Consider the following 82,664-nt stretch of genomic DNA (forward strand, 5'->3'; position numbering starts at 1 on the left):
ACAAGGCAACTTTATGCTTTAGCAAAAACGCCTTCTTTTCGGGGACATCCCCCGGCACCGGTTCACCGAAAACCGCGCTTAAGACGCGCCAAAAGCGGTTTTGCGGGTGCCCGTAGAAAAACGCCGCTTTTCTCGACTGCACAGACGGAAACGAGCCCAAAACGAGCACGCGGCTGTTTTTGTCGAACACCGGCGAAATTTCGTGCTGCACCATCAGTGTACCTTCTCGGCAAAATCCTTCTTGCGCTGCTCGTAGGCCGCCATGTTTTCCGCTTCAAACGCAAGCTTCACATCGCCCGCGCCCATCAGGCTCAAGATGTACTTTGTAAACGGCGGATTCAAAACCAAGATCGGCCCCACAAGGTATGTGCCGAAGAAGTTGTTTACGCGGATACCCTCGTATTTCGCCTTTTCGTTGAGTCCCACACCTTTGTTTTTCACGAACAAGCCGTGCGATTCATCCGGCGTGTAGGCCATCGTGAACTGCGTCTTAAAGCCCATGATGACATTGCCGTCAAATTCGCCCTCAAAGTCGCTGTTGTGGCGGTGCATCATGTTGCGCTTTGCGTACAAACGGTAAAGCCCAAGGCACTCTACGCGGCTGCCGTCCTCGTTTTCAATGTAATCGCCGAAGATTTCGAGCGCATTGCCCGTGAAAAGGAACACCGTGCCGTCGTCAATGGCTTTTTGGATTTTCTCCTTCAGCGGCATCAACTTGCGGATGACCTGCTCCTGCATACGCTCCGTCATGGGACCCATATACACAAGGTTCATTTTTTCTTCGGTAAAGCGCACATCGTCGCTGAATTTCGTGCGGATAAACTCCGCTTCCGGCAGCGTTTTTTCAAGGTAGACCATATTGTACGCGTCGCCGAACAGGTTGCAGAATTCCGGGAAAAGGACTTCTATTTTCATTTCGTCTCGCCCTCCTTCTCACGTTCGATCATCTTATCGCGAATGTCATTTGCCAAACGAATGGTGTATACGTCGTACAGAATAAAGACTGTGTCCGCTTCTTTCGAGACCGCCGCAGGCGTATCGCTTTCATCGCGCATGTGCACGATCTTCTCCGCCGGCACACCGGCCAGAAGCGTGCGCACATACGTATCGTGGTGGCGCGCACCGGCAATGACGACCTGCACGATGCTCGGGTCATTTAAAAACTCAAAATCGGTGTCGTAGAACCACGCGGTGTTCTCCACGGTGTGGCGCGCATCGAAGTAGTCGTCGAGAAACATCACAACGGACTTTTTGCCCGGCGCGTTACGGATATTTTCAAACGCACGGGAGCACGCAATGGGGTTCTGCCCCTTTGCAAGGTGCAGAATGTACTTTCTGCCGTTCACTTCTTTTTCAGAGTAACGCGTCTCGCTGATGCCCATTTTCTCCATGGAATTGCGGATTTTTTCTTCGGAAAGGCCGAATTCACGCAGCGTCGCAATAGCGGCAAGAGAGTTATAGATATTGATGTTCGTGCTGTTCAAAAGCGGATATTCTGATTTTTTGCCGCCCACCGCCACGTTCATCTTCATGTCTTTCGTATCGATGTCCGTTGCAAGGTAGTCGATGTCCGGCGAGCGGTAGCCGCAATTTTCGCAGTGCACACGGCCGATATGATGGTAGCGCACAATGTCGTGCACGAGCGGGCCGTGGCATTTGGGGCAGGCAGGCACATCATTTACGATATTGTCGCATTCCTTTTTGTCCGTGTCAAGGTGGTCGATGCCGAAATACACGCGGTCGTTTTCGGGCTTAATGGAACTGCAAAGCGGGTCGTCGCCGTTCAAAACGAGCTTTGTGCCCTTTGGAATTTCCTTATTCAGAATATCGAGGATAAACTCCGCGTGCGCGTTGCGCTTATAAGAATCACGGAAAATGTTCGTGCACAGCACAATGTCCGGCTGCATATAGGGGTAAATGTTCGGCGCAGAGCGCTCGTCCAGCTCAAACACCGCAAGGTCACACTTCGGCTTGCCGAAAAAGTGACTGTTCGCAATGAGCGTAGATGCCACGCCGGTCGCGACATTCGTGCCGGAGCGGTTGCACATGAACTCGATGCCGTTATCCTCCAAAACATCCTCGATCATGTTCGAGACAGTCGTTTTGCCGTTCGTGCCCGTAATGCCGATGATCTTCTTCGGTTTCGGCATGCGTCCGATAAAATCCGGGCACAGAATAATAGCCCAAGAGCCCGGCATGGACGTGCCCTTTCGCCCGATGAGCTTTAAAACCAGCGCCGTACCGCGTGCAAACATCAGCGCAAAATAAAAGCGTAAATTTCGTTTCATTTTCTTCATTCCTTAAATTTGAATTTTCCGTTTATCGATACGCATGATTATACTACTTTTAGACGTGAACTGCAAGATGAACTGCAAGATAACGCCGTTTTGAATTGTTTCGGCTCCGAAATTGCGAATATTTAGGAATTTTTCATAATCACGGATTGATTTTTCACAAAAAAGACTGTATGATAAAGAAAAGCAATCCATTAACTTAGGAGGAGTTCACCATGAAAACTTTACCCGTAGCGGTACAGGTTTATTCTGTCCGCGATGACGCTGAGCGCGATTTTAAGGGCACCATGCAGAAAATCAAGGACATGGGCTATGACGGCGTTGAGCTTGCAGGCCTTTATGGCATGAAGCCGGCGGAAGTCAAGGCAATTTTGGAAGAAGTGGGTCTCGTTCCGCTTTCCGCACACGTTCCGTTCCAGGAGCTCGAAGCCGACATCGAAGGCACGGTCGCACAGTATAAGGAGATCGGCATGCAGTACATTGCCATCCCGTATCTGATGGAAGAAGATCGTCCGGGCACCGAGAAGTTCCTCAAGAACATTGAGACCTTCAAGAAGATCGGCGAAGCCTGCAAGAAAGTCGGCATCACGCTGCTTTACCACAACCACGATTTCGAGTTTGTAAAGATGCCGAACGGTCAGTATGCACTCGATTATATCTATACCGAGATTCCCGCTGACCTGCTCCAGACCGAGCTTGATATCTGCTGGGTCAAGGTCGCCGGCGAAGAGCCGGTCGATTACATCAAGAAGTACGCCGGCCGCGCACCGGTCGTCCACCTCAAGGACTTCTACAAGGAAGGTAAGCCGGCCAACATGTACGAGCTCATCGGCATTGAGACCGAGAAGAAGGAAGAAACCGGCAAGTTCGAGTTCCGTCCGGTCGGCCACGGCATGCAGGACATTCCGCCGGTGCTCGATGCAGCACTGGAAGCCGGCTCCAAGTGGGTCGTTGTCGAGCAGGATCAGTCTTATGACACCCCCGCTCTCGAAGCCGTGAAGATGAGCCGCGATTATCTCAAGGGCCTCGGCTGGTAATCTTACCGAAGCTAAATGAAATAGTAATGCTGATTGGGGCGCACTTTCTTTCCCGGAAGTGCGCCTTCATTATATTCGCCTGTCGGCGAATGCTATAGTCCTTCGGACAATAAAAAGAAAAACGGCTCCCGGCGCATGAAAGCACCGTGGAGCCGCGTATGTATAAGCGAGATATTATGCGTCCTTCTTTTCCTCTTCGTCTTCCGGCGGAAGCACGGATGCGCAGTGCGGGCATTTTGTCGCGCCGATCTTTACGTCATCCATCAGGCAGTACGGGCAGGTTTTCGTGGTAGGAGCCGCCGGTTCCTCCTCCGGCTTTTTCTTCAGGTTCGACACGGCGTTTACCGCCTTCACAATGGTAAAAACAGCCGCAGCCGTGATGAAGAACGTAATGACCGCATTGATGACCTCACCGATGGCAAAGCCGCCCGGCTCCCATTCCGCAAACGTCGTATCCGGGAGCAAAAGACCGATGATTGGCGTCAAAAGACCGCTGACAACCGCGTTGACAATTGCCGTGAACGCAGATGCCACAACAACACCGACGGCCATGTCCAGCACATTGCCGCGCGCAATAAATTGCTTGAACTCTTCCAGTAACTTTTTCATAACAGATTCGCACCTTTCTGAATTTCTTTTAACAGCGTATCACAACTACTGTCAAAAAACAATTCCAATTTTGTTTTCCCCTCAAAATTTCCGACATTGCTGCGGTTTCCGACAGTTTTTTCTTGCAGAAGTATTGTTGAAAACCGTGAAATATGCTATACTGTTTTATACTTTTCCGAGATATACATAGGACGCTCGATGGTTTAAGGAGATGCACGCATGGCATATAAGATCTGGCTTTTTCTGTGGTACTTTGTGCTTGCTTCCTTCTGCGGCTGGGTCGCAGAGGTGGGGTACATCGGCATGGTATACCGAAAATTCAAAAACCCCGGCATGCTGAACGGTCCGTACTGCCCGCAGTACGGCCTGATGATTGCGCTGCCGTGGGCGGCACTGACGGCGCTGCATTGGCAGACGTCGTTTGTTGCCACGCTGTTTTTCTGCCTGATTTCAAGCTTCCTTGTGGAATTCACGTTCGCGTGGCTGCTGCGCAAAACAACGCACATCCGCCTGCGTGATTACTCCAAATTCAAGTGGAATATCAAGGGCTACGTTTCCGTGCCCGTCGCCACCGTGCGCGGCGTGTGCTTCTCGTTCATTGTGGTGTTCATCGTGCCGGTACTCACGTCACTTCTGCACTACGTCAACCGCACCGTCGGCTGGGTCATCCTCTATGCTGTCCTCGGCATCATGCTGCTCGACATCATCATCACGTCCATCACCGTGCAGCGCTTGAATCACCAGTTTAAACGCTTATCCGAACTCGGAGACCGCGTGCGCGAGGCGAGAAACGCCCTCGGCAATGCCGTCACCGGCGGCGCCATCGGCGCAGCGGAGGCCATCGATGACCTCGACCTGCAAAAGAAGCTTCAGGAAGCACAGAAGACCGCCGACGAAAACTACACGGCACTCCTCAACAAATCGAACTTCTTAAAGCGCCGCTTCATGAGCGCCTCGCCGGATATGACGAACGAGCAGTACGAAAAGGAATTAAAAGCGTACCGCATCACGACGGAAGAGCGCAAAAAGCGCTCCGCCGAACGCTGGAAGCGCAACCGCTATGAATATGAAGCTACATTCGAAAACCCGGAAGACCGCCCGTTTGCGTTCGGCATGAACTTCACAAAACTCTTCTGGATCTTCTTCATCGGCTGCCTTGCCGGTTTTGTGCTTGAAGAATGCTGGGCGTTCTTCATCGCGCACCAGATTGAGCTGCGTGTAGGCCTTGTGTACGGCCCATTCCAGCCCATTTACGGCGGCGGCGCAGCCATCATCACGCTGTGCCTGTATAAGCTCTACAAGCAGGACGACATCATCATTTTTGTTGCCAGCGGCATCATCGGTGCGGCGTTCGAGTATCTGTGCAGTTGGGGACAGGAGATGCTGTTCGGCACCGTTTCGTGGGATTACAGCGGCACGCCGTTCAACATTGACGGCCGCACAAACTTGATGTTCGCGCTCATCTGGGGCACGCTCGGCCTTATCTGGATCAAAGAAATTTACCCCGCCATGTCGCGCATGATCGAAAAAATCCCGAAGCGCCCGGGCGCTATCCTCACCATTTTGCTCGTTGCGTTCATGCTGTTTGACGGGCTCATCTCCTGCGCCGCGCTGACCCGCGCCAACGAGCGCGCCGAGGGCATCCCCGCCACAAGCTCGTTCCAAATGTTCCTCGATAAGCATTTGGACGACGACTACCTTGCGCTCGTCTACCCGAACATGCAGAAGGTCAACGAAGACGGCACGAAAAGCGAACCGCTGAAAGACACGGTAAAGAACACGTAAACGCAATCCGTCCATACTGCGGCAAAGAAATTTGAAGCTGTTTCATCACGAATTAAAAGGAATCCACCGTATCGCTTTCACTCATACGGTGGATTCCTTATTTTATCGTATTATTTTCGATTCAGCGTACGCTTTCTACAAACTTTCTGAACGCTTTTCTGCCCTCTGCCGTGCATTTGTAGACGCCTGCGTTCTCCAGCACCTTTACGAATACCTTTCCCACTTCCTGCTGCAAGATGTGCTCGGCATTCGCTTCGTTCATTTCCGGGTGGTCGCGCTTCACCTGCGCTGCCCACTCCGCGTGCTTTGCGATGCTCTCCACGCTTGAAACGTCTCCGTTTTTCAGCATCACGTCTTTCAGGGTCTTCAGCTCGTCTTTCAGTCTGGACGGCAAAACCGCGAGGCCCATAACTTCAATGAGGCCGATGTTCTCTTTCTTGATGTGATGATATTCGTCGTGCGGGTGGTATACGCCGAGCGGATACTTTTCCGTCGTAATATTGTTGCGCAGCGCAAGGTCGAGCTCGTATACGCCGTCCACACAGCGCGCAATCGGCGTGATGGTGTTGTGCGGCTCGCCGTCCGTCTCCGCAAAAATGAACGCGTCCTCGTCCGTGTAGCTTCTCCACGCTTTCAATACATGGTCGGCCGCGTCAATCAGGCGCTCCGGGTTTTTATGGCGCAAACGCAAAACGGAGACCGGCCAGTTCAATATGCCCGCTTCCACGTCTTCAAAGCCGTGCAGCGTGCAGTGCTCCTCCATGTTCGCGCGCGCCATCGCGAACGTATAGTGGCCGCCCTGGTAGTGGTCGTGTGTCAAAATGGAACCGCCAACGATGGGCAAATCGGCATTAGAGCCGAGGAAATAGTGCGGAAACTGCTCCACAAAATCAAACAGCTTGCGGAACGTGCTCTTGTCAATCTGCATCGGCACATGCTCGCCGCAGAACACAATGCAGTGCTCATTGTAGTACACATACGGAGAATACTGCAAAAACCAATCCGCATGGTTCACCGTGATCGGGATTGCGCGGTGGTTCTGTCTTGCCGGGTGGTTCATGCGGCCCGCATAACCGATATTCTCCTTGCACAGCATACAGGCAGGATAACCGGAAGCCTTCATTTTCTTTGCCGCAGCAATGGCCTTCGGATCTTTTTCCGGCTTTGAAAGGTTGATGGTAATATCAATCGCACCGAAACGCGGGTCGTTATACACCCACTTTAAATCGCGCGCCACACGGTCGCGGCGGATATAATTGCAGTCGCCGCAAAGCTTATAGAACCAGTCCGTCGCCTTTTCCGGGGATTCCTTGTAAAGTGCGCGAAATGTGCGGTTCACATCGGACGGGCGCGGTGTCAAAAGGCCCATCAGTTTCGTGTCAAATAAATCGCGGGACGTCGCACCGTCCTCGATGATGCCGCGCTTTACGGCTTCGTCGCAAAGGCCGTCCAGCAAAAGTGCCAGGTTTTCGCTCTGCTCCGCTTCCTCATCCGCGTAATCCTCTTCACAAAGCGCCTCCAATAAACGGTTGCGCGTGTAAATCATGTCTTCCGCTTCGATGAGCCCCGTGCGCACGCCGTATTCGACAAGCGCCTTGATTTTTCCGAAAAGCATACTTTTTACCCCCGTATAGCTAAAAATTCAAAAGGAGAGCGTAAAAATCAGCGCATCCTCTCTTGGTTCTGTGTAAAAATTACGGCGCGCGCCCGCTTCCGTAAAGCCGAGCGAACGGTACATCGCAATGGCCGGCAGGTTTGATGTCCGCACCTCCAGCGTGATGAAAACGCCGCCGTTTTCCCGCGCTTTTTCGATCAGCGCCGCCATGAGCGTTCTGCCCACACCATGGCCGCGAAACTCCGGGAACACCGCAATGTTGTCCACATAGCTTTCGCCCAGCACCGTGTGCATGCCGCCGTAGCCGAGCACCTCATCTTGCTGCATCGCCACCAAAAAGCACGCAGCAGGATTATCAATCTCCTCCGTCAGGCTTTTTTCGCTCCACGGTTCCGAAAAGCAAAGCTTTTCAAGCTCCGCAAGGCGCGAAACATGCTCCGCCGTCATCGAAACAATCTGCATAAACGCTCCTTAAAAACCGAGATGCTGCTCAAACGTCTGCAATTCCTCGCAGATCTTGTCGCGGCACTTGCGGTAGGTATTTAGGTCCCCGCCGTAGGGATCGTCAATGTAATGCGGTACGTAAATCTTCTCCGCCGGCACACCCGCCTGCATCAAAATGTACGCGTGGGTTTTCGACATCGTGAAATAAACGTCCCACACATCGATTTCTTCCGGCGTAAAGCGGCGTGCAATGTGACCACTGATGTCCACGCCGATCTCTTTGCAGACCAGCACCGCATTTTCGCTGGGGTGCTGCCCATCGAGCGCGGAAAGACCGGCGCTTTGGCACATGATGTTCTCAAAGCCGCGCTGCTCCATTTCGTGGCGGAAAATGCCCTCCGCCATTGGGCTTCTGCACGTGTTGCCGGTGCAGACAAACAAAATTTTCATCTTTATTATAAACCTCGAATACTTCTATAATCGGTCGTATTCCGTCTTCCAAAATGAAAACGCTCCCGAACGACCGCTACCTATCATAACACAGTTCGGGAGAGAATTCTACTAAGTATTCTTTAATTTTCAATGAATGACAACAAAACAACAATAATAAACAACATTGTGCCGCACAAAGCTGCTGAAAGGCGCACTCGCCTACTTCTTCCTGTAAACCAGAAAGTCAAATTTAATCTCGGTCTCGAGCACATCGAGCGCACGCAGACGCTCGCCGCCCTCTACGTCCGTCTTCCAGTAGTACGGCGTCATGGAGAACAGCGCTTCAATGTTCTCCTGCCCGTTCACCGTGATAAACTTTTGCACACACGCACGGCCGAGGTATTCAAACCCGTCGTAGGCCGTGTCGTGCTCTTCGTTCTCATACGGCTCTTTGTATAAAACCTCTTTCATGCCGTACAGATGTCGCGCACCCGGCACCGCAAGGATCATCACGCCGCCCGGCTTCAGCACCCTAAAAAACTCCTCCGGCACAATAGGCGCAAAAACGTCCGTCAGCACATCTACACTGTTTTCCGCACACGGCAGGTGAAATAAACTCGCCACCGCGAAATCGATGCCCTTATATTTGCCCGCAGCCGCTTTCACCGCGAATTTTGAGATGTCCACGCCGGAAACCGAACCGTTTTTCGCTTTGGCTTTTTCAAATAAAGCCGAAGTGTAAAAGCCCTCGCCGCAGCCTGCGTCCAAAACAACGCCGTTCTCGGGCAGGTATTTGTCCGTCAGTTCCGCCAGTTTGTCACGGAACGCATCGTAGTAGCCGCCGCTCAAAAACACGCGGCGCGCGTCCACCATCTGCTTTGTGTCGCCGGGAATCTTCGCGTGCATCTGCTTTACGGGCAGAAGATGCACATACCCCTGGCGCGCAATATCATAAGAATGTCCGTTTGCGCAGCGCAGCGCGCGGTCTTCTCTTTCCAACGCGCCGCCGCATGCGGGACAGCAAAATATCATCATAAACCCTTAGCCCTTCGCCTGATACCAGCTCTTACCGCTTCCGGCCTCTGCCAACATCGGCACGCTCAGCTGCACCGCGTTTGCCATTTCTTCTTCCAGAATTTTCTTCACCGTGTCGCTTTCCGCTTCCGGGCACTCCACAATGAGTTCGTCATGCACCTGCAAAATCAGCTTTGCATCGAGCTTTTCGGCTTTCAAACGGTTGCGCACGTGCACCATCGCAATCTTGATGATGTCCGCCGCCGTGCCCTGAATCGGCATGTTGCGCGCCACACGTTCACCGAACGCACGCATATTGAAATTGGAGCTTGCAAGCTCCGGCAGATAGCGTCTGCGGCCGAACAGCGTCTCCACATAGCCGTTTTTCTTCGCTTCCTCCACCACGCGCTCCATATAGTCTGCAACGCCCTTATAATTGCGCAGGTAATCGTGAATGTAGTCCTCGGCCTCGCGGCGGGAAACACCGATGTCCTTTGAAAGCGAGAACGCACCGATGCCGTACACAATGCCGAAGTTGACCGCTTTCGCGCGGCTGCGCATCTGCGGGGTCACAAGATCTTCGGGCATATCGAACACACGCGCCGCCGTCATGGTGTGGATGTCGCGCCCAAGGCGGAAGTCCTCCTGCATCTGCGTGTCGTTTGCCACGTGCGCCAATACACGCAGTTCAATCTGCGAATAGTCGGCGTCCACAAGCACATTCCCCTCTTTTGCGATGAAGAATCGGCGGAATTCACGCCCAAGCGGCGTGCGCACCGGGATGTTCTGCAAATTCGGCTCAGTCGAGGAAATACGCCCCGTGCGCGTTTCGGTCTGGTTGAAGCTCGAGTGAATGCGCCCGTCCGCCGTGATGGCTTTCAGCAAGCCCTCGCAGTACGTGGAACGCAGCTTCGTCAGCGTGCGGTAGCGCAAAACCTTATCGACCGCCGGATGCACGCCGCGCAGACCCTCCAGCACATCTGCGTTTGTGGAGTATCCCTTTTTCGTCTTTTTGCCGTGCGGCAGTCCGAGCTTTACGAACAGCGCTTCGCCCAGTTGCACCGGGGAGTTGATGTTGAATTCGTACCCCACGTCTTCATAAATTTCTTTCTGCAGCGCGTCCACCTGCTCAGAAAGCACCTCGCCGTAGGTTTTTATGGCCTCGCGGTCAACAAGGAAGCCGCTTTCCTCCATCTCGCCCAAAACCAAAGCAAGCGGAATTTCAATGTTCTCCAATAATTCGTGCTGGCCGTTTTCGTCGATGCCCTTTTGCAGCGCCGCACAAACAGCGGGCAGCACAGCCGCCGCCTGCACGTTCGCGTCCTCATATGCGGGCACGGCAATGCCGTATTCCGCCGCCAAACGCAGCACACCGTAATCGGAGCCCGAGGGGTTCAAAAGATACGCCGCAAGCTCCGTGTCCATCACGGCGTTTTCAAGGGAAGTTCTCAAATGCAGCGCCGTGCGGTGCAGCTTTTTCAGCGCAAACGTGTACTTTTTCGTCACCTTGCTGCCGAGGAACGCCTTCAAAAACGCGTCGTCCGCATCCACGACCGCAATCGACGACTTGCCCGCGTCGAACTTACCGTTAAACACAAGCTGCTTTAATTCGTCGTTTTCAAACACCGGCACAAAGTACGCCGCCCCCTCGTCCTCACACCGGCCGAGCACCGCTGCGCCGTCTTTATAATTCTTCACGGGCAGCAAAGCCGCTTCTTCAGCCTGTGCGCTGTTCGCCGTCGGCGCCGCGCCGGGAGTCAGGTGCAAGTGTTCCATCAGCTTAAAGAGCTCTAAACGCGTCATGATCTGCGCCGCGGCTGCGGGGTCGCCCTCGCCGGGAATATAATGCACAAGCTCCGTATCGATCGGCGCATTGCGGCGGATGGTGCCGAGGTCGTAGCTTAAAAACGCGTTGTCTTTGGAATTGATCAGCTTCGTTCTCATGCCGGGCTTGATGTCCAGCTCATCTAAATTGTCGTAAATATACTGCAAAGAGCCGAACTTGCGGATCAGCTCGCCCGCACCCTTTTCGCCGATGCCCGCAACGCCCGGAATATTATCCGAGGTATCGCCCTGAATGGCCTTGATGTCGATGAGCTGTTTCGGCTCCACGCCGTACGTCTCTTTGATATACGCCTCATCACACAGCGTCACGGCAGACTGACCGAATTTCGTCGTTGCAAGGCGCACCGTCGTTTTCGGCGAGACAAGCTGCAGGCTGTCCCGGTCGCCGGTCGCAATCATGCACGTATTGTCCGTGTTTTCGCACGTTTCCGCAAACGTGCCGAGAATATCGTCTGCTTCCCAGCCCTCGCACGTCACGATTTTATAGCCGAGGTCGCCGAGCAGTTCCTTTAAGACCGGCATCTGCGCCGCAAGCTCCGGCGGCATGCCCTTGCGCTGCGCCTTATAACCCGCATAGGCCTTGTGGCGGAATGTCGGCGCTTTCATATCGAACGCGATGGCCACCGCGTCCGGCTCCGTTTCGTCCTTTACTTTTTCCAGAATGTTCAAAAAACCGACAATACCGTTTGTAAACTCGCCGCTTTTCGTTGTCAGCAGCTTAATGCCGTAAAACGCGCGGTTTAAAATGCTGTTGCCGTCCAGTACCAAAAGCTTCACGCTGATCTTCCTTTCCGTTACGGGTCAAAAGACACGTCTTTGTTTTCTATATACACTTTCTCAAGCAATTTATCGAGGTCGCTGAGCGTTTCCAGCTCGCCCGCCATGCGCCGGAATTCCGCCGCACCGCGCAGACCGTGCATGTACCACGCCACATGCTTTCTCGCTTCGCGCATGCCGCGCCCTTCTCCCTTTGCGGCGCACAGCGCATCTATATGCTTTTTAATGACCACAATGCGCTCCGCAAGCGTCGGCGGCGGCATAATGCGCAGCCCGCTGCTGAAATAGCCGTTGATCTCCCTGAAGATCCATGGATTGCCGAGCGCCCCGCGCCCGATCATCACCATGTCGCACCCGGTTTCGTTCATCATACGCACGGCGTCCTGCACGCATTTTACGTCGCCGTTGCCGATGACGGGCACCTTCACGGCTTCCTTCACCTGACGGATAATATCCCAGTCCGCCGGCGGCTCATACATCTGTGTGCGCGTTCTGCCGTGCACGCAAATGGCGTCCACACCCGCATCTTCGCAATATTTCGCGACCTCCACTGCGTTCACGCTGTTTTCGTCCCAGCCCTTGCGAATTTTCACCGTCACGGGCAGGTCGACCGCATTTTTCACGGCACGGACAATATCCCCACACAGCGGCGGCTTTTTCATTAAGGCGCTGCCGCAGTTATTGCCCGCAATTTTCGGCACAGGGCAACCCATATTGATATCAATAACATCCGGCCCGGCCGCTGCGGCGCGCTTTGCGGCAGATGCAAAGATGAGCGGGTCGTCGCCGAACATCTGGATCGCGACGGGGTGTTCCTTTTCGCCGAGCGTGATAAGCTCCTGCGTTTTTTTATAGTTATACTGCAGCGCTCTCGTTGAGACCATTTCCGTCACGCAGTACGCTGCGCCAAACGAGCAGCAAAGCTCGCGGAACGGCCGATCTGTCGCGCCCGCCATCGGTGCCAGCGCCGCCACGCCGTTTAAAGTCAGATTTCCGATTTTCATTTTTATATCCTTCTGATTTTTCTGTATTTTTAATTTTACTTATATTATAATACCGAACTGCCCCGCACATTTCAATAAAATTTCCTTAAAAATTAGAATTTGCCTTTAATCTACCCTTTATTTGTGTTATACTGGGATTAAATATAGATGCGGAGAATCTCTCTTTTAAAAAGGCGTTACACGCCTTTCGGGAGACCCCCTAATTGGGTCTCCCGCGCAAAAACAGTCCACCGGACTGTTTGATAGCAATGCGAAGCATTGGTTTCTCCCAGTCCTGATTTTTGGGAGGCAAAAAAGTTTTCGTCGTCTGCGGACGACGACTCTGGGCTTCACCCCGAGACCCCACGACCGAACCGCAGGTTCGGTTTGACCTTCATTTGAAAAAAGGTCGATCAAAAACTTTTAACCACGCTTACAAGAAACCTCATTCTAAATTCACATACAGGAGGACATTCACTTGGATACCTCAAAATCTTATGTGCGCGATGGTCGCATCCAGCAAAAGCCGCGCGGCAATTATTTCCTCTTCTCCTTCCTTTTCGGCCTCGCTCTGGCCTTTGTCATCTTTGTGCCGTTCATGATCGTAGACGGCGGCCGCTTTCTGTTCTACGGCGACTTCAATGTGCAGCAGGTGCCGTTCTACCGCATCGCGCACGATGCCATTCGTTCCGGCAACATCGGCTGGAATCATTTAACAGACCTCGGCGTCAATTTCATCGGTTCCTATTCGTTCTACCTGCTCGGCAGCCCGTTCTTCTGGCTCACCATTCCGTTCCCGGGCGAGTGGCTGCAATACCTCATGGGTCCGCTGTTCATCCTAAAGTTCGGCTGCGCCTCCCTCTCCGGCTATATTTATCTGCACCGCTATGCAAAGAACCCCAACACGGCGCTCTTAGCGTCTCTCTTATACGCGTTCTCGGGCTACTCCATCTACAACATCTTTTTCAATCATTTTCACGAAGCCATCATCGTGTTCCCTTTGCTCTTAGCCGCGCTCGATGAATACATGTACACAAAGCGCCGCGGTATTTTTGCGCTCATGGTCGCCGCCGCGTGCATCGTGAATTATTATTTCTTCGTCGGCATGGTGACATTCACGGTCATCTACTTCTTTGTGCGTCTGCTCTCCGGCAGCTGGCACATCACGGTCAAAGATTTTCTCCTGCTCGCGCTCGAAGCCGTGCTCGGCCTCGGCATCGCGTGCATTCTGCTTGTGCCAAGCGTTCTGTGCATCATTCAAAACTACCGCGTTTCCAATCCCATCAGCGGCTGGAGCGCCCTGCTTTATGACCGAAACCAGCGCTACATTCACATTTTGCAGTGTCTCTTCTTCCCGCCGGATCTTCCCGCACGCCCGAACTTCACCCCGGATTCCGAATCCAAATGGGCGTCCCTCGGCGCATGGCTGCCCATGTTCAGCATGACCGGCGTCATCGGCTGGATGCAGCTGAAGCGCCGCCACTGGCTGAAAAAGATGCTCTACGTTCTGCTCTTCATGGCGTTTATTCCCGGCCTCAACGCTTTGTTCCAGCTCATGAACGCGTCGTATTACGCACGCTGGTTCTATATGCTCACGCTCATGATGGCCGCCGCCACCATGATGGCGCTCGAAAACCCGCGTGTTGATTGGCGCCGCTCCTTAAAGTGGACAACGCTCATCACGCTCGCCATGACGCTCGTCATCGGCCTCATGCCCACACTCACCAAAACAGACGGCGAGCTTACCGATGTCACATTCGGCCTCGAAAAATACCCCACGCGCTTCTGGACATACGCCGCCATTGCGCTCCTCTCACTTGCACTCGTCGGCTTTGTTCTTGCATTTTATAACCGCGGCTCCCGCCCGTTCTACCGCGCCGCATCCGTCTGCCTCAGCATCACCATCGTGCTGTATTCTGTTTTCTTCATCGCGCTCGGCAAAACACAGTCGGATTACACCTATGACCACATCATCCCCTACGCCTTAAACGGCGGCGCGGATGTCGCCATAGACGATCTGCGCGACGACAACGTCCGTACGGATTTCTACGAAAGCCTCGATAACTCCGCCATGTTCTGGGAGGTACAATCCATTCAGGCGTTCCACAGCATCGTCCCCGGCTCGCTCATGGAGTTCTACGATTCCATCGGCGTGCAGCGCGATGTCGCTTCCCGCCCGGATACCACTCACTACGGCCTGCGCGGACTGACAAGCGTCAAGTATCTTTTTGACGACGATCACGATACCGAGTATTTCGCCGGCGAAGACTACGCCGACCCCGCCATGCCGGGCTGGATGTACTACGGCAACACAAACGGCTTTGACATTTGGGAAAACGAACATTACATTCCCATGGGCTTCACCTACGACAGCTACGTCACCGAAAAAGATTACGAAAACACAAGCGAAAGCTACCGCGAGCTTTTGATGCTCAAGGGCATCGTCCTCACCGATAAGCAGGTTTCAAAATGGGGCGATATGCTTTCTCCGCTCGATACAAGCGAACTCTCCTACACCAAGGAAACCTACAAAACAGATTGCGAAAACCGCGCAAAGCTCACCTGCGATACCTTTGAATACACAAATACCGGCTTTAACGCCACCATCACAGCAAGTCGCGACGTGCCCGTGTTCTTCAGCATCCCGTACGAAGACGGCTGGTCGGCCTACGTCAACGGCGAAAAGGTTGATATCGAAAAGGTGAACGTCGGCTTCATGGCCATCCGCGTCAACGCCGGCACCAATGTCAAGATCGAGTTCAAATACCGCACGCCCGGCCTGTTCCTCGGCATGGCAATCACCGTCGTGTGCGTGCTTCTGTTCGTACTTTATATGGTACTCATGCGCACGATCTTCAAAGAAGTCCCCGTGCCGCTCGCCCGCCACAATATGGTGCTGCGCCCGCTCTCCCACTATGCAAAAAAGCACGGCGCGCATTTTGAAAACAGCGGGCTTATTCACGTAAAACCGCGCAGTCAAACCGACCGCGCTTTGGAAAAGAAAGAAGGTTTTGATAATGACGACTGAACGTAATATTCCGGTCTTGTACCTCGTCATTCCTTGCTACAACGAGGAAGCCGTGCTGCCGGAGACCACCAAGCGTCTGACCGAAAAAATGCACACCATGATCCGCACCGAGCAGGTCGATCCCGAAAGCCGCATTCTCTATGTCGATGACGGCAGCAAGGATAAAACTTGGGCGATTATCTCCGAATATGCTGAAGCGATTCCCTATGTGGACGGCGTAAAGCTCGCGCACAACCGCGGCCACCAAAACGCCCTGCTCGCCGGCCTCATGACCGCCATGCCGCTGTGCGACTGCGCCATCAGCATGGATGCCGACCTGCAGGATGACATTAACGTCATCGACCGCTTCGTCGAAAAATATATGGAGGGCTGCGACGTCGTCTACGGCGTGCGCAACAAGCGCGAGACCGATACGTTCTTCAAGCGCACCACCGCAGAGGGCTTTTATAAATTCATGAAGATTCTCGGCGTAGACGTCGTCTTCAATCACGCCGATTACCGTCTGATGAGCCGTCGCGCGCTCGAGGGCCTTTCCGAGTATAAGGAAGTCAACCTGTTTCTGCGCGGCATCGTGCCGCTCATCGGCTTTAAAAGCGACTATGTCTATTACGACCGCGCCGAGCGTTTCGCGGGCGAATCCAAATACCCCTTAAAAAAGATGATCTCCTTCGCGCTCGACGGCATCACGTCGTTCAGCGTAAAGCCCTTAAAGCTCATCTCCAACCTCGGCATTCTCATCTCCGTCCTCAGCATCTTCGGCCTCCTGTACGCGCTCATCTCGCACCTGTGCGGCGTCACCGTCGCGGGCTGGACAGCCATCGTCGCGTCCATCTGGCTGCTCGGCGGTCTGCAAATGCTCTGCCTCGGCGTCGTTGGCGGCTACATTGGCAAAATTTACAGCGAAGTCAAGCAGCGCCCCCGTTTCCTCATCGAAACCCACCTCAAAGCCGAACCGGAAGAAAAAGTCTTGGACGAACACTGATACGCTAACCAAACCGGATCCCGAATTGTCTCGGCAGTTCGGGATTTCTTTTCCCGCTGCTCACGGCATGTTGAGTTTAAGAGGTACATTTTATGAAAAAATTCGCTTTCGGAGCTTCCAAATTTTTCCTCGGCTCCGTTTTCGGCTGCGTTTTTGTATTGCTCCTGTTTTTTACGCAATGTACATACGCCAAAAAGCAGACATTTCTGCTCTCAAATATCGCTCTGCTTCTGTTCGGTATCGCCTTTTTTGTGCTGTTTCTGTCTCTCGACCGCCTGCAACAGGTCAAGCTTTCGTGGCATCGGCCGACCGTATCGTCCGATGTGCTCATATACGGTCTGTGTCTGCTTTTATTTTCCGCACAGCTCTATATTTCCTATAACATTTATTTCGAAACCGGTTGGGACGCAGGCCTCCTTACAGAAAACGCCCGCAATCTGATGCACAAGCATTCGGTCGATATCCGCTATTTTTCCAACTATCCCAATAATCTGCTGTACTTTTTCTTCGAGCTGTTCGTCTTCAAGCTGAATAAATATTTCAGAATTTTCTCCGATACACAGCAGGCTTTGTGCGTCATCACCGTCAACTGCGCACTCAACACGCTTTCCTGTCTGCTCGTTTATAAAACCGCCGCGCGGCTCACACGAAAGCTATACGCTTTTTTCGGCTTTTTTCTCGCGGTACTCAGCTTTGGGCTTTCCCCGTGGAACGTCATCTGCTACACAGACGCTTTAGGGCTGATTTTCCCTATCCTTACACTCTATGTATTCATCCGTCCGGCAAAACACAAATGGCTCTCCTATGTGCTTTCCGCCATCATCGGCACACTCGGGTATTTTATCAAGCCGCAGTGTTTTATTTTGCTTATCGCCGTTTTTTTGATTGAAGGTATTTACGCACTGTCCGAAAAGCATCTGTTAAAACCGCTTCTGCTCTCACTTTTGACAGTCGCCATCACCTTTTTCGCCGTTAAAGCCGGTACAGGTTTTCTGTGTTCCCACTATCACATTCAGCTTGATAACGAGCAAAGCTTCGGCATTGCACATTTCTGGATGATGGGTCTTAACCCGGAAAAAAAAGGTGTCTATTCCGCCGAAGACGTTCGCTATTCCCGTTCTTTTGTCACCGCTTCCGAGCGCACGCAGGCAAATATCGCCGTCGGCAAACAGCGTTTACAGGAAATGGGCTTTTTCGGCACGCTCAAACAGCTCGCGCAAAAAATGCTCACGCTCTATAATGACGGTACATTCGCATGGGGAAAAGAGGGAAATTTCCTTCAAACCGTTTTTGATCCGCCCAATACAAAAGCCGCTCCCTTCCTCCGCAGCATCTACTACCCCGACGGCAGCCGCTACTTGTATTTCACAACCTTCGAGCAATTCATTTGGCTCATGATCTTGCTGCTTGGCGCCGCCGGTCTGTTCAGCAGCTTCAGTCATAAGCACGCAAAAACCTTAAATATCCTGTGGCTCACATGGATCGGTCTCACCGTCTTTGAGCTCCTGTTTGAAGTACGCGCCCGTTATTTGTACACCAACGTTCCGCTTTTCTGCGTGCTTGCAGCCGTCGGCATCGAAAATATCCGCCGCCTGTTCTGCCGCATCACCGAAAAGCTCTCTGCGCGTCTTCCCGCAAAAAAAAACCGTATAACCCCATAACGCACAAGACCCCCGCTCCCGGAAAACTCCGAAAGCGGGGGTCTCTATGTTTATTCGGTTACCTTATGCAAAAAACGATTACATCAAGCTTCTGTACAGCTCGGCAATCTCCTCAACGGAGGTGTCGCGCGGGTTGCCCGGGCAGCAAGCATCTGCAAATGCGCTTTCTGCGAGGAACTGTACGTCCTCTTCTTTCAGGATGCCCTTCAGGTTTGTCGGAATACCCACATCTTCACTCAGCTTCTTCACAGCCGCAATCGTTGCATCGGCAGCCTCTTCGGCGGTCATCGCGTCAATGCCCTCAACGCCCATGGCCTTGCCTACTGCGCGGTAACGCTCGCCTGCAACGGACTTGTTGTACTCAAGGCCGGTCGGCAGGATGATTGCGCAAGCCACGCCGTGCGGGGTGTCATACAGAGCGGAGAGACCGTGTGCCATGGAGTGTACGATGCCGAGGCCGACGTTCGAAAAGCCCATGCCTGCAATGTACTGACCGAGTGCCATGCCCTCTCTGCCGGCTTCGGTGTTCTGCACCGCGCCGCGCAGGTTCTCGGAAATCAGGCGAATGGCTTCAAGGTGGAACATATCGGAAATGGTGCAGGCGCCCTTCGTGATGTAGCCCTCAATGGCGTGGGTCAAAGCGTCCATACCGGTCGCAGCGGTCAGGCCCTTCGGCATGGAGGACATCATATCCGGGTCAACAACCGCGATCTCCGGGATGTCGTTCGTGTCTACGCAGACGAACTTTCTCTTCTTCTCCACGTCGGTGATAACGTAGTTGATTGTCACTTCCGCAGCGGTACCGGCAGTGGTCGGCACAGCAATGGTGAACACCGCGTGCTTCTTCGTCGGCGCAACGCCCTCCAGAGAGCGAACATCTGCGAACTCCGGGTTCTCAATGATGATGCCGATAGCCTTTGCGGTATCCATGGAGGAGCCGCCGCCAATGGTCACGATGCAGTCTGCGCCGGAAACCTTGAAGGCCTCAACGCCGTGCTGTACGTTCTCAATCGTCGGGTTCGGCTTGATCTCGCTGTAAACGGAATACGGGAAGCCGGCCTTGTCCAGAAGATCCGTCACCTTCTGCGTAACGCCGAACTTCAAAAGGTCCGGGTCCGAGCAAACAAAAGCTTTTTTGTAGCCGCGCGCCTGAAGCTCCTCCGGAATCTTCTCAATCGCGCCCTTGCCGTGATAAGAAATTGTGTTCAATACGATTCTGCTGACCATAAAAAACATCTCCTAATCCCCAATACGGGAAATTTTTAACTAAGCTAATTATACACCTGTCCGCACAGATTGTTTGTAACGAAATTGTAAATATCAGTTCAAAAATTCTTCGTTCAGTTCCACGCCGAATTCCTTCGCAATGGCTCTCAAATTGTCGTCTGTAATGGTCTGGCGAATTTTACCGCCGCCCGCCGTAATAGCAAGCATATAAATTTGCGCCGCTTTCTCAATCGTGTGCATGAGGCCAAACGTAATGTCGTAATCCGGTCCGGAAACGAACAAGCCGTGGTGCGCCCAAACGGCCGCATCATACTTTTTCATCAGCTCGCTCGTCGCCATCGCAATGTCCGCGCCGCCCGGCACCATCCACGGCACCACGCCCACGCCGCCGGGGAACACCACCGGGCACTCCGTGGCGCTCTGCCATAAAGCACGCGTAAAGTCGCGCGCCGTCAGCGGCATGATGTATGTCATCGCGATGAGATTCGGCGTGTGCGCGTGGTAAATGACGCGGTAAGCGCCGTTCGTCGCCGCCTTGCGCACACTGTGGTTCATAAAGTGGCTCGGGAATTCGCTCGTCGGGCGCGCGCCGTTCTCAAGACCCCAAACAATGCGCCAGCTGTCGCCCGCATCGTTGATCTCTACAATACCGATATTGTGCTCCGGGTCGTCCTGCACATTGCGCAAAAACTTGCCGCTGCCCGTCGTGATGAAATATTCGCCCTTTAAGTTATCTGCCTGCACGCCCATGCTGTTCCACTCGCGCGGCGCGGTGAAGAACGGACGGCACTGCTCCACTTCCTCCGGCTTCATGCGGTAGGTCAGGTTGCCGCCGTTTCGCTCGTGCCAGCCCTGCTCCCAACCATCCGTGCACATGCGGACAAAACCGCGTACTGCGGGAATTTCCGTCATCATTTTTATATACCTCCTCAGCGCTTTAAAAGCACTTCGTTTTCGTATTCTTTAATTTCGGAAAGCCATTCCATGTCGTCTGCGGGGACATTCTGCTCCTTGCAGTATTCCGCCCAAACGTCGCCGAACGGCATCGTTTTCAACTCCTCCGCGCGGATCATCAAAGACGTGAAATCCTGCTCGTTCTGCAGCTTCGTCAGCTCCTCCGTCGGCTGCAGCAGCGCGAACAACAGCGCCTTCTGTACATTGCGGAAGCCCGTCACCCACGCGCCGATACGGTTGATGGACGCGTCAAAGTAATCGAGCGCAATCTTAACACGACCCGAAAGCCCGCCGCAGCGCACGATCTCCTTCGCAATCTCCTTTGTCTCGTCGTCAAACAGCACCACGTGGTCGCTGTCCCAGCGCACGCCGCGCGTGATGTGCAGCGCAATCTCCGGGAAGAACGTCAGCATCGCCGGAATTTTATCGGATACGACCTCCGTCGGGTGGTAGTGGCCGTTATCGAGCAGCGGGATGCACTTATCCTTATTCATCGCCGCATAGCTCAGCGCAAATTCCGCACTGCCCACCGTGTACGCCTCCACCCCGATGCCGAACACCTTCGATTCCACACACGGCTTTACAAGGTTAAAATCGTACGGCTCAGAGAGAATCGCATCGAGAGACTCTTTATACAGCATGCGCGGCGTCATGCGGTCGGCGGGAATATCTTTCAATCCGTCGCCCGTCCAGATGTTCATGATGCACGGCTGACCGAGCTCCTCCGCCAGATACTGCGAAATGCGGATACACGCCTTGCCGTGCTCCACCCAGAATTTGCGCGTCTCCGGGTTCGGGCTCGAGAGCGTCAGCGGGTCGCACTTCGGGTGCGAAAAATACGTCGGGTTAAAATCGCAGCCGAGCCCGCGCTCCTTACAGAACTTCACCCACGGCGCAAAGTGCTTCGGCTCCAGCTTATCTCTGTCCACCCAGCCGCCGTTTTCTTCGGTGAAGATCGCGTAGCTCGCGTGTAAATTCAGCTTCTTCGTGCCGGGGCAAAGGCGCAGCACCTCGTCGATGTCCGCCATCAGCTCCTCCGGCGTGCGCGCATGGCCGGGGTAGTTGCCCGTCGTCTGAATACCGCCCGTCAGCGGGGCATTCGGGTCGCCGTCAAAGCCGCGCACATCGTCGCCCTGCCAGCAGTGCAGAGAGACCGGCACGCTTTTCAGCGTGTTGATGGCAGCGTCGGCGTCCACACCGCGCTCGGCATAGCGCTTTTTTGCCGCCTCATACTGTGTCATATCGTTCATCCTTTCCTAAGCGTGTTGATTTTTGTTAAAATGCGGTCTGCCGTCTCGTCTTTTGAGAGCATCGGCAACTCCTCCGTTTCGTCTTTTGTCAGCAGCGTCACCACGTTCGTATCGCCCGCAAAGCCCGCACCCTTCGTGCGCAGGCTGTTCGCCGCGATCATATCGAGGTTCTTGCGCTCGAGCTTTCCACGCGCGTTTTCAATGAGATTCTCGGTCTCCATCGCAAATCCGCAGAGGAACTGCCCCGCGGGCTTGTGCGCGCCGAGGTACGCCAAAATGTCCTGCGTGCGCTCAAGCTCAATGCTCATGCCGCCGTCGTGCTTTTTGATTTTCTCCTCGGCGACCGTTTTCGGGCGGTAATCCGCCACCGCTGCCGCTTTGATGATGACGTCCATCTTCGGCGCACGGCTCGTCACCGCGTTGAACATGTCTTCCGCAGATTCCGCTTTCACCACCGTCACAAACGGGGGCGGTTCCACGGTCATGTTCGCGCAGACGAGCGTCACGTCCGCACCGCGCATCGCCGCACGGCGTGCAAGCGCGCAGCCCATTTTACCTGTCGAATGGTTCGTGATGAACCGCACGGGGTCGATCTTCTCCGCCGTTGCGCCCGCCGTCACGAGGATTTTCTGCCCCGCAAGGTCTTTCTCCGCACCGATCGTCTGCATGATCCAGTCAAACAGCGTCTTTTCGGAAGGCATCTTGCCCGCGCCTATATCACCGCAAGCCAAATACCCGCTGTCCGGCTCGATCACCGTGTACCCGAAGCGTCTCAGTTTTGCAAGATTATCCTGCACAATGGGGTTCAAGAACATATTCGTGTTCATCGCAGGCGAAATCAAAATCGGGCAGCGGCACGCCATCACGGTCGTCGTCAGCATGTCGTCCGCAATGCCGTTCGCAATTTTGCCGATGACATTCGCGCTCGCGGGGGCGATGAGCACAATGTCCGCGCGCTTTGCCAGCGCAACGTGCTCCACGCTGTACTGGAAATTGCGGTCGAACGTATCGATGAGGCACTTGTTGCCCGTCAAAGTCTCAAATGTAATGGGGTTGATAAAATTCGTGGCGTTCTGCGTCATCAGCACCGTAATATCCGCGTGCTGCTTTTTCAGCATACTCGCAAGCCCCGCAATTTTGTACGCCGCAATGCTGCCCGTCACGCCCAGTAAAACCGTTTTACCTTTCAGCATTTTATCGTCCTTTCCGTTTTGTTTTTACTCTATTATAATACACTTTTCAGGGTTCGTAAATTTTAATTTCAAAGCTGTCCCGTATCACGTCGCGCGCCTGCTGTACGCTCGCAAGCTCGCCGTCCGCGATCATCTGCACGATGAGATTACCGATGGCCGTGCCCTCTGTCGGGCCCGCATATACAGGTAATTTGCAAGCTTTCGCCGTGAGTTTATTCAAATATTCGTCCCGGCTGCCGCCGCCGACGATATTTAAACTCGTATATACTTTGCCCGTCAGCTTTTCAAGTGCCTTTATCGTCTCGGCGTAGCTTTCCGCCAGACTGTGGTATACACAGGAGAGCATCTCCGGCACTGTCGGTTCTTTGAAGCCCTGTTTCATAAGCTCGTTTTTCACCGCTTCGCACATGCTTTTCGGCGCCAAAAAGCACTCTGCGTTCACGTCCACACGGCCCTTATAATCCGCCGCGCTCTGCGCAAGCTCCGTCAACTTATCAAAGCTGTTCTCTTCGCCGAGCTCCTGCCGCATGTTCTGCAGCATCCAAAGGCCCATGATGTTTTTCAAATACCGATAGCGGTACTCATACCCGCCCTCGTTCGTAAAATTCTGCGCACGGCTCTCGTCGTTCGTCACCGGCGCTTTCAGCTCCACGCCAATGAGGCTCCACGTGCCGCTCGAAAGGAACACCGCGTTCTCATCCTTCGCCGGCACCGCCAAAAACGCGGAAGCCGTGTCGTGCGAAGCCGCAAGCCGCACCGTCAAATCAAAGCCGACTTTCTCCTTCACGCGCTCCGTTAGCCCGCCGAGCGCTTCACCCGGCTTGTGCAGCTCGCCGAAGATTTTCTCCGGCAAACCCACCCGCGCTATGATCTCCTTGTCCCATGTCTTATGTTCTGCCGAGACCATCGCCGTCGTGCTCGCATTTGTGTATTCGTTCACGGCCACGCCCGAAAGCCTGTATGCCAGATAATCCGGGATCATCAAAAGCTTTTCGGCCTTTTTAAATACATCCGGCGTTTCCTTTTTCTGCGCCGCCAGCTGATACACCGTGTTGAACTTCTGCATCTGAATGCCCGTTCTTCCGTACAGCCACGCAAACGGCACCGTTTTTTCCAGCTCGTCCGGCACCGTCTCCGTGCGGCTGTCGCGGTACGCCACCGCCGGGCAGATGCGTTCTCCGTTTTTACCGAGCAAAACATAATCCACTGCCCACGTGTCCACCGCCACGCTCTCGGGCGCAGTCTCACACGCCGCAATGCCGTTGATCACTTCGCTTTCAAGGCGGTCAATGTCCCAGTACAAATGGCCGTTTTGGTCTTCCGCCCCGTTTTTAAAACGGTAGATTTCTTTCAGCTTCAGTTTTCCGTCCTCGAGCCACCCCAAAATGTGTCGTCCGCTTGAAGCCCCAATGTCCACCGCCAAATACGTTTTCATATAAGCCCTCCGTTTTTTCGTTTACAGCAATAGTATAGCAGGAACCGTGTCCAAAAATAAGGACGTTGTTTTCACTTAAAACTATCTTTATTTTAACTTTTCTTCTGCCGCACAGAATTTTCTCCCGCCAAACTGCACAAATCCGCGCTTCACTTTTCGGCACACAGCAAAAGAATTCCGCCGAAATAGGTTGACAATCCAAGGCTTTCAAGCTAAAATGAACACATAAATTGTACATACAACTTCTGAGGAGAGATCAGGTCTATGGCAAAACAGGCAAAACTCACCATTGAAAAGGATTTCCAAATTTCTAAAATCGATAAGCGCATCTACGGCTCGTTCATCGAGCACCTCGGCCGTGCAGTATACGGCGGCATCTGGCAGCCGGGCCACCCCACTGCCGATGAAGACGGCTTCCGCCGCGACGTACTCGACCTCGTGCGCGAGCTGCAAGTGCCGATCGTCCGTTACCCCGGCGGCAACTTCGTCTCCAATTTCTACTGGGAAGACAGCGTAGGTCCCGTAGAAGACCGCCCGAAGCGTCTTGAGCTTGCATGGCGCAGCACAGAGCCGAACTATATCGGCATCAACGAGTTCGCAAAGTGGGCGAAAAAAGCCGACACGCAGATCATGCAGGCCGTCAACCTCGGCACACGCGGCATTGAAGCAGCGTGCAACCTGCTTGAATACTGCAACCACCCGTCCGGCACCAAATACAGCGACCTGCGTGTCAAGCACGGCGTCAAAGACCCGCACAACATCAAGGTCTGGTGCCTCGGCAACGAAATGGACGGCCCGTGGCAAACCGGCCACAAGACCGCCGACGAATACGGCCACCTTGCCGACGAGACTGCCAAAGCCATGAAGCAGATTGACCCGTCCATCGAACTCGTGCTCTGCGGCAGCTCCAACACGGGCATGCCCACATTTCCGGAGTGGGAAAACACCGCGCTCTCCTGGGCGTATGACAGCGTCGATTACATCTCCCTGCACCAGTACTACGGCAACCGCTTCAACGATACCGCAAACTTCCTCGCCCAGAGCGACGACATGGATCACTTCATCCGTACCGTCATCGCCACGTGCGATTTCGTCAAGGCGAAGAAGCGCGCAAAGAAAAACATCAACCTCAGCTTCGACGAATGGAACGTCTGGTTCCACGCCGATGCCACCGATGCCGACACCATGAAGAACCGCCCGTGGCAGATTGCGCCGCACCTGCTCGAAGACCACTACGATTTTGAAGACGCCCTGCTCGTCGGCCTCATGCTCATCACGCTGATGAAGCACTCCGACCGCGTAAAAATGGCGTGCATGGCACAGCTCGTCAACGTCATCGCACCCATTATGACCGAAGAAAACGGCCCCGCATGGTGCCAGACGATTTATTATCCGCTGCTCCACGCCTCCAAATACGGCCGCGGCATTGCGCTCCAGCCGGTGCTCACCTCCACAAAGCACGATACCATCGATTTCACCGATGTCACCGACGTCGAGTCCATCGCCGTGTGGAACGACGAAAAGGACGAAGTTACCGTCTTCGCCGTCAACCGCAGCCTGACGGATGACATCGTCCTCGACCTCGACCTGCGCTCCTTCGGCGATTACCGCCTCGCAGAGCACATCGTCCTTGAAAACCCGGATATGAAGGCCGTCAACACCGCCGAGCACAGCGCCGTCACCCCGAAGCTCCATACGGACAGAACCGAAAAAGACGGCAATCTCTATAAAGCGAACCTCACGAAAACCTCGTGGAATGTTTTGAGATTCGTGAAGTAAACCGCGCTTCCGAAAAGCGTAGTTAAAAGTTTCGCCCGCCTTTTCAAAGGCGACAAATTCTTAGAAATAAAACAACGCCGCACCCTCGTTTTTCTCATCGAGCGTGCGGCGTTATTTTATGTGTACTAACCTCTCTGCCTCAACCGATACTCCCTTGGTGTCACGCCGTACATTTCCGAAAACGCCCTGTAAAAATAGCTTGTGTTCTCATACCCCACCGCCATGATAATATCGCTCACGGAAAGCTTCGTGCCGGAAAGCAGTGCCGCCGCTTTCTCCATTCGCTTGCGCCGCAAAAGCGATTTAAACGTGAACCCCGTCGTGCTGTGTACCGCCGCGCTGAGGTACGAAATCGTCACACCGTACTTTTCCGCAATGTCGGTCAAGCTCGCCGTGCGGTAATTTTCTTCAATCTCCCGCAGCGCCGTCATCACAAGTGCGCTGTGATCGCCCTCGTTTTCGCTCGCCGCCAGCTTATCCGTGCAGTTCAAAAGCTCCAAAAACAGCAGCGCCATCGTGTTCTGCGTAATGCGTCTGCGGTTTTTCGTGTCGTTCACAAGCGTCCAAACGAGGTTTTCAACGAGATTCTGCACCGGCAGCACATCCGCAACTCTAAACAGTAAAAAATCCGAGCCCCCCGCGCGGCTGATGCTGTTCGCGATGAACCGCCCAAGCGCGTTGTCCGCGCCGATGCGCTCCAACGCCGTATCAAAGAACTGCGGCAGCACAATGAAATTCACCGCAATGTCCTCATATTCCGCACGTTCTATCTCATGCGAAGCGCCGCGTCCCAGAAACAGCAGCTCGCCCGCGTGCACGGTGATGGGCTCGCCGCCGTTGATGCGGTGCACCGTTTTGCCGGAGCACATGTACATGATTTCAATATAGCTGTGCGCGTGTCTGGGGAACGGTGCAAACCGCGTGTGCGCGCGCACGGAGATGAGCCGCCCGCGCTCCAAAAGCTTCTCGCTGTCCACCGTAAACACCGCCCGCGCCGTGTACGCCGCCTTGTCCACCGCGCCGCCGTCCAAAATGCGCTGTTCCTCCGGCGTGATGACCCGCAGCCTGCGCATGAGTTCCTCGGTCATTTAGAGGATCAGCTCGCTTTCGTAGTATTTTTCCTGGAAATCGAGAATTTTCAGGATTTCCTCCGCCGTGTAAACGCCGGTCTTTTCCGCCGCCACCCACTTGTCTTCCACGTCGTTAAAGCGATGCACCACCGCGATCACCACGCCGTCAAAGGTTTTAAGCGGCTCCGTTGGACCCAAAATGTACACGTCCTGCTCGGCGTTATCCCCCGCCATCACGCCCGGCACATAGCCGTAGTTCACGGGGTAGATCATCTCCGGATAGCGCGGGTGCGCAGAGCCAAGCGGCCTGTCCGTCACGCAGTGCACGGGCTTTCCGAGCACATTTTTGTAATCCTCCCGCGTCCTGTGCAGCGCATTTAGGCGCGCATCTTCTTTTTCCTGCCACGCTTCGCGGGTAAGCTTCTCTCCGTCCACCGTAATCTCTTTCACGCCATTGTTTTCAAAAATCATCGCCGCAGCGCTTTCCACCGCTTCCGTACGCTCGGTGGAAAATTCACCGAAGTCCGTCACGATTTCCACCGTATCACCCTTTTCGGTGCAGATCACCGTGCCGTATTCGTTTTTATATTTCTTGTGCACCGCGCGCCAGCCGTTCGCCGAAGGCATCATCAAAAGCGTCGGTGTCTTTTTCTCCTTAAAAATCATGCGTTTTCCTCGCTAAAATTCAAGATGAGTTCCACCGGGCAATGGTCGCTGCCCATCACGTCGGAGAGGATCTTGCTGTCCGCCAAATTCTTTTTCAGCTCCTCCGTGATGAGGAAATAGTCAATGCGCCAGCCGACGTTCTTTTCTCTTGCCTTGCCCATATACGACCACCAGGAATACGCGTCCTTTGCATCGGGGTACAATTCACGGAACGAATCCACAAAGCCCGCCGCGAGCAGTTCGGAAAACTTCCCTCTTTCTTCGTACGAAAATCCCGCGCTGCCGATGTTCGGCTTTGCGTTTTTGATGTCGATGCGCCTGTGTGCCACATTCATGTCACCGCACACAATAACCGGCTTCGTTTCGTGCAGCCTTTCGAGATACGCGCGGAACTTATCCTCAAACGCCATACGAAAATCAATGCGCACAAGCTCTCTTTGAGCGTTCGGCGTGTACACGGTCACAAGGTAAAACTCCGGGAATTCCGCGCAGATCACGCGCCCCTCGCAGTCAAACTGTTCGTCGCCGATGCCATACGTCACATTAAGCGGCTCTGTTTTTGTAAAGATTGCCGTGCCGGCATACCCTTTTTTCTCGGCAGAGTTCCAAAATTCCGTGTACCCCGCAAAATCAAAATCTGCCTGCTCGCGCTGCATTTTCGTTTCCTGCAAGCAGATAACATCGGGGTCTTCCGCCGCTAAAAAGTCATTAAAACCCTTTGTCATGCAGGCGCGCAACCCGTTTACGTTCCAAGAAATCAACTTCAAAGCAAAATCACTTCCAATTTCAAATTAAATATGGTATACTGAATTTTACGAACGGTCTTTCTTCCCGAAAGACCTCTATGAAAGGAGTTATTCGGTATGCAGAATCCTATTGTTACTTTCGAGACCACCCGCGGCACCATCAAGGCGGAGCTTTACCCCGAGATTGCGCCGAACACGGTCAACAACTTTATTTCCCTCATTCAGAAGGGCTTTTATGACGGCACCATCTTCCACCGCGTCATCCCTGGCTTCATGATCCAGGGCGGCGACCCGGAAGGCACCGGCATGGGCGGCCCCGGCTACGGCATCAAGGGTGAGTTCGCTATGAACGGCTTCAAGAACGATCTGAAGCACACCACCGGCGTTCTCTCCATGGCAAGAAGCCAGCGCCCGAACAGCGCAGGCAGCCAGTTCTTCATCATGGTCGATGACGCCCCGCATCTCGACGGCCAGTATGCCGCATTCGGCAAGGTCACCGAGGGCATCGATGTCGCACAGGCCATCGTTTCCTCCCCGCGCGATTGGTCCGACCGCCCGCGCGAAGATCAGGTCATGACGAAAGTCACCGTCGAGACCTTCGGCGTTGATTACGACGAGCCCGTCACCGGCCCCGAGCGCGGCTGATTTTAACCGCAAACGTTAAAACCGAACACACAGAAACCGTACCTTTTCAGGTGCGGTTTTTTGTTTTACTCTACCCTTGCCAGTACAAGTGAACATTCTTCTGTTTTCTCGTCGCCGTAGCGGAACGCCCCGTGCAGCACGCTTTCCGCGTCGCGGCACTTTTCTGCGCTCGCACCGTACAGCTCGGCGATCACCTCGCCTTTTTGTACCGCGTCTCCCACCGTCTTTTTCAACACGATGCCCGCGCCGTAGTCAAGCACATCGTCGGCCTTCTCGCGTCCGGCGCCGAGCCGCACGCTTGCCATGCCCACCTGCTCCGCGTTGATATGCACCACATACCCGCTGCGCGGCGCGCACACGTCTTTTTTCACCGGCGAAAGCGCAAACCGCTCGGGTTCTCTCAAGTACCGTACATCCGCGCCCTGCGCCTCGGCCATTTCACAGAATTTCTCGAACGCTTTGCCCGTCTCCAGTGCCGTTTTCGCTTTCTTCCGCGCGTGTTCAAGGTTCTCTGCCTGCTCGCCGAGCCAGATCATGTTTGCCGCAAGCTCCAAACACTCTTCCGTAAGGTCTTCCGGCCCGCGTCCGTGCAGCGTCTCCAAAACTTCCAGCACCTCCAAGGTGTTGCCCACGGCGTGCCCAAGCGGCCTGTCCATATCGGTGATGAGCGCCGCCGCGCGCCTGCCGGAAAGCTTCGCGATCTCCACCATTTCCTCGGCGAGCGTAATCGCATCCTCCGTTGTCTTCATAAATGCGCCGCTGCCCGTCTTCACGTCCAGCAAGATCCGCTCTGCGCCGGAAGCGATCTTCTTGCTCATGATGCTCGAAGCGATGAGCGGCACGCTCTCCACCGTCCCGGTCACGTCGCGCAGCGCGTAAAGCTTCTTGTCCGCCGGACACAGCTCGCCTGTCTGTCCGATCATCGCGCACCCGATCTTATTGATCTGCGCTGTAAATTCCTCCGGAGAAAGATCGATCCGCATACCGGGAATGCTCTCAAGCTTATCCGCCGTGCCGCCCGTGTGTCCAAGCCCGCGGCCGCTCATCTTGGCAATCTTCACCCCGCACGCCGCGCAAACAGGCACAATAACCATGCTCGTCTTGTCACCCACGCCGCCCGTGGAATGCTTATCCACCGTCACGCCGTGTATCGCGGAAAGGTCGGCCATGTCGCCGGAATGCGCCATCGCCAAGGTCAGCTCCGCCGTCTCCTCGTGCGTCATGCCGTTTAAATAAATCGCCATCAAAAGCGCCGAAAGCTGATAGTCCGGGATACTCCCGTCTGTGCACCCGCGCACAAAATATTCAATCTCGTCCTTTGTCAGCGTCCCGCCGTCCCGCTTTTTGCGGATAATGTCCAAAATATGCAGCACAAAAATCACCGCCTTTTTTACCGCTTCGCTTTTTCGCCCAGAACGTCTCTCGGCGAAAAGCTCTGCGGCAGCAAATCCTTTAATGTGTAAACCTTTTCTTCACCGGGCTTTGCAAGAATGATCACAAACGCGTCCCCGCAAAATTCCCGCATCACCTGCCTGCACACGCCGCACGGTGCGCAGAAGTCTTCGGGCTCCTTGCCCGCCTTGCCGCCCGCGATTGCAACAGCGACGAAATCTCGCTCGCCCTTTGCAATCGCCGTAAAAAACGCCGTGCGCTCCGCACAGTTCGTCGGCGTAAACGCAGCGTTTTCAATGTTTACGCCCGTGTATATTTCACCGCTTTTCGCAAGCAGCGCCGCGCCCACCGCAAAGCCGGAGTACGGGCAGTACGCTTTTTCCCGCACATCAAGCGCCGCTTCCGAAAGCTTTTTTATGACCTCATTTGTCATGTCCGTCCACCGCCTCAGAGGCAACCGCCAGCGCTACCTCCATCATCTGCGTGAACGTCTTCTGTCTCTCTTCGCTCGAGGTCGATTCCCCCTTCAGCGGCAAGTCGGATACCGTCGTGATGGAAAGCGCCTGCTTGCCCGCGTGCGCCGCCGTCATATACAGCGCCGCCGTCTCCATTTCCACGGCCAGAACGCCCATTTTTTTCCATTCGGCGGTCTCATTTTCACAGTCGCCGTAGAAAATATCGCTCGTCACCACGTTGCCGACGCGATAACGTAGGTTCTTCTCCCGCGCCGTCTGCACCGCTTTTTCAAGCAGTTCAAAGCTCGCCGTCGGCGCAAATGTGCCCGGCAAACGGTACTGGTGCGCAAAGTTCGAGTCCGTGCACGCGCCCATCGCCAATACTAAATCGCGCAGCTCCACGCCGTCCGCAATGCCGCCCGCCGTACCGATACGAATGATCGCTTCCACATCGTAGCAATGATACAGCTCGTAGCTGTATATACCCATAGAAGGCATGCCCATGCCGCTGCCCATTACGGAAACACGCTTGCCGTTATACAAGCCCGTATAGCCCAGCATTCCGCGCACCGTATTAAAGCACACGGCGTCCTCTAAAAACGTTTCTGCAATAAATTTCGCTCTAAGCGGGTCGCCCGGCATCAAAACCACCTTTGCAATATCGCCCTTTTTTGCTTCGTTATGCGGTGTCATAAAATTTTCCTCCTGAATTCAAATTTCAAATCATGCAAAATGCGTTTCGCCGTCTTTATAATAAACTTCACTGCATTCCGGCGTCTCAAAAACGTGCACTAAGCCCTCAAAGCTTTCCACCGTCTGGTGCTCGAAAAGCTCTTTCCGCGGCAGCCAGAACGCATCGCCTTCTTCGGAGCCGTGCAGCTCGCCCGTAAATTTATCCGCGCGGAACAAAAACACAATGTACCGCACGCCGTTATCAAGCCAGAACTGCTTCACACCGCACAGCGTCGGATTTTCAATCGTCAGCCCGGTCTCTTCACGGATTTCGCGAATGACCGATGCCGCGATGGATTCCCCCGCTTCCACGTGCCCGCCCGGGTAAACGATACCCGACCAGTTCGGGTCAAGACGGTTCTGCACGAGTACGTTGCCCTTGCCGTCCTCCACCATGCACATGTTTGTCAGCTCCACCGTTTCTTTTCTGCCCATTTTTCTCACTCCCCAAATAGCACAATGCCGCGCGGAACAAACCCTCATTTCCTGCGCGGCACCGTCATTATTAGAATTTACACAATGCCCGCTTTTGTGATGGTCTCAAGCTCCGCACGCGTCGGCAGACCCTCATTGTCGCCCCGGTGTGTAATCTGTATCGAGCCGATTACCGTGCCGCGCGCCGCAGCCTCCTGCAAGGACATGCCCTCCGCCACAGCGGAGATGACGCCCGCCGCAAAGCCGTCGCCCGCGCCAACCGTGTCCACAATTTTTTTCACCGGGAATGCCGGCACCGTGCCGTGCTCGCCGCCCGTGGACCAGTACGCGCCCTTGTCGCCCAGCTTCACAATTACGCTGTCTACGCCGCGCTCGTGGTAAAACTCCGCAATACCCTCCGGCGTGTCACGCTTTGTGAGAATTTTGCCCTCACTAAGGCCCGGCAAAACGAGGTCTGCTTCCTGTGCGAGGCTGTTCAGCGTGCGCACCATCTCTTTTTCGTCCTTCCAAAGCTGCGGGCGCAGGTTCGGGTCAAACGAAATAAACATATCCAGCGCCTTCGCGCGGCTCATCAATCGTTTCACCGCGTCCAATGCCGACTTCGACACCGCCGGAAAAATACCCGTCACGTGCAGAAAATCACATCCGTATAAGTCGAGCTTATCGATGTCATGCGTCGAGATCTGCGAAGCCGCGCTGTTCCGCCGGAAATATGCGATCTTCGGGTCGCCCGCCTCGGTCCTGCCTTTCATCATAAACCCGGTCGAAGCCGTGTCCGTCACGGTCACAAGCGCGTCGGAAACGTGGTTGCCTTTCATGCTCTTTAAAATGCGTTTGCCCACCGGATCGTCGCCGAGGCGCGTGCAGTACAGCGCTTCATGGTCAAGGCGGGAAAGTCCCACCGCCACGTTATATTCCGCACCGGCCACAGCCGCCGAAAAGTGTGTCACATCCTCCAGCTCGCCGAGCTCCTCCGCAATGAAAAGCCCCATCGGCTCGCCGACCAGCACAATGCGCCCGCGCACCTCGTCCTCCGGCTCTTCCGCAGCTTTCTGCAGTTCAGCTTCGTCTACAAACTCCATCTTCATAGCGTTTCCCCTTTTAAACCGTCGTTTTCACCACCGTGCAGTGGCCATTAATCTTAATTTTGCCGCTGCCGGCCGGTACAAACAGGCTGTCCGTCGGCTTGAACTCCACTTCGTTCTCGCAGCCGACAACCTTGCCGCTGCCCTCCGTCACAACAAGCGACGCAAACGAATCGCCCGTCACATCAATTTCGACTTCGCCGTCCACAACATATTTCTCCGTCGTAAAGTACGGGCAGGAAGCCAGCGCGCACTTTGTGCCTCCGGGAATCTCCTCCGGCTTGCCCTGTTTGTCGGACGTGTCGCTCGGGGTCAGCTTGGAAACGTCAATGGCCTTATCAATATGCAGTTCACGCAGCTTGCCGTCCGCACCGCGGCGGCCGTAGTCGTACACGCGGTATGTCGTGTTGGAATTCTGCTGAATTTCGCAAATGAGAATTCCCGCGCCGATTGCGTGGATCGTACCGGACTGAATGAAGAACACGTCGCCCTTCTTCACGTCGGCCTTGTAGAGCACATCCGTCAGCGTGTTGTCTTCAATGCGCTTTTTGAATTCCTCTTTCGTCAGCGCACGGTTCACGCCGAAGTACAGCGAAGCACCCGGCTCGCAGTCCACAACGTACCACATCTCGGTCTTGCCGTATTCGCCCTCCACGCGCAGCGCATATTCGTCGCTCGGATGCACCTGCACGGAAAGCGGCTGCTTCGCATCGATGAACTTGATAAGCACCGGGAACTCCTTAAACTTCGCACCGTTCACACCAAGTGCCTTCGCACCGACTTTTTCCAAATACTCGCCGAATTTCAGCCCGTCGTATTCACCGCCGTCTATCACGCTCTGGCCCGCCGGGTGCGTAGAAAGCTCCCAGCTCTCCGCAACCTTTTCATAGTCGCACTTTTTGCCGTAAACGTCGCGCAGCTTTGTGCCGCCCCACAGATAGTCCTTAAATGCCGGGGATAATTTTTCGATCTTCATATTCATTCGTCCCTTTCAAACTGTTTTATATCAAAATTTATCGTCTTGTCGATTCTTTCTCGTGCAGCGGCATATCGAGCACAAGCGGCTGCTCCGGGTCGCTGCTGCGCAGCATGTGGATGAGCTTATTCGCCGCGGCTCTGCCCATCTCCACCTTCGGGTGCACAAAAGAGGTAATCTTCACCGGCGAGTATTCCGAAATGCTCGAATCGTCAAACCCGATGACGAGCACATCCTCGGGCACGCGCACATTGTGCTTCTGTAAGAGGTCAATCACCCCATACGCAATCTGGTCGTTGTAGCACACAATGCCGTCACACCCGCGCAGGCGCTCAAACATGTAGTCGCTGTTGTCGGGGCGAAAAAGCCTGCTGCGCTCGGCCGTCGTGTACCAAACCACATTGTCGTCGCCAAGGACGCATCCGTTGTGGATAAGCCCCTCGGAAAAGCCCGCGTAGCGCCCGTGGCCCTGCATGTCGTCAGATTTAAACACGCCGCCGACACGTCTGCATCCCTTTTCAATCAAGAGGTCCACCGCCTGCAAGCCGGCCTTGCGGTCGTCCGTCACCACGTAAACGGAATCGGGTAAATCGCGGTAATAGCTGTTGAAAAACACCACCGGCACGCCCATTTTTTCAAGCCTGCGGTAAAGCTCCACGTTCGGGTTCGGAAACGCCGTCTTCGTGCCCTCCACAATCACTCCGTCCACGCGGCGGGAGATGAGCGACTGCAAAATGCGCGCTTCCTCCTCCACGTGGTTGTTCGTCACATTCAGGGTCAAATCATAGCCCGCGTTCGTCAGCGTCTCCTCAATGCCGCGGATGATCGTCGGAAAAATATAGTCGGAAATATACGTCGTCACAATGGCGATGCTGTTGCCGCGCGGCGTGCGTCGGCTCTCGGAGCTGATATACGTGCCGCTGCCGCGTCTGCGCTCAATGAGCCCCTCCTGCTCGAGGACGGAAAGCGCCTGCCGCACGGTCTGGCGGCTGTACCCGAACTGCTCGGAAAGCGTATTTTCCGATTCCATGCGTTCGCCGGGCTCATATTCTCCGTTTTTGATCTTCTCCTTGATGGTATCCACCAGAAAGCGATATTTCGCAGTTTTCTTTTCTGTGTCTGCCATGTCATCGTTCCTTTCAAAAAGGATACCTGTTTGCACAGGTTCAATACAACCTTATTATAAAAAGCCGTACAACTTTTTGCAATACCTTTCGCAAAATTTGTACGGACTTATTTTTAAGATATTTTGCAAAATTTCTCAAAAAGCCAAAAATTCTGCACAAACCGCCGTCTTCCATCGCGCCGCAGCGGTCAAAACCCTTTGAAAAAGCTTGAGCAAAACTTTATTCGCCCGTTTGCACGCAACTACACAGAAAAACCGCCGTGCGGAAAAACTCCCACACGGCGGCTCTGATTTATCAAATTTTGCCCGTCTTATTCCACGGTCAGGTCAAACTTAAACGTGAACGTCTCATCGTCAAACTGCATCGCCTTCGCAAGGCGCGGGCCGCAGCTGTTGGAGCCTACGCCGCTCATCTTGCAGTCGAAGCAGAACACATTGTCGGGGCTTTCCGTAAGCTCGTAATTGTGCATCTTCTCCGTCATTTCCTCCTGCGTGTAGTGCGAAAGGTTGAACGAGAAGTCCTCCGGGCTCGTCACGGTCACAGCGCCCGCGCCGTCTGTGATTGTCACCCGCGCACAGCCAAAGTGGCTGCCGTTCTCCTGCGGCTTCACGTAGTCCTCAAAAAGGTCGTCCGCCGTCTGCGCAAAGTGACCCAGCGAAGACGCACGGTGCTTGTCGCAGTACGATTCATACGGGCCGTAGCCGTAATATTCTGCCGTGTCAAACGACTTCGGCAAGAACATTCTCATGCCAAATCTCGGCAGGAACGGGCGCTCCATGTCGCGCTTACCGTTGATTTCCGCTCTTACCTTGCCCTCGGCGTCCACCGTAAAGCGGCAGTCAAGGTGCAGGAACGGTCTGCGGTACACCGCCGCAAGGCTCAGCTTGCAATCGATCACAACAACGCCGTCTTCCTCTTTCGCGTTGCAGGCATAGACTTTTATCGCGGGTTCGTTGTAGCCGGCCTGCTCCCATTCCTTGCGCACAAACTGGTCGTTGTCCGTCGGTGCACGCCACACGTTCCACGTCATCGGGCGGGTCATGATGTTCACATTGTTCTTCACCATAGACGTAAACACGCCCTCGGTCTTCGAGAACACATAACGGAAGCTGTCGCCCGTTACCGTCACGGCGCGGCTGTCCTCCTCCGCAATAACAAAGCCCTTTCTAAGCGCTTCTTCCTTGCGTGCCCCGCGGGAAACGATCAGCTGGTCAAAGCCGAGCGGGTGTCCCTTCTCAAAGAACACGCTGTCGTTCTTCTTCGCACTGTACTGCAAAAGCACCGCCACGTCGCCCTCCGTCGGAATTGCATCCGGCAGCGTAATGACACCGCTTTCGTGCGGGGCAATCTTGATGTCGTCCATCACGCCGCAGGCCACCGTATCGCCGTCCTGCTGAATTTCCCAGGAAAGCGTCAAAAATTCTTCCGTATTCGTAAAATCGCGGTAATTCGTCAGCTGAATTTCCCCCGTTTCGCGGTTCATAAGCGCCGCGCGTACCGGGCGAATGACGTTTTTATATTCGAGTAAACCCGTATGCGGTGTACGGTCGGGGTACACAAGGCCGTCCATGCAGAAGTTGCCGTCGTGCGGATATTCGCCGAAGTCGCCGCCGTAGCGGAAAATATCGCGGTTGTCGGGCGTCGTGCCGCCGTAAACGGCGTGGTCGCACCATTCCCAAACAAAGCCGCCCATAAAGCGGTCATACTTCATGATCAGCTGCTGGTACTGCTCCGCATCTCCGGGGCCGTTACCCATCGCGTGGATGTACTCGCAAAGCACCAAGGGCTTCGTGTACTTCGGGTCGACCATATATTCATCAATCCACTCCGGCGCCGAGTACATGCGGCTCTCCGTCGTCAGGGAAGACAGGTCGTTCTTGTGGCCGCGCGCATCGTAATACGTGTTCTCGTAGTGCGTCAAGCGCGACGGGTCATATTCGCGCACCCATGCGCCGGCCTTCTCAAAGCTCGGGCCCCAGCCGGTCTCATTGCCGTAAGACCACATCAGCACGCACGCGTTATTCTTGTCGCGGATGACGCTGCGCTGAATTCTGTCCATAATCGCCTTGTCGAAAATCGGGTTCAGTGCGTTGTCCGCATATTCGTCCATGCCGTAGCCGCCGGTCTGCGTCGCCGCACCGTGGCCTTCAATGTCCGCCTCGGCAATAACATAGAAGCCGTATTCGCTGCAAAGCTGTAAGAACCACGGCGCGTTCGGGTAGTGGCTTGTGCGTACTGCGTTGATGTTATGCTGCTTCATCAGGAACAGGTCGCGCTTCGCCTGCTCGCGGCTGATGGTGTAGCCCGTCACCGGGTCGCTGTCATGGCGGTTCACGCCGCGCAATTTGATTTTCACATTGTTGAAATACAGAACGCTGTCGCGGATCTCAATTTTGGAGATGCCCACCTTCTGCTCAATCACTTCATCCGCTGTGCGGAACACGATCGTGTACTGGTACGGGTCCTCGGCATTCCAAAGGTGCGGGTTTTCGAGCGCAAAGTTCGGCTCCGCGCCCGCCGTGCTTTCGAGCAGAGCGCCCTCGGCGTCATACAGCTCCGCCGTCACGTCCGGCAGCCCGATAAAGTCCATCTCCACGCGGATATCCGCATGGGAAAGGTCATCGCTCACCGTCGTCTTTACAAAGTAATCGCGGATGTGCGCCAAAGGTCTGCGGATGAGGTACACGTCACGGAAAATACCGCTCATGCGCAGCTTATCCTGATCTTCCAGGTACGAGCCGTCACACCACTTTACAACCAGCACCGCCACGGAGTTTTCACCCTCGTTCAGCAAATCGGTGATGTCAAACTCGCTTGTCGAATGCGAAACCTGGCTGTACCCTGCAAACTGCTCGTTGATCCACAGATAGAAGCAGGAGTCCACGCCCTCAAAGTTCAAATAAATTTTCTGCGTCAGGTCTTCCGCGTTCATGCAGAAGCGGCGCAGATAAAGACCGCAGGGGTTCTCGTCCGGCACATACGGCGGGTCATACGGGAACGGATAGCGCACGTTCGTGTACTGGTGGCGGTCATAGCCCGCATTTTGCCAGCAGGACGGCACCTCAATCTCGTCCATATCCTCCTCGTCAAAGCAAATCTCACCCTCGGAGCCCTCCGGGAACACGTCTAAAAACGAGTCAAAATACCGAAACGACCATGTGCCGTTCAAAAGACACACTCTTGTGGATTCTTCCCCGTCCTCCGGTGCCTTCGGCAAGAAGTAGCTGCGGTTCTGGCAGGTACCCACGTGCAGCACGTCCGGATTTTCGTGCATTTTCTGAAATTCCATTATCAATACCGTTCCTTTCCTGCGTGAAAACGTTTTCCACGCGTGTGTTGAAACACTCCAAAATTCAGTTGAAGCGATTTAGAACCTATGCTATAATGAGCGTACACAGACGGGGATTTTTCCGCATCCCCTCTGCTATAAGATTACATGAAAAAAAGGTGCGGGTCAAGCCCGTAACCAAATAAATTTGAGAAAGGAACAAAAACCATGACGATACAAATTCTGCTCGCCGCCCTGTTCCTTGCGGCAGTGCTGTGGCTCGGCTTTCGTGCCGCGCCGGAAACGGAGGGCGCCCCCGTCCGCCGCGCCCGTATAAAGGAAGCTACGGTCTTCGGCCTGCCCCCCGTGTCCGTCTTCTGTGCCGTGCTCGCTTTGGGGCTTATCCTGCGCTTTATTCTGGGCTACAACATCAACGGGTTCGAGGCCGACATCTCCTGCTTTAAAGCGTGGGCCGCCTATACGCACGATTACGGCTTTAATAACATGTATTACCGGGACTTCTTCCTCGATTATCCCCCCGGCTATCTCTACGTGCTCTACATCGTTGAGGCGTTCCGCCGCCTGTTCGGTGTCGACCAATACGCGCAGAGCTATACGCTCATGATAAAACTCGCGCCCATTTTGTCGGACATCGCCTGCGCCGCGGCACTTTGGGTGCTCGCCCGCAAAAAGCTCGGTGAAAAAAGCGCACTCCTTATCGCGTTTGCCTATCTTTTCTGCCCCGCCGTCATCGTCAATTCCTCCGTCTGGGGTCAGGCCGATAGCTTCTGTGCGCTCCTCCTTCTCTGCACACTGCTGCTTCTCTGGTACAACCACACGCCGCTCGCCGCGTTCGTCTACGGCTTCGGCATCTTAAGTAAGCCGCAGATGCTCATTTTCGCGCCGGTGCTCATTTTCTGGGTCATCCGCAAAAAGGACTGGAAAAGCCTCGTCCTCGGGCCCATCATCGCCCTTGTGACGATTCTCCTGTTCTCCACGCCGTTTATAAAGAATTTCGATTACCTAAAGCTCATCGAAATCTACACCGGCACCATCGATTATTATAATTACTACACCATCAACGCCTATAACGTCTGGGCACTCTTCGGGCTCAACTGGGCTGCCCTGCCGGAGCACAGCACTTGGCTGCAATTCGGCGTGCCGCTCGCAACCGTCCTCGCAGGCCTCTTACTGCTGAAATCGAAGCGCGACGACGCCGTTTTCGCCTGCCCCACCGTTTTAATGTTCACGGTCTACATTTTCTGCGTCAAAATGCACGAGCGTTATCTGTTCCCCGTGCTCCTGTGCCTGCTGCTCACCTACGCTTTCACAAAGGAAAAGCGCTTCCTGCTCCTGTTCGCGGGCACATCCACGGTGCATTTTTTGAACGTTGCCTATGTGTTGTACCTCAATAACGCCTACATTTCCCCCACGTCCATTCAAATCCTGTTTCTCTCCGCGCTGCACGTGCTCCTGTACATTTATATGCTCTATATCACGTACCGCTGCTTTATTTCCGAAAAAGCCCTGCGCCCGCTCCCTGCGTTTAAAACGCAGAAAGCCGCCTCGGCCGAACAGCACGCAAAGCCCGCCGCAGCGCCCGAATTCTCCCTCATCACCGACAAGAATCATAACGTCCGCCTGACGCGTGTCGATCTTCTCTGCATCGCCGTCGTTACCCTCCTTTACGGCATCGTCGCGTTCACGAATCTCGGTGATCACGAGACCGCCAATACCATATGGACGCCCCAAAACGGCGAATCCGCCGTTTTTGAGACCGACGACGCGTACAGTGAAATTTTCTACCTGCCCGGCATCGCCCCCGCGGATAACGGCATCGGCCAGCGCGTCGGCACCAATATGAAGATTGAGGTTTCAAACGATCAAGTCAACTGGACGACCGCCGCCGAAAACACGGACGGCAGCGTCTATGCGTGGAAAAACGTCTCCGTCGCCGCCGTCGGCAAATATATCCGCATCACGTCGATGTGCGACGACCTCGCCATCAACGAGTTCGCGCTCAAAAAGACAGACGGCACCGGCTTTGCAACGCTCACCGCCGTCTCCGGCAACGCGTGGCAGCTCACGGATGAGCAAAACACCGTCCCGCTCTACCCAAGCTACATGAACTCCACCTATTTCGACGAAATCTACCACGCCCGCACCGCCTATGAGCACATTTTGGGACTCGAGCCATACGAAAACACGCACCCCACGCTCGGCAAGCTCATCATCTCGGTCGGCATTCGCATCTTCGGCATGAACCCGTTCGGCTGGCGCTTCATGGGCACGCTGTTCGGTATTCTGATGCTCCCTGCGCTCTACCATTTCTTAAAGCGCCTCTTTGGCTCCACGTTTCTCTGCACCGCCGGTACCGTCCTCTTTGCGTTCGATTTCATGCACTACGTCCAAACACGCATCACGACCATCGATACCTATGCCGTGTTCTTCATCATTTTAATGTACGACGCCATGCTCGTGTTTATTCAGCACGATTTAAAAACCGACAGCTTCAAAAAGCTCCTGCCCCCGCTGCTTTTAAGCGGCATCTTCATGGGGCTCGGCATCGCAAGCAAGTGGACGGTCGCCTATGGCGCAGTCGGCCTCGCCGTGCTGTTCTTCGGCAAGCTCATCGTCTCTTACCGCGAAGAGAAAGGCCACGCCGCCGTGCAGAAAGCGCTCCTTAATAAATCCATAAAGCTCTGCCTCTGGTGCTGCCTGCTGTTCATCGCCATTCCGTTCGGCATCTACTTTACGGCGTTCCTGCCGCTCACCACATTGCCGCATAACCGCTACGATGTTTTCGGCCGGTTCATCGCGTACCAAACGCATATGTACAATTACCACTCCACGCTGCAGGCGACCCACCCGTTTGAGTCCCCGTGGTATCAATGGCCGTTCGACATCCGCAACGTGTGGTACTACGGCAATTACAGCGCCGACAGCGAGGGCCACATTCGCACCATTTCGGTGCTCGGCAACCCGCTGTTCTTCTGGGCGTGCGTGCCCGCCACCGTGTACGCGTTCGTAAGGGCCGTAAAACGGCACTCCCGCACCGCGCTCATCTGTGTCATCGGCTTCTTGTCCGCGTATCTGCCGTGGGTACTCGTGCCGCGCTGCACGTTCATTTACCACTATTTCACTGCCGTGCCGTTCATTCTCATCGCGTTCCTCATCGCGTATCAGCGCCTTGAAGAAACGGCTTCCCTGCGCCGCGTCGTCTTCACAAAAGGCGCCGTCACGCTCACAGTCGGCAGAATTCTTCTGCTTGCCTGCGTCCTCGTGCACATTCTTATGTTCATCGCGTTCTACCCCGTGCTCACCGGCACCCTCACCACGCAGAACTACGCCAACGCTTTAGAATGGCTCCCCAGCTGGTTCTTTATCTAACGTAAACCACAGCATATATAAAAAGGGCGGCACAAAGCCGCCCTTCAAGAACCCCCTTGATAGGGTTTCTTACGAAGAACCGTCCCCCGGACGGTTCTTCTATTTTCCTGATCTTGCGTTTGGCAAAAGTATTTCGAGCTCTGCGGAGCTCGACCAAAGGTCTTGCCTTTGGAATCGACGACCTTTTGAAAAAGGTCGTCGAAAACTTTATTTGCCCGCTCTATTTCAGCTCACTTACCCCTTCACCGACTCCGTCGCCGCCGCACTGTTCACCGGCTTATCGAGGTTCTTAATTTCCTTGTTGTAGAGAATTACAAAGAATGTAACCGTCACAATGAGCGAAATAAATTCGGAGATTGGGAAGCAGAACCACACAGCGCCGAGGCCGATTTTCGAGAGCAGCCACGCCATCGGCACCAGCACAACCAGCTGACGCATCACAGACTGCACAAGGCTGTACATGCCGTGGCCCGTCGCCTGATACAACGTCGAAAGCGTAATGCCGATCGCCGCCATCGGGAAGTGGATCGCGATGATTCTAAGTGCCGGGTCGCCGATCTCGTGCAGCTCCGGCGTCGCGTTAAAGATGGAAATCAGCGCGCCCGGGCAGATTTCAAGCACGATAAGACCCGCAATCTCGATAATAAGCGCGATCACGCAACCGATCTTTACCGCACCCGTCACACGCTTCTTGTTGCGCGCACCGTAGTTGTAGCCCATAATCGGCATGAGCCCCTGCGTCAAGCCGAACACCGGCATAAACACAAAGGACTGCAATTTAAAATAAACACCGAACACATTCACGGCCACCGCGGAAAAGCCCGCCAAAATGCCGTTCATTGCCATGGTCATCAGCGTGCCGATGGCGTTCATCACGATGCTCGGCAGACCCACAACGTAAATGTCCTTCATCGTCTTGCCGTGGAAACGGAAGCCCTTAAATTCCAGCGCAATCGCGTGATTGCCGAAGAACAAAATACAAAGGCCCACAATCATCGAAAGGATCTGGCCGCCAACCGTCGCATACGCCGCACCGGCCACGCCCATGTTGAAGTTGAAAATGAGGATCGGGTCAAAGATGATGTTTGCCACCGCGCCCACAAGCTGAATGACCATCGGCATCACCATGTTGCCCGTCGCCTGTAACATTTTTTCAATGACCGCCGCAAAGAAGAAGCCGAACGATGCTACCGTCACAATCGTGATGTACGTCGTGCCCATGCTGAGCACTTCCGCGTCCTGCGTGTAAAGCGCCGTAAACGGACGCGCCACGATCGCACCGAAAATTGCAAAGACCACATACGTGATTGCGGAAAGAATAATGCCGTGCGTCGCCGCATTGTCCGCCGCCTCCTGGTCACGCTCGCCGAGTCTGCGGGAAATGAGTGAGCTCACGCCCACGCCGGTGCCCACGCCGAATGCCACCAACAGGTTCTGAATCGGGAACGCCAGCGAGACCGCCGTCAGCGCGTTCTGGCTCACCTGCGCCACAAAGTAGCTGTCCACAATGTTGTAAAGCGCCTGAATCAGCATCGAGAACATTGCCGGCAGCGCCATCGTCAAAATCAGCGGCAGCATCTTCGCAGAGCCCATGCGGTTGTTTGCCGGGTCCTCAAGCTTTACCGTTTTTTCCGCCATAAAATCAAACTTCCTTTCTTTTTTGTAAATTCTTTTGCAAATCTCTACGCTCCAAACGCGGTTTTTTCGCATGAAAAGACTTCGCCGCAAGCACGGCGAAGTACGCTGTTTAAAGCCTTTAGTTTTCATTTTGTCCGACCGTTATCCTGTTCAACAGTCTAAAATCGAACTGATACAGTATAACACACTTTATTTTCCGCCGCAACACTTCGCATAAAAACGCGCATTTTCACCAATTCCGCGCCCCAAAACAAGCCCTATCGTCACAGAATATTCACCTTTTGTTCTTGCATTCGACGCAATAAATCGGTACAATAAATACAAACTGGTCATACTCTGCACAAACAGGGGATTTCCGGGAGGAAACAGGGTCGCTTTTCGCCCCGCAATATTGGAATAAGGAAGGTAGAAATTTATGGCATCCGGCAAAATCATGATCGTAGACGACGATAGAAATATCTGTGAGCTTTTAAGATTGTATATTGAAAAGGAAGGCTTTGAAACAGCCATTGCAAACGACGGCAAGGCGGCCGTGCAAATGTTTGATTCCGTCAACCCGGACCTCATGCTGCTCGACATCATGCTCCCGGAGCTCGACGGCTGGCAGGTCTGCCGCGAGATCCGCAAAAAGTCCCAGTGCCCCATCATTATGCTGACGGCCAAGGGCGAAGTGTTCGATAAAGTCCTCGGCTTAGAGCTCGGCGCGGACGATTACGTCGTAAAGCCCTTCGAGACAAAAGAGGTCATCGCGCGTATCAACGCCGTCCTCCGCCGCATTGGCAAAAAAGAATCCTCTCAGGTGAAAGAAGTTCACTACGAGAATCTCTCCATCAACCTCACAAATTACGAACTCAAGGTCAAGGGCGTCCAGATTGACACTCCGCCGAAGGAAATGGAGCTCATCTATCATCTCGCCTCGAACCCGAACCGCGTCTTCACGCGTGACCAGCTCCTCGACGAAGTGTGGGGCTTTGATTATTACGGCGATTCCCGCACCGTAGACGTGCACGTTAAGCGCCTGCGTGAAAAACTCGAAGGCGTTTCCGATAAATGGTCGCTTAAAACCGTCTGGGGCGTCGGCTATAAGTTTGAAGTGAAAGAATAAGCCGGCGAAAGGAAGGATTCCCCTTGCAAAAATCCCTGTTCGGAAAATACCTGCGCGTCACCATGGTCATCGTGCTCGCCAGCTTCATCGTGCTCGGCAGCGTCATGATGCTGGCGTTCTCGCAATACACCAAAAACGACAAGCGCAAGCTGCTCACGCAAAGCGCCTCATCCATGTCCTCCATCACTTCTTCCGTAGACATCACGAATAACGGTGCACCGGAGCTTCTGAAAATCTTTGTGCGCACATTCTCTCTCAATATCGATGCCGATATTTTCGTCACCGATCTCGAGGGCAACGTCCTGTTCGGCGCCTATGCCAACAGCACCTCAAATATCGGCGCAAACTTCACCCCGCAGACGAAGATTTCGGCCGACATCGTAAAGTGCGCGTCCGAGGGCTCCTATACCGGCGACGGACGCAAAAACGGCATTTACGATACCCCGTACTACGTCGTCGGCGTGCCGCTTTATTCCGCCGCCGAAACATCATCTTCCGAGGCAGGAGGCGAAAACAGCACCAGAGTGCCCGTCGGTGCCGTTTTTGCCGCCATGAACGCTGCCTCCCTCACGGAGTATCAGTTCGCCGCACTGCAAATGTTCCTCATCGCCGCAGCCGCCGCGTTCATTCTGGCGTTCGTTGTCGTCGGCCTCTTCTCCTACCGGCTCGTCAAGCCCCTGCGGCAGATGTCCGCCGCAGCTAAAAGCTTCGGCGACGGCGATTTCTCCATCCGCGTGCCCGTCACAAGCAACGATGAGATTGGCCAGCTTGCCACCGCGTTCAACAACATGGCAGATTCGCTCTCCGGCAGCGAAAGCATGAACCGCAGCTTCGTCGCGAACGTCTCGCACGAGTTAAAGACCCCGATGACAACCATCGCGGGCTTCATCGACGGCATTCTGGACGGCACCATTCCGCCGGAGCGCCAGTCGCATTACCTGCACATCGTCTCCGACGAGGTCAAGCGCCTCTCGCGTCTTGTCCGCACTATGTTAAATCTCTCCCGCATCGATAACGGCGAGCTGAAGCTCCGCCCAAACGATTTCGATATTTCCGAGACCGTCCTCTCCACCGTGCTCACGTTTGAAAAGAGCATCGACGAAAAGAAGATTGACATCCGCGGACTTGATACTTTGCAGCCCATGCAGGTGCACGGCGATGAAGACCTTTTGCATCAGGTCGTCTATAATCTTGTCGAAAACGCCGTCAAGTTCACAAACACCGAGGGCTACATCTCCTTCAACGTCTCGGACAGCATCGACCGCATCGTCGTCACCATCGAAAACAGCGGCTCCGGCATCCAATCCGATGAGCTCCCCCTCGTGTTCGAGAAGTTTTATAAGACCGACAAATCGAGAAGTCAGGATAAAAACGGCATGGGTCTCGGCCTATACCTTGTCCGCACCATCATCAAGCTCCACGGCGGCGACATTTCCGTCTCCTCCGTCGTGAACGAGTACACCCGCTTCTCGTTCTATATTCCGAAGCCGCAGGAACCCCCGAAGTTGAAGTACAATACCGGCTCCATCCCGGTCACCGTGCCGGTCGAAGATGCCGTCATCTCGGAGCGCCCCAAAAAGGAGCACCACGGCCACAAAGATAATAAAGAGCCCGATCAGAAATAAATCCAAAAGTGAGGTATCACACCATGGACGATTTTGAAAACAAAACCCCGGAAATGCAGGAGCCTGCTTCTTCCGAAGACAATATCCCCGAAACACTGGAAACCGCGGAGACCATTCCCGCAGAGCCCACCGTTTCTGATGAACCGGCCGCTCCCGCAGAACCGACTGTCACCCCGGAACCGACCGTTTCCGATGCCCCCACGGCAGAGCCGCTCCCGAATGCCGAGCAGGCGCCGGAAGCCCGGCCCATCCCGAACGTGAACATTCCGCCGCAGCCGCAGCCCGTTCAACATACCGGCTATTATCCCCCGCAGCCGCCGTATCAGCCCTACCCGTACAACACGCAGCCAAACGCCCCGCAGTACGGTAACCCGCCGTATGGCTATGCAAACTACAACACCCAGCCGCAGCCGGGGCAGTACCCGCCGCCCTACGGTCAGGGCGCTTATCCCCCGCCGTACCCGCAGAATATGCAAAATCCGTATCCGCATCCAGCGCCGCAAAAAAGGAAAATGCCGCTCGGGTTGCGTATTCTCATCATCGTCATGTCTGTCCTCGTCGCGGGCTCCGTCATCGGCTTTGCTTCCTACGGCATCTACGCCGCCGTGAACCGCGATTACGGCGTCACAACGCTGCCGGGCGATCAGCTCATCCCGAACTTCCCGCATGAAAACGACGGCAGCGACAGTGAAACGCCCGGCGAAGACGAAACGCCCGATACGGACGACAGCTTCACCCCGCCGGACATCGCCGTCACCCCGAATACGGAGGGCATCACCTTAGATAAAGAGCCGAATACCGCCGAGCTCGATATCGATGCCGTGTACGATAAGGTTATCCTGTCCACCGTGCTTGTCATCACGCAGAGCGGCGAAACGCAGGGCACAGGCACCGGCATTTTCGCAACGGAAGACGGCTACATCATCACGAACAGCCATGTCATTTTAAATTCCAAGTCCGTTTCCGTGCAGGTCAAAACGTATGACGGTGAACTTCACGACGCCGTCGTCGTCGGGTTCGATAAAACCACCGACCTCGCCGTGCTCAAAATCGACGGCACAGGCTACATGCCCGCCGAGTTCGGCGACAGCGATGACCTGCGCATGGGCCAGTGGGTCGTCGCCATCGGCAACCCGGGCGGCGAGCAGTTCTCCGGCTCCATCACGCGCGGCGTCATCTCGGGTCTTAACCGTTCTGTCGGCTCGTACAGCTCGAACGGCATGACGTATATCCAAACCGACGCCGCCATCAATCCCGGCAATTCCGGCGGCCCGCTCGTCAACTTACACGGTCAGGTCATTGGCATCAGTTCCGCTAAAATCGTCTCCGAGCAGTACGAGGGCATGGGCTTCGCCATCCCGATCACCGGTGCAAAGAGCATCATAGACGACCTGCTTGCAGGCGGTTATGTGCAGGGCCGCGTCCGCTTCGGCATCAAAGGCACCGCCATCACCCAGATGCAGGCCGCCATGTATGACGTCCCGCAGGGCTTCATGATCAGCGAGATCGACGAAGACAGCTGCTTTAACGGCACAGACGTGCAGGCGTATGACATCATCACCGCCATCGATGATACCGAAACGAAATCGCTTGAAGAGCTCGCAAACGCACTTTTAAATTATAAGCCCGGCGATACCGCCGAGATCCACCTGTTCCGCCCGAACGAGAGCGGCGTAGGCGGCGAAGAATTCACCGTCACCGTCACCCTGCTCGAAGATAAAGGCGAAACGCAAGGCTAACACCTGCCTGCGGCAAGCGAGCAAATAAAGTTTTGCTCAAGCTTTTTCAAAAGCTTGTCCGGTTCCAAGGGTGAAACCCCTTTGCCTCCCCAAAAACTAGGAAGGTAGATTCAATAGTCCGGTGAACTATTGAATCGTAGGGAACCCGGTTGCATGGGTTCCCTAAAAGGCGGTCTGCGACCGCCTTTCGAAAACAAAGAATAACACAAAACCACCCAAGAAGCGCGCAGCTCCTCCAAAAGCTGCGCGCTTCTTTTTTAATGCTATATCTCTCTTTGTTCGATATGATATTTTCCTCGCGGAAAATGATATAACGCCTTATCTGAACGCCAACACCGCGTACGTTACGCCGCTTTCGTTCAGCGATGCCATGCCGTTGCCGTCCGTCGGGGCGGTTTGGGTCTGGCGCACCGTCACCTGCGCCGTGGAAAGCGTCACGCCAAGGCTGTTCTGGCCGCCTGCCGCTATGCCGGCGTATTGCTTTGTGCAGCCCGTCGTCGCCTGCGAAAACGGCTTGCCCACCGCAAAAACGATCACCGCACTCGGACTGAAGCCGAATAAAATCGTGCGCGAGGCCGCACCCGTGCCCGTGTACGTGCGCACCTCCGTCGGTGCATCTAAACGCTTTCTGCGCGTGTCATTTAAATGCAGGTTATCGTTTTGAATGTGCCCGCCAAGCTGCGACTCTATGGCTTCGTTGTCCGCCACAAAATCCACACGGCGCGGCTTGTCCGTCCCCTCCCAAAGGCAAAGGCCGAGAACCGTTGATTTTTTACTTGCTGCCATGTTTCTCCTTTCCGCTCATAAAACGTCGAGCGCATTCCAAGTCTTGTTTCGAAGGTCGAGCACATTCCACGAGCTCCCCGCCGCGTCCTGTGCGTCCCACGTGTTTTTGCCGAAATCGAACACCAAACTGAGGTGCGCAGGCAAAAACGCGCGCGCTTCGCTTTCCGCCGCCGCTTCGGAAATGCCCATGGTAGAGAGCACATTTATGTTCAGCACGCCGCCCTTTTGCGGGACGAGCTTCCCGTTGATGCCTGCCGCCAAAAGCTGCTTTTGCATCGCTTCCACTGTGTGGTCTGCGGGGGTCACCGCGCCGCGGGTCAGCAGCATCGCGCGCCGGTTTTTCGTGCTGTCCACGGATGGCACCACGCGGAACAGCGATTCAAACGCTTTCAGCCCGTCCTCCTCCGCCGTCTGCACAAACACGTCGCGCCGCACATGAGAAAGCGTATCATACACGAGTTCAAGCCCCTTTGCATACGCCGCAAGCTCTGCCGAAAGCCACTTGTCTTCGCCAAAATACAGCCCCGTTTTTTCGAGCATCGCGCGCATGCGCTTTTCCGGTTCCGTCATTTGCCCTCCTTACTGCGTCTCCAGCACATTTACAGCGCCCGCCGTGACGATCTCCCCGGCGTTCGGCGTAAAGTCCGCCACGCTCGCCGGCACCGTGCAGTTTTGTGCTATGCCCGTCTCCATCACCGCATGGATTAGCCCCGCCGTCACAAACGGCTCGCCCACCTCAAACGCATTCAGGTACGCTGTGATTACCGCCGTGCACGATGCTTTCGCATCTTCAAACGCGCACCCGTCCTTCGGCTTCACGTAGACCGTCACCGGCTTTTTCACGACCACCGCTGCAGCCACTGTCACGTCCACACTGATTTCCTTGAGCTTTTCGAGCGTCTCTCCGACTTTTCCGAGCACCTCGTCCGTCACCGCGCCGTTGTCGCCGTACAGGTACACCGCCACCGTGTTCACACCGTTTGCGCGCGGCACCACCTGAACGCTTTTCACGCCCGGTGTCATCAGCGCCGCACGGCGGTACGTTTCCGTGTTCGAGCCGTTCGGCAGCGCGTAAAAGCACCGCAAAAGGCGCTTGCGCAGCGTTTCGTCGTCCTCCTTGTCCGCGCCGCCCGTAAACGGCACATCGTTCGTCACGCTTTCAATGCCCGCTGGCGGCGTGATGAGCGTGTTCACCGCACCCTTTGCCGCGTTGCCGCGCCTGCCGCCCAAAACCGCCTGCGCCGCCGCTGTCACCGTCAGTGCGCCTGCGGGCAGCACAGCCGCCTCCGTCGTTTCATATTCCACCGCGTTTTCGCCGCTTGCCGCACACACCGTGCCCGCGGGGATCTCCGCCGCGTAGCTCAGCGCCGTTCGGCGCGAAAACGTCAGCGTGCCCACAGATTTCACCGCGTCCTTGCGCACAAGCCCGCGTTCTTCGGCGTGCAGGTCAAGCGCCTCGCCCGCCGCCGTCTGCGGAAAGCAATTCAGCTTCAGCGATTCCGCCGCGCACAGCACCGTATACAACTCGCCCGCCAGTACCTTCAGACGGATCGAAACGTCCGCCGCGTCCTCGGGCTCCGCGCCCGCCAGCGTTTTGTATTCCGCCGCCATGTGCGCATAAATTTCCTCAAATTTCACACTTTCGCCCCTTTCACCGCAATCTCCTCCGTGCCGAGCATCGTCTGGAGTCCGAAGATAAACTGCTCCCCCTCACGCCGCACGGAGACCGCCTCAACACCGGCTAAAGGCAACAGCGCCGCCTGCGCATACCGCAGCGCCCGCTCCTCGGCGTGCTCGTCCGATGCATCCAGCATATAAAACCGGCTGCCGAGCACGCGGTCATAGCAAAACGCGCCGCGTTTTAGGCAAATGCGGTTATACGCACGCTGCATAAGCGCGTTAAGCCCCTCGGCCGTCTTTGGCAGCCCTGTCGCCGCCGTCTGCGTTATGCCGTTTAAAATCACGACCTCCACGCTATTCCTCCTTTTTCTCAAACACCTGCCCATTGATGACGACCGTGCCGTCGAGCTTCAAAACGATCTCCGCACCGCCCGCTGAGAACAGCCGCACCTCGCCGGGCAAAAGCGTTCCCGCGTCGTTCACAACGCCAAGGCACACACCGCCGGTCATCACAGCCTCCGTACCCTGCGGCACGCTCACCGCCATGCCGTACGGCACCGTTACAGTCGGTGCACGGCGCTCCAGCTCCGTGCAGACGGAAATCTCCCCGCCGCCCGTCGTCACAACGCCCGTTTTCACACTTTCGGCCTTTTCCGCCGTCTCCTTTTTCGTCAGCCACATGTTCATGCCTCCTTTAAACCGGTTCAAAATGCAGCTCGGTCTTCACGTCTTTCCCGCGCAGCAAAACGTTTTTGGAGATGAGCCGCACCTCGCCAAGCTCCTCCGTCCGCATCGTGTCCCCCATGTTCCCGTCTATATAAGAAGCACACGTCAGCTTTAGTCGCTTTGCCGCCCTGCGGCTTTCATTTAAAAGCGCTGTCGGTGCTGTTTTCGCATAGGCGGAAAGATACCGCACGCGCACCTGTGGGGCCAAAGGGTCGTGATATTCCGCGCTGTATGCGCCCGTCTGCGCGTTTTGCACCGTAACACCGCTCAGCATTTTGTACGGGCAAAAAATCACCTCCCGCGCCGTCACCCGGTCGGGCTTCACCGTTTTCGGCACGTAGCTTTCAAAGTGCACGCCACCGCTTTTGTCCGTATACGGCGTACAGTTTAGATATCTCTCAGAGAACGTTTGCAGCGCTTCAAAACAGCTCACGCCCTTTTCAACGGTCAAAACGCCCTCCACCGGCCGCCTGTCGCCGCCCACGGCGTGCAGCCCCAGCGGCATCAGATACATCCGCTCCAAAAGCCGCAGCGAGGGCAATCTAAGTTCCATCGGTGCCGCCTCGTTATCAAGCAAAAGCGCCGCGCGGCTGCGCAGGAAGAAGACCTCCGTGCGCGCGCCGTTCCGGCATTTCACGCGGTGTTCGTCCACGATACCGTCAAAGAGCACCGCGCCATCCTTTTTAAGCACCGCCCCCACGGGTTCTTCCGTAAAAAGCCGCTTTCCCACACTAAACCGCACCGTCAAACTGTTCGCCACCGTGTCCGCGTCGCTTCTTAAAAGCCATTCGCTCGGCTCCTCTTTCGGCGAATGTTTTTCACCGCTTGCAAACACAAACTCAAGCGAAAAATCCGTCACGGAACATGCACCTCCTCGCCGTCTTTCAGCGCCGCAATACACGCGATATGCCGGTTATTCTCCGCCAAGCGGTCAATCGAAACGCCCGTAAAATACGCGTAATCCCACAGGCTCTCGCCCGCCTTCGCGCGGTATGTCCGGCCGGAGATCGCTTCGTTTTTCCCCGTTGTCTCCACAAAGGCGAATGTGTACGGCACCGTGTTTTTCTCCGGCACGCCGATAAGCGCAAGCTCGCTCAAAACCGCCTCAAACGGCCTGTGCCCCGGCAAGTACAGCGTATCTGTTTCACCGAAAAGCGCCTCTAACTCGCGGTAAAGCGCCATCGCATTCTCCCCGGTGAAGTGCCCCTTGCCTGCTACGCGCGCCTTGCGCTTGCCGACCGCCTCCACACGTTCTTCGCCGTCAACACCCACCGTCTCACGCAACAGGCACGCCCGCTCAAGTTTTAATTCCGTCGGGTTCATCGGAAACACAAAGCTGCCAAACTGCATCGTCATCAGGTTCATGCAAACCTCCTGTCCGCACGAAGCAGCGCGGGATATCGCCGCTCCTCGCGCTCCAAAATGCCGGAGAGCGCCTGTGCGTTTTTGTTTTCTTCTTCCACCTTATGCCTCCGTTCCGCTTTGTGTTCGCTGTGTGATTTTTTCACACGCACCCGCTTCTATCACAAGCTTATTTTCGCTCGCCGCTTTTAAAACGCAGTGCGTGTACCGCGCGCCGCCTGTTTGCAGTGTGAATTCGCCGGGAAGCGCCTCCTCGCCGCCCGAAAACCCGTGCAGCACAATCGTGTACACCGCTTTGCCCGCCACCGCCGCATACGGATTTTCCTCGCCGATGGCGTAATAGCGCTTGACCTTCGCTTCGTGCGAAACCTTCACCGCGTCCGCCGTAAATACCTTGTCGCCGATCATCACCGCCGCGCGTGCTTTATCCGCCGCACCTGTCGCCGCCTGCACCGTGCAAAGCGTCACAAGGCAACTGAGCGCCGCCGAGTACGTCGTCTCGCTCCGCTTCACACTGCGCAGCGCACACGGCAAAGACGATACCGCCGCACACACCGCGTCAAACAGCCGCGCGTGGTCGTTCCTTTCGCGCGCATACAGCTGCACGCCGAGCACCGTTTCAAACACACCGTCCGCGTTTTCCTCCTGCATCACGCCCACCGTCACCGCGGCACGCTGCGGAAGCCTTTGCAGCGTGCCCGTAAACGCCGGGCGCACCGCGCAATCCGGCAAAAGCGCTTTCAGCTTTTCCGCAAGCGCCGCACTAAGCTCCGTTCCCGTCATCTTTTTCCTCCTTTTCCAGCACCGCGCGCACGTAAAGCGCCCCGCAAATCCCGCTTTTTTCCTCGGCATATAAAACGCGGAACGTCTCGCCGCCCACAGTCAGCCTCGCGTTCTCCGCGCCGCAAAGCACTTTGCCGTCGCCGAAGTAGACATACAGCGGCTTCATCGCCCCGCCGAACGTCTCCGTTTCCGCCTGCAGGGCCGTTTTGTCTTCCTTCAGGCGATGCACAACGCCGCGGCAAACGACCTTCTCGCCGCTTATCTCCGCCGTCATCTGCTGCGCCCTCAAAAATACATTTCTCACACCGTGCCCTCCGCCACGCCGAAGTAAAAATCCTCGTCACGCAAAAGCCCGGACACCGCCCGCTCGCACTGCTTTGCATAGGCGAGCGCCCTTTCGCTGCCTTTGTCAAATTCCGCGCGCACCTCGCCCGCCGTCAGGCTTTTCGGCGATGCCGCTTCCTCCAAAAGCCAAAACTGATACGCCGCCTGCGCCGCAGCCGCTGCGCACAGCGCCTCCTCATGCGCATTTTCTTCCTCCACAGTGCAGCAAAGGCGCGCTTTCAGCCGCTGCACCGCATCGCCGCTCAGCATCAAAAGCAGGTCTTCGCGGTCGTCATTTGTCAAAAGCTTCAGCCGTTCCAGCACGTTTCGTATCTCCATTTGCCCCTCCTTTTTTATTCGGCAAAGCCGTACCAAAGCGGTACGGCTTGCCAGAATCGAATAAAATCAGTAGCTAAGGCCCTGTGCGGCGCCGCCGTAGATCTGTGCAAAGCCCGCCACGGCGCTCACGGCCGCGCGCTCCATCTGGCGGTCGATAAGCTTGTCATAGTCGGTCAGCACATCGCCCGCCTGCACCATCTCAAGCGCACAGTTCTTGTCGAGCGCAATGATCTTCTTCGCGTCCATGGACGGCACATGGATGAGCGTCGCGCCAAGCGGCGTGATGAGCTTGCCCGCACCCTTAATGTTGAGGCTCGCCTGCGCGTCCTTAAACTCCGTGATCTTAAGGAGCGCCTGCAAAGCAGTCGTTCCGGCCAGAATCGTATTGAAGTTATAGTCGGAAAGCTTGCCCCACAGCGTCACAAGGTCGTTGTAGGTCGGCGCAGCGGTAAGCGCCGTCACGGTGATGCCCGTATTCGTGCCGTCGCCGTTTAACAGCACGTCCACTGCGTCCTTCATCTGTCTGCGCGCAATGTACGCACCGATCTGGCGCAGAATGACCGTAAAGAGGTCCAGTCTGTGGTGGCGCAGCGCTTCGTAGGAGCTGACAATCAGTCTGCCGCGCTTATGCAGCGTCACAAGCGAGCCCGCCGTCTTGATGACTGTCTCCGGAATGGCCGCGCCCTCCGTTACGGGGTCTTCAATCTTCTGGTCAGAAGCCGTCGCCGTCTGCACGGTGCGGTAATCGAGCGTGTCGATCTTCGTCACGGTCGCCGCGATGTCCGGCAGAGAAGACGCCATCTCCATGCCCTGGCGCACCGCGCGGGCGACGTATTCCGGGAACAGTGCCGCGCTCTGGGAGGAGGTAAAAAACTTCTCCACGGTGTCGCAGTTCGCACCGCTCACACGGATGCCGAAGCGTTTAAGCTGTCTCTGGTATGCGTCAAGCCCCGCAAACGGTGTGCCCGCGTAGTTCTGGGAGCCGTCCAGCTCCTCCAAAACCTGTGTAAAATTCTTGCCCGGCACGCCGTACATGCCTTTTTCGAGTGTAATGTTTTCAAATGCCATTGTATAGTCTCCTTTCTTAAATGCGGAACGCGCCGTCGTCTGCCGCGTTCATGTCTTCCGTCTTTTCCGCTGCCAGCTGCGGCATTACGGGCATTTTGCGCTCCGCCGCCTTTGCGAGCGCCGCCGCCATTTCTTCCAGTTCTGCAATGCCGAGCGACTTTGTGATCGCCTCCGTCAGTCTGCGTTTAAACTCCGGCTGCGCCACGGCGCTCAGCTTATAGATGCGTTCGCACAGCGCCGCACGGTAACGGTCGCCGCACTCCGCGCGGTCGAAAAGCGCTTTCAGCTCCGTTTTGAGCATGTTGAGCTCCTCCTTCGCCACCGTCACGCTGTCTTCGCCGTCCGCAAGCTTTTTTACAATGTCGTACACCGTTTTGACCTCCTTTTTCTTCTCCGATTCTTCAAAGCGCGGCGAAAATTTCTTTACCACGCCCGCCGCGCGCTGTGCAGGCACTGCCACGAATGAGAATTCATACGCGTCCGCCGCGCCGCTTAAAATACGCACACAGCGCTTGCCGTTGTACGTTTTTCCCGGCACGTGCACACAGCTTTCCGCGCCGCACACGGAGCACACGCGCTTTTTCACTGCGCACCCCACGCTGACTTCCTTGCGTATGCCGCTTTCAATGGATTCAATAAACGCCTTCGTCCCGTCGTTTCGCGGCACATACGCCTGTGCTGTGAGCTGCGCATACGGCTCGTTTAAAGATGTTACCTTTCCGGGAATTTCCTTCACCGCAGCGTCAAACACGCGCGCCGTCTGATTTTTGCTCGTCGGCTCGTGGTCTAAAATGCCCGTCTTGCCGACAAACAGCTTCGCAAGCTCCTCGAGTGTCTCTTTCGTAAAGCACTCACCGTCTCTATCCACCTCGTTGTCGCACAAAACGACCGAAAACGTGTACACCTCCTCCGGCTTATAGGCGCGGCGCGTGTAAAGGTTGATCTTCTCCATCGCCGCTTTATCCGGCTGTACCGCCGTTACCGTTTCGCTCAAGCTTCCCCCTCCTTTAAAAGCTGCTCCGTCTTCGCCATGAGATACGCCGCGTTCGCGTGATCGACTTCGTCCTGCATCGTGATCTCGTTCCAATCGATTTCCACCGTGTCGTCAAGACCATTTAGCCGCAGCCACGTTTTGCAGATCTTCAAAACCGCCGGCTCCAAAATTCTGCGGTACGCCGTCAGCTCGCTCGTCAGCATGTCCGCCTGCTGGCTCGACATGCGCTCCGTCGAGGACCACGAAAGCCCCAGCAAAAACGGCGGAATGCCCATTTTCGCCACAATCTGCTCCAGCATCTGCCGCACGGGCACTTCGCTGTCCATCTGCTGCCCGTCCGCGCCGATGGCTTTAATCTGCACGTCGCCCACCGCCACAAAGTCGCTCACGCCGGGGCCGTGCATCGCACGGCTCCACTCCTTTGCAAGCTGCCCCGCGCGGTCACCCGCGTTCATGTAGCCCTCGTTTTTGCACGTCACCGCAAAGCGCACATTGCCCATACGCTCCCAGTTGATGCCGACGGTGCGGTAAATTTTCAAAAGCACCTCGCTCACAAACGGCAGGCCCTTTAAAATGGAGCTTCCCATCGCGCTGCCCGGCATCGGGTTTAACGCCGAAGTCAAAATGAGCTCCGGGTAGCGGCACGGCTCCGCACGCCCGTCCCTTACGACGAACACGCCCGTTTCAAGCGGCGAGACGAGCCGAATCTCGAGGTCTTCGAGCGACGCATTATACAGCGCCCGAATTTCCCCGTTTGCGAGTACGATCTCCCCAATTGCATTGCCATACGTTAAAAGCTGCTCAAAATAGACCGATAAAAAGTTATCGATGCCCATGTTGCAGCCGTTTACGGGCACGGTTTTTAAAAACCCGCGCAGCGCGTTTTCCGTGTGCTTTTCGGGGCAATACACCTCAAACCCGCCGATAAGACGCACCAGCTTGTAGATTGCCGCGTCGATGATCGGCACCTGCTCGCGCAAGGCACGGTACAGTGCACGCTCGCCTGCCGTCACCGGCAGCACCGGCGGGTACCCGCCCTGCGTCTGCACCGAAACGGCCGTGCGCTTCTCCTTTTTCAAAAATCCCAAATGCTAACTCCTTTCCCCGTCTCCCTTTGCACCGCGCAGGCAAAGCTTTCGCCCGCGCCGAGCACCGTGGAGACAAAATAGCGGATGTCGTCCATGGCATGGTCATTCTCCTTCACTGGCACATCTCGCGCGCCGTCGTCTGCCCAGCGGTAGAGGGAAAACTCCCGCACCGCGTCCACGCAGCCCTTTGTCACCTTGATCTGCCCCGTGCGCAGCGCCGTTGCCGTCATGCGGATGCCGTTTAAAACGTCGTTTTTCGCCGCCGTCACTGCAAAACCACGGCTCTGCAAAAGTGTGATAAAGCTCGCCGCCGAGGGGTCGCATACAATCACATCGGGTGTTCTGCCGCGAATGAGCTCCAAAAAACCCCTAAAGTGCTCCTCGTCCGTTCGCCGCATGTTTTCAAGCCGCGCGTCAAAGTAATACTCGTCTGCGCGGTACCACACGCCGCACAAAAGCCCCCAAAGGCCCATGGAGGTCGGGTTTACCGTGCCGTAATCGATGGACACCGCATACCGCTCAAAGTCCGCTTTCGGCACTTCGCACAGGAGGTCAAGCGCAAACGGGTAAATCAGTCCCGTCGCCGCCGTCCACTTGCCCTCAATAAACCGGCTGTAAAACGCGCCCGAAAACATCGTTCGGTAGCGCTTTCGCACATCTTCACCGAGGGACGGATTATCCTCCATCGTAAAGTGTAGGTAAAGCGCGTTTCGGCTCTCGGCTTTCAAAATCCACTCGCGGTAAAACCAGTGCTGCGGGTGCTCCGGGTTGCAGTTGAACCACAGCTTCGCGTTTTTCAGCGAACAGCGCGCAATGCCCTGCTCCACAAAAGAGCGCGGCATCAGCGCCACCTCGTCAAACAAAACGCCGCCGAGCGTCATGCCCTGAATGAGCGCCGCGCTCGATTCATCTCGTCCGCCGAAAAGGTAAAAGCGGTTTTCTCTGCCCTGATACGATAGGATAATCTCGTTCTCTGCCTGCCGCACGCGCATGGAAAAGCCCATAGACTTTAGCTTTGGTATAAGCTCCGCGACCACATTTCTCCGCACAGAACGGATCGTTTTGCCGCACACCGCAAAACTCGTATTCTGAAAGCGTGCCATCGCCCACAGAAAAAAAGATATCCCCATACAGGTGGTTTTGCCGCTGCGCACCGCGCCGTCGCAGATGACGGCAAGCTTATTCCGGTGCGGGCTTTTTTCGCCCCACCAGCACAAGACCTGCATCTGCTTTTCGGAAAACGGCGTCACGGCTTATCCCCGTCTTTCAGCGCCGCCGCACCGCTTTCAATGGCGGAGAGCAGCGCCTGTGCACCCGTCCCGCTCGTCTCGAGCTCGCTGAGGAGCCGCAGCGCTTCGATCCGGTCAAAAAACCGAATTTCCATGCCGCCGTTTTTCGGTCTGCGAATTTCGGAGACGGCGAACAGATCCATGTTTTTCAGCGTGCGCGGGTTCACGTCCTCGCAAAAGAGCAGCCTTACGGCATCGTGAATGCCGCCGAACGCCAATCTGCGAAAGCCCTCCTTCGCCGTTTCGTTCACCATGTTCCACATCCTCTCTGAAAGTTTTGAAGCGCCAAACGGCGTTCGTTTTTTCGCCCGCCTGTTTGTCTCTTCACCCATACCCCCAAAACGCAGAAAAGTTTCCCTCAAAAGGGAAACTTTTCAAATTCATGTCCTCCGATGTCCTGCAATGTCCTCTGATGTCCTGCGATGTCCGGCGGTTTTATTTAATTTCAGGCTCCCTCTGGTTGAGGAAAAAGAAGAGATAGCGCGCGTCAACGCATGCGCACAGCTATATAAAAAGGGCGGCTTTGAGCCGCCCTTTCAGGGAACCCATGCAACTGGGTTTCCTACGGCTAAACAGTCCTCCGGACTGTTTAGCCTACCTTCTTAGTTTTTTGTTAGGCAATAAGATTTCGCTTTCTGCGGAAAGCGACTTAGGGCGCTGCCCTAAGAACCCGCAAGTTTTCTGAAGAAAACTTGACCAAAGACTTTACTCGTCGTTCTCCGTGAGCACATCGTGCATCAAAAACGGCAGACATTTCTCGAATTTCACGCCCCAAACGGTGTTGTCTCCGCACGCTTTTCTCGTTTCTTCTATGCACTTTGCGGTGTACCGCACGGCGGCGGCGCAGGCTTCCTTTACCGTTTTGCTGTTTAACATCGCCCCCAGCATCACGGCCGCGAAAATATCCCCTGTGCCGTGGTATTTGCCCGGCACGCGGTCGGAAAGCACCAGCGCCGTCTCGTCTTTTTCCCTATCGTAGCATGCCGCGCCGATTTTCTCCCCGTCCGTATACGCACCCGTCAGAATGACGATCTTCGGTCCAAAGTCGGAAAGGGCTTTCATTACTCTTTTAAGCTCCTTTTCATCATACGGCCCGTTCTTAAACGGCTCGTGCAAAAGGCAATACGCCTCTGTCATGTTCGGCGTTAAAATGTCCGCTTTTTCGCAAAGCCTCGTCATGCTCTGCGCCGTTTCTTCATTAAAAATGCCGTACAGCGTGCCGTTGTCGCCCATCACGGGGTCTACAAGGCGCAGCGGGCAACTGTGTTCGTCCGTAAACAGCTCGAAGATTTCCCGCACAGTGTCAATCTGCTCGCGGCTACTGAGGTACCCGGAACAGATGCCCTCAAACTCGGCCCCCTCGCGCTTCCAGTGCTGTGCCGTTTTCAGCATATCGTCCGTCAAATCGCGGTACACGGGATCTTTAAAGCCGCCGTGCGTGGAAAGCACCGCCGTCGGCAGCACAGATGTCTCGCACCCCAAGGCGGACAGCACCGGCAGCATCACCGTAAGCGAGCATTTCCCCGCACCGGAAAGATCGTTGATGACCGCCGCGCGGCGCGGTTTTTCTTCTGTATTTAAAAACTGCATCGGGTTTTTCCCTCATTTCAAAAGTATTTCCGCTTTTATTGTAACCGCGGCGGAAAATAAAGTCAATTAGCGGTTTACAGGTGAAAAAAAGAATGGTAAAATAAAGGGTACACGTACAGGCATGCCCTGCACCCGCGAAAGGAGCTTTCTATGAAAACCGAAAAGCAACGCAAGCTCATCGTTCGCATCGGCGCGGCGATTTTGGCCGGGCTGATGATCCTCTCGGCACTTTCCGCCGTACTATTCAGTTAAATAAATTCAACCGTGAATACATTCAACCGTTGAAAAAATCAATCCTCTTGAAAATACATTGTAAAGGAATGATCCACCCATGAATAAACCGAAGTATTATATTTCGACGGCTATCGCCTACACCTCCAGCCGCCCGCACATCGGCAACACGTATGAGATCGTGCTCGCCGACAGCATTGCGCGCTATAAGCGCATGGAGGGCTACGATGTCTACTTCCAGACCGGCACGGACGAGCACGGCCAGAAGATTGAAGAAAAGGCCAATGCCGCCGGCATCACCCCGAAGGAATATGTCGACAACGTCGCGAAGATTGTCAAGGCGAACTGGGACGTGATGAACACCTCCTACGATAAATTCATCCGCACCACGGACGATTACCACGAAAAGCAGGTACAAAAGATCTTTAAAAAGCTCTACGAGCAGGGCGATATTTATAAGGGCCACTACGAGGGCATGTACTGCACGCCGTGTGAGTCCTTCTTCACCGAGTCCCAGCTTGTCGACGGCAAGTGCCCGGACTGCGGCGGCGAGGTCAAGCCCGCAAAGGAAGAAGCGTACTTCTTCAAGATGAGCAAGTATGCAGACCGCCTCATCGACTACATCAATAAGCACCCGGAGTTCATTCAGCCGCCGCAGCGCAAAACGGAAATGATGAACAACTTCCTCCTGCCCGGCCTGCAGGATCTCTGCGTTTCCAGAACCTCCTTCAAGTGGGGCATTCCGGTCGATTTTGACGACAAGCACGTCGTGTACGTTTGGCTCGATGCGCTCACAAACTACATCACCGGCATCGGCTACGACTGCGACGGCAATTCCACCGAGCAGTTCAAGCGTGATTGGCCGGCAGACTTGCACCTCATCGGCAAGGACATCATCCGCTTCCACACCATCTACTGGCCGATCTTCCTCATGGCGCTCGACCTGCCGCTGCCGAAGCAGGTGTTCGGTCACCCGTGGCTTCTGATGAACGGCGGCAAAATGAGCAAATCGAAGGGCAACGTCATTTACGCAGAAGACCTTGTAGACCTCTTCGGTGTAGACGCGGTGCGCTATTTTGTCCTGCACGAGATGCCGTTTGAATCCGACGGCACCATCACGTGGGATCTGATGATCGAACGCACGAACTCCGACCTTGCAAACACGCTCGGCAACCTTGTAAACCGCACCATTTCCATGACAAACAAGTACTTCGGCGGCGTTGTAGAGAACAAAAACGTCGTAGAAGATGTCGATAACGATTTAAAGAGCGTTGTGCTCGCCACAAAGAACAGCGTGCAGACGAAGATGGATCAGCTACGCGTGGCAGATGCCATTTCCGAAATCTTCACGCTCTTCAAGCGCTGCAATAAGTACATTGACGAAACGATGCCGTGGGCGCTTGCAAAGGACGAAGCGAAAGCCGACAGACTTTCCACCGTTCTCTATAATCTTGTGGAAAGCATCACGATCGGCGCGGCGCTCCTCACACCGTTTATGCCGGACACCGCAGAGAAGATCGTCGCACAGCTCGGCACGACCTTGCGCGCATACGATACGCTCGATACGTTCGGCGTTTACCCGAATGGGGGTAAAGTAACAGACAAGCCGGAGATCCTCTTCGCCCGTATCGATCCGAAGGAGATGGGCGAGAAGATTGCCGCTGTGGAAGCGAAGTACGCTCCGAAGGAAGAGCCGAAGAAGGAAATTGAGGGTCTTGCCCAGATCAATATTGAAGACTTTGCAAAGGTTGAGCTGCGCGCCGCAAAGGTCGTTGCCTGCGAACCGATCAAGCGTGCAAAGAAGCTCTTGAAGCTCACGCTCGACGACGGCACCTCCACACCCCGCACGGTCGCGTCCGGCATCGCGAAGTGGTATAAGCCGGAAGACCTCATCGGTCACACCGTCATCGTCGTCGCGAACCTGAAGCCCGCCGTGCTCTGCGGCGTGGAAAGCCAGGGCATGATCCTTGCGGCAGACGCAGGCGAGGACGATGTGCGCGTCGTATTTGTGGACGGCACCCCGGCAGGCTCCAAAATTCGCTAAGGAAAATCTCTATGATATTTGATTCCCACGCACATTACGACAGCGAGCAGTTCGACATCGACCGTGACGAGCTGCTCGGCTCCGTACTGCCGCAAAAGGGCGTCGTTGCGGTCATCAATATGGCAGCCGATTATGAAAGCCTCAAAAAAACCGTGGCGCTCTGTGAAAAATACGATTATATCTACGGTGCAGTCGGCATCCACCCGGAGTGCGCAAACGACCTGCCCGATAACTGGCTTTCGGACGTGGAAGCGCTGCTTTCCCACCCGAAGATCGTCGCCGTCGGCGAGATCGGCCTCGACTACCACTGGGAGGACGAGTGCCCGCGCGAAAAGCAGAAAGAGGTGCTTATCGCCCAGCTGGAGCTCGCGAAAAAGCACGACCTGCCCGTTGTCATCCACGACCGCGAGGCCCACGGCGATATGATGGACATTCTGCGGAAATACAAGCCGAAGGGCGTCGTGCACTGCTTTTCCGGCAGTGCGGAATTAGCACAGGAGACCGTAAAGCTCGGCATGTACATCGGCCTTGGCGGTGTTGTGACGTTTAAAAACGCGCGCCACAGCGTGGAGGTGGCAAAGGCCATCCCGCTCGACCGCCTTTTGACCGAAACGGACGCGCCCTACATGGCGCCCGTGCCATTCCGCGGCAAGCGCTGCGACAGCTCCATGATCCCCTACGACGCGGTGAAGATCGCCGAAGTGCGCGGCATCACGGCACAGGAGGTTTTGGAAACCGCCTGCGAAAACGCCTGCCGCCTTTTCGGTATCACGCTGCCGAGCGCCGCAAAATAAAAGGAGCGATCATCTTGACCATCACGTATGAATACGGCGATAACCTCTACATCAACGTCACGAACCAGTGCCCGAACGCATGCGACTTCTGCCTGCGCAACAACAGCACGGGCAGCCTGTACGCGGATAACCTCTGGTACGAGGGCGCGGAGCCGACAAAAGAGGAAATCTTAGCCGACCTTAAAAAACGCGACCTCAATTCATACGCGGAGATTGTCTTCTGCGGCTACGGCGAGCCTGCCTGCCGCTGGGACGACATGCTTTGGCTTGCCGCGCGCTTAAAAGAAATGGGCAATTACACCCTGCGCGTCAACACGAACGGCCTTGCGGACTGCATCACCGGGCGCAACGCCGCGCCGGAAATGCACGGGCTTTTGGACATTGTGTCCGTCAGTTTAAACGCGCCGACCGCCGAAAAGTACGATGCGGTATGTCACTCGAAATACGGCCCCGAGGCGTTTGATGCCATGCTGCATTTTACGGCAGAAGCCGTGAAAAACGTGCCGCATGTGGTGATGACGGTCGTCAGCACCATGCCCGCAGAGGACATTGAAGCCTGCCGCAAGCTGTGCGAAAACACCGGCGCCAAGTTCCGCGTACGCGAGTATATCTCCGAATAACTGCATAAAATAACGAAAGCAGAGTGCTCAATCCGAACACTCTGCTTTTTGTTTTGTGATTTTAGTTTAATTTGATCTTGAATGTGATCGGCTTATCGGACGTGTAGTTCGTCTTGATATGCAGCCCATTTTCGTCGCGCGTCCACGCGGGTGCATCGTCTGTGCCGAGCACCGAAACGCTCTCGACTAAACCGTGGTACACCGTACCGGCGGTGTGCTCCTGCATACGCAGAGAGTGAATGTGGTATTCGCCGTTGTCGTTCGCCTTCAGCGCGATGGCAAAGAGCGTATCTCCCTTTGCCGTAAAGCGGAAATCCTCGCCCGTAAAGTTCTTTTTCACGCCGTCGGAAAAGCCGCCGTCCTGCACCTTTGTGGGTCCTTCGCCGAACGTCCTCCACACGTGCGTGTCATAAATTGCTTCTCCGTTCACCTGCATCCAGTCGCCGATGGCAGTCAGCACCGCGGTGTCCTCATCGGAGATGGTGCCGTCCGCTTTCGGGCCTACGTTTAAAAGCAGTGCACCGTTTTTGCTGACGATGTCCACAAGGTCGCAGATGATGTCCCCCGCCGGGCGGAAGTCGTTGTTTTCCGTGTAGCACCAGGAATTCAGCGCAATGGCAGTATCGGTCTGCCAGAAATACGGCTTGATGTCCGCCATTTGCCCGCGCTCAATATCCGGCACCGCCGTGCCGAACATATACGCGTCGAATTTATAATCGATGGCAACCTCCTCGCCCCATTCCGCAGCGCGATTATAATAGTACGCCGCCGCTTTTTTGAGGTACGGCTTTGCCGCCTCCTGCTGAATCCACCAGTCAAAATAGAGAATTTTCGGGTGATAATTGTCGATGAGTTCGCACGTGCGCACAAGCCAGTCTGCCATGAATTCTTCAGAGGGCTTGCCGTCGATGGCATCGAAATTCTCCGGGTCGGGCATGGAGGGCCAATAGAGGTCGTCGCGGTCCGGGTTTTGCGGCATATCGCTCTCAAACTTTTTGCCGTTGCTCATGAAGAACCAGTGCTCAATGCGATGCGAGGATACCCCAAGCGTCATGCCCTGCGCTTCCACGGCCGCTTTCAGCTCGCCGACTATATCGCGCTTCGGTCCCATCTCGTAAGCGTTCCAGTGCGAAATATTTGAGCGGTACATCTGGAAACCGTCATGGTGCTCCGCCACCGGCACAACGTATTTTGCGCCCGCCTTTTTAAAAAGCGCAGCCCATGCGTTCGGATCAAACTTTTCCGCCTTAAACATCGGAATGAAATCTTTGTAGCCGAAATCCTTGTGTGCACCGTAGGTTTTGATATGGTGCTCGTAGACCTTGGAGCCCTCTATGTACATGTTGCGCGGATACCATTCGCTGTCAAACGCCGGCACGCTGTACACGCCCCAGTGGATGAAAATGCCGAACTTCGCCTTTTGATACCACTTCGGCGTCTGCCAGCTTGAAAGGGACGCCCACGTGTCTTTGTACGGCCCCTTTTCGATCACGTCGTCAATGTTCTGCAATGCTTTTTTCATATCGATCATACTATTTTCCTCCCAAAAGGAACTTTTCTCTAAGAGATTTTTCTCTTTCCCCATTATATCAGCACATCAGAAATTTGCAAGACAAAAGCCGACGGAAACCCGCCGGCCTTTTGCTGTTATTTGCTTCTGTAATAGACGTCGTTTAATTCTTTGAGCCACTTTTTGTCGATGCCGTCGAGCTGCTCCTGCGTGACGCGGAATGCCCAGTTGCCGTTCGGCACGCCGGGCACGTTCATTTTCGTGTCCTTGCCAAAGCCGCAGAGGTCCTGCACCGGCACGATGACCGTATTCGCGGGGCTCTGCCACAGCGTGCGGATAATGGCGTGGCAAGAAGCACTTTCGCTGCCGCCGACCGCCCAGTCGCCGCCGGGGAATGCGCAGTATTTCAGCGCATGCTCGCGCTCATACGGCTGTGCCTCCCACAGCCAGCCGAGCACGGTGTTGTTATCGTGCGTACCGGTATAGGCCACGCAGTTTTTCGGGTAGTTGTGCGGCATGTGCATGTTGTCCTTGCCTTCCATAAACGCAAACTGCATCACGCGCATACACGGCAGCTGCGTTTTTTTCAGCAGGTCGATCACACCGTCGTCGATGATGCCGAGGTCCTCGGCGATGATCTTCGGGTTTTTGAACGTGCAGTTCACGGCGTCGAAGAAATCCGTCTTCGGGCCGTCGAGCCACTGCCCTTCTTTGGCGGTCTCCGCTTCGGCAGGCACGGCCCAGTAGGCGGAAAAAGCGCGGAAGTGGTCGATGCGCACGGCGTCAAACAGCTTAAAGCACGCGCCGAGGCGATCCATCCACCAACGGTAGCCGTCTTTTTTCATCTCTGCCCAGTTATAAAGCGGGTTGCCCCACTTCTGGCCGAACTCGCTGAAATAATCCGGCGGCACGCCTGCCACGTTCTTCGGCTCGCCGTCCTCTGTCAGGTCGAACAGATGGCGGTTCGCCCACACGTCGGCACTGTTTCTCGCAACGTACATCGGCAGATCGCCGATGATCTCCACACCTTTGCTGTTTGCATATTTTTTGATCTTCTTCCACTGCTCGAAGAACGTGTACTGGATGAACTCCATGAAAAGCACGGTCTCGGCCTGCTCCTCCATCGCTTTCGCGACGGCTTCGGGGCGATGAAGCTTCAGGTCTTCGTCAGCCCAGTCATACCACTCTGCGCCAATATTCGCTTCTTTCAAGATAATATACAGCGCGTAGTCCGGCAGCCAGCTCTTGTTTTCCTCGGCGAACGCACGCACCTTATCGCGGTAGGCTTCGTCCGCACGGGTAAATGCGCGGTATAAGACCGGAATGCGGCGCAGCTCCAGAAAATCGAACGCGGCGGAATACGGGTTTGCGTACATCTGCTCGCGCAGCTCGTCGTCTGTCAGTAAGCCCTCGTCGCGCAGCTGCTCGAGGTCGATGAAATTGCGGTTGCCCGCAAACGCCGAAATGCTGGCATACGGCGAATTGTACGCGTCGGTCGGCGTGAACGGCAGCACCTGCCAATAGGTGCAGCCGGTGTCACTCAAAAAGTCGATGAACTCTTTCGCTTCCTTACCAAAGCAGCCGATGCCGTAGGCACCGGGCAGGGACGAAACGTGCATCAGCACACCGCTTGCTCTTTTATTCATGGGCTTCTCCCTTCTTTTGCATAAATTGCTCAAATATTGAGATATTATATCTCATAAACTTGTATAAGTATACCATACTTTATAAGGCTATTCAATGGTAATCTTACACAGATTTCAGGGAGAACTTTTGAATTGTACGTCATTCGATCAGGAGCACCACGGCGCTTACGTCGTCCTCGTGCCCGTCTGCGCGGTCTTTTACGGCGCGCTCCACAATGCGCTCGGAAAGCGCCTGCGGGTCGTCGTCCTCGTAGTTTGCAATGAGGTCGCACAGCCACTCCGTGCCGGAAGCCGTCACGCCGTCCGAGACCATGACGAGCATATCGCCCGCATCGAGGTCTTTTTCGCTGCGGGCAAAGGCGATTTCCGGCAGAATGCCCACGGGCACGCTTTTGGCTTCCAGATACTCCGTCTTCTTGCGCCTGCGCAGCACCGTGCCCGCAGCACCCGCCTTGCGCAGGGAGACGTGCCCCGTAAAGAGGTCGATGCACGCGACATCCAACGTTGCAAGCGACTCCTCCCCGCCCTTTGCGAGCATGGCGGAGTTGATCATCTTCAGTGTGCTCTCAAATCCGATACCGGCTTTGAGAAGCGACTGCGCCATACCCGCGGTCATCGTACCATCCACAGCTGCCCGGCCGCCCGTACCCATGCCGTCGCTCAGAACGGAGATATACCGCCCGCTGCCGTCCGTGAACGCCTCGGCGCAATCGCCGCAGAGAGACGCGCCGTTTGCTGCGTGCTGCGCAAAGCCGCGCTGCACGGCATAAACGGGCTTCTGGCACATTTGCAGCTTTAAGGTATCGCCCGCCGCCGTCACGCTCGGCTGAGTGAACGTGCGCCCGCACGCGCCGGAGATCTCGCGTGTCAGCTGCCCTTTGTTGATGTGCACCCCGTGTGTGCGGCAAATGTTCGCTTCAATCGTCATACGGCCGAATTTATCAATGCGGCAGCAGACTTCAATCGGCGTGAGCTCGCGGTGGCGCAAGACCTCGCGCACCTGCTCCGCACTGTCCTCATCAAAGCGCTGGTACTGCTCAAATTCCTCCGCCATGTCGCCGAGCATCTGCGCCGTGGAGCGGAAATGTTCTTCGACGATGGCGCGCACCTGCTCCGCGCGCATACGGGCGCTTTCTTTTGCCAAAAGCTCGCGGTATTCGCCGTTTACGGCGTCTCTCAGCTCCATGGCACGGTTGCAGCGCGTCAAAAACGGCACATCAAAGTCGCTGCGTTCGATTTTGCCGCGCTCCCGCAGCGGATACGAAAGCCGCGAGAATGTTTTTTGCGTCTCGTCGCGGTTTTTGCGCCAGCACACTGCGCATTGGCTGCACCCGGTGCAAACCTTCTCCGCCGCGCGGCCGTACACATGCGGCAGGTCAGCCGCCGCGGTCGTCTCCAGCTTTTCCGAGATGCGATCTACGGAATCCGATGCGCTGCGCATGGCTTCCGCTGTATAACGCAGGCGCAAAATGACGTTCTTTCTAAGAGAATCGCCCGGCAGCCTGTCCCCGTGCGCGGTGAATAAATTGGAAAGCCGTCGGCTCTGCGGCAAAATCATGTATAAAACGGAAGCCGCGGCCACCTCCACCGCGCCGTAAAACACCTGCGAAGTGCTGTTCACCTGCAAGGATGCGATGCCGTTTGAAATGACGAACGCCACCGCCACGGCGAATTTGCCGAGCGGCGAGAACACGCCGGCCATCAGCCCGCCGAGACCGTACGCGCCGGAGAGATACGAAAGCCCCGCCGTGGAGAGCCCCTGCACCGTGCCCGCCGCAATGCCCGCCACCGCGCCGCCCGCAAGCCCGCCGATGCGCGCGCAGACGAGTACCGTCAGCACGATGAGCACGCGCCCGACGGAAATGTGCGAGACGGTCACGTTTGAAAACGAGAGCAGCAAAACGCCGAGCGAGACGATAACAGCCGCCACGTCGCCGCTGTCAAGCACGGCAGTCTCGCGGTGGGTCTCCAAAAGCTGCACGGTGCGGCGCAGAAAATACGCCGTGCCCGCCGCCAAAAACGACTCCGCAATGTACATGGCGAGCACATTTGAAAGCGAGCCGTTTAAAAACACCATGGCGATGCCCGTCGAAAGCAGCGGCAAAAACGCCGTGACCGGTGCGAAGACCGGGTGGTCACGGATGGACTTTAACTCCGACAGCGACCAGCGGATGGCCCCCACGGCGAGCAAAGCCGCGATGTAGCGCGCGGGGATATCCACGGGCGACGGGAACAGGTAGCCCACCGCGCCGCCGAGGATGACCGCCCACATGGTCGAAAACGGCGCTGCCGCCGCGCCTGCCGCCGCAAACGGTGCGTATTTGCCGAAGACGAGCCCGCGCGCCGTTAAAAAGCCCGCAAGGCCGCCCGCCATCAGCCACACCGCCCTGCGCACATACGGCACGGTAAGGGCCGCGCTTATGCGGTCCCGTACTCTTAAAACTGCTTTTTCCTCCATTGTCTTTTCCGCCCTTTCCTGCACTTTGTCTTTTCTGTGCTACCATTATACGAAGCCTTGCCCGCAGGAAAACACGAAACAGGCAGGCGGGTTTTAGGATTGTTTTGTGAAAAGCACAAGGTTTCTGTCGCCGCGCCTTTCATGCGCATTTTCCTTGTCGGTTTCTCTTGCTTCCCATGTGGAAATTTACAGTTTTCCGGCTGTGCCGACTTGACAAACCGCAAAAAAGGGCTTAGAATAGCGGTAATATCAAAACCGATGATTGGAAATAGTACCCGATGCAAAACGGCAAAGAGAGCCCCTTTCGGTGAGACGGGGTGCGGGCTGCGCGGCGAATGGCTCCATGAGGGCGGGCGGGAAAATCGCCCGACGTTTGGCCGCGTTAGAAGCCAAGCCGTAACTACGGCTGTAAAGCGGGCGTTTATGCGCCAATTTGGGTGGTACCGCAGGAATTTGACCTCTTGTCCCTTGTTTTAAGGGCGCAAGAGGTTTTACTTTTTGGGGTGCATCTGAAAAGTCAAAAACTTGTCTATTCCACAAATACGGACGGTTTCTGCGTTGAAAATTCTCGGCAGCCGGAAGGCTTCCTGCGGTTTTCGCCTTGAACCCGCCTCGTCTTTGCGAAATATCCTGCGTTTCCTTTGTTTTCAGATACACCCGTAAAAGCCTGAAAGTGCAAAATCAAATGAATCATATAGAAAGGTGACGTTACGATGGAATACAAATTTTCAGACCGCGTGCTCACGTTAAAGCCCTCGGCAATCCGTGAAATCTTTAAATACGCCGCTGACCCGAGCTATATTTCGCTTTCCGCCGGCAACCCTGCGCCGGAAGCGTTCCCGTCTAAACAGCTTGCCGCCATTTCCGCAAAGCTGATGGAGGAAGAGCCGATCCTCGCGCTGCAATACAGCACCACAGAAGGTTATCCGCCGCTTTTACAGCATCTTAAGGCGTACATGAAGTCCTCCCGCAACATCGGCACCGAGGATGACGGCGTACTCGTCACAAGCGGCGCACAGCAGATCATGGATCTGTTCACAAAATCCATCTTAAACGAAGGCGAAACCGTTATTTGTGAAGCGCCGAGCTTCATCGGCTCTTTAAACGACTTCCGTTCCTACAAAGCAAAGCTCGTCGGCATCCCGATGGACACGGACGGCATGAACATGGAAGCGCTGGAAAAGGCGCTCGAGACCGAAAAGAACGTGAAGTTCATCTATACGATTCCAAACTTTCAAAACCCCTCCGGCATCACGATGAGCCTTGAAAAGCGCCGCCGCCTGTATGAGCTTGCCAAAGCGCACGACGTAATGATTCTGGAAGACAACCCCTACGGCGACCTTTACTATGAAGGCGAGCCGCTGCCGAGCATCAAGTCGTTTGATACGGACGGCATCGTCCTCTACGCCGGTTCGTTCTCTAAGGTCATCTCCCCCGGTATGCGCGTGGGCTACGCCATCGGCCCAAAGCCGGTTCTCGCCAAAATGACCGTCTGCAAGCAGGGGCAGGACGTGCACACGAATATCTGGTCGCAGGTTCTGTGCTACCGCTTCATGACGGAATATGACTTTGACGCGCACCTTGCGGGGCTTAGAAAAATCTACACGAAAAAGCGCGCTTTGCTCCTTGACCTCATGGAAAAGCACCTTGCGCCGTACATCACGTGGGACCCGTTCAACGGCGGTCTGTTCGCGTGGTGCCACCTGCCGAAGGGCGTTGACATGATGGAATTCGTACAGAAAGCGCTCGAAAAGAAGGTTTGCGTTGTGCCGGGCACCGCATTTTTGACGGATGAAAACGAGCCGTGCGACGCGTTCCGCATCAATTTCTCCACCCCGACCGATGAGCAGCTCACAAAGGGCATCACGCTGCTTGGCGAGACCATCCGCGAGATGGTGAAAAAATAAAGGATATCAGAGAGGAAAATTACCATGGAAAATACCGTAAACACCACACCCGAAACAAAAAAGAAGCGCGTTTTGAGCATGATTCAGCCGACGGGCATGTTCACGCTCGGCAACTACCTCGGTGCGCTGAAGAACTTCGTCGCGCTGCAGAACGACTATGAGTGCGTGTACGCGCTTGCCGACCTGCACGCCATCACCGTGCGCCAGAACCCGGCGGAATTCCGCAAAAACACGCTTTCCGCCTACGCGATGATGCTCGCGCTCGGCATCGACCCAGAAAAGAGCATTTTCTTCATCCAGAGTCAGGTGCCGGAGCACGCACAGCTTGCATGGGTATTGAATTGCTACACCCAGTTCGGCGAGCTCTCCCGCATGACGCAGTTTAAGGATAAATCCGCAAAGCACGCCGATAACGTAAACGCGGGTCTGTTCACTTACCCAAGCCTGATGGCGGCGGATATTCTGCTGTATAACGCCGATTACGTGCCGATCGGTGCCGACCAGAAGCAGCACCTTGAGCTTTGCCGCAACATTGCGGAGCGCTTTAACGGGCTTTACTCCCCGACATTCGTCGTGCCGGAGGGTCTTATCCCGAAAGCCGGTGCGCGCATCATGTCTTTGCAGGACCCGACGAAGAAGATGAGCAAATCCGATGAAAACACGGCGGGCTTTATCACTATGCTCGATACCCCGGCGGAGATCATGAAGAAGTTCAAACGCGCTGTCACGGACAGTGAAGCCCGCGTCTACTACGGCGAAAACAAAGCCGGCATCAATAACCTGATGGGCATTTACAGCTGCATTACGGGCAAAAGCTATGACGAAATCGAAAAGGAATTCGAGGGCCGCGGCTACGGTGATTTCAAGACCGCCGTGGGCGAAGCCGTCGTCAAGGAACTTGAGCCCATTCAGGCGCGCTATAACGAGCTCATCAAGGACAAGGCATACCTTGAAAAGTGCTACAGCGAGGCCGCGCCTCGTGCAGAGGCCATTGCACGCCGTACTTTGCAAAAGGTCATGAAGAAAGTGGGGTATTTGCCGGTCGCACACTGAGCATACGGGAATTGACAATTTCTTTCTAAGCCAGTATAATGGACATGGAAATCGAAAAGCCGCAGCGGTCTGTTTCCGCGCGGCTTTTTTCTTGAGAAAATAAACGACCCTTTTTACAGAAAGGATGGATCCAATGGCAAAGCACATGGCCGGCAAAAACCAGCGCCCGTATTCTGCCGAAGACAGAGCGCGCCGCGCCGCAAAGGCTGACCCGCGCAGCACGGCTTCCGAGCTGACGCCGGAAACGCTGTACGCAAAGCAATCGTCACAAAGCGAAAAGCGCGTCCCCTCCTCCATAGAAAATCTGCATTTTTCCCCGAAGCCGCCGAAAAGCGGTCCCGAGGGCTTTGAAGAAACACGCGAATATCCCGTACCGGCAGCGCCGCAACAGGAAGCGCCCCGCTCGGAGCGCCCTGCGCCTGCACCCGCTCCACGGCCGGAGCCGTATGAGGACGAAGACGACTACGAAGAGTACGAAGAATATGAGGAAGGCTACGACGATAAGCCGCGCCGAAAGCGCTCGCCCGTCGTGCCCATCGTCATCGTGATGATCGTTTTGGCCATCGGCATTTTGGGGTACATTGCGTACAGCCTCGGTGCGTTCGGCAAGCTTTTACCCGCTGCCGCCACACCTACGCCGGAGCCCACACCGGAAGCCGCCGCAACGGCAGAGCCGACACCTACTCCCACGGCAGAGCCGACCGCCACGCCGGAGCCGACACCGCCGCCGATCTATGACGACGGCACGGAGGGCTACATGTCCTCGGGCATTCTCATCTACAATAACAAGGGCTTTGAAATGTTCTACGGCAGCGACAGCATGGCGACCGCCTACGCCGAAACGCTGAATGACTGTGCAAGCCAGCTTTCCGGCACAAAGGTGTACAGCATGGTCATCCCGAATCACTCGGAATTCGGCGTGCCGGAGCGCGTGCGCAATTACTATGAGGAAGCTTCCCAGCGTGAGAACACCATGGCGGTCAACAATACGCTTTCCGCAAGCATCACCGCGGTGGATATTTACGATGCGCTGAACCTGCACAACAACGAAGACATTTATTTTGATACCGATACCCACTGGGCGCCGCTCGGCGCGTTTTACGCGTATGAAAAGTTCTGCGAAGCGGCAGGTGTAACGCCCACGACGCTCGACAGCTTCACGAAAACGTCCTCTGACTTCACGGGCTACCTTGCCCACGTTACGAGCGAAGACGTGCTGAACAACAACCCCGATACACTCGATCTCTACGACCCAAAGTACAACTACACATGCGAAATTTCGTATGACGGGCAGTATTTTGAGGAAACCGACAGCCTCAATAGCCACGACGAGAGCCTCGGCTACGCCATGTACCTGCACGGCGATATGGGCTGCGTGCGCATCACGAACCACGACCTTTCCACGGGCCGCAAGCTGCTTGTGGTAAAGGACTCCTACGGCAACGCCATGGGTCCGTTCCTCGGCGCAAGCTTTGACGAGGTACACGTGATGGACTTCCGCTACTTTGAAGGTGACCTGCCGACCTATTGCACGGAGCACGGCATCACGGACGTGCTTTTCGCCGTCAACGAAATGGCCGTCAATACCGAGCAGCACCAGAATTCAATCCGCGCAATGTTTAATTGAGCATCGCATGATTTTCACGCATAACCTAAAAGACTCCCTCTGTCCGAGGGAGTCTTTTTTACAAAACTTTCACCCCAGCAGCTCCGGTCTTTCCTCCAAAAGCGTCTGCAAGCTGCCGTCTTCGTAGCGGTAGCTCATCACAACACCGCCGGTCTGCGTCTTTTCGCGCGCTTGTCCCATTGCGGCGCCGAGCATGAACGCGAGCGCGAGCACGGTCAGCATAACTGACGAAAGCACGAGCGGGTTTTGGGTTCGGCGGCTTTGAAATCCCGCAGCAAAGCTCTCCGGTGTACCGGCGACCGCACAAAGAATGTCATACGACATCGTTTCTGCGTGGGGAATCTCGCACAAAAGGCTTTGCACGCGGGCGGTCTCACGCTTCTTCTCTGCGCGCGTGCCGCTTACCGCCCGATACACACGGCGTAAATACTGCTCAAACCCGCTTTCAGGCTTCCTTTTCATGTTGCACCTCGCAGCTTTTCAGCACGTTCTGCACACCTACGGCCGTGCGCCAGTATTCCTCTTTCTGCTCCGTGAGATACGCTTCCGCCGCAGGCTCCAAATGATAGTAAACGCGCATGCGGGCGCGGGCGGCGTCCGTCATTTCGGTGCGGGAAGATACACACCCGCGCTCCTCCAACCGCCGCAGTGCGACGTACACCGAGGCCAAGTTGAACGACAAAAGTCCCCCGCTGCGCGATTCGATCTCCTGCACCATCTCGTAGCCGTAGTGGTCGCCCTCCTTTAAAATGAGCATGCACAAAAGCTCCAGCGGCACACGCTTGGTGCTGTCGTTATTCGCCATTGTCATTCCTCCCCTTTGCATAAATTCTGTGATTTTATCCTACCACAGAAAATTTAATTTGTAAAGCACATTATTAAAATAATTTAATATAAAATTATTGACATGTCAAATTTGCTCTGCTATACTCAAGCCATAACACAGGCTTTGCACTTTTTCGTTATGGAAGGAGGAACCCATGAAAAAGCTCATTATCCCTTGCATTACGCTCATCTTGACATTTATCTTGGCGATTTCTGTTTCGGCAGAAAGCCTGCCTGCGCTGCACCCGGCGGAGAACATCCAAACCGGCGTTACGGAGCAGATGGTCGCGGCGCTGACGAAAGCCGTGCCACACATCAGGCTGCACCCCGCAGAGAAGCTGAAAACCGGCTTTTCCGCGGCGTATATTACGGAGCACTACAACATTTGTGAGATTTCGCACGCAACGGGCGAGACTGCGCTCGGAGAGAAACTGAACGTCGTCTCCTACCGCTTGCAGCCGAAAGACACACAAAACGAAACGCTTTTGCTCATCGACGAAGTGCAGGACGCTTCAAGCGGTGAAACGTTGTATTTTACACTGCATTACGGTGATTTTGACACCGGCGAAGTGACACGCGCCGAAGTGATTTACCCGTAAACCTACAAAACGCAAAGCCTGTGCACATGCGCGCATAGAAAAACGGCACCGTTACAAAACGCGGTGCCGTTTGCTTTTATTGGGTTAGATCGACTTATATTCGTCCAAAAGACTTTGGGCGAGCTTGGAGTTGACGACGGCGAAATCGTCCGGGGATTTGTAATCGAGCGTGCGCAAAACCTCCTGCGACTGGCGGTACACGGCCATTTTGGTGGTCTGGTACACGGGCTCCTGACGCCCCTTGACGAACAGTGCAAAACGCAGTTCCTCCTCCGTTGCGGCGCAGAAATAGGCGTGCACATTGCCGTCCAGATTTTTGCGCACCACGGTGACGATGGCATTTTTCACAAGCTCCACGGCGGCATCATCGAGGCCGGCCTCGAAAATGAGGATTTTCTCCTTTAACTCCTGCGGGTTTTTCACGCTGCGCTTTTTCAGCGCGCGCACGGCGGGGATAGGCTCCGCGCCGGAAACCGCGCCGGAGGGGCGCAGGCAGATCATAAACGCGTTCATCGGGTCATGGTAAATCATGGGATACGCCATCTGCGCGGTGTAGCCGCAGTGGAGGCATTCCCAGTCAAACATGGATTCGCGCAGAATGTCGCGGCGCAGCTCGGGGTTTTCCTCCGCATTGACGCTTGTGTACATCTCTAATTTCTGCGTCTGGCCACAGGCGGGGCAGACAATATCTTTCTGTATCTTCGTAGACATCAAATTCACTCACTTTCTGCAAACGGAACCTGCCCCGGCGCAAAAGGTGGGCGTTTTTCCGCGCAAGGAATCAAGCGGACCTCAGGTCCGCCTTTTAACGTTCATTTTAAAGTGCATTATTCGTAGGGAACTTCTTCGCTTTCGTCTTTTTCGGGCTCAGTCGTTTCCGGCTGCTCGGCGGCAGGCTCTGCCGCTTCCACGGCTTCGTCTACGGTACCGTCCGGCACGAATGCGGCTTCTTCGGCTTCCTTTTCCTCTTCCGGCGTGGGAGTGTACTCCTGCACGTCGTCAAGGGTGATCTCCTCTTCTTCCGCTTCGCTGTCATCCTCACGGGTCAGGGCTTCCAGCTTCTCTACAGCGGCATCGATGCGCTTCTGGGCGGCTTCAATGTCGATGCAGTACGGCTCCGTAACGGTGTTCTCTGCATCGCGCAGGTTGTGGTAGTAGTAGCGGCCGAGAGCGAGATAGGCGCGCTCCTCTGCCTTTTCCTCACAGCGGATAACAGTGCGCAGGCGATTCATGAGCGCAGTGCGGCGGTTCTTTTCCTCTACCACTTTCACAGCGCCCTGTACGGCGCCGCCGGCGGTCTTAAATGCGGCCGAGATATTCTTCAAAAAGTTCATGGTAAAACTCCTTTCGGTCAAAACGCCAAGGCGTTCAGTTATTTCAAGTTTAAATACACCTTTATTATATATCAAAAAAGCGCAAAATAACAGCCCCAAAATGTAAATAATTCCATATAAATATACAGAAAAGCGGACATCGCAGGACATTATAGGACATCGTAGGACATCTTTTGAACATTTGTTCCGTATTCGATTGACATTTCGGAGATTTTTGTTTATGATGAGAGTTGACGAACACATGTTCTATTTTGAAACGAAAGGATCGTGACTGCAAGTGAACGATTACATTTCCTGGGGACAGGAGTATTTGGATGAGGCGGAGCGCATCAAACGGCGGCTGCTCGTCATCCGCGCCGAACGCGACTATGACATTGCAGGCGAGCAGGCCCAGCGTGTGCAGATGCTTTACACCATGTATTTGGAGTGCCTGGTAACAGGCCATGCGCTGCAAAAGCGCGGAAGGAGGGCGGTTTCGTGAGCGGATATAAGCCCCTTTCCGCCGGTGCACGGCAGGCGAAGCTACTCAGCCGCATCGGCGCAGAGACAAACAAAAATGAGCTTTTAGAAGCGCAGGTTTTACTGCGGCGCGCCATCGGCAATGAGCTGACTGACCGCCAGCGCGACTGCGTGCAGCTTTACTACGGCGAGCGGCTGACAATGCAGGAGATTGCGGACGAGCTTCACCTGACGCGCGGCACGGTGTGCAAGCACCTGCAAAAGGCTTCGGCACGACTTTCGCACGCTTTGCAGTATTCCGCGCTCGGCATGCGTGCGGAGCAAAGCCGCGACCGATAATCCCCTTGAAAAGCCTCTCCGATTGTGCTACTATTTGTACAGACAACTCAGCATAGATCACAGCAGATTTATCTGCGGAAAGGCTTATACTATGGATTTGATTCAAATTGACGAAAACGGGCTGCATCTCGTTTTTGAAAAGACGGAAGATTTCGGCTGCAAGCTGCTGCACTTCTCTGCGCTCCCCTTTGACGAGCGCAGTCTGCTGCACGTGCACGACCGCGAGACGGGCGGCTTGCGCCTGAACACCGAGCGATACAATCTCTTGGAAATTATGATCTCCGGGCAAAACCGACCGGGCGAGCGCCACGGCAACAAATACATTTCCACAAGCCCCGGCGACCGCATGAAGCTCGTCTATTTTACGGACAAGCACAACGAGTTCGGCCGCAAGCTGGAAATCCACATGGAAGATAAGATCTGCGGTATTGAAACGATTTCGCACATGCAGTTTTATAACGGCATTCAGGCTGTACGCTGCTGGACGGACGTGAAAAATGTCGGCACAGAGCCGCAGGGGCTGGAATACGTTTCTTCCTTCGCCCTCACCGGCATCGAAAAAGAGGGTATGCTTTCAACCGACGACAAAATGCGCGTCTGGTACCCGCACAACGGCTGGCAGCGCGAAATGCAGTGGGAAAGCTACACATTCCCGCAGCTCGGTCTCGCCCGCTGCCAGCCCGAGGAAATTCAGCGCTCCTCTAAGGTGATTGGTGCGACGAACATCGGCAACTGGTCTACAAAGGAATACCTGCCGATGGGTCTGCTTGAAAACACGGAAACGGGCTCCAATTTATTCTGGCAGATTGAGCACAACGGCTCGTGGCACTGGGAGATCAGCGACCAGATGGGTAACTTCTACATTCAGCTAAGCGGCCCGACGGAAACGGAATCGCACTGGTGGAAGAATTTGCAGCCGGGCGAAACATTCACGACAGTGCCGGTGTGCGTAGGCTCCACGCTCGGCAAATTTGATGACGCCATGGGCGAGCTGACGAAGTACAGACGTATGATCCGCCGCAAAAACGCGGACAATGAAAAGCTGTGCGTCATTTTCAATGACTACATGAACTGCCTGTGGGGCAACCCGACAACGGCGAAAGAGCTGCCGCTCATCGACGCGGCGCACAAGGCGGGCTGCGAATACTTCTGCGTGGACGCAGGCTGGTACGCGGACGGCTTCTGGTGGGACAACGTGGGCGAATGGCTGCCGAGTAAGGAACGTTTCCCAAACGGCCTTGAGGAAGTGATGGACTACATTCGCTCGAAGGGCATGATTCCGGGCGTGTGGCTCGAAATTGAAGTAATGGGCATTTGCTGCCCGAAGGCCGCGCGCGTGCACCCGGACTGGTTCTTCACACGCCACGGCAAAAAGGTGCACGACCGCAGCCGCTGGCAGCTCGATTTCCGCAACCCGGAGGTCGTGGAGCACGCAAATGAGGTCGTTGACCGCCTTGTGCGCGACTACCACGTGGGCTACATTAAAATGGATTACAACATTGAGCCGGGCATCGGCACGGAATTAAACGCCGACAGCGTGGGCGACGGTTTACTCGGGCACGAGCGCGCATATCTTGCTTGGCTCGATTCCGTCTTTGCCCGCTACCCCGACCTTGTGATTGAAAACTGTTCCTCGGGCGGCATGCGCATCGACTACGCGATGCTCTCGCGCCACAGCATTCAGTCTACGAGCGACCAGGAGGACTACCTGCGCTATGCGTCCATTGCGGCGAACGCGCCCTCGGGTCTGACGCCGGAGCAGAGCGCCATTTGGAGCTACCCGATGAAGGGCGGCGGACGCGAGGAAGCCGTATTTAATATGTGCAACGCGCTGATGCAGCGCATTCACCAGAGCGGTCATTTGGCGGAAATTCCCGAGGAGGACTTCACGCTCGTCAAGGAAGCGCTCGATTATTACAAGACGATCCGCGGCGACATCAAGCGCGCGCTGCCGTTCTGGCCGCTCGGTACGTCGCACTTTGCGGACACGTGGGTCTCGCTGGGCCTTAAAACCGCGCACAAAGCGTACATCACCGTGTGGAGACGCGGCGCGCCGGACGGCCGCTGCACGCTGCCCGTGGATTTCCTGCGCGGCAACGAGCACGTAAATGTGCGCTGCGCATACCCCGCAAACCACAACACGAAATGCGCATGGAACCCGGAAAAGGGCACGCTGACCGTGGACCTGCCCGCACCGATCTGTGCGCGGATTTTCGAGCTGGAATACTGAGTTTGCGCCTTAATTGAGTATATGAAGAAGATAGGCGAATAAGCGCGGCAGCGCGCGGCGGAATCCCAAAAGCGAGCGGAGCGTGCCGCACAGAAAATGGAAGACGCAATGAAGCGCGCCAAGCTTGCGCAGGAGCAGTTAAAAAAAGCGCAGGCAGAGGCCGAAAAGCTCAAAAATCAGAACAAAAAGACGTAAAAAATCGCCCGCAGGCACGAAAAACGGTTGCCTGCGGGCGATGGTTTTTGAATTTTACTTTTCGATGTCTTTTTCGACGTTCTGCGGAGCAGTGGGCGAAGAAGCGGGCTGCACGGGCATCTGCGCGGAAGCCGCTGCGGGTGCCGAAACGGGTGCGTAGGCGCTGCGCATTTTGGCGGTGGTGACCATGTGCTTTGCGCCCTTTGCCATGGCGATGATGGTAGGTACGGCACCGATAATGGCGAAGAGATAGACCTGTGCAAGGCCGCCGAAGTAGTCGCCGGAATCGACATAGCCTTCTTTGATAAGATCCATCATGGCGCGGAACGCGGTGAAGAAATCGGTCTCATAGAACTGCGCCGCGGTGATTGACCAATCGGCCTGATACGCAAGGAAGATCATCAGAAGCATCAAAACGCAGGAAATGATGATGCCCGGTGTGCCGAGCTTTTTGCCGAGCATTTCGTAGCCCTTTAACGTGCAGATGGCCATGACAAGGCCGGAAACGGCGGCAACGTAGCCGAGCTGACCGACGATGACGATGACGACGGCGCCGATAAGCGAACCGATGAGCGCACCTACGATGCCGGGCAAAACCTGTTCCTGCTTCTGCATTTTTGTCTGGTTCTGTTGCGCGGCGGCTTCGCTGACCTGCCCGAAGCACGGCTCGCACAAAAGGTAAGCATTGCCGGAGACGGTGTAGGCGTCTACGCCCTCCGGGCGACCGCAATGCTCGCAGCAATTTGTATATCCGTTCGTTCTGAGGAACGTGATGAGCGTATCAAGCGCACTGCGCAGGGCCTCTGCCATTTTATCTTTATTGCCGGAGAGCTTCACAAGGAAATTGACGCGGAAACGCTGCACGGTACAGCCGCTCAAAACCTTATTCATTTTCTCGAGCGGTTTAAAATCCGCGGGGTTCGGCGCCATGCCCATGCGCGAGACCGAAAGCGAAAGCATATAGTAGACGCGGTTGTTGACGTTCGGCATAACGGTGACGGTATACCCCTGCACATTGCCGAAAACGCCCTCTGCATTTGGGTCATACATAAGGCCGTTCACACCGGCCGCTGCCGCAAGCTTTGCCATTTGACTTTTGTTCATATCCCGATCCTCCAAATGTTATTCTTTACCTGTATTCTACTATATTCGGGTTGGTTCGTCAATCGGGTGGCGCAGGAAGTTTTTGTTGCCGAACTCGCCGGAATGCACCTTAATGGCGACGTTGCCGGGCAGCTTGCAATCGAGCAGCTGATACATTTCAATGATCTTTTCAGGGGTGACCGTTTTTGTAAAATAAACCTTGGGTTTCACGAAAATTCCTCCTTAGAATTCGTTATGTGCGGGTGTGACTCCGCATACATTTCTATAACATTAAAAGTTTGCTTTAAGTCAATATGCGTTTTGGCTAATTTTGCACTGGCCAATTTGGTGTGTTTACCGGATTTGCAAGCAGAATGTTCAAAAAGTCTTTTCTTCCGGAACTTTCTGCGGTAAAATAGGGAAAAACGGAGCATGATGCAGGAAAGGAAGTATTTTGATGCAGAAACCGCTTGTCAGCGTGATCGTGCCGATCTACAACGCGCAGAACAACATTGTGCGCTGCGTGGAGAGCATTCGGCGGCAGACGTATGAAAATCTTGAAATATTGCTTTTGAACGACGGCTCTAAGGACGTGAGCTACCCGGTGTGCGAGATGCTCTCGAAGACAGACGCGCGCATCGTTTTGATTGATAAGGAAAACTCCGGCGTTTCGGCGACGCGGAACCTCGGCATGCGCATGGCGCGGGGCAAATATTTGCAGTTTGTGGACGCGGACGACACGCTGGAGCCGTTTGCGACAGAGCTCCTCGTTCAGCGTGCGGAGGATAACAACGCCGATCTCGTCATTGCGGCGTATAACCGCATTGTGCCGTACAAGCCGAAAAAGGAAGCGAAGCTTGACCCGCTTTTGCCGAATAAAAAGAAGCAGCTGACGGAGCAGCTGGCGAAATTCCAGACATTCGGCTTTCTGCCGATGGGCTTTATGACAAAGGAAGAATTCGCCTGCGGGCTGATGCAGGAGCCGGCGAGCTTTTACTACGGCGTGATGTGGAACAAGCTTTACCGCGCCGATTTGGTGCGCGCACACACGGACGTGCGGTGCAGCGAGGAAATGACGTGGAGCGAAGACCTGTATTTTAATTTGACGTACATACGCTATGCAGAACGGTTTTTTGCGCTGACCGCGCCAATCTACAACTACTACGACAACCCCGGCAGCGCGGTTGTAGTAGTCAAGAAAAGTAGACACGAAAAATATTTATTTTTGATTTGCTTTTTCAAAAGTAGACATGAGGAATATTTTTGCAGAAGTTGTTTTTTCAAAAGTGGACACGGACAATAA

Annotated in this window: 74 protein-coding genes and 1 other annotated feature (1 of these 75 only partly in view); of the genes, 22 read left to right on the forward strand and 52 right to left on the reverse strand. The window is 55.2% G+C overall.

Annotated elements, in window-relative coordinates:
- The 3 genes in view from R2K26_RS08380 to R2K26_RS08390 are tightly spaced (each overlapping or abutting the next) and all read right to left on the reverse strand, a layout consistent with a single transcriptional unit that may run on beyond the window.
- On the reverse strand, positions 1-214 hold the beginning of the coding sequence (locus tag R2K26_RS08380) for a DNA-deoxyinosine glycosylase (RefSeq protein WP_316519568.1). Its footprint begins 266 nt before the window's first position; the window shows 214 of its 480 coding nt (coding positions 1-214); the start codon lies at positions 212-214; its stop codon lies beyond the left edge, outside the window.
- Positions 214-915: a hypothetical protein gene (locus tag R2K26_RS08385; protein WP_316519569.1), complete on the reverse strand. Its 702-nt coding sequence runs from the start codon at positions 913-915 to the stop codon at positions 214-216. Before R2K26_RS08385 ends, R2K26_RS08380 begins: the two co-directional genes overlap by 1 nt.
- Positions 912-2,288 carry a MurT ligase domain-containing protein gene (locus R2K26_RS08390; RefSeq protein ID WP_316519570.1) on the reverse strand — a complete coding sequence of 459 codons (1,377 nt, stop codon included), beginning with the start codon at positions 2,286-2,288 and terminating at the stop codon, positions 912-914. Before R2K26_RS08390 ends, R2K26_RS08385 begins: the two co-directional genes overlap by 4 nt.
- A gap of 221 nt (positions 2,289-2,509) precedes the next feature.
- Here R2K26_RS08390 and R2K26_RS08395 point away from each other — a divergent pair, with 221 nt between their 5' ends.
- On the forward strand, positions 2,510-3,331 hold the full coding sequence (locus R2K26_RS08395) for a sugar phosphate isomerase/epimerase (protein ID WP_316519571.1): 822 nt from the start codon (positions 2,510-2,512) through the stop codon (positions 3,329-3,331).
- A 174-nt stretch (positions 3,332-3,505) separates the two neighbouring features.
- On the opposite strand, the gene mscL is transcribed toward R2K26_RS08395, so the two are convergent.
- The gene (mscL, locus tag R2K26_RS08400; protein ID WP_316519572.1) at positions 3,506-3,940 is read right to left on the reverse strand and encodes a large conductance mechanosensitive channel protein MscL; all 435 of its coding nucleotides are present in this window, start codon (positions 3,938-3,940) and stop codon (positions 3,506-3,508) included.
- Between the two features lie 219 nt (positions 3,941-4,159).
- Between mscL and R2K26_RS08405 the strand changes: the two genes are divergently transcribed.
- Positions 4,160-5,725, forward strand: coding sequence for a putative ABC transporter permease (locus R2K26_RS08405; RefSeq protein WP_316519573.1), 1,566 nt, complete (start codon positions 4,160-4,162; stop codon positions 5,723-5,725).
- A 121-nt stretch (positions 5,726-5,846) separates the two neighbouring features.
- Here R2K26_RS08405 and galT read toward each other — a convergent pair whose 3' ends face one another.
- The 6 genes from galT to dusB all read right to left on the reverse strand — a co-directional run bounded on the left by galT (position 5,847) and on the right by dusB (position 12,856).
- A complete protein-coding gene (gene galT / locus R2K26_RS08410; RefSeq protein ID WP_316519574.1) occupies positions 5,847-7,340 on the reverse strand; it encodes a UDP-glucose--hexose-1-phosphate uridylyltransferase in 1,494 nt (497 codons plus the stop codon).
- Between the two features lie 27 nt (positions 7,341-7,367).
- On the reverse strand, positions 7,368-7,802 hold the full coding sequence (gene rimI, locus R2K26_RS08415; protein ID WP_316519575.1) for a ribosomal protein S18-alanine N-acetyltransferase: 435 nt from the start codon (positions 7,800-7,802) through the stop codon (positions 7,368-7,370).
- A gap of 9 nt (positions 7,803-7,811) precedes the next feature.
- Positions 7,812-8,234: a low molecular weight protein arginine phosphatase gene (locus R2K26_RS08420; RefSeq protein ID WP_308448596.1), complete on the reverse strand. Its 423-nt coding sequence runs from the start codon at positions 8,232-8,234 to the stop codon at positions 7,812-7,814.
- Between the two features lie 201 nt (positions 8,235-8,435).
- Positions 8,436-9,251 (reverse strand): putative RNA methyltransferase, encoded by an 816-nt coding sequence (locus R2K26_RS08425; protein ID WP_316519576.1) that lies wholly within the window; start codon positions 9,249-9,251, stop codon positions 8,436-8,438.
- Between the two features lie 6 nt (positions 9,252-9,257).
- On the reverse strand, positions 9,258-11,852 hold the full coding sequence (polA, locus tag R2K26_RS08430) for a DNA polymerase I (RefSeq protein ID WP_316519577.1): 2,595 nt from the start codon (positions 11,850-11,852) through the stop codon (positions 9,258-9,260).
- 17 nt (positions 11,853-11,869) lie between these two features.
- Positions 11,870-12,856 (reverse strand): tRNA dihydrouridine synthase DusB, encoded by a 987-nt coding sequence (gene dusB / locus R2K26_RS08435; protein WP_316519578.1) that lies wholly within the window; start codon positions 12,854-12,856, stop codon positions 11,870-11,872.
- A 457-nt stretch (positions 12,857-13,313) separates the two neighbouring features.
- Between dusB and R2K26_RS08440 the strand changes: the two genes are divergently transcribed.
- From R2K26_RS08440 to R2K26_RS08450, 3 genes are all read left to right on the forward strand, one after another.
- On the forward strand, positions 13,314-15,863 hold the full coding sequence (locus R2K26_RS08440; protein WP_316519579.1) for a YfhO family protein: 2,550 nt from the start codon (positions 13,314-13,316) through the stop codon (positions 15,861-15,863).
- Positions 15,853-16,845: a glycosyltransferase family 2 protein gene (locus R2K26_RS08445; RefSeq protein ID WP_316519580.1), complete on the forward strand. Its 993-nt coding sequence runs from the start codon at positions 15,853-15,855 to the stop codon at positions 16,843-16,845. Before R2K26_RS08440 ends, R2K26_RS08445 begins: the two co-directional genes overlap by 11 nt.
- 92 nt (positions 16,846-16,937) lie before the next feature.
- Positions 16,938-18,506: a glycosyltransferase family 39 protein gene (locus R2K26_RS08450; protein WP_316519581.1), complete on the forward strand. Its 1,569-nt coding sequence runs from the start codon at positions 16,938-16,940 to the stop codon at positions 18,504-18,506.
- A gap of 78 nt (positions 18,507-18,584) precedes the next feature.
- Here R2K26_RS08450 and fucO read toward each other — a convergent pair whose 3' ends face one another.
- The 5 genes from fucO to rhaB form a co-directional block, all read right to left on the reverse strand.
- Positions 18,585-19,733, reverse strand: coding sequence for a lactaldehyde reductase (fucO, locus tag R2K26_RS08455; protein WP_316519582.1), 1,149 nt, complete (start codon positions 19,731-19,733; stop codon positions 18,585-18,587).
- Between the two features lie 93 nt (positions 19,734-19,826).
- Complete coding sequence (rhaD, locus tag R2K26_RS08460; RefSeq protein WP_308448589.1) at positions 19,827-20,648, reverse strand: rhamnulose-1-phosphate aldolase; 822 nt, start codon at positions 20,646-20,648, stop codon at positions 19,827-19,829.
- Positions 20,649-20,662: 14 nt separating this feature from the next.
- Positions 20,663-21,937 carry an L-rhamnose isomerase gene (locus R2K26_RS08465; RefSeq protein WP_396897232.1) on the reverse strand — a complete coding sequence of 425 codons (1,275 nt, stop codon included), beginning with the start codon at positions 21,935-21,937 and terminating at the stop codon, positions 20,663-20,665.
- Positions 21,934-23,130, reverse strand: a complete 1,197-nt coding sequence (coaBC, locus tag R2K26_RS08470; RefSeq protein ID WP_176819703.1) for a bifunctional phosphopantothenoylcysteine decarboxylase/phosphopantothenate--cysteine ligase CoaBC — start codon at positions 23,128-23,130, stop codon at positions 21,934-21,936. Before coaBC ends, R2K26_RS08465 begins: the two co-directional genes overlap by 4 nt.
- Positions 23,131-23,176: 46 nt before the next feature.
- A complete protein-coding gene (rhaB, locus tag R2K26_RS08475; RefSeq protein ID WP_316519584.1) occupies positions 23,177-24,565 on the reverse strand; it encodes a rhamnulokinase in 1,389 nt (462 codons plus the stop codon).
- Between the two features lie 264 nt (positions 24,566-24,829).
- Here rhaB and R2K26_RS08480 point away from each other — a divergent pair, with 264 nt between their 5' ends.
- The gene (locus R2K26_RS08480) at positions 24,830-26,344 is read left to right on the forward strand and encodes an alpha-N-arabinofuranosidase (RefSeq protein ID WP_316519585.1); all 1,515 of its coding nucleotides are present in this window, start codon (positions 24,830-24,832) and stop codon (positions 26,342-26,344) included.
- A 125-nt stretch (positions 26,345-26,469) separates the two neighbouring features.
- Here R2K26_RS08480 and R2K26_RS08485 read toward each other — a convergent pair whose 3' ends face one another.
- From R2K26_RS08485 to R2K26_RS08495, 3 genes are read right to left on the reverse strand one after another with little or no spacing between them, the layout of a single operon-like run.
- Entirely contained in the window at positions 26,470-27,432 is a 963-nt protein-coding gene (locus R2K26_RS08485) for an AraC family transcriptional regulator (RefSeq protein ID WP_308448585.1), read from the reverse strand.
- Positions 27,433-28,080, reverse strand: a complete 648-nt coding sequence (locus R2K26_RS08490; protein ID WP_316519586.1) for a hypothetical protein — start codon at positions 28,078-28,080, stop codon at positions 27,433-27,435. It lies immediately after the preceding gene.
- The gene (locus tag R2K26_RS08495; RefSeq protein WP_316519587.1) at positions 28,077-28,847 is read right to left on the reverse strand and encodes an exodeoxyribonuclease III; all 771 of its coding nucleotides are present in this window, start codon (positions 28,845-28,847) and stop codon (positions 28,077-28,079) included. The genes R2K26_RS08490 and R2K26_RS08495 overlap by 4 nt, the downstream gene beginning before the upstream one ends.
- 96 nt (positions 28,848-28,943) lie before the next feature.
- Between R2K26_RS08495 and R2K26_RS08500 the strand changes: the two genes are divergently transcribed.
- Entirely contained in the window at positions 28,944-29,471 is a 528-nt protein-coding gene (locus R2K26_RS08500; RefSeq protein WP_176819698.1) for a peptidylprolyl isomerase, read from the forward strand.
- A 65-nt stretch (positions 29,472-29,536) separates the two neighbouring features.
- Here the strand turns inward: R2K26_RS08500 and R2K26_RS08505 are convergent, their stop codons facing one another.
- The 8 genes from R2K26_RS08505 to R2K26_RS08540 form a co-directional block, all read right to left on the reverse strand.
- Positions 29,537-30,841 carry a thymidine phosphorylase gene (locus R2K26_RS08505; RefSeq protein WP_396897236.1) on the reverse strand — a complete coding sequence of 435 codons (1,305 nt, stop codon included), beginning with the start codon at positions 30,839-30,841 and terminating at the stop codon, positions 29,537-29,539.
- A 20-nt stretch (positions 30,842-30,861) separates the two neighbouring features.
- Positions 30,862-31,296: a cytidine deaminase gene (locus tag R2K26_RS08510; RefSeq protein ID WP_316519589.1), complete on the reverse strand. Its 435-nt coding sequence runs from the start codon at positions 31,294-31,296 to the stop codon at positions 30,862-30,864.
- Positions 31,286-32,011 carry a purine-nucleoside phosphorylase gene (gene deoD / locus R2K26_RS08515; protein ID WP_316519590.1) on the reverse strand — a complete coding sequence of 242 codons (726 nt, stop codon included), beginning with the start codon at positions 32,009-32,011 and terminating at the stop codon, positions 31,286-31,288. Before deoD ends, R2K26_RS08510 begins: the two co-directional genes overlap by 11 nt.
- 30 nt (positions 32,012-32,041) lie before the next feature.
- Positions 32,042-32,485, reverse strand: coding sequence for an 8-oxo-dGTP diphosphatase (locus R2K26_RS08520; RefSeq protein WP_316519591.1), 444 nt, complete (start codon positions 32,483-32,485; stop codon positions 32,042-32,044).
- A 77-nt stretch (positions 32,486-32,562) separates the two neighbouring features.
- Positions 32,563-33,573: a sugar kinase gene (locus tag R2K26_RS08525; RefSeq protein WP_316519592.1), complete on the reverse strand. Its 1,011-nt coding sequence runs from the start codon at positions 33,571-33,573 to the stop codon at positions 32,563-32,565.
- Positions 33,574-33,586: 13 nt separating this feature from the next.
- Positions 33,587-34,546, reverse strand: a complete 960-nt coding sequence (locus tag R2K26_RS08530; RefSeq protein WP_316519593.1) for a type I phosphomannose isomerase catalytic subunit — start codon at positions 34,544-34,546, stop codon at positions 33,587-33,589.
- Between the two features lie 37 nt (positions 34,547-34,583).
- Positions 34,584-35,672 (reverse strand): GntR family transcriptional regulator, encoded by a 1,089-nt coding sequence (locus R2K26_RS08535; protein WP_316519594.1) that lies wholly within the window; start codon positions 35,670-35,672, stop codon positions 34,584-34,586.
- A gap of 311 nt (positions 35,673-35,983) precedes the next feature.
- Positions 35,984-38,962 carry a glycoside hydrolase family 2 TIM barrel-domain containing protein gene (locus tag R2K26_RS08540; RefSeq protein ID WP_316519595.1) on the reverse strand — a complete coding sequence of 993 codons (2,979 nt, stop codon included), beginning with the start codon at positions 38,960-38,962 and terminating at the stop codon, positions 35,984-35,986.
- Between the two features lie 207 nt (positions 38,963-39,169).
- On the opposite strand from R2K26_RS08540, the gene R2K26_RS08545 reads away from it, so the two are divergent.
- Positions 39,170-42,331 carry a glycosyltransferase family 39 protein gene (locus tag R2K26_RS08545; protein WP_316519596.1) on the forward strand — a complete coding sequence of 1,054 codons (3,162 nt, stop codon included), beginning with the start codon at positions 39,170-39,172 and terminating at the stop codon, positions 42,329-42,331.
- 234 nt (positions 42,332-42,565) lie between these two features.
- Here the strand turns inward: R2K26_RS08545 and R2K26_RS08550 are convergent, their stop codons facing one another.
- Positions 42,566-43,969: an MATE family efflux transporter gene (locus R2K26_RS08550; protein ID WP_316519597.1), complete on the reverse strand. Its 1,404-nt coding sequence runs from the start codon at positions 43,967-43,969 to the stop codon at positions 42,566-42,568.
- A 415-nt stretch (positions 43,970-44,384) separates the two neighbouring features.
- Here R2K26_RS08550 and R2K26_RS08555 point away from each other — a divergent pair, with 415 nt between their 5' ends.
- Genes R2K26_RS08555 through R2K26_RS08565 form a run of 3 tightly spaced genes read left to right on the forward strand, consistent with a single transcriptional unit; the run spans position 44,385 to position 48,438 of the window.
- Positions 44,385-45,074 (forward strand): response regulator transcription factor, encoded by a 690-nt coding sequence (locus R2K26_RS08555; RefSeq protein WP_176819688.1) that lies wholly within the window; start codon positions 44,385-44,387, stop codon positions 45,072-45,074.
- A 23-nt stretch (positions 45,075-45,097) separates the two neighbouring features.
- Entirely contained in the window at positions 45,098-46,699 is a 1,602-nt protein-coding gene (locus R2K26_RS08560) for a HAMP domain-containing sensor histidine kinase (protein WP_316519598.1), read from the forward strand.
- Between the two features lie 23 nt (positions 46,700-46,722).
- Positions 46,723-48,438, forward strand: coding sequence for a trypsin-like peptidase domain-containing protein (locus tag R2K26_RS08565; protein WP_316519599.1), 1,716 nt, complete (start codon positions 46,723-46,725; stop codon positions 48,436-48,438).
- Positions 48,439-48,756: 318 nt separating this feature from the next.
- On the opposite strand, the gene R2K26_RS08570 is transcribed toward R2K26_RS08565, so the two are convergent.
- The 16 genes from R2K26_RS08570 to R2K26_RS08645 form a co-directional block, all read right to left on the reverse strand.
- Positions 48,757-49,224 carry a hypothetical protein gene (locus tag R2K26_RS08570; protein ID WP_316519600.1) on the reverse strand — a complete coding sequence of 156 codons (468 nt, stop codon included), beginning with the start codon at positions 49,222-49,224 and terminating at the stop codon, positions 48,757-48,759.
- Between the two features lie 15 nt (positions 49,225-49,239).
- Positions 49,240-49,794 (reverse strand): hypothetical protein, encoded by a 555-nt coding sequence (locus tag R2K26_RS08575; protein ID WP_316519601.1) that lies wholly within the window; start codon positions 49,792-49,794, stop codon positions 49,240-49,242.
- A 9-nt stretch (positions 49,795-49,803) separates the two neighbouring features.
- Positions 49,804-50,862: a baseplate J/gp47 family protein gene (locus tag R2K26_RS08580; RefSeq protein ID WP_316519602.1), complete on the reverse strand. Its 1,059-nt coding sequence runs from the start codon at positions 50,860-50,862 to the stop codon at positions 49,804-49,806.
- A complete protein-coding gene (locus R2K26_RS08585; RefSeq protein ID WP_316519603.1) occupies positions 50,859-51,197 on the reverse strand; it encodes a hypothetical protein in 339 nt (112 codons plus the stop codon). Before R2K26_RS08585 ends, R2K26_RS08580 begins: the two co-directional genes overlap by 4 nt.
- A gap of 1 nt (position 51,198) precedes the next feature.
- On the reverse strand, positions 51,199-51,525 hold the full coding sequence (locus tag R2K26_RS08590) for a hypothetical protein (RefSeq protein ID WP_176819681.1): 327 nt from the start codon (positions 51,523-51,525) through the stop codon (positions 51,199-51,201).
- Positions 51,526-51,538: 13 nt separating this feature from the next.
- Positions 51,539-52,429, reverse strand: a complete 891-nt coding sequence (locus tag R2K26_RS08595) for a hypothetical protein (RefSeq protein WP_316519604.1) — start codon at positions 52,427-52,429, stop codon at positions 51,539-51,541.
- Positions 52,426-52,935: a hypothetical protein gene (locus R2K26_RS08600; RefSeq protein ID WP_316519605.1), complete on the reverse strand. Its 510-nt coding sequence runs from the start codon at positions 52,933-52,935 to the stop codon at positions 52,426-52,428. Before R2K26_RS08600 ends, R2K26_RS08595 begins: the two co-directional genes overlap by 4 nt.
- A 99-nt stretch (positions 52,936-53,034) precedes the next feature.
- Positions 53,035-53,715, reverse strand: coding sequence for a hypothetical protein (locus R2K26_RS08605; protein ID WP_316519606.1), 681 nt, complete (start codon positions 53,713-53,715; stop codon positions 53,035-53,037).
- Positions 53,696-54,019, reverse strand: coding sequence for a hypothetical protein (locus R2K26_RS08610; RefSeq protein ID WP_316519607.1), 324 nt, complete (start codon positions 54,017-54,019; stop codon positions 53,696-53,698). The genes R2K26_RS08605 and R2K26_RS08610 overlap by 20 nt, the downstream gene beginning before the upstream one ends.
- Positions 54,016-54,378, reverse strand: a complete 363-nt coding sequence (locus tag R2K26_RS08615; protein WP_316519608.1) for a hypothetical protein — start codon at positions 54,376-54,378, stop codon at positions 54,016-54,018. Before R2K26_RS08615 ends, R2K26_RS08610 begins: the two co-directional genes overlap by 4 nt.
- 66 nt (positions 54,379-54,444) lie before the next feature.
- Positions 54,445-55,446 carry a phage major capsid protein gene (locus tag R2K26_RS08620; protein WP_316519609.1) on the reverse strand — a complete coding sequence of 334 codons (1,002 nt, stop codon included), beginning with the start codon at positions 55,444-55,446 and terminating at the stop codon, positions 54,445-54,447.
- Positions 55,447-55,462: 16 nt separating this feature from the next.
- Entirely contained in the window at positions 55,463-56,440 is a 978-nt protein-coding gene (locus R2K26_RS08625; protein ID WP_316519610.1) for a hypothetical protein, read from the reverse strand.
- Positions 56,437-57,528, reverse strand: a complete 1,092-nt coding sequence (locus tag R2K26_RS08630) for a serine/threonine protein phosphatase (protein ID WP_316519611.1) — start codon at positions 57,526-57,528, stop codon at positions 56,437-56,439. The genes R2K26_RS08625 and R2K26_RS08630 overlap by 4 nt, the downstream gene beginning before the upstream one ends.
- Positions 57,516-58,754 carry a PBSX family phage terminase large subunit gene (locus tag R2K26_RS08635; RefSeq protein ID WP_396897237.1) on the reverse strand — a complete coding sequence of 413 codons (1,239 nt, stop codon included), beginning with the start codon at positions 58,752-58,754 and terminating at the stop codon, positions 57,516-57,518. Before R2K26_RS08635 ends, R2K26_RS08630 begins: the two co-directional genes overlap by 13 nt.
- A 20-nt stretch (positions 58,755-58,774) precedes the next feature.
- A complete protein-coding gene (locus R2K26_RS08640; RefSeq protein ID WP_176819672.1) occupies positions 58,775-59,071 on the reverse strand; it encodes a hypothetical protein in 297 nt (98 codons plus the stop codon).
- A gap of 451 nt (positions 59,072-59,522) precedes the next feature.
- Positions 59,523-60,407: a pyridoxamine kinase gene (locus R2K26_RS08645; protein ID WP_316519613.1), complete on the reverse strand. Its 885-nt coding sequence runs from the start codon at positions 60,405-60,407 to the stop codon at positions 59,523-59,525.
- Positions 60,408-60,738: 331 nt separating this feature from the next.
- Between R2K26_RS08645 and metG the strand changes: the two genes are divergently transcribed.
- From metG to R2K26_RS08660, 3 genes are read left to right on the forward strand one after another with little or no spacing between them, the layout of a single operon-like run.
- Positions 60,739-62,682: a methionine--tRNA ligase gene (gene metG / locus R2K26_RS08650; protein ID WP_316519614.1), complete on the forward strand. Its 1,944-nt coding sequence runs from the start codon at positions 60,739-60,741 to the stop codon at positions 62,680-62,682.
- Between the two features lie 11 nt (positions 62,683-62,693).
- The gene (locus tag R2K26_RS08655; RefSeq protein ID WP_316519615.1) at positions 62,694-63,476 is read left to right on the forward strand and encodes a TatD family hydrolase; all 783 of its coding nucleotides are present in this window, start codon (positions 62,694-62,696) and stop codon (positions 63,474-63,476) included.
- Between the two features lie 14 nt (positions 63,477-63,490).
- Positions 63,491-64,096, forward strand: coding sequence for a TatD family nuclease-associated radical SAM protein (locus R2K26_RS08660; protein ID WP_316519616.1), 606 nt, complete (start codon positions 63,491-63,493; stop codon positions 64,094-64,096).
- Positions 64,097-64,157: 61 nt separating this feature from the next.
- Here the strand turns inward: R2K26_RS08660 and R2K26_RS08665 are convergent, their stop codons facing one another.
- The 3 genes from R2K26_RS08665 to R2K26_RS08675 form a co-directional block, all read right to left on the reverse strand.
- Positions 64,158-65,627, reverse strand: a complete 1,470-nt coding sequence (locus R2K26_RS08665; RefSeq protein WP_316519617.1) for an alpha-L-fucosidase — start codon at positions 65,625-65,627, stop codon at positions 64,158-64,160.
- Between the two features lie 116 nt (positions 65,628-65,743).
- A complete protein-coding gene (gene malQ, locus R2K26_RS08670; protein WP_316519618.1) occupies positions 65,744-67,252 on the reverse strand; it encodes a 4-alpha-glucanotransferase in 1,509 nt (502 codons plus the stop codon).
- Positions 67,253-67,391: 139 nt separating this feature from the next.
- Positions 67,392-69,710, reverse strand: a complete 2,319-nt coding sequence (locus R2K26_RS08675; RefSeq protein ID WP_316519619.1) for a PP2C family protein-serine/threonine phosphatase — start codon at positions 69,708-69,710, stop codon at positions 67,392-67,394.
- Positions 69,711-69,959: 249 nt separating this feature from the next.
- Positions 69,960-70,182, forward strand: a binding site (T-box leader).
- A 241-nt stretch (positions 70,183-70,423) separates the two neighbouring features.
- Between R2K26_RS08675 and R2K26_RS08680 the strand changes: the two genes are divergently transcribed.
- The 3 genes from R2K26_RS08680 to R2K26_RS08690 all read left to right on the forward strand — a co-directional run bounded on the left by R2K26_RS08680 (position 70,424) and on the right by R2K26_RS08690 (position 74,297).
- Positions 70,424-71,617: a PLP-dependent aminotransferase family protein gene (locus R2K26_RS08680; protein WP_316519620.1), complete on the forward strand. Its 1,194-nt coding sequence runs from the start codon at positions 70,424-70,426 to the stop codon at positions 71,615-71,617.
- A gap of 24 nt (positions 71,618-71,641) precedes the next feature.
- The gene (trpS, locus tag R2K26_RS08685; RefSeq protein ID WP_316519621.1) at positions 71,642-72,670 is read left to right on the forward strand and encodes a tryptophan--tRNA ligase; all 1,029 of its coding nucleotides are present in this window, start codon (positions 71,642-71,644) and stop codon (positions 72,668-72,670) included.
- A 133-nt stretch (positions 72,671-72,803) separates the two neighbouring features.
- Complete coding sequence (locus R2K26_RS08690; protein WP_316519622.1) at positions 72,804-74,297, forward strand: DHHW family protein; 1,494 nt, start codon at positions 72,804-72,806, stop codon at positions 74,295-74,297.
- Positions 74,298-74,366: 69 nt separating this feature from the next.
- Here the strand turns inward: R2K26_RS08690 and R2K26_RS08695 are convergent, their stop codons facing one another.
- Both R2K26_RS08695 and R2K26_RS08700 read right to left on the reverse strand, forming a co-directional pair.
- The gene (locus tag R2K26_RS08695) at positions 74,367-74,759 is read right to left on the reverse strand and encodes a hypothetical protein (protein WP_316519623.1); all 393 of its coding nucleotides are present in this window, start codon (positions 74,757-74,759) and stop codon (positions 74,367-74,369) included.
- Positions 74,743-75,102 carry a PadR family transcriptional regulator gene (locus R2K26_RS08700; RefSeq protein ID WP_316519624.1) on the reverse strand — a complete coding sequence of 120 codons (360 nt, stop codon included), beginning with the start codon at positions 75,100-75,102 and terminating at the stop codon, positions 74,743-74,745. Before R2K26_RS08700 ends, R2K26_RS08695 begins: the two co-directional genes overlap by 17 nt.
- A gap of 175 nt (positions 75,103-75,277) precedes the next feature.
- Between R2K26_RS08700 and R2K26_RS08705 the strand changes: the two genes are divergently transcribed.
- On the forward strand, positions 75,278-75,721 hold the full coding sequence (locus R2K26_RS08705; protein ID WP_316519625.1) for a hypothetical protein: 444 nt from the start codon (positions 75,278-75,280) through the stop codon (positions 75,719-75,721).
- A gap of 84 nt (positions 75,722-75,805) precedes the next feature.
- Here the strand turns inward: R2K26_RS08705 and R2K26_RS08710 are convergent, their stop codons facing one another.
- Positions 75,806-76,432 carry a CpXC domain-containing protein gene (locus R2K26_RS08710; protein ID WP_176819822.1) on the reverse strand — a complete coding sequence of 209 codons (627 nt, stop codon included), beginning with the start codon at positions 76,430-76,432 and terminating at the stop codon, positions 75,806-75,808.
- A gap of 116 nt (positions 76,433-76,548) precedes the next feature.
- Positions 76,549-77,055 (reverse strand): hypothetical protein, encoded by a 507-nt coding sequence (locus R2K26_RS08715; protein WP_316519626.1) that lies wholly within the window; start codon positions 77,053-77,055, stop codon positions 76,549-76,551.
- A gap of 277 nt (positions 77,056-77,332) precedes the next feature.
- Here R2K26_RS08715 and R2K26_RS08720 point away from each other — a divergent pair, with 277 nt between their 5' ends.
- From R2K26_RS08720 to R2K26_RS08730, 3 genes are all read left to right on the forward strand, one after another.
- Positions 77,333-77,536 (forward strand): hypothetical protein, encoded by a 204-nt coding sequence (locus R2K26_RS08720; RefSeq protein WP_176819806.1) that lies wholly within the window; start codon positions 77,333-77,335, stop codon positions 77,534-77,536.
- A complete protein-coding gene (locus R2K26_RS08725; RefSeq protein ID WP_176819805.1) occupies positions 77,533-77,853 on the forward strand; it encodes a sigma-70 family RNA polymerase sigma factor in 321 nt (106 codons plus the stop codon). Before R2K26_RS08720 ends, R2K26_RS08725 begins: the two co-directional genes overlap by 4 nt.
- A gap of 91 nt (positions 77,854-77,944) precedes the next feature.
- Positions 77,945-80,083 carry an alpha-galactosidase gene (locus R2K26_RS08730; RefSeq protein ID WP_316519627.1) on the forward strand — a complete coding sequence of 713 codons (2,139 nt, stop codon included), beginning with the start codon at positions 77,945-77,947 and terminating at the stop codon, positions 80,081-80,083.
- Between the two features lie 249 nt (positions 80,084-80,332).
- On the opposite strand, the gene R2K26_RS08735 is transcribed toward R2K26_RS08730, so the two are convergent.
- The gene (locus tag R2K26_RS08735; RefSeq protein ID WP_316519628.1) at positions 80,333-81,382 is read right to left on the reverse strand and encodes a hypothetical protein; all 1,050 of its coding nucleotides are present in this window, start codon (positions 81,380-81,382) and stop codon (positions 80,333-80,335) included.
- Between the two features lie 39 nt (positions 81,383-81,421).
- Positions 81,422-81,592: a hypothetical protein gene (locus R2K26_RS08740; protein WP_316519629.1), complete on the reverse strand. Its 171-nt coding sequence runs from the start codon at positions 81,590-81,592 to the stop codon at positions 81,422-81,424.
- Between the two features lie 226 nt (positions 81,593-81,818).
- Between R2K26_RS08740 and R2K26_RS08745 the strand changes: the two genes are divergently transcribed.
- A complete protein-coding gene (locus R2K26_RS08745; RefSeq protein ID WP_316519630.1) occupies positions 81,819-82,664 on the forward strand; it encodes a glycosyltransferase family 2 protein in 846 nt (281 codons plus the stop codon).

The sequence above is a fragment of the Neglectibacter sp. CSJ-5 genome (assembly GCF_032490475.1).
In the GTDB taxonomy this organism is placed as follows: Bacteria; Bacillota; Clostridia; order Oscillospirales; family Acutalibacteraceae; genus Hominenteromicrobium; species Hominenteromicrobium mulieris.

Excerpts from the sequence above, each read along its gene's own strand:
- R2K26_RS08550 (WP_316519597.1), bottom strand. The coding sequence starts at position 43,969 with ATGGCGGAAAAAACGGTAAAGCTTGAGGACCCGGCAAACAACCGCATG.
- R2K26_RS08680 (WP_316519620.1), top strand. The coding sequence starts at position 70,424 with ATGGAATACAAATTTTCAGACCGCGTGCTCACGTTAAAGCCCTCGGCA.
- R2K26_RS08695 (WP_316519623.1), bottom strand. The coding sequence starts at position 74,759 with ATGAAAAGGAAGCCTGAAAGCGGGTTTGAGCAGTATTTACGCCGTGTG.
- R2K26_RS08645 (WP_316519613.1), bottom strand. The coding sequence starts at position 60,407 with ATGCAGTTTTTAAATACAGAAGAAAAACCGCGCCGCGCGGCGGTCATC.
- R2K26_RS08705 (WP_316519625.1), top strand. The coding sequence starts at position 75,278 with ATGAAAAAGCTCATTATCCCTTGCATTACGCTCATCTTGACATTTATC.
- R2K26_RS08385 (WP_316519569.1), bottom strand. The coding sequence starts at position 915 with ATGAAAATAGAAGTCCTTTTCCCGGAATTCTGCAACCTGTTCGGCGAC.
- R2K26_RS08605 (WP_316519606.1), bottom strand. The coding sequence starts at position 53,715 with ATGACGGGAACGGAGCTTAGTGCGGCGCTTGCGGAAAAGCTGAAAGCG.
- R2K26_RS08735 (WP_316519628.1), bottom strand. The coding sequence starts at position 81,382 with ATGAACAAAAGTCAAATGGCAAAGCTTGCGGCAGCGGCCGGTGTGAAC.
- R2K26_RS08490 (WP_316519586.1), bottom strand. The coding sequence starts at position 28,080 with ATGATTTTTAAGGAGAAAAAGACACCGACGCTTTTGATGATGCCTTCG.
- R2K26_RS08710 (WP_176819822.1), bottom strand. The coding sequence starts at position 76,432 with ATGTCTACGAAGATACAGAAAGATATTGTCTGCCCCGCCTGTGGCCAG.
- malQ (WP_316519618.1), bottom strand. The coding sequence starts at position 67,252 with ATGAATAAAAGAGCAAGCGGTGTGCTGATGCACGTTTCGTCCCTGCCC.
- R2K26_RS08565 (WP_316519599.1), top strand. The coding sequence starts at position 46,723 with ATGGACGATTTTGAAAACAAAACCCCGGAAATGCAGGAGCCTGCTTCT.
- metG (WP_316519614.1), top strand. The coding sequence starts at position 60,739 with ATGAATAAACCGAAGTATTATATTTCGACGGCTATCGCCTACACCTCC.
- trpS (WP_316519621.1), top strand. The coding sequence starts at position 71,642 with ATGGAAAATACCGTAAACACCACACCCGAAACAAAAAAGAAGCGCGTT.
- R2K26_RS08635 (WP_396897237.1), bottom strand. The coding sequence starts at position 58,754 with ATGCAGGTCTTGTGCTGGTGGGGCGAAAAAAGCCCGCACCGGAATAAG.
- R2K26_RS08445 (WP_316519580.1), top strand. The coding sequence starts at position 15,853 with ATGACGACTGAACGTAATATTCCGGTCTTGTACCTCGTCATTCCTTGC.
- R2K26_RS08620 (WP_316519609.1), bottom strand. The coding sequence starts at position 55,446 with ATGGCATTTGAAAACATTACACTCGAAAAAGGCATGTACGGCGTGCCG.
- rimI (WP_316519575.1), bottom strand. The coding sequence starts at position 7,802 with ATGCAGATTGTTTCGATGACGGCGGAGCATGTTTCGCGCCTTGCGGAG.
- R2K26_RS08540 (WP_316519595.1), bottom strand. The coding sequence starts at position 38,962 with ATGGAATTTCAGAAAATGCACGAAAATCCGGACGTGCTGCACGTGGGT.
- R2K26_RS08450 (WP_316519581.1), top strand. The coding sequence starts at position 16,938 with ATGAAAAAATTCGCTTTCGGAGCTTCCAAATTTTTCCTCGGCTCCGTT.
- coaBC (WP_176819703.1), bottom strand. The coding sequence starts at position 23,130 with ATGCTGAAAGGTAAAACGGTTTTACTGGGCGTGACGGGCAGCATTGCG.
- rhaD (WP_308448589.1), bottom strand. The coding sequence starts at position 20,648 with ATGATGACGGAAATTCCCGCAGTACGCGGTTTTGTCCGCATGTGCACG.
- R2K26_RS08510 (WP_316519589.1), bottom strand. The coding sequence starts at position 31,296 with ATGACAAATGAGGTCATAAAAAAGCTTTCGGAAGCGGCGCTTGATGTG.
- R2K26_RS08730 (WP_316519627.1), top strand. The coding sequence starts at position 77,945 with ATGGATTTGATTCAAATTGACGAAAACGGGCTGCATCTCGTTTTTGAA.
- rhaB (WP_316519584.1), bottom strand. The coding sequence starts at position 24,565 with ATGAAAACGTATTTGGCGGTGGACATTGGGGCTTCAAGCGGACGACAC.
- R2K26_RS08480 (WP_316519585.1), top strand. The coding sequence starts at position 24,830 with ATGGCAAAACAGGCAAAACTCACCATTGAAAAGGATTTCCAAATTTCT.
- R2K26_RS08530 (WP_316519593.1), bottom strand. The coding sequence starts at position 34,546 with ATGAAGATCGAAAAATTATCCCCGGCATTTAAGGACTATCTGTGGGGC.
- R2K26_RS08690 (WP_316519622.1), top strand. The coding sequence starts at position 72,804 with ATGGCAAAGCACATGGCCGGCAAAAACCAGCGCCCGTATTCTGCCGAA.
- R2K26_RS08600 (WP_316519605.1), bottom strand. The coding sequence starts at position 52,935 with ATGAACCTGATGACGATGCAGTTTGGCAGCTTTGTGTTTCCGATGAAC.
- R2K26_RS08655 (WP_316519615.1), top strand. The coding sequence starts at position 62,694 with ATGATATTTGATTCCCACGCACATTACGACAGCGAGCAGTTCGACATC.
- R2K26_RS08615 (WP_316519608.1), bottom strand. The coding sequence starts at position 54,378 with ATGGAGATACGAAACGTGCTGGAACGGCTGAAGCTTTTGACAAATGAC.
- R2K26_RS08405 (WP_316519573.1), top strand. The coding sequence starts at position 4,160 with ATGGCATATAAGATCTGGCTTTTTCTGTGGTACTTTGTGCTTGCTTCC.
- R2K26_RS08420 (WP_308448596.1), bottom strand. The coding sequence starts at position 8,234 with ATGAAAATTTTGTTTGTCTGCACCGGCAACACGTGCAGAAGCCCAATG.
- R2K26_RS08390 (WP_316519570.1), bottom strand. The coding sequence starts at position 2,288 with ATGAAACGAAATTTACGCTTTTATTTTGCGCTGATGTTTGCACGCGGT.
- mscL (WP_316519572.1), bottom strand. The coding sequence starts at position 3,940 with ATGAAAAAGTTACTGGAAGAGTTCAAGCAATTTATTGCGCGCGGCAAT.
- R2K26_RS08570 (WP_316519600.1), bottom strand. The coding sequence starts at position 49,224 with ATGGCAGCAAGTAAAAAATCAACGGTTCTCGGCCTTTGCCTTTGGGAG.
- R2K26_RS08675 (WP_316519619.1), bottom strand. The coding sequence starts at position 69,710 with ATGGAGGAAAAAGCAGTTTTAAGAGTACGGGACCGCATAAGCGCGGCC.
- R2K26_RS08555 (WP_176819688.1), top strand. The coding sequence starts at position 44,385 with ATGGCATCCGGCAAAATCATGATCGTAGACGACGATAGAAATATCTGT.
- R2K26_RS08745 (WP_316519630.1), top strand. The coding sequence starts at position 81,819 with ATGCAGAAACCGCTTGTCAGCGTGATCGTGCCGATCTACAACGCGCAG.
- R2K26_RS08590 (WP_176819681.1), bottom strand. The coding sequence starts at position 51,525 with ATGTGGCTGACGAAAAAGGAGACGGCGGAAAAGGCCGAAAGTGTGAAA.
- R2K26_RS08485 (WP_308448585.1), bottom strand. The coding sequence starts at position 27,432 with ATGACCGAGGAACTCATGCGCAGGCTGCGGGTCATCACGCCGGAGGAA.
- dusB (WP_316519578.1), bottom strand. The coding sequence starts at position 12,856 with ATGAAAATCGGAAATCTGACTTTAAACGGCGTGGCGGCGCTGGCACCG.
- R2K26_RS08520 (WP_316519591.1), bottom strand. The coding sequence starts at position 32,485 with ATGGGCAGAAAAGAAACGGTGGAGCTGACAAACATGTGCATGGTGGAG.
- R2K26_RS08500 (WP_176819698.1), top strand. The coding sequence starts at position 28,944 with ATGCAGAATCCTATTGTTACTTTCGAGACCACCCGCGGCACCATCAAG.
- fucO (WP_316519582.1), bottom strand. The coding sequence starts at position 19,733 with ATGGTCAGCAGAATCGTATTGAACACAATTTCTTATCACGGCAAGGGC.
- R2K26_RS08640 (WP_176819672.1), bottom strand. The coding sequence starts at position 59,071 with ATGGTGAACGAAACGGCGAAGGAGGGCTTTCGCAGATTGGCGTTCGGC.
- R2K26_RS08700 (WP_316519624.1), bottom strand. The coding sequence starts at position 75,102 with ATGGCGAATAACGACAGCACCAAGCGTGTGCCGCTGGAGCTTTTGTGC.
- R2K26_RS08465 (WP_396897232.1), bottom strand. The coding sequence starts at position 21,937 with ATGAACGATATGACACAGTATGAGGCGGCAAAAAAGCGCTATGCCGAG.
- R2K26_RS08665 (WP_316519617.1), bottom strand. The coding sequence starts at position 65,627 with ATGATCGATATGAAAAAAGCATTGCAGAACATTGACGACGTGATCGAA.
- R2K26_RS08425 (WP_316519576.1), bottom strand. The coding sequence starts at position 9,251 with ATGATGATATTTTGCTGTCCCGCATGCGGCGGCGCGTTGGAAAGAGAA.
- R2K26_RS08715 (WP_316519626.1), bottom strand. The coding sequence starts at position 77,055 with ATGAACTTTTTGAAGAATATCTCGGCCGCATTTAAGACCGCCGGCGGC.
- R2K26_RS08575 (WP_316519601.1), bottom strand. The coding sequence starts at position 49,794 with ATGACGGAACCGGAAAAGCGCATGCGCGCGATGCTCGAAAAAACGGGG.
- galT (WP_316519574.1), bottom strand. The coding sequence starts at position 7,340 with ATGCTTTTCGGAAAAATCAAGGCGCTTGTCGAATACGGCGTGCGCACG.
- R2K26_RS08395 (WP_316519571.1), top strand. The coding sequence starts at position 2,510 with ATGAAAACTTTACCCGTAGCGGTACAGGTTTATTCTGTCCGCGATGAC.
- R2K26_RS08545 (WP_316519596.1), top strand. The coding sequence starts at position 39,170 with ATGACGATACAAATTCTGCTCGCCGCCCTGTTCCTTGCGGCAGTGCTG.
- R2K26_RS08535 (WP_316519594.1), bottom strand. The coding sequence starts at position 35,672 with ATGGCAGACACAGAAAAGAAAACTGCGAAATATCGCTTTCTGGTGGAT.
- deoD (WP_316519590.1), bottom strand. The coding sequence starts at position 32,011 with ATGACACCGCATAACGAAGCAAAAAAGGGCGATATTGCAAAGGTGGTT.
- R2K26_RS08525 (WP_316519592.1), bottom strand. The coding sequence starts at position 33,573 with ATGAAGATGGAGTTTGTAGACGAAGCTGAACTGCAGAAAGCTGCGGAA.